At 70.6% G+C, this 114,832-nt stretch carries 100 protein-coding genes and 2 tRNA genes (1 of these 102 cut by a window edge); 33 read left to right on the forward strand and 69 right to left on the reverse strand.

Annotated elements, in window-relative coordinates:
• Positions 1–904: 904 nt before the first annotated feature.
• On the reverse strand, positions 905–1,534 hold the full coding sequence (gmk, locus tag LXT23_RS46205) for a guanylate kinase (protein ID WP_253986928.1): 630 nt from the start codon (positions 1,532–1,534) through the stop codon (positions 905–907).
• Positions 1,531–2,409 carry a YicC/YloC family endoribonuclease gene (locus LXT23_RS46210; protein WP_253986929.1) on the reverse strand — a complete coding sequence of 293 codons (879 nt, stop codon included), beginning with the start codon at positions 2,407–2,409 and terminating at the stop codon, positions 1,531–1,533. Before LXT23_RS46210 ends, gmk begins: the two co-directional genes overlap by 4 nt.
• 83 nt (positions 2,410–2,492) lie before the next feature.
• Here LXT23_RS46210 and LXT23_RS46215 point away from each other — a divergent pair, with 83 nt between their 5' ends.
• Positions 2,493–3,599 carry a glycosyltransferase family 9 protein gene (locus LXT23_RS46215; RefSeq protein ID WP_253986930.1) on the forward strand — a complete coding sequence of 369 codons (1,107 nt, stop codon included), beginning with the start codon at positions 2,493–2,495 and terminating at the stop codon, positions 3,597–3,599.
• Positions 3,600–3,602: 3 nt separating this feature from the next.
• Here LXT23_RS46215 and LXT23_RS46220 read toward each other — a convergent pair whose 3' ends face one another.
• The 10 genes from LXT23_RS46220 to LXT23_RS46265 all read right to left on the reverse strand — a co-directional run bounded on the left by LXT23_RS46220 (position 3,603) and on the right by LXT23_RS46265 (position 14,769).
• Positions 3,603–3,794 carry a Trm112 family protein gene (locus LXT23_RS46220; protein ID WP_253986931.1) on the reverse strand — a complete coding sequence of 64 codons (192 nt, stop codon included), beginning with the start codon at positions 3,792–3,794 and terminating at the stop codon, positions 3,603–3,605.
• Positions 3,795–3,797: 3 nt separating this feature from the next.
• The gene (locus tag LXT23_RS46225) at positions 3,798–4,286 is read right to left on the reverse strand and encodes an adenylyltransferase/cytidyltransferase family protein (RefSeq protein WP_253986932.1); all 489 of its coding nucleotides are present in this window, start codon (positions 4,284–4,286) and stop codon (positions 3,798–3,800) included.
• Entirely contained in the window at positions 4,283–5,296 is a 1,014-nt protein-coding gene (locus tag LXT23_RS46230) for a bifunctional heptose 7-phosphate kinase/heptose 1-phosphate adenyltransferase (RefSeq protein WP_253986933.1), read from the reverse strand. Before LXT23_RS46230 ends, LXT23_RS46225 begins: the two co-directional genes overlap by 4 nt.
• 31 nt (positions 5,297–5,327) lie before the next feature.
• Positions 5,328–6,440, reverse strand: coding sequence for a tetraacyldisaccharide 4'-kinase (lpxK, locus tag LXT23_RS46235; RefSeq protein ID WP_253986934.1), 1,113 nt, complete (start codon positions 6,438–6,440; stop codon positions 5,328–5,330).
• Positions 6,437–7,465, reverse strand: a complete 1,029-nt coding sequence (locus tag LXT23_RS46240) for a glycosyltransferase (protein WP_253986935.1) — start codon at positions 7,463–7,465, stop codon at positions 6,437–6,439. The genes lpxK and LXT23_RS46240 overlap by 4 nt, the downstream gene beginning before the upstream one ends.
• Positions 7,466–7,469: 4 nt before the next feature.
• Positions 7,470–8,477 carry a glycosyltransferase family 4 protein gene (locus tag LXT23_RS46245; RefSeq protein ID WP_253986936.1) on the reverse strand — a complete coding sequence of 336 codons (1,008 nt, stop codon included), beginning with the start codon at positions 8,475–8,477 and terminating at the stop codon, positions 7,470–7,472.
• On the reverse strand, positions 8,474–9,757 hold the full coding sequence (locus tag LXT23_RS46250) for a 3-deoxy-D-manno-octulosonic acid transferase (RefSeq protein WP_253986937.1): 1,284 nt from the start codon (positions 9,755–9,757) through the stop codon (positions 8,474–8,476). Before LXT23_RS46250 ends, LXT23_RS46245 begins: the two co-directional genes overlap by 4 nt.
• Positions 9,758–9,776: 19 nt before the next feature.
• Complete coding sequence (locus LXT23_RS46255) at positions 9,777–10,946, reverse strand: PHP domain-containing protein (RefSeq protein ID WP_253986938.1); 1,170 nt, start codon at positions 10,944–10,946, stop codon at positions 9,777–9,779.
• Positions 10,947–11,098: 152 nt separating this feature from the next.
• Positions 11,099–12,883, reverse strand: a complete 1,785-nt coding sequence (locus tag LXT23_RS46260; RefSeq protein WP_253986939.1) for an ABC transporter ATP-binding protein — start codon at positions 12,881–12,883, stop codon at positions 11,099–11,101.
• A gap of 2 nt (positions 12,884–12,885) precedes the next feature.
• A complete protein-coding gene (locus LXT23_RS46265; protein ID WP_253986940.1) occupies positions 12,886–14,769 on the reverse strand; it encodes a DUF4388 domain-containing protein in 1,884 nt (627 codons plus the stop codon).
• Between the two features lie 58 nt (positions 14,770–14,827).
• Between LXT23_RS46265 and lpxB the strand changes: the two genes are divergently transcribed.
• Genes lpxB through LXT23_RS46280 form a run of 3 tightly spaced genes read left to right on the forward strand, consistent with a single transcriptional unit; the run spans position 14,828 to position 17,342 of the window.
• Positions 14,828–15,979 (forward strand): lipid-A-disaccharide synthase, encoded by a 1,152-nt coding sequence (gene lpxB, locus LXT23_RS46270; protein ID WP_253986941.1) that lies wholly within the window; start codon positions 14,828–14,830, stop codon positions 15,977–15,979.
• Between the two features lie 17 nt (positions 15,980–15,996).
• The gene (locus LXT23_RS46275) at positions 15,997–16,701 is read left to right on the forward strand and encodes a polyprenol monophosphomannose synthase (protein ID WP_253986942.1); all 705 of its coding nucleotides are present in this window, start codon (positions 15,997–15,999) and stop codon (positions 16,699–16,701) included.
• 14 nt (positions 16,702–16,715) lie between these two features.
• On the forward strand, positions 16,716–17,342 hold the full coding sequence (locus LXT23_RS46280) for a MarC family protein (RefSeq protein ID WP_253986943.1): 627 nt from the start codon (positions 16,716–16,718) through the stop codon (positions 17,340–17,342).
• Here the strand turns inward: LXT23_RS46280 and LXT23_RS46285 are convergent.
• The 20 genes from LXT23_RS46285 to LXT23_RS46380 all read right to left on the reverse strand — a co-directional run bounded on the left by LXT23_RS46285 (position 17,335) and on the right by LXT23_RS46380 (position 41,964).
• A complete protein-coding gene (locus LXT23_RS46285) occupies positions 17,335–17,802 on the reverse strand; it encodes a hypothetical protein (RefSeq protein ID WP_253986944.1) in 468 nt (155 codons plus the stop codon). The two genes, LXT23_RS46280 and LXT23_RS46285, sit on opposite strands and share 8 nt — an antisense overlap.
• 26 nt (positions 17,803–17,828) lie before the next feature.
• Entirely contained in the window at positions 17,829–18,851 is a 1,023-nt protein-coding gene (locus LXT23_RS46290) for an OmpA family protein (RefSeq protein WP_253986945.1), read from the reverse strand.
• 207 nt (positions 18,852–19,058) lie between these two features.
• Positions 19,059–19,862, reverse strand: a complete 804-nt coding sequence (locus tag LXT23_RS46295; protein ID WP_253987030.1) for an LpxI family protein — start codon at positions 19,860–19,862, stop codon at positions 19,059–19,061.
• A gap of 36 nt (positions 19,863–19,898) precedes the next feature.
• Positions 19,899–20,675: an acyl-ACP--UDP-N-acetylglucosamine O-acyltransferase gene (lpxA, locus tag LXT23_RS46300; RefSeq protein ID WP_253986946.1), complete on the reverse strand. Its 777-nt coding sequence runs from the start codon at positions 20,673–20,675 to the stop codon at positions 19,899–19,901.
• 31 nt (positions 20,676–20,706) lie between these two features.
• A complete protein-coding gene (gene fabZ / locus LXT23_RS46305) occupies positions 20,707–21,168 on the reverse strand; it encodes a 3-hydroxyacyl-ACP dehydratase FabZ (RefSeq protein ID WP_253987031.1) in 462 nt (153 codons plus the stop codon).
• Entirely contained in the window at positions 21,168–22,232 is a 1,065-nt protein-coding gene (gene lpxD, locus LXT23_RS46310; RefSeq protein WP_253986947.1) for a UDP-3-O-(3-hydroxymyristoyl)glucosamine N-acyltransferase, read from the reverse strand. The genes fabZ and lpxD overlap by 1 nt, the downstream gene beginning before the upstream one ends.
• A 19-nt stretch (positions 22,233–22,251) precedes the next feature.
• Positions 22,252–22,812, reverse strand: coding sequence for an OmpH family outer membrane protein (locus LXT23_RS46315; protein ID WP_253986948.1), 561 nt, complete (start codon positions 22,810–22,812; stop codon positions 22,252–22,254).
• Positions 22,813–22,907: 95 nt separating this feature from the next.
• A complete protein-coding gene (gene bamA / locus LXT23_RS46320) occupies positions 22,908–25,145 on the reverse strand; it encodes an outer membrane protein assembly factor BamA (RefSeq protein WP_407692963.1) in 2,238 nt (745 codons plus the stop codon).
• 322 nt (positions 25,146–25,467) lie between these two features.
• Positions 25,468–26,142, reverse strand: coding sequence for an ABC transporter ATP-binding protein (locus LXT23_RS46325; protein WP_253986950.1), 675 nt, complete (start codon positions 26,140–26,142; stop codon positions 25,468–25,470).
• 2 nt (positions 26,143–26,144) lie between these two features.
• The gene (locus LXT23_RS46330) at positions 26,145–28,544 is read right to left on the reverse strand and encodes an FtsX-like permease family protein (protein ID WP_253986951.1); all 2,400 of its coding nucleotides are present in this window, start codon (positions 28,542–28,544) and stop codon (positions 26,145–26,147) included.
• Between the two features lie 11 nt (positions 28,545–28,555).
• Positions 28,556–30,109 (reverse strand): lysine--tRNA ligase, encoded by a 1,554-nt coding sequence (lysS, locus tag LXT23_RS46335; RefSeq protein ID WP_253986952.1) that lies wholly within the window; start codon positions 30,107–30,109, stop codon positions 28,556–28,558.
• A 72-nt stretch (positions 30,110–30,181) separates the two neighbouring features.
• Complete coding sequence (locus LXT23_RS46340; protein ID WP_253986953.1) at positions 30,182–30,565, reverse strand: anti-sigma factor family protein; 384 nt, start codon at positions 30,563–30,565, stop codon at positions 30,182–30,184.
• Positions 30,562–31,191 carry an RNA polymerase sigma factor gene (locus tag LXT23_RS46345; RefSeq protein WP_253986954.1) on the reverse strand — a complete coding sequence of 210 codons (630 nt, stop codon included), beginning with the start codon at positions 31,189–31,191 and terminating at the stop codon, positions 30,562–30,564. Before LXT23_RS46345 ends, LXT23_RS46340 begins: the two co-directional genes overlap by 4 nt.
• 182 nt (positions 31,192–31,373) lie before the next feature.
• A protein-coding gene (prfB, locus tag LXT23_RS46350) for a peptide chain release factor 2 (RefSeq protein ID WP_253986955.1) occupies positions 31,374–32,496 on the reverse strand; the annotation gives its coding sequence in 2 pieces (ribosomal slippage) (positions 31,374–32,426 and positions 32,428–32,496; 1,122 coding nt in all).
• 66 nt (positions 32,497–32,562) lie between these two features.
• Positions 32,563–33,891 carry an Lnb N-terminal periplasmic domain-containing protein gene (locus tag LXT23_RS46355; protein WP_253986956.1) on the reverse strand — a complete coding sequence of 443 codons (1,329 nt, stop codon included), beginning with the start codon at positions 33,889–33,891 and terminating at the stop codon, positions 32,563–32,565.
• 100 nt (positions 33,892–33,991) lie between these two features.
• Positions 33,992–34,849, reverse strand: a complete 858-nt coding sequence (gene ybeY / locus LXT23_RS46360; RefSeq protein ID WP_253986957.1) for an rRNA maturation RNase YbeY — start codon at positions 34,847–34,849, stop codon at positions 33,992–33,994.
• A 22-nt stretch (positions 34,850–34,871) separates the two neighbouring features.
• Positions 34,872–37,367 carry an HD family phosphohydrolase gene (locus LXT23_RS46365; protein ID WP_253986958.1) on the reverse strand — a complete coding sequence of 832 codons (2,496 nt, stop codon included), beginning with the start codon at positions 37,365–37,367 and terminating at the stop codon, positions 34,872–34,874.
• Positions 37,368–37,500: 133 nt separating this feature from the next.
• Positions 37,501–38,574, reverse strand: coding sequence for a PhoH family protein (locus tag LXT23_RS46370; protein WP_253986959.1), 1,074 nt, complete (start codon positions 38,572–38,574; stop codon positions 37,501–37,503).
• 88 nt (positions 38,575–38,662) lie between these two features.
• Positions 38,663–39,781 (reverse strand): DUF4388 domain-containing protein, encoded by a 1,119-nt coding sequence (locus LXT23_RS46375; RefSeq protein ID WP_253986960.1) that lies wholly within the window; start codon positions 39,779–39,781, stop codon positions 38,663–38,665.
• Between the two features lie 5 nt (positions 39,782–39,786).
• Positions 39,787–41,964: a tetratricopeptide repeat protein gene (locus LXT23_RS46380; RefSeq protein WP_253986961.1), complete on the reverse strand. Its 2,178-nt coding sequence runs from the start codon at positions 41,962–41,964 to the stop codon at positions 39,787–39,789.
• Between the two features lie 139 nt (positions 41,965–42,103).
• Here LXT23_RS46380 and mazG point away from each other — a divergent pair, with 139 nt between their 5' ends.
• Complete coding sequence (gene mazG / locus LXT23_RS46385) at positions 42,104–43,279, forward strand: nucleoside triphosphate pyrophosphohydrolase (RefSeq protein ID WP_253986962.1); 1,176 nt, start codon at positions 42,104–42,106, stop codon at positions 43,277–43,279.
• A 138-nt stretch (positions 43,280–43,417) separates the two neighbouring features.
• Positions 43,418–43,684, forward strand: coding sequence for a 30S ribosomal protein S20 (gene rpsT, locus LXT23_RS46390; RefSeq protein WP_253986963.1), 267 nt, complete (start codon positions 43,418–43,420; stop codon positions 43,682–43,684).
• A gap of 78 nt (positions 43,685–43,762) precedes the next feature.
• Here rpsT and lptE read toward each other — a convergent pair whose 3' ends face one another.
• The 3 genes from lptE to leuS are packed head-to-tail and all read right to left on the reverse strand — an operon-like array spanning position 43,763 to position 47,445.
• Positions 43,763–44,287: an LPS assembly lipoprotein LptE gene (lptE, locus tag LXT23_RS46395; RefSeq protein WP_253986964.1), complete on the reverse strand. Its 525-nt coding sequence runs from the start codon at positions 44,285–44,287 to the stop codon at positions 43,763–43,765.
• 31 nt (positions 44,288–44,318) lie between these two features.
• On the reverse strand, positions 44,319–44,933 hold the full coding sequence (locus LXT23_RS46400; protein ID WP_253986965.1) for a hypothetical protein: 615 nt from the start codon (positions 44,931–44,933) through the stop codon (positions 44,319–44,321).
• A gap of 10 nt (positions 44,934–44,943) precedes the next feature.
• A complete protein-coding gene (leuS, locus tag LXT23_RS46405) occupies positions 44,944–47,445 on the reverse strand; it encodes a leucine--tRNA ligase (protein WP_253986966.1) in 2,502 nt (833 codons plus the stop codon).
• Positions 47,446–47,858: 413 nt separating this feature from the next.
• Here leuS and LXT23_RS46410 point away from each other — a divergent pair, with 413 nt between their 5' ends.
• On the forward strand, positions 47,859–50,930 hold the full coding sequence (locus LXT23_RS46410; RefSeq protein WP_253986967.1) for a SusC/RagA family TonB-linked outer membrane protein: 3,072 nt from the start codon (positions 47,859–47,861) through the stop codon (positions 50,928–50,930).
• Between the two features lie 4 nt (positions 50,931–50,934).
• Positions 50,935–52,314 (forward strand): RagB/SusD family nutrient uptake outer membrane protein, encoded by a 1,380-nt coding sequence (locus LXT23_RS46415; RefSeq protein ID WP_253986968.1) that lies wholly within the window; start codon positions 50,935–50,937, stop codon positions 52,312–52,314.
• A 70-nt stretch (positions 52,315–52,384) separates the two neighbouring features.
• On the opposite strand, the gene LXT23_RS46420 is transcribed toward LXT23_RS46415, so the two are convergent.
• The 25 genes from LXT23_RS46420 to plsX all read right to left on the reverse strand — a co-directional run bounded on the left by LXT23_RS46420 (position 52,385) and on the right by plsX (position 74,852).
• Entirely contained in the window at positions 52,385–54,118 is a 1,734-nt protein-coding gene (locus LXT23_RS46420; protein WP_253986969.1) for a putative ABC exporter domain-containing protein, read from the reverse strand.
• On the reverse strand, positions 54,115–54,900 hold the full coding sequence (locus LXT23_RS46425; protein ID WP_253986970.1) for an ABC transporter ATP-binding protein: 786 nt from the start codon (positions 54,898–54,900) through the stop codon (positions 54,115–54,117). Before LXT23_RS46425 ends, LXT23_RS46420 begins: the two co-directional genes overlap by 4 nt.
• Positions 54,901–54,916: 16 nt before the next feature.
• The gene (locus LXT23_RS46430) at positions 54,917–55,297 is read right to left on the reverse strand and encodes a response regulator (protein WP_253986971.1); all 381 of its coding nucleotides are present in this window, start codon (positions 55,295–55,297) and stop codon (positions 54,917–54,919) included.
• Between the two features lie 154 nt (positions 55,298–55,451).
• The gene (locus LXT23_RS46435; RefSeq protein WP_253986972.1) at positions 55,452–56,489 is read right to left on the reverse strand and encodes a protein-glutamate methylesterase/protein-glutamine glutaminase; all 1,038 of its coding nucleotides are present in this window, start codon (positions 56,487–56,489) and stop codon (positions 55,452–55,454) included.
• Positions 56,486–57,367, reverse strand: coding sequence for a CheR family methyltransferase (locus LXT23_RS46440; protein WP_253986973.1), 882 nt, complete (start codon positions 57,365–57,367; stop codon positions 56,486–56,488). The genes LXT23_RS46435 and LXT23_RS46440 overlap by 4 nt, the downstream gene beginning before the upstream one ends.
• A gap of 11 nt (positions 57,368–57,378) precedes the next feature.
• A complete protein-coding gene (locus LXT23_RS46445; RefSeq protein ID WP_253986974.1) occupies positions 57,379–59,355 on the reverse strand; it encodes a HEAT repeat domain-containing protein in 1,977 nt (658 codons plus the stop codon).
• On the reverse strand, positions 59,352–59,747 hold the full coding sequence (locus LXT23_RS46450) for a hypothetical protein (protein ID WP_253987032.1): 396 nt from the start codon (positions 59,745–59,747) through the stop codon (positions 59,352–59,354). Before LXT23_RS46450 ends, LXT23_RS46445 begins: the two co-directional genes overlap by 4 nt.
• 2 nt (positions 59,748–59,749) lie before the next feature.
• The gene (locus LXT23_RS46455; protein WP_253986975.1) at positions 59,750–60,274 is read right to left on the reverse strand and encodes a chemotaxis protein CheW; all 525 of its coding nucleotides are present in this window, start codon (positions 60,272–60,274) and stop codon (positions 59,750–59,752) included.
• On the reverse strand, positions 60,271–60,837 hold the full coding sequence (locus LXT23_RS46460; RefSeq protein ID WP_253986976.1) for a chemotaxis protein CheW: 567 nt from the start codon (positions 60,835–60,837) through the stop codon (positions 60,271–60,273). Before LXT23_RS46460 ends, LXT23_RS46455 begins: the two co-directional genes overlap by 4 nt.
• A gap of 42 nt (positions 60,838–60,879) precedes the next feature.
• Positions 60,880–63,258 (reverse strand): chemotaxis protein CheW, encoded by a 2,379-nt coding sequence (locus tag LXT23_RS46465; protein WP_253986977.1) that lies wholly within the window; start codon positions 63,256–63,258, stop codon positions 60,880–60,882.
• Positions 63,255–63,629 carry a response regulator gene (locus tag LXT23_RS46470; RefSeq protein ID WP_253986978.1) on the reverse strand — a complete coding sequence of 125 codons (375 nt, stop codon included), beginning with the start codon at positions 63,627–63,629 and terminating at the stop codon, positions 63,255–63,257. Before LXT23_RS46470 ends, LXT23_RS46465 begins: the two co-directional genes overlap by 4 nt.
• Before the next feature lie 55 nt (positions 63,630–63,684).
• Positions 63,685–64,176, reverse strand: coding sequence for a M17 family peptidase N-terminal domain-containing protein (locus LXT23_RS46475; protein ID WP_253986979.1), 492 nt, complete (start codon positions 64,174–64,176; stop codon positions 63,685–63,687).
• A gap of 27 nt (positions 64,177–64,203) precedes the next feature.
• A complete protein-coding gene (gene nusB / locus LXT23_RS46480; RefSeq protein WP_253986980.1) occupies positions 64,204–64,623 on the reverse strand; it encodes a transcription antitermination factor NusB in 420 nt (139 codons plus the stop codon).
• Positions 64,624–64,625: 2 nt separating this feature from the next.
• Positions 64,626–65,129, reverse strand: coding sequence for a 6,7-dimethyl-8-ribityllumazine synthase (gene ribH, locus LXT23_RS46485; protein WP_253986981.1), 504 nt, complete (start codon positions 65,127–65,129; stop codon positions 64,626–64,628).
• A gap of 39 nt (positions 65,130–65,168) precedes the next feature.
• Entirely contained in the window at positions 65,169–65,828 is a 660-nt protein-coding gene (locus tag LXT23_RS46490; RefSeq protein WP_253986982.1) for a riboflavin synthase, read from the reverse strand.
• 48 nt (positions 65,829–65,876) lie between these two features.
• Positions 65,877–67,040 carry a bifunctional diaminohydroxyphosphoribosylaminopyrimidine deaminase/5-amino-6-(5-phosphoribosylamino)uracil reductase RibD gene (ribD, locus tag LXT23_RS46495; protein ID WP_253986983.1) on the reverse strand — a complete coding sequence of 388 codons (1,164 nt, stop codon included), beginning with the start codon at positions 67,038–67,040 and terminating at the stop codon, positions 65,877–65,879.
• 8 nt (positions 67,041–67,048) lie between these two features.
• A complete protein-coding gene (gene nrdR, locus LXT23_RS46500) occupies positions 67,049–67,552 on the reverse strand; it encodes a transcriptional regulator NrdR (RefSeq protein ID WP_253986984.1) in 504 nt (167 codons plus the stop codon).
• A 22-nt stretch (positions 67,553–67,574) separates the two neighbouring features.
• Positions 67,575–68,831 carry a serine hydroxymethyltransferase gene (locus LXT23_RS46505; RefSeq protein ID WP_253986985.1) on the reverse strand — a complete coding sequence of 419 codons (1,257 nt, stop codon included), beginning with the start codon at positions 68,829–68,831 and terminating at the stop codon, positions 67,575–67,577.
• Positions 68,832–68,869: 38 nt separating this feature from the next.
• Positions 68,870–69,313, reverse strand: a complete 444-nt coding sequence (gene rpiB, locus LXT23_RS46510; RefSeq protein ID WP_253986986.1) for a ribose 5-phosphate isomerase B — start codon at positions 69,311–69,313, stop codon at positions 68,870–68,872.
• Positions 69,314–69,334: 21 nt separating this feature from the next.
• Complete coding sequence (gene fabF / locus LXT23_RS46515) at positions 69,335–70,588, reverse strand: beta-ketoacyl-ACP synthase II (RefSeq protein ID WP_253986987.1); 1,254 nt, start codon at positions 70,586–70,588, stop codon at positions 69,335–69,337.
• An 82-nt stretch (positions 70,589–70,670) separates the two neighbouring features.
• On the reverse strand, positions 70,671–70,913 hold the full coding sequence (acpP, locus tag LXT23_RS46520; protein WP_164001339.1) for an acyl carrier protein: 243 nt from the start codon (positions 70,911–70,913) through the stop codon (positions 70,671–70,673).
• A gap of 105 nt (positions 70,914–71,018) precedes the next feature.
• Positions 71,019–71,768 (reverse strand): 3-oxoacyl-[acyl-carrier-protein] reductase, encoded by a 750-nt coding sequence (gene fabG, locus LXT23_RS46525; protein ID WP_253986988.1) that lies wholly within the window; start codon positions 71,766–71,768, stop codon positions 71,019–71,021.
• 4 nt (positions 71,769–71,772) lie between these two features.
• Entirely contained in the window at positions 71,773–72,705 is a 933-nt protein-coding gene (fabD, locus tag LXT23_RS46530; RefSeq protein WP_253986989.1) for an ACP S-malonyltransferase, read from the reverse strand.
• A 45-nt stretch (positions 72,706–72,750) separates the two neighbouring features.
• Positions 72,751–73,734: a beta-ketoacyl-ACP synthase III gene (locus tag LXT23_RS46535; protein WP_253986990.1), complete on the reverse strand. Its 984-nt coding sequence runs from the start codon at positions 73,732–73,734 to the stop codon at positions 72,751–72,753.
• Positions 73,735–73,790: 56 nt separating this feature from the next.
• Positions 73,791–74,852 (reverse strand): phosphate acyltransferase PlsX, encoded by a 1,062-nt coding sequence (gene plsX, locus LXT23_RS46540; protein WP_253986991.1) that lies wholly within the window; start codon positions 74,850–74,852, stop codon positions 73,791–73,793.
• 467 nt (positions 74,853–75,319) lie between these two features.
• On the opposite strand from plsX, the gene rpmF reads away from it, so the two are divergent.
• Positions 75,320–75,508: a 50S ribosomal protein L32 gene (gene rpmF, locus LXT23_RS46545; protein WP_253986992.1), complete on the forward strand. Its 189-nt coding sequence runs from the start codon at positions 75,320–75,322 to the stop codon at positions 75,506–75,508.
• Between the two features lie 132 nt (positions 75,509–75,640).
• Here the strand turns inward: rpmF and LXT23_RS46550 are convergent, their stop codons facing one another.
• The gene (locus tag LXT23_RS46550; RefSeq protein WP_253986993.1) at positions 75,641–76,246 is read right to left on the reverse strand and encodes a YceD family protein; all 606 of its coding nucleotides are present in this window, start codon (positions 76,244–76,246) and stop codon (positions 75,641–75,643) included.
• Positions 76,247–76,452: 206 nt separating this feature from the next.
• Here LXT23_RS46550 and LXT23_RS46555 point away from each other — a divergent pair, with 206 nt between their 5' ends.
• From LXT23_RS46555 to LXT23_RS46580, 6 genes are all read left to right on the forward strand, one after another.
• Positions 76,453–77,331, forward strand: a complete 879-nt coding sequence (locus LXT23_RS46555; RefSeq protein WP_253986994.1) for a tetratricopeptide repeat protein — start codon at positions 76,453–76,455, stop codon at positions 77,329–77,331.
• Entirely contained in the window at positions 77,328–77,831 is a 504-nt protein-coding gene (locus tag LXT23_RS46560) for a hypothetical protein (RefSeq protein ID WP_253986995.1), read from the forward strand. The genes LXT23_RS46555 and LXT23_RS46560 overlap by 4 nt, the downstream gene beginning before the upstream one ends.
• Positions 77,832–77,907: 76 nt before the next feature.
• Positions 77,908–78,588, forward strand: coding sequence for a response regulator (locus LXT23_RS46565; RefSeq protein ID WP_253986996.1), 681 nt, complete (start codon positions 77,908–77,910; stop codon positions 78,586–78,588).
• 20 nt (positions 78,589–78,608) lie between these two features.
• Entirely contained in the window at positions 78,609–79,970 is a 1,362-nt protein-coding gene (locus tag LXT23_RS46570) for a sensor histidine kinase (RefSeq protein WP_253986997.1), read from the forward strand.
• A gap of 12 nt (positions 79,971–79,982) precedes the next feature.
• Entirely contained in the window at positions 79,983–80,927 is a 945-nt protein-coding gene (locus tag LXT23_RS46575; RefSeq protein ID WP_253986998.1) for a metallophosphoesterase family protein, read from the forward strand.
• Between the two features lie 62 nt (positions 80,928–80,989).
• Positions 80,990–81,487, forward strand: coding sequence for a SixA phosphatase family protein (locus tag LXT23_RS46580; RefSeq protein ID WP_253986999.1), 498 nt, complete (start codon positions 80,990–80,992; stop codon positions 81,485–81,487).
• Positions 81,488–81,490: 3 nt separating this feature from the next.
• Here LXT23_RS46580 and LXT23_RS46585 read toward each other — a convergent pair whose 3' ends face one another.
• Positions 81,491–81,937 (reverse strand): DUF1634 domain-containing protein, encoded by a 447-nt coding sequence (locus LXT23_RS46585; protein ID WP_253987000.1) that lies wholly within the window; start codon positions 81,935–81,937, stop codon positions 81,491–81,493.
• Positions 81,934–82,776, reverse strand: coding sequence for a sulfite exporter TauE/SafE family protein (locus tag LXT23_RS46590; RefSeq protein ID WP_253987001.1), 843 nt, complete (start codon positions 82,774–82,776; stop codon positions 81,934–81,936). The genes LXT23_RS46585 and LXT23_RS46590 overlap by 4 nt, the downstream gene beginning before the upstream one ends.
• Before the next feature lie 183 nt (positions 82,777–82,959).
• Between LXT23_RS46590 and LXT23_RS46595 the strand changes: the two genes are divergently transcribed.
• From LXT23_RS46595 to LXT23_RS46645, 11 genes are all read left to right on the forward strand, one after another.
• Positions 82,960–83,649 carry a response regulator gene (locus LXT23_RS46595; protein WP_253987002.1) on the forward strand — a complete coding sequence of 230 codons (690 nt, stop codon included), beginning with the start codon at positions 82,960–82,962 and terminating at the stop codon, positions 83,647–83,649.
• Between the two features lie 118 nt (positions 83,650–83,767).
• Positions 83,768–85,033, forward strand: coding sequence for an OprO/OprP family phosphate-selective porin (locus LXT23_RS46600; protein ID WP_253987003.1), 1,266 nt, complete (start codon positions 83,768–83,770; stop codon positions 85,031–85,033).
• Positions 85,034–85,074: 41 nt separating this feature from the next.
• On the forward strand, positions 85,075–85,896 hold the full coding sequence (locus LXT23_RS46605; RefSeq protein WP_253987004.1) for a phosphate ABC transporter substrate-binding protein: 822 nt from the start codon (positions 85,075–85,077) through the stop codon (positions 85,894–85,896).
• A gap of 59 nt (positions 85,897–85,955) precedes the next feature.
• Positions 85,956–86,948: a phosphate ABC transporter permease subunit PstC gene (gene pstC / locus LXT23_RS46610; protein ID WP_253987005.1), complete on the forward strand. Its 993-nt coding sequence runs from the start codon at positions 85,956–85,958 to the stop codon at positions 86,946–86,948.
• Positions 86,945–87,856 (forward strand): phosphate ABC transporter permease PstA, encoded by a 912-nt coding sequence (pstA, locus tag LXT23_RS46615; RefSeq protein ID WP_253987006.1) that lies wholly within the window; start codon positions 86,945–86,947, stop codon positions 87,854–87,856. Before pstC ends, pstA begins: the two co-directional genes overlap by 4 nt.
• Positions 87,857–87,903: 47 nt before the next feature.
• Entirely contained in the window at positions 87,904–88,647 is a 744-nt protein-coding gene (gene pstB / locus LXT23_RS46620) for a phosphate ABC transporter ATP-binding protein PstB (protein WP_253987033.1), read from the forward strand.
• Between the two features lie 21 nt (positions 88,648–88,668).
• Positions 88,669–89,355, forward strand: coding sequence for a phosphate signaling complex protein PhoU (gene phoU, locus LXT23_RS46625; protein WP_253987007.1), 687 nt, complete (start codon positions 88,669–88,671; stop codon positions 89,353–89,355).
• A gap of 93 nt (positions 89,356–89,448) precedes the next feature.
• Entirely contained in the window at positions 89,449–90,663 is a 1,215-nt protein-coding gene (locus tag LXT23_RS46630) for a glycosyltransferase (protein ID WP_253987008.1), read from the forward strand.
• 56 nt (positions 90,664–90,719) lie between these two features.
• On the forward strand, positions 90,720–91,577 hold the full coding sequence (locus LXT23_RS46635) for a metallophosphoesterase family protein (protein ID WP_253987009.1): 858 nt from the start codon (positions 90,720–90,722) through the stop codon (positions 91,575–91,577).
• Positions 91,578–91,673: 96 nt separating this feature from the next.
• Complete coding sequence (locus LXT23_RS46640; RefSeq protein ID WP_253987010.1) at positions 91,674–92,057, forward strand: response regulator; 384 nt, start codon at positions 91,674–91,676, stop codon at positions 92,055–92,057.
• A gap of 78 nt (positions 92,058–92,135) precedes the next feature.
• Entirely contained in the window at positions 92,136–93,422 is a 1,287-nt protein-coding gene (locus LXT23_RS46645; protein ID WP_253987034.1) for a hemolysin family protein, read from the forward strand.
• Between the two features lie 72 nt (positions 93,423–93,494).
• Here LXT23_RS46645 and LXT23_RS46650 read toward each other — a convergent pair whose 3' ends face one another.
• The 6 genes from LXT23_RS46650 to LXT23_RS46675 all read right to left on the reverse strand — a co-directional run bounded on the left by LXT23_RS46650 (position 93,495) and on the right by LXT23_RS46675 (position 104,399).
• The gene (locus tag LXT23_RS46650; RefSeq protein ID WP_253987011.1) at positions 93,495–94,742 is read right to left on the reverse strand and encodes a fibronectin type III domain-containing protein; all 1,248 of its coding nucleotides are present in this window, start codon (positions 94,740–94,742) and stop codon (positions 93,495–93,497) included.
• A 243-nt stretch (positions 94,743–94,985) separates the two neighbouring features.
• A tRNA-Arg gene (locus LXT23_RS46655) sits at positions 94,986–95,058 on the reverse strand.
• 140 nt (positions 95,059–95,198) lie between these two features.
• Entirely contained in the window at positions 95,199–96,155 is a 957-nt protein-coding gene (locus LXT23_RS46660; RefSeq protein WP_253987012.1) for a fibronectin type III domain-containing protein, read from the reverse strand.
• A 239-nt stretch (positions 96,156–96,394) separates the two neighbouring features.
• Positions 96,395–96,468, reverse strand: a tRNA-Arg gene (locus LXT23_RS46665).
• A gap of 99 nt (positions 96,469–96,567) precedes the next feature.
• Positions 96,568–102,567: an adventurous gliding motility protein AgmC gene (gene agmC, locus LXT23_RS46670; RefSeq protein WP_253987013.1), complete on the reverse strand. Its 6,000-nt coding sequence runs from the start codon at positions 102,565–102,567 to the stop codon at positions 96,568–96,570.
• Between the two features lie 20 nt (positions 102,568–102,587).
• Positions 102,588–104,399, reverse strand: coding sequence for an OmpA family protein (locus LXT23_RS46675; protein ID WP_253987014.1), 1,812 nt, complete (start codon positions 104,397–104,399; stop codon positions 102,588–102,590).
• 256 nt (positions 104,400–104,655) lie between these two features.
• On the opposite strand from LXT23_RS46675, the gene LXT23_RS46680 reads away from it, so the two are divergent.
• The 7 genes from LXT23_RS46680 to tssA all read left to right on the forward strand — a co-directional run.
• Positions 104,656–106,920, forward strand: coding sequence for a type VI secretion system Vgr family protein (locus LXT23_RS46680; RefSeq protein ID WP_253987015.1), 2,265 nt, complete (start codon positions 104,656–104,658; stop codon positions 106,918–106,920).
• Between the two features lie 113 nt (positions 106,921–107,033).
• Entirely contained in the window at positions 107,034–107,684 is a 651-nt protein-coding gene (tssJ, locus tag LXT23_RS46685) for a type VI secretion system lipoprotein TssJ (RefSeq protein WP_256561849.1), read from the forward strand.
• Positions 107,681–109,048 carry a type VI secretion system baseplate subunit TssK gene (gene tssK, locus LXT23_RS46690; protein WP_253987017.1) on the forward strand — a complete coding sequence of 456 codons (1,368 nt, stop codon included), beginning with the start codon at positions 107,681–107,683 and terminating at the stop codon, positions 109,046–109,048. Before tssJ ends, tssK begins: the two co-directional genes overlap by 4 nt.
• 9 nt (positions 109,049–109,057) lie before the next feature.
• Positions 109,058–109,783 (forward strand): DotU family type IV/VI secretion system protein, encoded by a 726-nt coding sequence (locus LXT23_RS46695; protein ID WP_253987018.1) that lies wholly within the window; start codon positions 109,058–109,060, stop codon positions 109,781–109,783.
• On the forward strand, positions 109,780–113,478 hold the full coding sequence (tssM, locus tag LXT23_RS46700; RefSeq protein WP_253987019.1) for a type VI secretion system membrane subunit TssM: 3,699 nt from the start codon (positions 109,780–109,782) through the stop codon (positions 113,476–113,478). The genes LXT23_RS46695 and tssM overlap by 4 nt, the downstream gene beginning before the upstream one ends.
• A 1-nt stretch (position 113,479) precedes the next feature.
• On the forward strand, positions 113,480–114,412 hold the full coding sequence (tagF, locus tag LXT23_RS46705; protein WP_253987020.1) for a type VI secretion system-associated protein TagF: 933 nt from the start codon (positions 113,480–113,482) through the stop codon (positions 114,410–114,412).
• Positions 114,413–114,429: 17 nt separating this feature from the next.
• Positions 114,430–114,832 carry the 5' portion of a type VI secretion system protein TssA gene (gene tssA / locus LXT23_RS46710; RefSeq protein ID WP_253987021.1) on the forward strand. Its footprint extends 1,343 nt past the window's final position, so the window shows 403 of its 1,746 coding nt (coding positions 1–403); the start codon lies at positions 114,430–114,432; its stop codon lies beyond the right edge, outside the window.

A 114,832-nucleotide genomic window follows, 5' to 3' on the forward strand; every position in this document is an offset into this window, starting at 1 on the left:
TCTTCTACTTAGGCTTGCTATTTGGTTTTCAAAGACCGAGTCGCTTGTACCACCCGCGACTTTTTGCTACTGTTTGCTTCCTGCCGCCTGCCGTTTTCAACCGGCGGGGCCGCAGTTTCTATTCAAGTCCGCGTCCGTTGTCAACTTCGACTTTCGCGTCCTTGGGGCCTTCGGAGTCCTCAGCGCCGCCCAGTGGCTTCCGCTGTTTCTTCCGAGGGGCGCGGCTTCTACCGCTTCGCCGCCTCCCGTGTCAACCGCTGCTTCGTTGACTTTCCCAACCGGGCTGCCCGCTCTGCTGCTTTCGGGCTGCGCTTCGTCGGGGTCGCGGCTTCTACCACCACCGCGTCTTCTGTCAACTCGCTGCGTTGACCGCCATATTCCGTCTTGTGCCTGCTGCCCACCCGGAAGTGCCTTCCGCGCCAGTGCGCGGGCTTCCGTGTGAGGGGCGCGGCTTCTACCACCGCCGCGTCTTGAGTCAACCGCTTCCTGCCGACCACTTCATCCCAGCTCCGACTCCCTTGAGTCGGCTACCCGCTCCACCACCATCGACGCCCGCCGGTTCACCACCACCATCTGATCGACCATCTATGGAGCGCTGCGCCAGATGTCAACTCGTTGTCACACGAGCCGCTCCGTCTGCTCCCGGGCTCAGCAGAAGCTCTCCATAACGGAGGGCTCCGAACATCGACCCGCGGTCTTATTCGTTCTTGCTCAGAGAACCTCAGCGCTTGAAGCGCGCTGACTCCGGTGGGTGACGCTGTGTGTCGCCGGAGGTGGGCGGCTTATCCACCAACTCCTTAGGCGGCGCAAGAAGTTTGATTCCCACCACTCGCGCCCGGCACGACTGCAGCCCGTCCAGGTAATGGGGAAAACCACCCTCCCCTACTGGCCCATTCCCGGAGCGTCAGCCTCCGACGCCCAGGCCCAGGTTCGACACGTCCACCCTTCCGCGCCTGCAGCGCTCGGCCACCACCACCGAGCGCAGCTCGCTGTAGGCGCGCTCGAAGTCGTCGTTCACCACGATGTAGTCATACGAGGCGATTCCGCGCTCCATCTCCGAGCGGGCGGCCAGCATCCGGCGGCGGATGGTCTCATCCGAGTCCGTCTTCCGGTCCCTCAGCCGCCGCTCCAGCTCCTCCATGGAGGGCGGGAGGATGAAGATGGTCACCGCGTCAGGGTGCTTGCGCTTGATGGCCTGCCCGCCCTGCACGTCGATGTCGAAGATGGCCGCACTCCGGCGCGCCCTCGCGTCATCCACCGCCGACTGGGGGCTGCCGTAGAAGTGGTGGTGGACCTCGGCCCACTCGACGAACTCGCCCTTTTCAATCTTCGACTGGAAGGTGGCGACGTCGACGAAGTGGTAGTCCACCCCGTCGCGCTCGTTTCCGCGAGGACGCCGGGTGGTGACGCTGATGGAGAAGACCGCGTCCGGCGTCTCCCTGAGGAGTCGGTGGGCGAGGGTGGTCTTCCCCGCCCCGGAGGGCGCGGACAGGACGAGCAACAGACCCGGCTGGAGGATGGTGGGCGCGTTCATTCGACGTTCTGGACCTGTTCGCGGATGCGCTCGACCTCGGCCTTCATCGAGACCACGCGCGCGGAGATCTCCGCGTGCTGGCTCTTGGAGCCGGTCGTGTTCACCTCGCGGTGCATCTCCTGCACGAGGAAATCCATTCGGCGGCCAGCAGGCTCGCTGCTCGCCATGAGGGCTCGGAACTGCTCGAGGTGGCTGGCGAGGCGGGTGACCTCCTCGGCGATGTCCGTGCGCTCGGCGAAGAGGGCCACCTCCTGCGCCAGGCGCTGGGGGTCCACTGCCACGCCCCGCGCGAGCTCGGCGATACGGTCCGTGAGCCGCTGCTGGTACTCCTGCACGGCGCGCGGTGCGAGGTGCGCCACCTCCTGGCTCCAGCCCTCCAGCAGCTTGAGCCGGGCATCGAGGTCCGCGTGGATGGCCTCGCCCTCGACGAGGCGCATCTTCTCCAGCGCCGTGAGCGCCTGCTCCAGGGCGGCCTGCAGCGCCTGGGTCGCGGACTCCAGGTCCACGACCTTCTCCTCCAGGCGGACGACGCCAGGCTGGTTGGCCACCTGGGACCAGGCGACCTCTCCCACCAGCCCCAGCTCCTTGGCGAGCTCTCGGAAGGCGCGCACGTACTCGCGCGCGAGTGCCATGTCCACGGTGGGGACGGTGCCAGCCGCGGTGGGCGCCTGCCGCTTCACGAGCAGCTCTACGGAGCCACGGGCCAGCCTGTCCTTCACCTGCTTCGTCACCACGGGCTCCAGCGACGAGAGCTCTCTGGGCAGGCGCGCCTTCACTTCACAGAACTTGTGGTTGAGCGAGCGCAGCTCGACGGAGACTTCCTCGTCCCCCACCCGCGCGCGGCCCGCTCCAAACCCGGTCATGCTCTTCAGCATTGGGCGGTTGCTAGGGGCTTTCTGTCCCCAGGTCAAGCCGCACGCTTGCACCCCTCATAGTTCTGTGTAGGGTCCGCCGCGAGATGTCCTGGCACAAGCGGCTCGAGTTGTGGGCGAAGCTGGCGCTGGCGCTCGTGGCGTCCGCCCTGTTCTGGCGCCCGGGCCGCAGACGCCGCCCTGGGAGTTCCCTGCCCGTCCCCCGGAAGGTGCTGCTCGTGCGGCCCGACAACCGCGTGGGCGAGGCGCTGCTCACCACCCCATTGCTCCGGACCCTCAAGGCGCACGTGCATCCCGCTCCGGAGGTCCACGTCCTCGTACATGCGAAGGTGGCGCGCGTGATGGCGGGCCATCCGGACGCGGACGCGGTCATCGCGTTCGACCGGCGCCGACTCTGGCTGGGCCCCCTGGCGCCCGGGCTCCAGGTCCTTCGTCGCGCCCGCTATGACGTCGTGGTGGACTGCGCCAACTGGGAATCCCCCTCGGTCACCAGCGCGCTCGTCTCGCGCATCGCCGGGCCGCATGCGGTGGTCATCGGTCCCGACGTGTGGCCGGTGTCCCGCCTCCACTCGCTGTCCGTGCCCGCCCGCACGGACACCCGGAACGAGGCCGTGCAGCGCACGCACCTGCTCACGCCCCTCACGGGCGGCACCATGGTCCGCACCCTGTCGTTCCGCGAGCCGGCCGTGGGTCCCGCCATCCGCACGTACCTGGAGGCGAACGCCGGCACCGCATCTGCGGTCATCAACCCCGGCGGACGCCTGGGTCCACGACGGATTCCGCCCCAGGCCTTCGCCGCCGCCGCCCGGACCCTGCTGGAGATGGGGCGCGTTCCCATCGTCACCTGGGGCCCTGGAGAGGAAGAGCTCGCCCGCACCGTGGTGGACGCCGCTCCAGGAGCCCGAATGGCCCCCGCCACCAACCTGGACGAGCTGGCGGCCCTCATGCGCGCCGCCGGCCTCACCGTCTGCAACAACACCGGCCCCATGCACCTCTCGGTGGCCGTGGGGGCTCCCACCCTGGCCTTCTTCCTCCGGATGGACATGGAGCGCTGGGGCCATGCCTATGCCCCCCACCGCATGGTGGACCTCACCGCGCTCGTGGATGGCTCGGGAGGACAGGGCCTGGAGGCTCGTGCTGCCGACGAGGTCCGGGACTTCGCCGCCGCGCTTTCCCACGCGGGCGGCCGGTAGACGTCACTCGCCAGGAGGGAGTGGAGAGACGGTCCGCTCGGGCACCATCCGAGGGACGCCCTCTTCCACGGGCCAGGTGAGGTGACAGCGCGGGCAGTGGACCTCCGAGCGCATTGCGCTCTCGGCCACCTCGAGTGGGCCCTTGCAGTGCGGGCAGCCCAGCACGTCCTTCAGCACTGCCTCCAATGGGGGCATGGGCTACTTCGCACCCTCACGGCCGAGACGCCGGGCGAGGTCCGTGGTGCTGTGGTCCTTCGGGTCACCCGACACCGCCGTGCGGCCACCGTAGGCGCGAACCTCGTCCGCCTCGGGGATGCTGTCCGGCGTGTAGTCCGTGCCCTTCACGTGCACGTCCGGCTTCAGGGCCCGGATGATGCCGCGCACGTTGGGCTCATCGAAGATGAGCACCCGGTCCGTGCAGGCGAGCGCGGCCACGAGCTCCGCCCGCTCGGCCTCGGGGATGTAGGGGCGCCCCGGGCCCTTGTACGCCCGGGTGGAAGCGTCCGAGTTCACCGCCACCACCAGCACGTCCGCGAGCGCCCGAGCCCCCTCCAGATAGCGCACGTGGCCCACGTGCAGCAGGTCGAAGACGCCGTTGGCCAGCGCCACCGTTCGGCCCTCGGCCCGCCAACGCTCGCGCTCCTCGGCAATCCTCGTGAGCGGCTGGAGCTTCTCCATGGTGTTCATCGCGCGTTCCTCAGCTCTTCCAGCAGCTCATCCCGAGACACTGTCGCGGTGCCCGGCTTCTGCACCACCAGCGAGCCCGCCACGTTCGCCAGCCGTGCCGCCTCGCCGAACGAGGCCCCCGCCGCCAGGGCCAGCGAGAAGGTGGCAATCACCGTGTCCCCCGCGCCCGTCACGTCCACCGCCGCCTTCGCGCCGTACACGGGGATGTGGTCCACCCCACCCTCGGCGTCGAAGAGCGTCATGCCATGCCGGCCCCGTGTCACCAGCAGGGCCCGGCACTGCAGCCTTCGCACCGCCTCGTGCCCGGCTTCCAACAGGTCCGCCTCCGTGCGCACCGGACGCCCGGCGAGCGCCTCCAGCTCCGGCTCGTTGGGCTTGCACACCGTCAGGCCCGCGAAGGACGACAGCGCATAGCGGCTGTCCACGCAGACGGGCAGGCCGTCACCGGCCAGGCGCCGGAGCACCTCGCGCACCTCTTCACCCAGCACGCCCGCGCCGTAGTCGGACACCACGACCGCGTCCGCATCCTTCGCCGCTGCCTCCACCTGCTTCGCGAGCGCCTTGCGCATGCGGGGTGGCAGCGCCCCCCGCTGCCCCCTGTCCAGTCGCAACATCTGCTGGCGCGTGGTGCTCACCCCGCCCGCGAGGATGCGCGTCTTCGTCTCCGTCTCGATGCCGCGCCCGCTCACCGCGTGCAGCCGGATGCCGGCCTCCTCGAACAACCGGCGCAGCGCGCTGCCCATCTCGTCGACACCCAGCGCGCCTACCGCCGTCACCTGCCCGGAGAGCGCCCGGACGTTGGCCGCCACGTTGGCGCCGCCGCCCAGCTTCACCTCCGCGGACTCGTAGCGAACGATGAGGACTGGCGCCTCACGGCTGACCCGGTCCGTCTGTCCGTAGATGTAGTGGTCGGCGACCAGGTCCCCCACCAGCAGCACCCGACGGCGCGCGAAGGTGAGTGGCAGGCGAGTGGGCGAAGACAACGAGCGAGCGGGCGAGACTGCGGCCATGGCGGCGGTTTGTCCCACAGGGCCCCTCGCCTCACAAGTCGCGCGGCATGTCCGTCAGCCCGAGCGCCCGGCGAAGGTGGGACTCGCCCTCCAGCACCTCCACCCCCAATCGCACCACCCATGCCTCGAAATCAGCGGGCAGGCGCACCGCGTCCTTCTCCGTCGTCACCACGCGCACGCCCTGCCGCGCCGCTCGGGCGGCCACGTCACGAAGCTCTTCCCCCGTGAAGCGGTGGTGGTCCGGGAAGAGCGCCGCGTCGCGGACCTCGGTGCCGAGAGACTGGAGCGTCCGCAGGAAGCCCCCTGGCCGGGCGAGCCCTGCCAGTGCGAGCACCGGCTGCCCGGCCAGTGCTCCCGTGGGATGGACCTCGCCCGAGGGAGACAGCCAGGCCGTGGGCCGGTAGTTCGTGCGGACCCGGGGGATATCGGACGCCATGGGCAGGAGCGGGCCTGCCAGCGCTCCTTGCGATTCCCCAGGGACGGCCGCCGCGCGCACCCACAGCAGCGTGGCCCTGCGCAGAGACGAACCCGGCTCACGCAACGGACCGCGCGGGAGCATGTGGCCATTGCCGAGGCCTACCGATTCGTCCACCACGACGAGGTCCTCGTCTCGGGCGAGCCGGCGGTGCTGGAAGCCGTCGTCGAGCAGCACCGTGTCCAGACCGAACTCGTCGCGCGCCCGGTACGCCGCGGCCACACGGTCCGCTCCCACGAACAGACGCGCCTGGGGACACCGGCGCGCGAGCAGCAGCGGTTCGTCTCCCGCCTCATCCACGGAGGGCAGGGGCTCCGTTCCGATGAAGGTCAGCGGCTCTCGCGAGCCCCGCCCGTAGCCCCGCGTGAGGATTCCCACCTTGCGACCCTCGCGGACCAGCAGCTCCGCCAGGTGGAGCACCGCCGGCGTCTTGCCCGTCCCCCCCACGTTGAGGTTGCCCACGGAGATGACGCGCAGGCCCTCCACACGGTGGGCACGCAGCACACCCGCGTCGTAGAGCGCCCTTCTCAGCGTCACCGCGACCGCGTAGGTCCACGAGAGGGCCGTCAGCGGAGACAGGAGCGCGCGGCGTCCCCAGGGCTCGGGAGCCGGCGGGTAGAAGACCCGCTCGATGGCCGTGGGGGCGTTGGAGGATGGCGCGGTGCTCACCGGGCTTGCCTCACCCGTTCATAGAGTTCGAGCACGGCTCCGGCGATTCGGGCGTTCGAAGGGTGCGCCACCGGGGCACACTGCCCGGAGAGCGCGGCGGCGACCACCGCGGCTGGCGTAGGGGAGGCGACTCGCGCATCGGCCAGGTCAGGCAGGGCGCCCTCCTCCACCGCCACCACCCGCACTCCGCACGCCCTGGCCTGTGCTGCGGCCCTCGCGCTCCAGTCGTTGCCCAAGCCGAGCAGCCACACCTCGTCCAGCGCCCTCAGCCAGCGCGCGAAGGCTTCTCCCTGCTGGTAGCCCGCGAACGTCACCGCGTCCGACAGGCCCAGCTGATCTACCTGCCTCCGCGTCGCCTCCAACAGCGCACCGTCACCCACGAGGACGAGCCGGGCCTGCGGCCGCTCCCTCCGGTACAGGGCGAAGGCCTCCACGCCCACCGCGTGACGCCGCGAGGGCTGGAAGGTGGAGACCATTCCGAGCAACGGCGCCCCCGTGAGCCCCAGCTCGCTTCGCAGCGCCTGCCGGTCATCCGCCAGGTGGAACCGTGGGTCCACCAGTGCGGGTAGGACCTCAGCGGTCCTCCCCTTCTCCCGCAGCCGGGGCAACAGCACGCTCGCCGGCACCGTGTAGGCGTCCGCCGCGGGCAGCGAGGCGCGCAGCGAGCGCGGCGCATGGAGCGAGCGCACCAACACCGCCCCCCGGGGCCGGCCCCACCTCGCGAGCAGGTGGTCGTGGCTGAAGTGCGAGTGCACCACGTCCAGCTTCCTCGCCTTCAGCTGGCGCAGGTCGCGCCACATCGACCAGGGAGGTGACTTCACCGACAGCTCCAGGCCTCCCTCGTCCAGCAGCCCGAGCTCCCGGAAGCGCGGCACCGCGGGCTCCTCCGCCGGCACGTCCTTGCGCCGCCGGTCCACCGCCACCGTCACCTCGTGGCCGGCCTCGCGCTGCGCCAGTGCCAGCAGCGCCACGTTCTCCGCGGGGCCGCTGAAGAAGGGACTCGCCAGCAGGTGGAGGATTCGCATCCGCTCAGCGCTCCACCAACGTCCGGTACAGGTCTCCCAGCGCCCGCGCCTCGTGCTCTACCCCACAGCGACGGCGCGCCTCCTCCGCCGCGTTGCGCCCGACCTCGCGGGCTCGCTCCGGCTCCCGCATCAGCATGGCCAGCAGCTCGCGCAGGGCCTTCACGTCCCCTGGCTCGAAGAAGAAGCCCGTGCGCCCGTGCTCGATGAGCGTGTCCAGGTACGGCAGCTTCGACGCCACCACACAGCACCCTGACGCCATCGCCTCCACGTGCACCAGCGAGTACCCCTCCGCATACGACGGGTGCACCAGCACGCTCAGCCCCTGGTACCAGGGCTCGATGACGGACTGCTCTCCCGCCAGCGACACCCGGTCCTCGAGGCCCGCACGCAGCCCGTTCACCCAGTCCAGGTCCGGCCCCTTCGCCAGCCCCACCAGCACCGCCTTCCACTCCGGGTGCTGCGGCAACAGCGGACGGACCGCGTCGAGGAAGTCCCCCTGCCCCTTCTCCTTCCGGATGCGGCCGATGACGCCCACACCGTAGCGCCCGCCCTGGCCGAGCCGGCGCCACGCTTCGTCCCGGTCCTCCGGCGGGTGGAAGCGCGTCAGGTCGATGCCGTGCGAGATGACCGTCGAGGGCAGCGCGATGACCTCCGCCACCTGCCGCGTCAGCGAGACGAGCGCATCCGCGCCCCGGGCAAGGAAGCGCGTGAAGCTGGTCGGCGCCATCGAGGTGTGCCTCGTGAAGACCAACTTCACCTGACGGCCCAGCAGCTTCAGCACCATGCCCGCCAGCAGCTCGTTGTTCCGGTGCGCGTGCCAGACCACTGGCTCCGTGCGAGCACGACGGAGCAGTTCGGGCCAGGTGATTCTCGGGAGGCCGTCGTTCAGCCCCGAGCCCATGACTCGCGTCTCCGAGCCCGTGTCACGGGTCAGCGCGGGCACCACCGACTCCACGTGGCGCGTCACCCCCGTGTACCGCTTGTGGAAGTGCGGGTGGATGATGAGCGTCATCGTGGGTCCGGCCTCCCGTGCGGAAAGAGCGTCGTCATCGCCTCCGCGTTCCTCTCGCTCGCTCCGGAGATGCGCCGCACCGTCGCCTGGGCCTGCTCCCCCAGTGACTCGAGCCGCTCCGGGGACGCGAGCAACTCCGCGAGCACCGCGTGCAGGGCCTCGCCGTCCGATACCTGCACGCCGCCGTGTCCCGTCAGCAGCTCCACGCTGTCCCGGAAGTTGTCCATGTGCGGCCCGTACAGCACCGGCTTCCCCTGCCCCGCGGGCTCCAGGATGTTCTGCCCGCCCCGCTTCGTGAACGAGCCTCCCACGAACACCACCGTCGCCAGCCGGTAGGCCCTCGACAGCTCGCCAATCGTGTCCAGCACCACCACTGGCGCGCGCTCGGGATTGCCCTGCGAGCGCAGCCCCACGCCCAGCCCCACCTCACGCCCGAGCGCCACGATGCGCGCTGCACGGTCCACGTACCTCGGAGCTATCACCAGGCGCAGGTCCAGCCACCGCTCCCGCAGCCGCCGGTAGACTCCGAACAACACCTCTTCTTCGCCCTCGTGCGTGCTCCCCGCAATCCACACGCGCGCGCCCGGCTCCAGGCCCAGGGCGCCCCGCAGCGCTTCGTCCTCGCGCACGGGCCCCGAGGCCTGGGAGTCGAACTTCGTGTTGCCCGTCACCCGGACCCACTCCGGTCGCGCGCCCAGGCTCCGCGCCCGCGCGGCTTCCTCTTCCTGCCGCATCAGCATGAGGTCCAGGTCCTTCAGCGGGTTGCCGATGAGGCGGAAGAACCACTGGTACTTCCCCACGTTCGCCGGGGAGAACCGCCCGTTCGTCATCACCACCCGCGCCCCACCCCGCTTCGCCGCCCGGATGAGGTTGGGCCAGATCTCCGTGTACTCCAGCACCAGCAGGTCCGGACGGATGGCCCGCACCGCCCTGCGCGTCGCGCCCCAGAGGTCGTAGGGCACGTACACCACCCCGTCGATCTCCTTCGCCAGCCGGCCCTTCGCCATCGCGTAGCCGCTGTCCGTCATCGTCGACAGGATGAGCTGGCACCCTGGGAAGTGCGCTCGCAGCGGAGCGAACATCGGCGACAGCGCCAGCAGGTCTCCCGCGCTCGCGCCGTGCAGCCACAGCACCGGGCCCTCGCCCCGCGTGGGGAGGTCCTCCGAGCCGTAGAAGCCCAGCCGCTGCATCAGCCCATGACGCGTCTTCCGGTGCAGCGAGAGCACCGGGAACAGCAACGCGAAAAGCACGTAGGTGGCGAGGATGTACAGGAGGCGCATGACGGCTCCGCGCCCTCTATCAGATGCCCGGTCCGCGCGGCAGCACGCGCACGGGACTCGGGACTATCCATGGCCGCCACTCCGTCCCCAGGAAGCGCCCCGGCCCCCGGGCCCACACCTCCACCCGCACCGCCCCCTCTCCGGTCAGCTCCACCGACCTCCCGTCAGGCTGCAACCGGCCCTCACCCCAGACCTCCACCCGGACGGAGCCCTCCTCCGGGGCGCCAGGCAGGCGCACCCGCAGCACCTCGCCCACCCGGGCCTCCCGCCGCTCCGGGTCCAACCCCTCGAGCGCGAAGCCCGCTGGCTCGCCCAGCGCACGGAAGGAACACAGCGCTTGCCCGCTTCCCAGCGCCCGCGTCACCCGCGCCGCGGCTTCGCGCGCGTCCTCTGGCAGAGGTGAAGGCACGCGCTCCGGGGGCAGGTACATCGCCATGGATTCGAAGACCGCCTCGTACGACGGCAGCCCGTGGGCGTCGTGGGCGCAGAAGGCGATTCGGGGCCGCTCTCGGGTCAGCTCCAGGAAGCGCTCGCCGGGCTCCGGCTCCGGGGAGACCAGCACCATCACCCCGTGCCCCGGGTTGCCCAGGTACGCGCCCACAGCGGGCAGCAGCCGGCTCACCGGACTCCGCACCGCCTGCCGGAAGAAGGTGTCCGCCGAGTACAGCTCGAAGCCCGGCACCTCGCGCGCGCTGTCCGCGTCCTTCCAGGGATTGCGCCGCTGCACCGGATGCGCGAGCACCGACGTCCCTCCCGCCGCTGCCACTGCCTTCACCGCGTCCCCTGGCGGCATCCACTGGCGCATGCCCTCCAGCCGCCGCTCCATGCCGAATGCAACGAGGTGACCCGAAGAGGTGGAGATCTCCACGCCGGGCACCAGCAGCACGCCCTCTGCCCACGTGGGCGCGGGCGGGGCGAAGTCGTTGTGGTCGGTGAGCACCACGAAGTCCAGGCCCGCCACCTTCGCCGCGCGGGCCACCTCCAGCGGCGAGCCCCGTCCATCCGAGCGCGTGGTGTGGACGTGGAAGGCGCCGCGCACCCAGGTGGGGGCGCCCTCCACCGGCGGCACCACCGGATAGCTCGCACAGGAGGCAGGCATCGCGAAGAGGCCCGCCACGCCCAGCAACATCAGCCCGAGGCCCAACACCCCCTGGACTCCCTTCGCCACCACTGTCCGGACCCGGCTCATTCCACGCCTCGCTCAGTGGGCCGGATGCCCGGTCCTTCCAGCACGCCTCGATGCACGGAGCGGCCCGGCCCTGGCTCGCACCGTACCCTGTCAGGGCCGCCACACCGCGCGCATTTCAACGGCGGTTCATGATGCACGACAGCGGCAATCCCTCACGCCGCGCCGCGCTCGGACGGGCCCTCCGTCTGCATCTTCCACAGCGCCGCGTAGCGTCCACCCTTCTGGAGCAGCTCCGCGTGCGTGCCACTCTCGACCGCGCGGCCCGCCTCCATCACATGGAGCACGTCCGCGTTCACCACCGTGGACAGCCGGTGCGCAATCACCAGCGCCGTCCTCCCGGGCAGCACCGCCGCCAGTGCAGCCTGCACCTCGCGCTCGCTCTCCGGGTCCAGGCTGCTCGTCGCCTCGTCCAGCACCAGCACCGGCGCCCGCGCCAGCACCGCCCTCGCGATGCACAGCCGCTGCCGCTGGCCACCGCTCAGCGTCACGCCTCGCTCGCCGATGCGCGTGTCGTAGCCTTCCGGCAATGCCCTGATGAAGCCGTCCGCGTGCGCCACCTTCGCCGCTGCCTCCACCTCTTCCCTCGTGGCGTCCGGCCTCGCATAGCGGAGGTTGTCCAGCACCGTGCCCTGGAAGAGCAGCGGCTCCTGCGTCACCAGCGCGAACTGGGCTCGCACGCTGGCCGCCGTGTACCGGTTCGCGTCCACCCCATCCAGCAGCAGCTGCCCCTTCTGGGGCCGCTCGAAGCGCAGCAGCATCGACGTCACCGTGCTCTTGCCGCCACCGCTTCCGCCCACCAGCGCCGTCACCTGCCCTGCCTTCAGCTCCAGCGTCAGGCCATCCAGCGCGCGACGCTCTCCATAGGAGAAGCGGACCCCCTCCAGCACGATGCTCCGCGACAGTGTCGGCGCGGGCACCGCGTCCGGCGCGTCCTCCACCGGGTGCTTCAAGTCCAACAGCGCGTAGAGGCGCTCTCCCGCCGCACCCGCCTGCACCGCGAACTGCGTCACCCGGCCCAGCTCCTTCACGGGCTGGTACACCAGGATGACCGCCGTCAGCAGCGACAGCAGCGCCTCGGGCGGAATGAGCCGCGCGCTCGCCGCGTAGGCCAGCGCGCCTGCCAGCGCCGCCGCCGCGAGCACCTCCATCAGCCCTGGCACCGCCCCCCGCGCCCACGCCGCGCTCACCACCGCCTTCTCGTGCGCCTTCGCGTGCGCTGCGAAGCGCGCCAGCTCCGCCTCCTGGCCGTTGAAGGCCTGAATCGTGCGCAGGCCTCCCAGCCCCTCGTGGAGCTGCCCCGCCAGGTTGCCGAGCTGCGTCTGCCCCTCACGCGTCCGCTTCAGCACCTTGCGCATCAGCCGCGAGGCCGGCAGCGCCGCCAGCGGAATCACCAGCAGCATCACGCCCCCCAGCAGCGGGCTCAGCGAGAGCACCACCGCCGTCAGGACGACAATCTGCACGCTGTCGCGCAGGTACGCGCCCACCGTGTACATGGCCGCCGCTTCCACCGCGTTGACGTCCGACGAGAAGCGGCTGAGCAAGTCGCCCATCCGCTCGCGCGCCAGCTGCGCGGGCGACAGCGACGTGAGCTTCAGGAACAGGTCGCGCCGCAGGTCCTTCACCACCCGCTGCGCGAACAGGCCCATGAAGTAGAACTGCGTCAGATACCCCAGCCCCTTCGCCACGCCCACCACCACCATCACCAGCGGGAAGCCCCATAGCGCGGCCTCGCGCGGCAGGTCCGCCAGCCAGGGCACACGCTGTGCGCTCGCGAAGCCCTCCTGCCCTCCCGACAGCAGGAAGCGCAGCGCCGGGCCCGTCAGGTACGCATACGCCCCCGTGGCCAGGCCCACCGCCGCCATGCCCACAAAGGCCAGCACGAGCACGCCAACGTGGGGCCGCGCATAGCGCAACAGCCGCAGCAGGATGTGACGCATGACTAGCGCCCCACCTTACGCAGTGCCGCCTTCGCGAGCTGGGAGTACGGGTTGTACTCCAGCACCTTCAGCAGCTTCTTGCGCGCCAGCGGCGCGTCACCCAGGTCCGTGTCGATGATGGCCGCGATGATGTGCAGCCGCTCCACGTACGGCCCCAGCGACAGCGCCTTCTTCAGCACCTTCTGCGCCTTCTGCGCCCGCACCAGCGGAGCCCCCGGCGCCGCCATGTACGTCGCCCAGGCCAGGAACGCGTAGTACTCCGGCTCCTCGGGGTTGAGCGTCACCGCCTCCTCGAAGGCCCGCATCGCCGTGGGGAAGTCGCGGCGCTTCAGCGCGGACTCTCCCCGGCGCAGCGCAATCTCCGCCTCCACCACCACCGCCGTGTTGCGCCCCACGTCCAGCCGGCTGAAGAGGTACTGGAGGTACGCCTTGCGCTTCTCGTCCACGCTCAGCACCCGGTACGAGGCCGAGAGCTTCTCCTGCACCGACTCCAGCAAGTCCCTCAGGTCCGAGATGTCGAACTCGGCGTATGTGTCCGGATGGAAGCGCATCGCCGTCTCGTGGTACGCGCGCTCCACCGCCTCCGTGTCCGCGGCGATGTCCAGCCCCAGGCTGCCGAAGTAGCTGCGGGTGATGATGCGCACCGCCTCCTCACGCAGCGAGGCCGCCGTCTCCGGTGGCAGCGCCTTGCGCTTGCGGGGCGCAATCCGGTCCGGCAGCACCGCGTTGGACAGCACGTCCGTCCCCGTGGCCACCGGCGTCGGCGAGAAGGTCACCCCGCCCGTCAGCTTCAGGAACCACAGCAGCGACACCGCCGTGCCCAGCTCGCCGCGCCCGTGCGCCAGCAGGTCCCTCAGCACGATGCGCCCGTTGACCTGCATCGCAATCTTCAGGTCGTCCGTGTCCAGCGCCATCGCCTGCAAATCCCGCCCGAACTCGGGCGAGCGCACCGGGTACTCGCCCAGGTTCGCCCGCAGCGACGCCGCCATCACCTTCAGCGGGAAGCACCGCCGCGCGCCCGCCAGCACCGGCGCCAGCGGAGGGACTTCCACCGCGGCCACCTCTTTCGTGAACTCGTCGCCCGAGTAGAAGGCATAGCGCCCCTCGCGCATGCCCAGCACCCGCTCCAGCCGGTCCTTCGTGTAGTCGCGCAGCAGCTGCAACAGCTCGTCGCCCGCCGCCTCCACGCCCACGTCCGCCAGCGCCGCGCCGATGCGCAGCCCGGAGCCCAGCGCCTCCACCAGCCGCTCCGCCTGCACCGCGGTGAGCACCTGGCGGTCCAGCAGGAAGCGGGGCAGCGAGTCCGCCTTCGCGGACGAGTCGTAGCTCACCGCCGCGCCCCGCAGGAAGTACACCCGCCGGCTCAAGTCCCTGTGCGCCACCACCAGCACGCCGTCCCGGCGCAGCCGGTAGAGCGAGTGCAGGAGGCCAGGCAGCGGGTAGCCCCGCAGCTCGCCCGAGTTCACCGCCGGCCGCGACAGCGTGGCCGCCAGCCCGGTGAGCGGCACGGCCTGCGCCGCGCGCACCAGCGCCTCCAGCCGGGGCACCAGCTCGCCCGGCTTGAGGGGGTCCGCCACGTACGCGTTCACCTTCAGGTCCAGCACCGCCGCCACGCCGCGCGCCCGGCCCAGGTGCCCCTTGTCGATGGCGACGATGGGCACCCGCCCACCCTGGCTGTGCGCCCGGATGAGGTGCACCACGTGCGCGTTGTCCACCCGGGGCAGGTCCACCGACAGCACCACCACGTCCGGGTTGTCCGCGGCGAAGTGCTCCATCGCCGTCACCGGGTCATTCACCGCGCGCACGGTGTACCCGGCCTGGGAGAGCAGGCCCTTCAGGTGCTCGAGCGTGGGGGGATGGCTCTCGGCGAGCAGAAGCGTCTTCAAGGGTAGCTCACTCTACACCTTCACCCGCTCGCGCATCAGGTACGATGCGCGCCCCCTCATGACGCCCCCGCCCCGCATCCTCGTCGTGGCCGGCGAGGCCTCCGGTGACACCCACGCCGCCGAGCTCGTCGCCGCCCTCCAGGCCCGCCGTCCGGACCTCACCTTCTTCGGCATGGGCGGCTCGCGCCTGGCCGCCCGGGGGGTGGAGCTCCTCTTCGACGCCCGCGAGGTGTCCGTCATGGGCATCACCGAGGTGCTGCCCCGTATCCCCCGGATCTTGCAGATCCTCAAGGGACTGACGGCCGCCGCCGCCGAGCGCCGCCCCGACGTCGCCATCCTGGTGGACATCCCCGACTTCAACCTGCGACTGGCGGAGAAGCTGAAGGCGCTGGGAGTCCCAGTCGCCTACTACGTCTCCCCCATGATCTGGGCCTGGCGGCGTGGCCGGGTGCGCACCATCAAGCGCCTGGTGGACCGGATGCTCTGCATCCTCCCCTTCGAGGAGGAGTTCTACCGGGAGGCCGGCGTCAGCGCCCGCTATGTGGGCAGCCCCGTGGTGGAGCAGGTCCCCGCACCCGACAGCCCCGCCGCCTTCCGCGAGCGCCTGGGGCTGGTAAAGGACGCCCCCACCCTGGCGCTGCTCCCCGGCAGCCGGATGAGCGAAATCCGACGTCTGCTGCCCACCATGGTGGACGCGGCGAAGCGGCTCGCCGCCGAGCGCCCCGGGCTCCAGGTCGTCGTGCCCGTGGCGCCCACCATCCCCCGCGAGGAGGTGGTGTCCCGGTTCGAGGGCAGCGGCTTGACGCCCATCCTGGTGGAGGGCCAGGCCCCCGAGGTGGTCGGCGCCAGCGACGCGGCGGTGGTGGCCTCCGGTACCGCCGTACTGGAAGCCGGGCTGATGCAGCGGCCGCTCGTCGTCGTGTACCGGGTCTCCCTCATCACGTACTGGGTGGGCCGGCTGATGCTGAAGGTGGCCTTCGTCTCGCTGGTCAACCTGCTGGCCGGCAGGAAGGTGGTGCCGGAGCTGCTCCAGGGCGAGATGACGCCCGAGCGCATCGCCGAGGAGGTCCGCCGGGTGTGGGTTCCCGGGGCGCCCCGGGACGAGATGCTGCGCGGGCTGGCGGAGATGCGCGGGCGCCTGGGGGAGAACAGGGCCGCCACCCTGGCGGCGGAGGCCGTGCTGGAGCTACTGCCCCCGCGCTCCATTTAGGGTATGTCGGCCGGGTCATGAACCCTGCCCTGGTCTGCATCCCCACGTACAACGAGCGAGAAAACATCGAGGCCATCGTCCAGGCGGTGCTGAAGGCCGACGCCCGCGTGGACATCCTCGTCGTCGACGACAACTCGCCCGACGGCACGGGGCAGCTGGCGGACGCGCTCGCGGCGAAGGACTCGCGCGTGCGGGTGCTGCACCGCGAGAGGAAGGAGGGCCTGGGCCGTGCGTACCTCGCCGCCTTCCGCTGGGCGCTGGCCCAGGGCTACACGTACATCCTGGAGATGGACGCGGACTTCAGCCATGACCCGCGCTACCTCCCCGGCTTCCTCGACGCGGCCCAGGCGGGCGCGGACCTGGTGCTGGGCTCGCGCTACGTCACCGGCGGCGGCACGGTGAACTGGGGCGTCGGGCGGCAGATCATCAGCCGCGGTGGCAGCCTCTACGCCCGCTCCATCCTGGGCGTGGGCATCCGCGACCTCACCGGCGGCTTCAAGTGCTTCCACCGCCGGGTGCTGGAGTCCATCGACCTGGATGCGGTGAAGAGCACCGGGTACGCGTTTCAAATCGAGCTCACCTACCGCACCCTGAAGAAGGGCTTCACCGTGCGAGAGATTCCCATCGTCTTCGAGGACCGCCGCGTGGGGCACTCGAAGATGAGCAAGAAGATCTTCGCCGAGGCCCTCACCATGGTGTGGAAGCTGCGCATCAAGGTGTAGCCCGAGGGCCTTCCATGTCGGGCTACCTGTCGCTGTTCCTGGTGTCGCTGTCGGCGGTCTTCTTCGTGGTGGACCCCATCGGCGTGGTGCCGCTGTTCCTGGCGATGACGGCCGGGGACTCGCCGGAGAAGGTGCGCCGCACCGCGATGCGGGCCTGCCTGGTGGCCTGCGGGATGATGCTGTTCTTCGCCCTGTTCGGCGGCGTCATCTTCAAGGTGTTCGGCGTGTCGCTGGGCGCCTTCCGCGTGGCGGGCGGCATCCTCCTGCTCATCACCGCGCTGGACATGCTCCGCGCGCGCCCGTCCGAGACGCGCACCACCCCCACCGAGGAGCAGGAGGGCGTGGTGAAGGAAGACGTGGCCATCGTCCCGCTGGCCATTCCCCTGCTGTCCGGCCCCGGCGCCATCGCCACCGCCATGGTGCTGATGGCCAAGGGGGAGACGCTCACCTCCGCCATCCCCGTGCTGGCCGCCATCATCCTGACGTTCGTGGCGAGCTACTTCATCCTCCGCGCCTCCGGGATGATTCAGCGCGTGCTGCGCCAGTCCGGCGTCGCCATCGTCGAGCGTGTCATGGGCCTCATCCTCGCCGCCATCGCCGTGCAGTTCATCGCGGACGGCGGCAAGGAGCTGCTCAGATAGGGCCGGGGCTCGCCACCCAGGCGGGCCCCTGGCGCTTCACCAGCCCCTGCGGCTTGCCCTCCAGGGCCAGGTCCTCCGGGCCGGCGCGGCGCGCGTCGTACGCGTAGCCGTCCTGCACCTCCTGCAGGTACACCACCACCGCGTCCAGCACGTTCTCCTGCACCACCTTGAACGTGGCGTCCCCGCAGAGCGGCTCCTCGCCCGCGAAGAAGCGCTCCAGCATGGACTCCTCCGGGCGGCGCACGTAGACGACCACCGGCGTGGGCTCCTCGCGCCCCTGCGCGGCAATCTCGCGCACCACCTGGGACGGGCCCGGCTCCTTCAGCACGGACTGCACCAGCTGGCACTTCTCGGCTTCCGCCTCCCGCCGCACGGCGACAGGCGCCTGGTGCGCACAGCCCGCCGCGCCCAGCATTCCCAGCCCCAACGACACCCAGGCCATCCGGTGGAATCGGCTCATCCGTGCTCTCCTCAAGTCGATACCCCCTACAGCTTCCGCCACCGGGGAGGGAACGGCGCATGCTGGAGCACCGGGTCCTCCACGGCGATGATGTACTCGGCACGGCGGTTGCCCGCCTCCGCCGTCTCGTCCGGCGTCGCCACCGCGGGCGACTCCTCGCCGAACCCCTCGTAGAACACCGGGACCTTGAGGCCCTGCTTCCGGAAGTACGCGGCCAGGCTCCTCGCCCGCTTCAGCGACAGCTCCCGGTTGGCCGCCGACGCCCCCACCGTGTCCGTGTGGCCCAGCACGTACAGCCGCAGCGCCGCGAAGCGCCCGTACTTCCGCAGCGCCTCCACGATGAGGCCGTGGCTCTTGTCCAGCTTGCCGCGCTCCGCCGCCGGAACGTCCGCGCTGCCGGAGGCGAAGTTCACCTCCTCGTGGGGGATGTCCACCTGCCAGGGAAACAGGTCCACCCCGGCGTAGAACTCCGAGGTGTCGAAGGCCTTGAGCGAGATCTTCATCACCCGCCCCTGGGCCGCCGGCCAGGTCAGCTCCAGCGGAGTGCCCGCCGGCTCGCCCTTGAAGGGCACCTCGCCCTGGAACGCCTTCTCCCCGGTGTCCATCAACACCGTCAGCTCCACCCGCCGCGCCGGCCGCGTCATGGTGAGGCGCAGCTTCCGCTCCGCCACGTCCACGTCCTCCTTGCGCACCGCCACGCTCAGCGGGCCGTACAGCTCCGTGTCGAAGGACAGCGGCATGGTGCCGGACTCGGCATCGGGGAAGCGGACCACCAGCTCGCCCTCGTAGTGGAAGCGCCCTTCAGGCTGCTCCAGCTCGAGGCGCCGGGTGACGCCCGGCTTCCCGCCGCCCTTCAGCTCCACCACCTTGCCGTCGCTGCGCTTCAGCTTCACCTCGAAGCCGGCGATGGGCTCCTCGATGTGGACGAGCAGCGTCGGCAGCGTCTCTCCCAGCGCCGCGCGGCCCTCCAGCGAGACGCGGATGGCCTCCGCGAGCGCCGGGAACGGCAGGGCCAGCGCGAGGCACAGCAGCAGCAGACGGGTCTTCATGGCGCGGTGTCGACCTCCGGCGTCACGGGCTGCGAGCAACAGCAGTCCGCACAGGTGGATTCCTCCGCGACAGGGTAGGACGGGCAGGCAGGCGGCGATACATCGCCCTGGGGGGACGTTTGAGGTGCGACGGTATTCACGCACCCCGGGCCGTCCTCGTGAAGCAGCCAGGGAGGCGAGGCCCGCCCGCCTCCGCTGGTCCCCGAGTCAGGGCACGCCAACGATGGTGATGCCCGCGGCTTCCGCCCCGGCGAAGAGCGCGGGTGCGTCCAGTAGCACCGTGCGCCCTACCTCCAGCGCCAGCACCTTCGCGCCCGTCTCCTTCATCACATCCAGCGTGCGCGGGCCCACCGCTGGCAGGTCGAAGCGCAGGTCCTGCTGCGGCTTGCAGCGCTTCACCACCACCGCGCCAGAGCCACCCAGCTTCCCACCCCGGCGGATGGTCTCATCCGTGCCCTCCACCGCCTCCAGCGCCAGCACGTGGCCGTTGTGCACCACCACCGTCTGGCCCACGTCGGCCTGGCCCAGCAGCACCGCCACCTCGCGGCCCAGGGCCACGTCCTTCTCCTGCGCCGGGTGCAGCTTCGGGCCCGCCAGGTGGCCCTCCGGGCACAGCACCTCGCCGAGGAAGTCCGTGGGGGCGATGATGGTGACGCCGCGCGACTCGAAGTCCGCGGCCACCGCGCGCAGCAGCGCGTCGTCCCGGAAGCTGCGCAGCCGGGAGATGATGCGCACCGCGCCCAAGTCTGGCCGGGCCTCCGCCAGCGCCCGCACCCGGCCGATGCCGCCGGCCATGGCCGCCTGGGTGACGCCGGCCTGACGGAACGCCTTCTGGATGCGGTCCACCTGCCCCACCCGCACCCACGTCAGCGAGCCAACCTCCGAGGCCAGCTCCGGGTCCGTCTCCCCCCGGTGCGCCACGGCCACGACTTCCAGCCCCCGCGCCCGCGCCGCGCGCGCGAAGAGGAAGGGCAGCCGGCCATTGCCCGCGATGAGGCCAATCCGCTCCACCGCCGATGCTCCTTCCATGGCCCCGGGCCCCAAGGACTAGCGCGTCAGCCCGCGCTTGCTCTGCAGGACGAAGTCGATGAGGTGGTCCACCTCGGGGTTGCCCCCCAGCTCCGTGCGCAGCCGTGCCAGCGCCTCCTGGAGCTGCAGCTTCGAGCGGAACAGGATGCGGTGCGCTTCCTTGATGCGCTCGATCTGCTCCTTGGAGTAGCCGCTGCGCTCCAGGCCCACCGTGTTCAGCCCCACCAGCTCCGCCCGGTCTCCCTGCGCCGTGGCGTAGGGCGGGATGTCCATGGTCACCATGGCGCCGCCGGAGATGAAGGCGTGCTTGCCCAGGCGGGTGAACTGATGCACCGCCGCCAGGCCGCTGATGATGACGTGGTCCTCCATCGTCACGTGGCCCGCCAGCGCGGAGCCATTGCCGATGCGGCAGCCATTGCCCACCACGCAGTCGTGCGCGACGTGGCTGTTGGCCATGAAGAGGTTGCCACTGCCGATGCGCGTGGCGCCGCCGCCGCCCGCCGTGCCCTTGTGCAGGGTGACGAACTCGCGGACCTGGTTGTCGTCACCGAGGACGAGCTCCGTGTCCTCGCCGGCGTACTTCAAGTCCTGCGGGTCCGCGCCGATGGACACGAACTGGAAGATGCGGTTGCGCTCGCCCAGCGTCGTCCGCCCCTCGATGACGACGTGGGGGCCCACGCGAGAGCCCGCGCCCAGCGTCACCTTCGGGCCGATGACCGAATAGGGGCCGACCTCGACCGACTCGTGCAGGCGGGCATCGGGGTGGACGACCGCGGTGGGATGAACGTGCGCCATGTGGTGTTTCCTCTTCGCCTCGCGGTCGCGGTCAGGAAGCCGCGCTCTCGTCCGCCTTGGCGTTCTTGTCCACGACGGTCGCCAGGAACTCGCCCTCGGCGACCCTCACGCCATCGACACTCGCCGTGCCCTTCGTCTTCCACACGGAGCCCTTGTGGCGCACCACCTCGATGTCGAGGTGCAGCCGGTCGCCCGGCAGCACGGGCTTGCGGAAGCGCGCCCCGTCCACGCCCATCAGGTAGGTGAGCTTCTTGTTCGGGTCCATTCCCTCGCTCTTGTAGGCGAGGATGGCCATCGCCTGCGCCAACGCCTCCAGGATGAGCACGCCCGGCATGACAGGCTGCCCCGGGAAGTGGCCGTTGAAGAAGGGCTCGTTGATGGTGACGTTCTTGTAGGCCGTCAGCTTCTGGCCGGGAATGATCTCCACCACCCGGTCCACCAGGAGGAACGGGTACCGGTGCGGCAGCAGGTTCTGGATGTCTCCGATGTCCATCACTCCCCCTTCTCCTTCTCGAGCGTCTCCACCCTGCGGCGCAGGGCGCGAACTTCCTTGAGCAGGTCCGCCACCTGCCCCGCCGCCGCGCTGGCTCGGAGCCAGTCCCGGTGGGGCACGGCCGGGCTGCCGCTCACGACCTGCCCGTCCTCCACGTCGTGCGCCACGCCGGACTGCGCGCCCACCTTCGCCAGGTCGCCCACGCGGATGTGGCCCACCACGCCCACCTGCCCCGCCAGCACCACGCCGGTGCCAATCTCCGCCGAGCCGGACACGCCGGCCTGCGCGCAGATGAGCGACAGCGGGCCCACCCTCACGTTGTGGGCGATCTGCACCAGGTTGTCGAGCTTCGTGCCGCGCCCCACCACCGTCTCGCCCACCGTCGCGCGGTCGATGCAGGTGCAGGCGCCCACTTCCACGTCGTCCTCGATGCGGACGATGCCCACCTGGGGAATCTTGAAGTGCTCCGGGCCCGCCTCGCCCTCGGGGTTGAAGGCGAAGCCGAAGCCGTCCGCCCCCACCACGCTGGAGGCATGGAGGATGACGCGCGCGCCCACCACGCAGCGCTCGCGCACCGTGACGTTGGGGTGCAGGACACAGTCCTCGCCCACCCGGGCGTCCTCGCCCACGTAGGCGCCGGGGTACAGCACCGTGCGCGCGCCCACCGTGGCGCCCCGGTCCACCGAGGCCCCCGGCAGCACCGTGGCCTCCGGATGGACGGTGGCCTCCGGATGCACCCAGGCGCCGGGCCTCACGCCCGCGGCCGGACGGGAGGCCGGGTGGAACAGGCGCAAGAGCTTCGCGTAGGCCAGGTGGGGGTTGGGTACCCGCACCAGCGCCACGCCCTCTCGGGGCGGCGCGTCGGCGCCCACCAGCACGGCGGAGGCCCGGGTGGCCTCGAACTGCCGGCGGTAGCGCGTGTTGCCGTAGAACGACACGTCTCCCGGGCCTGCTTCCTCGAGCCCGTTGAGACCATGGATGAGCTGGCCGGCGTCCCCGAGGAGCTCCCCCCCGACGTGGGCGGCGAGCTCCCCGAGCCGGCGGGGGGGGTTCGGAGTCTGCACGGAGAGGGGGGACGAACGACTACTTCTTCGTCGGGGCGTCCTTCGCCGCCGCGGCCGGCTTCTTCGCGCTGTTGTACGCGCGAATGACCTCGTTGGAGATGTCGTGCTGCGAGCGGGCGAAGACGATGCCCGAGTCGCGCTTCTCCAGCACGAAGGACAGGTCGTCACGCTCGGCGATGCCGGCGATGACCTGGTCAATCTTGCCGATGATGGGCTCCATCTCCTGCCGCTCCTTGTTGGCGGCCTCGGCCCGGCTCTTCTCCCACTTCTGCGCGAGGATCATCACCTTGCGCTGGAGCTCGCCTTCCTTCTGGGCCTTGGTGTCCGGGCTCATCGCGCTGGCCTGCTTGTCGAGGACCTCCTTCTCCTTGCGGAGGGCCTCCTGCTCCTTGTCGATTTCCTTCTGGCGCTCGTCGAGCCACTTCTGGAGGCGGCCCTTGGCGGCCTTGCCGTCGTCCACCTCGAGCAGGACGCGCTGCAGATCCACGAAGGCAACCTTCTGCTCGGCGGCGGAAGCGGCCACCGGCATGGCGAACGACAGGACGGCGGCCGCGGCCGCGATGGTGGTGCGAAGCGACATGTTCAACAGCTCCTCGGGAAGGTTACAGGCTCCGACGTCGCGCTCCCGGGCTTGTTCAAACAGGGGTGGGGCCGGGACGACGGAGCAAGGGCTTATCAGAAGAAGTTGCCGATAGTGAACTCGAACAGAATCCGGTCATCTTCCGGCCGCCTGGTGAGCGGGATGCCCCACTCGAAGCGCAGGGGGCCGATGGGAGAGAACCACCGGAAACCGAAGCCCGCGGAGTGGAAGAGGCCGAGGGGCAGCTTGTCCTGTCGGTCCTGGAAGAAGCGCTCGGTCGTCGCGAAGGCGTTGCCCGCGTCGTAGAAGAGCACGCCGCGCAGGCCGGCCTTCTCGAAGATGGGGAACTCCAGCTCGAAGTTGAAGACGAGCTGCTTGTTGCCGCCCACCAGGAAGTCGGTGACGGTGGCATCCGGAGTGCCCGAGCGGGGCACCTTCACCGAGGGGCTGATGCTGCGCAGGTAGTAGCCACGGACGCTGTTGATGCCGCCGACGTAGTAGAGCTCGGAGATGGGCAGCGGCTTGTCCTGGTCCAGCTGCTGGATGTAGCCAATGGTGGCGTTCGTCTTGAAGACGAAGCCCAGCGGCATCGGGAAGTACAGGCGCGAGTAGGCCGTGTACCGGTTGAAGAGGAACGTGCCGCCCAGGAAGGCAGGGGCCGTCTCCACCGAGCCGTAGTGGATGAAGCCGCGCGACGGGAAGAGCCGGTTGTCGCGCCGGTCGAAGGACAGCGACAGGCGGGCCGCGCTGGTGACGCCGGACAGGAACTGGTTGGCCAGCAGCACCGCGCCCAGGTTCTGGCCGGCCTCCACGTCCACCCACTCGCGCGAGTAGCCGATGGTGCCCAGCAGGTCGTCGATGAACTGGTAGCCGATGGAGACGCTGCCACCCGTCGAGTTGCGGATGAAGCCCTCGTAGTCCGCCTGGACCCGGAAGAACTCCGCGGACAAGAGGTAGTTCGTGTCCAGGAAGTATGGGTCGTAGAAGGACAGCTGGACGAGCGAGCGCAGGCCGGAGATCTGCGCGGACGCGGAGACGCTCTGGCCCCAGCCCAGGAAGTTGTTCTGGGAGATCTGCGCCGTGAAGATGAAGTTCTCCACGTTGGAGAAGCCCAGGCCCACCTGGAAGGTGCCGGTCGCCTTCTCCTTCACCTCCACCTGCAGGATGATGGTGTCGTCGGCGCTGCCCGGGCGCTGGGTGATCTCCACCGTCTCGAAGAAGCCCAGGGCGGTGACGCGCTCGCGGCTGCGGCGCACGCCGGTGCCGCTGTAGAGCTCGCCCTCGTACACGCGCAGCTCGCGGCGGATGACCTTGTCGCGGGTCTTGCTGTTGCCGATGACGTTGATGCGCTCGATGGTGACCTTGGGGCCCTTCTGGACGTCGAAGGTCAGGTCCACCGTGCGGTTCTCCGCGTTGACGCTGGTGATGGGGTTGATGTTCGCGTACGCGAAGCCGCGGTCGTAATAGACGTCCGAGACGGAGAGGATGTCCTGCGAGAGCTGCGAGCGGTTGAAGCGCTCGCCCTGGCGGGAGCGCATCAGCGCCGCCATCTGCTCCTTGGGCACGTCCTCCAGCAGGTCGCCGGAGAAGTCGATCTTCCCGATGTCGTAGGGCTCGCCCTCGACGACCTTGATGGTGATGTAGATGAAGCGCTTGTCCGCGGAGAGCTGGACGGTGGGCTTGTCCACCCGGACGTTGATGAAGCCCCGGTCGTAGTAGGCGATGGAGATGACCTGCAGGTCACGCTCGAAGGCCTCCTGCCGGTAGGTGCCCTCTCCGGTGAAGAAGGAGAAGAAGCCACCCTCGCGGGTGATCATCGTCTCCTTGAGGGTCTCCGCGGAGACCTTCTCCGCGCCGAGGAAGGTGATCTGCTTCACCATCACCTTGGCGCGCTCGTTGGTGACGAAGACCACGTCCACGTTGCCACCCTCGGTGGGCTTGATCTCGTGGGTGACCTCCGCCAGGAAGTAGCCCTTCTCCACGTACTTCGCCTGGATCTTCTGCACGCTGGAGCGCACCAGCTCCATGTCCAGGATGGTGGCGGGCTTGACGTCGATCTCCTCCTTCAGGTCGTCCTGGCTGAGCTCCTCGTTGCCGCGCAGCTGCACGGCGCGGACGATGGGCCGCTCCTCCACGCGGACGACGTAGGCGACGCCCCGGTCCAGCCGCTGCACGAGCAGCTCGACGTTCTGGAAGTACCCCAGGCCCCAGACGGCCCGCAGGTCCTGCGAGGTGCGGGCGGGAGCGAGCACGTCCCCCACCTTGGTGCGCAGCGCGCGGCGGATGGCCTCGGCCTCGACGCGGCGGTTGCCCTCGACGCGGACCTCCACCACCTTGTTGTCGTCGTCCTCGGAGACGGGAGCATCCACCGGCAGGTCGGCGCCTGGCGTCGGAGCCGGGGCCGGGGTGCCGGCGTCGGCCTCCTGGGTGACGGCGGAGGGAGAGGTCACCGCCGGAACAGGCGCGGGAGCGGGCACGCCTCCGTCGGCCTGGGCCCACGAGGGGCCCGGCACGAGGGAGCAGAGGGTGACCGCCAGCAGCGGGAGCAGTGACTTGCGCGACAGAACGGGGAGCCTCAAGGGGAGACCGGCCAGGAAAAGGCGGGGCAATCTACGGGAAGGGCCACAAGGCCCTCAATCCAAAAGCGCCGGGACATCACGCCTCCGACACCTCGCCCGCAGCCAACCTCAGGCGGCGGGGCATGGAGCGAGCAAGCGTCTCGTTGTGGGTCACCACCACGGCGGTGATGCCCAGCTCGCGGTTTACTTCACGAAGCAGCTGGTGGATGCCCTCGCCGGTGGCGGGGTCCAGGTTGCCGGTCGGCTCGTCGGCCAGCAGGACGGCGGGCTTGAGCACCAGGGCGCGGGCCAGGGCCACGCGCTGGGCCTCGCCGCCGGACAGCTCGCCGGGGCGGTGGTCCACGCGCTGGCCCAGCCCCACCCGCTCCAGCAGCTCGCGGGCGTAGGCGTAGGCGCCGGTGCGCTCCCGGCGCTGGATGAGGGCGGGCATCGCCACGTTCTCCAGGGCGGTGAACTCGGGCAGCAGGTAGTGGCTCTGGAAGACGAAGCCGATGGTCCGGTTGCGGAACTCGGCCACCTCCGCGTCGTTCATGGCGAAGACGGAGCGGCCGTCGAAGAGGACCTCGCCGGCGGCCGGGGCGTCCAGCGTGCCCAGCACGTGGAGGAAGGTGCTCTTCCCCGCGCCGGACGCGCCCACCAGGGAGACGAGCGAGCCCTTCTCGATGTCCAGCGACACACCACGCAGCACGTCGATGCGCTTCCCATGGAGGAAGTAGCTCTTGAAGACGTTGCGGATGGACAGGAGCGACATGGCTACTCCGCCTTGAGGCCTTCCACCGGCTCCACGCTGCTGGCCTTGAGGGCCGGGTAGATGGAGGCGAGGTAGGTGACGAGCACCGCGATGACGACGGCGAGCGCGGTCTGCACGGGCTCGATTCGCACCGGCAGCGCCGGGATGTAATAGACCTCCGGGTCCAGCTTGATGCCCACCTTCTCGATGAAGAAGCACCAGGCCAGGCCGGAGACGAGGCCGAGGAGGCCGCCCGCCACGCCAATCTGCAGGCCCTCGGCGAGGAAGATCTTCACGATGCCGCCGTCGGAGACACCCAGCGCCTTGAGGACGGAGATCTCCTTGCGCTTCTCCAGCACCAGCATGATGACGGTGGCGACGATGAGGCCGGCGGCCACGACGATGATGATGGAGAGGATGATGCCCATCACCAGCTTCTCCAGCCGGAGCGCGGAGAAGAGGTTCTTGTTCATCTCCCCCCAGTCGCGTGCCCTGTAGGGATAGCCGCCGAGCACCTTCACCACCTGCCCGGCGATGCGCCGCGCGTCGTCGATGTCCGCGACCTTCAGCTCGATGCCGGAGGCGCCCTCCACGTCGAAGAAGTCCTGCGCCTCCTTGAGGAGGATGTAGACGAACTTGGAGTCGTACTCGTACATGCCCGAGTAGAAGATGGCCGCCACCCGGTAGGCGCGGCTCTTCGGAATGGGACCGGACGGGCCCAGCTCCGTGCCCAGCGGGGACACCACGTTCACCCGGTCTCCCACCACCACGCGCAGCGACGCCGCCAGCTCGCGGCCGATGACGATGCCCGGCAGCACGGCGGGCTTCGCCGGCTTCCCGGAGCGGCGGATGATGTCGTCCTCCTCCGCCCCGCCTTCCGGCCCGCTGCCGCCGGACGGAGCCTCGGGCTCGTCGTCGGGGGCGCCGCGGTGGAGGATCTTCTCCGGCGTGTAGAGGATTTCGAGCTTCTGGCCGCCGAGCAGGTTGTGCGGGAGGTCGGTCACCTCGCCCACCGTCTCCGGGTCGATGCCCTTGATGATGACGCCGTCGACGTTGCCCTCGGAGGCAATCATCACCTGGTTGATGATGAAGGGCGTCTGGCCCACCACGCCCGGGACGCGGCGGATGGACTCCATGACCTTGGGGTACTCGGGCAGCTCACCGGCGTACTTGGACACCACCGCGTGCGCGTTGGTGCCGAGGATCTTCTGCTGGAGGTCCGCCTCGAAGCCGCTCATCACCGACAGCACGATGATGAGCGCCATGACGCCCACGCCCACGCCGCCCACGGACAGGGCGGTCATCATCATGGTGGGCGACTGCTCGCGCAGCTTCAGCCGGTTGAGGTCCGAGGAGGCGGCCAGCGGGTCGTTGAGGCCCAGCGCGCGGATGCGGGTGCGCTCCACGGCGGCCTCGGCGGAGCGGATGATGAAGTAGATGAGCAGCGGCGGGATGATGCCGAACATCAGCACCGCCAGCGTGCCCAGGAGCAGCGACGGGCGGAACACCGCCACGTGGCGGCGCGCGACGAACAGCTCGAAGCCCAGCTTCAGGTCCACCCGGCCGCTGCCGGCGGCGATGAAGCCCGTGTTGATGCCCAGCACCAGCGCCAGCACCAGCCCGGTGAAGACCAGCCAGTACGCCAGCTCCGGGCGGCCGAGCAGGCCGGCCACGTACGTCACCTCGCGCAGCCGGTAGCCGAGCGCGAGCTGCAGCGACGGCACCCGCTCCATCAACGTGAGGATGATGGGGACGGGCAGGCCCAGGTAGAGCACGCCGATGGTGGCCTCGGGCAGCGACAGCCGCTGCGCGCGGGACGCACCGACGAAGCCGCAGACGAAGGCCACCGCCGCGGACACCACCAGGGCGATGGCGAAGGCCCCGGTGGGCGCCAGCGACAGGCCGCCGCCCGCGTTCGCCGCGGCCGGGGTGCCCAGCTCCGTGGAGGGCACGCCGCTGGACAGCACCGTCTGCAGGAGGATGAGGACCAGCTCCGCCAGCAGGACGCCGCCGCCATACGCGCCCAGGGTGCTCCAGTAGAAGTCCCGGTAGCGCGCCAGGCGTGGGTACAGCGGGGCCCCCGCGGCGGGGCTGGGCCCCTCCGCTGGAGCGGGCGCGCGGCGCAGGCCGGCGGCGATGAGCCCCCAGCCCGCCAGCCAGACGGCCGTCCCGGCCAGCAGCAGCCCCGGCGAGGGCAGCGCGCCGGCCGCGTCACCCGCCTGGGGAGCGAGCAACACCGAGTTGAGGACCTGCAGCACCCCACCCCACCCGACGAGGGACAGCCCCAGGGCGGCGCTCACCTCCGCCCAGGCCTGTGAGGCGGAGATGGCCACCCCGAGCAGGATGAAGCCCACCAGGGCCACGAGGGCCCCGGTCCAGATGAAGGTCCAGCGATGGACGGTCTGCCGTTCGGCGGAGTGCACGGGGCTCCTGGCTACTTCGCCAGTGGCTTGAGGAGGGGGAACAGGATGACGTCTCGGATGCTCTGGGAATCGGTGAACAACATGGCGAGCCGATCAATCCCGATGCCTTCGCCGGCCGTCGGAGGCATGCCGTGCTCGAGGGCGCGGATGTAGTCCTCGTCGTAGTCCATGGTCTCCTGCTGGCCCCGCTGCTTCGCCTCCAGCTGGGCCAGGAAGCGGCCCTTCTGGTCCAGCGGGTCGTTCAGCTCGGAGAAGGCGTTCGCGATCTCCCGCCCCGCCACGTACAGCTCGAACCGGTCCGTCACGTCCGGGTTCGCGTCGTTGCGGCGGGCCAGCGGGGAGATGCTGGTGGGGAAATGGGTGATGAAGGTGGGATGGACGAGCTTGCCCTCGACGTGGTGCTCGAAGAGCGCGCCCACCAGTTCACCCTGGTTCATGGCGTCGATGGCGCGGCGCTCGGCCTCGGAGTGGGTCGTCTTGAGCAGCTCGTGGCGGAGCTTGTCCGGGTCCGCCATGTCCTTGTCGGACAGGGCGCTGCCCACCGCCTCGCGGATGGCCTCCGCCATGGGGATGCGCTTCCAGCCCTTGCCGAAGTCCAGCACGTGCTCGCCGTACTTCACCTTCGTGTCGCCGGTGACGGCCCTGGCCGCGGCGGAGAGCATCTCCTCGGTGAGGTCCATCAGGTCCTCGTACGTGGCGTACGCCTGATAGAACTCCAGCATCGTGAACTCGGGGTTGTGCCGGGTGCTGATGCCTTCGTTGCGGAAGTTGCGGTTGATCTCGTAGACGCGCTCCATGCCGCCCACCACCAGGCGCTTGAGATGCAGCTCCGGGGCGATGCGCATGAACAGGTCGATGTCGAGCGCGTTGTGGTGCGTGGTGAAGGGCCGCGCCGCCGCGCCCGAGACGAGCGAGTGCATCATCGGCGTCTCCACCTCGACGAAGTCCCGCGTGTCGAGGAAGTTCCGGATGAAGCTGACGAGCTTCGTGCGCTTGAGGAACGTGGCCTTCACGTCCGGGTTGGACACCATGTCCAGGTAGCGCTGGCGGTAGCGGATCTCCACGTCCGTCAGGCCGTGCCACTTCTCCGGCATGGGCCGAAGGGACTTGGTGAGCGGGGTGAACTTCGAGGCGGCCAGGGTCAGCTCGCCCGTCTTGGAGCGGAAGAGCGTGCCGGTGGCGGCCAGGAAGTCGCCCAGGTCGCACAGCTTGAAGACCTCGTAGGCGTCACCCAGGGCGTCCTTCTTCATGTGGACCTGGATCTCGCCCGAGCGATCTCGCAGCTTGATGAAGGCCGCCTTGCCGAACGAGCGCATGGCCACGAGGCGGCCGGCCACGTCGTACGTGGTCGGCGACGCGTCCAGCTCCTCGGCGGTGTGCTTCTCGTGTTTCTGGAGGATGTCCGCGGCCTGGTGCTGGGGCCGGTGGCCGTTGCCGTACGGGTTGAAGCCCGCGGCCCGCCACTTCGCGGCCTTCTCCAGCCGCTGGTCGTAGATCTCCTGTTCCTTGGACCCGAGGTCCGCCTCGCCCGCGCTCTGCTCGCTCTTGTTCTCGGTCTCGGCCATGACGCGCTTTCCCAAAGGCGCGGCACCGTAGCCAAGCCTCCCCCCGGAAGCAACGCAACACAGCGGGGACGGTCAGGGAGCGGCCATGAACAGGAAGGCGGCCACCGCCGCCCCGAGCAGCAGGGGGATGAGGATCTCCACCGGGACGCGGTGGTGCATGTGGGCCGTGTGCAGGCCCCGCAGGCCGAAGCGGCGCTGCCGGCGCACCCGGTTCATCACCATGGAGGCGAGCGCGGGCGGGGCCTTCTCCCGCTCCACGCCCTTGAGGCGCTGCACGGTGCTCGCGTAGCCCTCCCACCCCTGGCGGCACTCGTCGCAGCCGTCCAGGTGCGTGCGCACCGCCTGCGCCTTGGGGGCGGGCAGCTCGTCGTCGGCGAGCGCGAGGAACAGGGCCCTCGCCTCGCGGTGGTTCATCCGCGGGTCCACGTCCAGGATTTTGCGATGAATGCTGCTCATGGCTCAAGCCGTCCCAGGAGATCCGCCAGCTTCTCTCGTGCCCGGTGGAGCCGGCTCTTCACCGTCCCCTCCGGAAGCTCGGTGATGTCGATGATTTCTTCGTAGCTCAGCCCCTCGATGTCCCGCAGCGCCACCAGCATGCGCGCGTCGGGCTCGAGCTGGGAGATGGCCCACTGCACCCGGGCCCGCTCGCGGGAGGACTCCAGCGCCGCGTCTGGCGCGGGGGGCGCGCCCGGTCCGTCCACCCAGAGGGCGCTGGCCTCGTCGTATTCCTCCGAGCGGCCCCGGCCCCGGCGCTTGAGGTACTTCAGCCGGTTGATGCAGTGGTTCTTCGTAATCCGGAACAGCCAGGTGGACAGCTTCGAGTCCTCCCGGAAGCGGCGCACGTTCTGGTGGACGCTGACGAAGATCTCCTGCACCAGGTCGTGCGCCTCCTCGCGGTCCCCCACCATGCGCACACAGAAGTCATAGAGCCGGTCCTGGTGCGTGCGCACCAGCAGCTCGAAGGCATCCGGGTCGCCCCGGCGCAGCCGGGCCAGCAGCGCCGCGTCCTGGCGGCCCGCCCCGGGCGCCTCCACGGCGACCGCCTGTTCCTGTCCGATTTCGAGCACGCCGCCCGACGACACCGGTGTCCTCCCGCGACAGCCCCTCCGCCGGAGGTGCCACCGACCCTCAGCCTACCCCGTCCCCTGCCCCACGGCCCCTCGGACAGCAGGACAGGGAAAAAGGTTCCCGCCGTCCCAGAGGTCCGTGCCGGGCCTACATCTGGAGGCCTGGGCACAGGGGACGGCGGGGAGGGCCAGGAGGGCTACTCCGCGGCGGCGCTGCGGTTGGGGTTCTTCACCCCGAGGAGCTGGGCGGTGACGAAGTCCTCCAGGGAGCCGTCCAGCACGGCGTCCACGTTGCCCGTCTCCACGCCGGTGCGCAGGTCCTTCACCATGCGGTACGGGGCCAGCACGTAGGAGCGGATCTGCGAGCCGAAGGAGATGTCCTTCTTCTGCGCCTCGGCGGCGTCCCGCGCGGCCTCGCGCTTCTTCATCTCCAGCTCGTACAGGCGGCCGCGCAGGATCTTGAAGGCCATTTCCTTGTTGGCCGACTGCGAGCGCTCCGTCTGGCAGGTGATGATGATGCCCGTGGGCAGGTGGCGCAGCTGCGCCGTGGACGACGTCTTGTTCACCTTCTGGCCACCCGCGCCGCCGCCGCGGATGAACTTCAGGTCGATGTCCTTCTCCGGGATGTCGATCTGGATGGTGTCGTCCACCTCCGGATAGACGTCCACGGAGGCGAAGGCCGTCTGCCGCCGCGCGTTGGCGTCGAAGGGGGAGATGCGCACCAGCCGGTGCACGCCCACCTCCGCCTTGAGGTAGCCGTAGGCGAAGTCACCCTCGATGCGCAGGGAGACGTTCTTGAAGCCCGCCTCTTCGCCCGGCACCTCGTCGTTGATCTCCACCTTCCAGCCCTTGGCCTCGCAGTAGCGCGTGTACATGCGCAGCAGCATGGCCGCCCAGTCCATGGAGTCCGTGCCGCCCGCGCCGGCGTTGATGTCCATGAAGCAGCTGCTGCGGTCCTGCTCGCCGGACAGCATGCGCGCCAGCTCCAGCTTGGCGACCTCGCCCTCCAGGCCCTCCAGCGACGCCTCCGCCTCCTTCGCGGTGTCCGCGTCATTGGCCTCGGCCGCCAGCTCGAGCAGCGTCTGCGCGTCGTCCAGGCCGCGCATCACCTTGTCGTAGGCGCCCACGCTGGCCTCCATCGTGGACTTCTCCTTCAACATGCCCTGGGCCTTGGCGTGGTCGTCCCAGAAGTTGGGGAGCGTGGACTCCCGCTCAATCAGCGCGATGCGGGACCGCTTGCGGTCCAGGTCAAAGATGCCCCCGGAGCGCGAGTACGCGCTCCCGCAGGCCGTTGATCTTCTCCATCGAATCGTTCGCCATGGTGTCGTCCTCGTCGGGCGGCGCGGTTGGGGCGCCGCGCTCGGAATGGGGTTGGAAAAGGGAAGCTCAGGGGGCCTTCAGCGAGGTGGCGGCGGCGCTCCTGCCCGTGGACGCCCGGTCCCCCCCGCGCAGGCGCGCCAGCACGCGGTCCAGGCCGAAGGCGCCCGCCATGCCCACGGAGACGGGCAGGATGAGGGCGATGAGGCGCCAGTTGTCCTGGTCGAAGGGCGGGAGAAGCTTGAGGACGATGCCCAGCACGCCCAGGCCCACCAGCGCCACCCAGACCTTGAACAGCCGCGCGCGGGCCTTCTGGCTGCCCCACATCAGCGCCACGCCGAAGGGCAGCGCCAGCAGCGTCAGCGGGTTGGCGAGGAAGAGGTTCTCGTTCCGGTAGGTCACCGTGTGGTCCGTCACCCACCACATGATGAACAGCGCCGTGCCCGGCAGCCCCAGCACCAGCCCCAGCACCGCGTTCTCCAGGCCGAGCAGCATCCGGGCCACCCTGCTGCCCCGCTGGCGCTCCCACGCCGCCAGCCCCACCGCCGCGCCGCCCAGCGCCAGCCCCAACGCGAAAATCCAGGGCCCCCACGGCGGAGGCTCGGCCGGCGGGCGCTTGCGCGTGGGCGACTCGTAGAAGTTCCAGCTCTTCGCCGCCAGCGACTGGAGCTGCCCGTCCGCGCCCTTCACTTGCAGCGCCGCCACCTGGGACTCCAGCTCGTCCGGGAGGAAGGCCTCCTCCCACTTCGTGATGGGATGATCGATTTCATCGTTCATCATGAAGTCGAGCAGCACGCTCATGGGCGCATTCACGGCCGTGTAGCGCCGCGTGTGCTCGCGCAGCGTCATCCGCCCTGGCGCCCGGTCGAACTCGCGCAGCTGCCCGCCCGTGGCCACGTCAATCATGTCGCGCAGCCGGGTGACGCAGTTGTCGTTGTAGTGGTGATACAGGTACTCGCGGTTCTCCGGCAGCACGTTGTCCGCCAGCCGCTTCGCCACCGTCACCCGCTGCTCGGGGGTGAGGTTCAGCTCCTGGATGCGGACGTCGCGGTCCTCTTCCCGGTAGAAGCGGAAGGTGGAGCCGACGGACGAGTGGCCCACCCAGAACTCCAGGCGGCCCATGGCGAAGCGGGCCAGCATGGCGTCGCTGAAGCTGAACATGCCGTAGTTGTAGAGGCGCGACTGCTGCAGCCGCCTGTCCTCCACCACCAGCGAGCCGTGCCCCCACCACGAGGGCACGTCGTCCCCGGGGCTGAACGTCACCAGCCAGATGGACAGGTCCTCGCCCCGGCTCTCGCCAGAGCCCCAGGGCGGCACGGAGACCTCACGCGCGGAGGCCGGCGCCGCCGCGAGCAGCAGGCCGAGCAGGCAGGAGGCGATGAGTGAGAGGCGGGGCATGGAGTCCGTCCAACACACGGGAGGCGGCCTACCTATCATGCACGCCGCCCGACTCAACCGGAGGATGCCGGATTGTCCGGCGGGAGGCCGAGGAAGAGGCCTACATCAGGCTGCGGGCCCGGCGTGCCCGCGCGTCCACCTGGAGCGAGTCCGCCACCATGCCGCGCTCGCCCAGCAGCTGCTCCTCCAGCGCCGCCATCCGCTTCGCGTCGCGCGGGCGCTCATGGTCGTGCCCCAGCAGGTGGAGCAGGCCGTGGGCCAGGTAGCGCGCCATCTCCGACTCCAGCGAGCGGCCGTACTCCTTCGCCTGCCGCTTCGCCGTGTCGAGGGAGATGACCACGTCGCCCAGCGGCTTCGGCCCGGGCGTGCCCTTGGGCAAATCCCCAGCGGGGAAGCTCAGCACGTCCGTGGCCTTGTCCTTGTTGCGCCAGGTGCGGTTGAGGCGGCGGATGGCCCTGTCATCCACGAGCGACAGCGACAGCTCGCAGCCCTTCAGCTCCAGCGCCTTCAGGTACTCCTTCGCCCATGACGACAGGAGCCGGGAGAACTCGCGCCCCTGGCCGTGCGCCACCTGCACCGTGACGTGGTTCTCCGGCTCGCGCTTCTCCGGCGGCTCCATGTGCGCCAGCTCCGGGCGGAACGCCGGGGCACAGACGGACCAGTAGTCACACGCGCCCTGGCCGTCGTTGCGGTACACCACCCGCTTGCCGCGCGGCACCAGGCCCACCTCGCCGGCGGGGATGCGCTCGCGACGCCCGTCCACCACCACCGTCAGCTCACCCTTGAGGACGATGACCACCTCGTCGAACTCGGGCCGCTGGGCGGGTTCGGACCAGCCCGGCGGCGCCAGCATCCGCGCCACGGACGTTGCATCCGTCCCCGTGGTGGCCGCACCCACGAACTCCTCGATGCGCTTGCCGTCGTCACGGGGAATCACCTTCCCCTTGCGCAATCTCACGCCGTCACTCCTCGCGGCGCGCTCATGACGCGCCCGCCGTCCGCGCCTTGTCCTTGCCTTCCACCACCTTCACGCCACCCGCCACCACCAGCGGCGGCGCCTTGCCCCCGCCCACCGCGCCCGCCGGGTACGCCGGACGCGTGTGGTAGATGCCCTCCAGCGTGTGCAGGAAGGACTGCGCGATGAGGTTCAGGTCCTTCAGCGTCAGGTCGCACTCGTCGAGCTGACCCTCGGAGAAGATGAGGTTGATGATCTTCTGCACCTGCGCCTGGAGCTTGGTGCTGGTGGGGTCCGACATGGAGCGCGTGGAGGCCTCCACCGCGTCGGCAATCATCACCAGCGCCGCCTCGCGGAACTGCGGCTTGGGGCCCGGGTAGCGGTAGATGCTCTCGTCGATGGGAGGCGCGCCCTCCTTGCCCTCCTGCTCCTTGAGGGCCTTGTGGTAGAAATACCCCACCGTGCGCGTGCCGTGGTGCTGCGGAATGGCGTCCGCCACCAGCTTGGGCAGCCGGTACTGGCGCGCCATCTCCAGCCCCTCCGTCACGTGCCGCTTGATGATGACGGCGCTCATCGCCGGCGCGAGCGTGTCGTGCCGGTTCTCCCCCTTCTGGTTCTCCCCGAAGTAGAGCGGGTTCCGGCCCTTTCCGATGTCGTGGTAGTACGCGCACGAGCGGGCCAGGAGCGGGTTGGCGCCAATGGCCTCGGCCGCGTTCTCCACCAGCGAGCCGATGATGATGGAGTGGTGGTACGTGCCGGGCGCCTGGACGATGAGCTCCTTGAGCGCCGGGTGGTTGAGGTTGGCCAGCTCCAGCAGCTTGATGTCCGACGCGTAGCCGAAGGTGGACTCGATGAGCGGCGTCAGCGCCATCACCATCACCGGCACCGCCAGCGTGGAGCCCACGAAGGCGCACAGCGCGGTGATGAGCGTGTCGCCCGCCAGCCCCTTGCCTTCCACCAGGAAGAGGAACACCACTGCCACCAGGTTGGCCGAACCGGTAATCAGACCCGCCCGGAAGATGCCCACCCGGTCCTTGGCCTTGACGATGCGGTCGGCCGCCACCAGCGAGCCCACCAGCGTGTAGATGCCGAACGCCAGCGAGTTGCTCAGCATCACCCCGGCGAGGCAGGCGAAGACGAGCGCGAAGAAGAGCGCCAGCTCCTGCGTGAGGATGAAGCGCACCAGCATGGCGCCGGCCGCCACGGGGAAGGCGTAATAGAAGGCCTCGATTGGCAGCGCCGTGTACCGGTCCTGCACCGCGTCCGCGATGGACACCCAGACCTGCAAGAGGCCCAGCAGGCCCACCAGCAGCAGGCCCAGCAGCACGCCGTCCTTGCGCGTGGGCCGGAAGCGCCGGAAGGCCGCGCGGCAGAAGAAGTACGAGGACACCACCAGCAGCGCCACCAGCCCGGTGCCGCCCACCTGGAGCTGCAGCAGGTCCAGCTGGTCCGTCTCCGCGCGCATGCCGCGCAGCACCACCAGGTGCGTGTCGTTGACGAGCTCGCCGTCACCGATGACGCGCTGGCCCTTCTTGATGGAGATGACGGCGTCCTTCACCGCCTGCGCCGCCTGGGTGCGCCGCGCGTCCGTCTCCGCGATGTTGATGGTGAGGTTGGCGCGCACCAGCCGCTTGGCCAGCCGCAGCACGGCCCGGCGCTGCACGCCCGGGGCGTCCGGAAGCAGGTTGCCGGGGATGGAGGCGAAGCGGTCCAGCTCCTGGTGCGCCTCGCGCACGTCCACCACCTGCGGCGCGGAGCCCGGCAGCGTCTCCTCGCCCTTGTTCACCACGTCCCGGACGGTGAGCCCCTGCGGCGCCTCGCGCGCCAGCTCCTCGCGCGCGCCCGCCACGTGCACCGGCCCGCGCTCGGAGCGGTAGGCCCGCTCCAGCAGCAGCAGCGTGGCCGCCTCCGCCTCCTGCGAGAAGCGGGTGGCGTACAGCGCCTGGAAGTCCTCCGCCTCGAGGCTCGTCTCGCGCTGGCCGAAGAGCAGCTCCTGCAGCTCCGCCTGCATCTCCTCGCGGGCGCGGCGCTCCCGCTCCACGTCCTCCGGGGTCGGCGCCGCGGGGCGCTTGCGGCGGCCCGCCTCCTCCATGTCCGTGTCCGAGCGGGCCTCCGCCAGCTCATCCAGGCGGACCCGCATGGTTTCAAACGCGGACCCCACCGTGGTGCGCAGATGTCCCACCACGGCCGGGTTCAAGTCGTAGACGGGGCGGACGGCGGCGCGGGCGTCCTGGCGCCGCTGCTGCGTCATGGCGCGGTGGACGATTTCGTAGTCGCGGGCCGCCTTGAAGCCGGCGGGAGAGCTGGCCCGGAACGGCTTGCCGACGTGCTCGTCCGTGAGGGCCGGAATCTGCTGGCTGTACAGGCCGGGGGAGATGACGAAGCCTGCGCCCACCGACACGACGAGCAGCAGGAAGACCTGGATGGCGCGCCGACCCCAGGCGGCATTGCCCAGGCCGAGGCGATCGGCGAGCGCGTCCAGCGGGCTGGGCCCTGGAGGGGGGGATTCCGGTTCGGCCATGGGGGTCCTCACCCTAGATAAGGCGTCACGGCTCCATCAAGGACGCAGCGCCAGGGAAAATTCACGAGGGTGGGATAGCGTACGCCCGCCCGCCAGGGTGTGCGCGGGTGGGCATACGTGGGCAGCGAAGGCGTCACTCGCGACCGACGGGCGCGGGCTCGACGGACTGCGGGGCAGCAGGGGACTCGCGGGCCACCTGGGCCTCGAGCTTGGCCAGCTCCGCCCTGTCGTAGGCGCGGATGACCTCCTGGACGAGCGGGTGGCGGACCACGTCCACCTCGGAGAACTCCGCGAAGTGGATGCCCTCCACCTTCTTCAGCACCGAGCGCGCGTGGTTCAGGCCGGACATCTTGCCCGTGGGCAGGTCCACCTGCGTCACGTCACCGGTGATGACGGCCTTGCTGTTGTAGCCCAGGCGCGTGAGGAACATCTTCATCTGTTCCACGGTGGTGTTCTGCGCCTCGTCGAGGATGACGAAGGCGTCGTTGAGGGTGCGGCCGCGCATGAAGGCCAGCGGGGCCACTTCCACCACGCCCTGCTCCAGCAGCTGCGCGGCACGCTCGGCCGCCATCATGTCGTGGAGCGCGTCGTACAGCGGGCGCAGGTACGGGTTCACCTTCTCCTGCAAGTCTCCAGGGAGGAAGCCCAGCTTCTCGCCGGCCTCCACCGCGGGACGCGCCAGGATGATGCGCTTGACCTTGCGCTCCTGCAGGAACGCCACCGCCATGGCCATGGCCAGGTACGTCTTGCCCGTACCGGCGGGACCGATGCCGAAGACGATGTCGTGGGCCCGGATGGCGTCCACGTAGCGCTTTTGGTTGATGCTCTTGGGCGCAATCTGCCGGTTGCCCGAGCTCTTCAGGACGGGGCCGAGCATGACCTCCTGCAACGACTCCGCGCCGCCCCGGCCGAGCACCTTGATGCCCTGCTCCACGTCCTCGCGGTACACGGGACGGCCCGCGCGGATCATCTCCTCCAGGTTCTCCAGGAGGCGCACGGAGAAGGCCACGGCGTCGGAAGGCCCGGACAGGTGGAACTCGGTCCCCCGCTGTCCGACCCGGACGCCGAGGCGCCGCTCCATCAGCTTGAGGTTCTCGTTCTGGTTGCCGCAGAGAGCCAGGGCGGTCGCGTTGTCACGAACGTCCACCTTGGCCGAGGCGGAGGTGGTGAGGACTTCGGGCGCTTCCAACGTGGCGGGGTTTCTCAATGCAGGTCAATCCTCGGTCAGTGCGCGTGACGACTGACCTCAACGTAACGCCGGCCCATGGGGTGCGAAAGACGACTTTGCGTCACGGCTAGCGCAAGGGTGGCAGGAGGACGAACCGCCGAGCAGCCAGCCGTCGGTAATAGTACTCCTCCCGCCAGGGGTATCGGAGTTCTTCCGGTTTCAACAATCCAGCCTGCACCAAAGAATCCAGACGTTCCGGCAGCTCTCCACGTTCCAGACGGAACACTTCCAGGGCCGCTTCGATGCGGACGCGCTGGGCGTGGGAAACATGACGCTGGGCGGCGGGATCCGCGAAAGAAGTCGCGGCGGCGTCCGCATGGCTCGCGTACGCCCCCCGGGAGACCACGAGGGCGAGCGCGGCCAGCACGGCCATGGTGGCCAGCACCCGCCCGACCGACCCCGCCATCCGGGCGAGCAGGCGCTCGTCACCTGGCGCGGGAGAGCGCCCCCCTTGCGGGTCGACGGCGCGCACGTACTCGCCCTTCACCAGGTTGAAGAGGGCCTTGCAGGTCTCGAACTCGCCCAGGCAGCAGACGTCGACCAGCTTGCGCAAGTCCCTTCCGGGCGCCAGCTCCTCGTAGACGCGCCGCTCGGTGGGGCCGATGGTGCCCAGCTCCCCACCCTCCTCGCCGGGCCGGGGCTGGGGCAGCGCCTTGAGGCGCTCGAAGGTGAGGTCGTCGCGGTGGATCTTCTTCCGGATGACGGGCCACTCGTCCACCATCCGGAAGCCCTCCATGAGCACCGTCTCGGCGCGCAAGGGGTGGATGGCCTCCGCGTCCGCCTCCACGGGCTGCTGGATGAACTCGTAGGTGCCGGCCTTCCAGGTGAAGAGGCGGTAGATGGTCTCGGTGGCCTGCAGCTGCATCATCGCCTGGAAGCGCTCGGCGGTGAGGGCCTGGCTGGAGACGAGCACGTCGCCCAGCCGCTTGAGGGTGCGCTTCTGCGTCTCGAGCGCCGCCTCCAGCTGCATCTCGGTGATGAGCTCGGCGCGCACCAGCATGTTGCCGATGAGCTCCTTGCGCTTCCGGGTGAGGCTCTCGGCCTTGATGATGTGGCCGTCCTTGAAGCCGACGCGCACCTCCTGGTCCTTCTGGTGGAAGTGGAGCGTGCCCGTCTTCTGCTGCTGCCCGATGAGCTGCAGGATGTCGCCGATACCGAAGTCCTTCAGCGTTCCCTTGAGAGCCATGGTCCCTACTCCTCCCCTCGCCGCAGCCGGTGCAGGCCGCGCAGCGAGAGCAGGTAGATGGAGAGGAGCAGCAGCGCCGGCGGCACCAGCTTGAGGTACAGCGGCGCCGCGCCGTAGGGCGCCCGCACCAGGCCCTGGTGGAGCAGCACCGCGCCCAGCGCGAAGAGGAAGAAGAAGGCGTGGATGGCGCCGCGCACCGGCACCCCGGAGGCGACGTGGCCCGCGCCGGACAGCAGCGCCCCCAGCACGTAGGACAGCCGGCCCGCCCACGCCTGGTGGCGGTCCACCTGTCCCTGCTTGCGCTGCCGCAGCTGCTGCGGCACCAGGCCCTTGCGCTGGAAGACGTTCACGCACTGGCCGCACTGCTTGCTGCCCACGCCCAGCTCCGGATCACACCGCACGCACACCGGACGGCCGCAGCGCTCGCACACCTTCGCCGCCTTCAGCCGCCCGCCGGCGAACCCCCACGGAATCAGCAGCAGCGCCAGCACCGCCGGCACCGCCCAGGCCACCGGCCCCGGCGCCACCCCGGGCAGCAGCCACCGGCCCAGCTGGGCCTCCACCCGGCGCCCCGCCTCCGTGCCGTCCGCCAGCGACAGCCAGTCGGCCTCCTGCAGCTCCGGCGACAGCATCAGGAGGTTGAGCAGCAGCCGGTCCTCCGGCGGAGGCTCCCGGCGCAGCAGCGAGCCGTCCAGCGCCTGCGCGGAGGCCATGGCGGTGGCGGCGCGGTCCAGCTCGCGGCCCACCTCCGAGTCCTTCAGCGTCTTCGCCCGGCGGCGGTACACCTGCGCCAGGTTGTAGTGCGGGGCCGCCATCCGAGGGTCCGCCTGCGACGCCTGCGCGTAGAGCTGCGCCGCCCCCTCCGGGTCCCCCAGCCCCACCAGCGTGTTGCCGAACCGGGTCAGCAGCCGCGCGTCACCGCTGCGCAGCGCCGAGGCCGCCTTGAAGTGCGTCCGCGCTTCCTCCAGCAGCCCGCGGCGCGACTCGTAGTGCGCCAGCGCGGAGAGCTCCGCGAAGGTGGCCGCGCGCGACTCCAGCCGGGCGAGCACCCGCGCCATGGCGTCCTCCGCCGACAGGCCGCCGCGCTCCAGGAGGTAGACATCCTCCGCGGGCGTCCCGGCGAAGGCCGTCACCCGCGCGAGCTGCCCGGCCGCCAGCGGCACCAGGCCCAGCCCGGCCACCAGCACCGCCGCCACCACCCGCTCCGGGCGCGTGAGGTAGAACGCCACCACGCCCAGCAGCACCAGCGACACCGCCACCACGCCCATCCCCAGCGCCACCGGCAGGCCCAGCAGCAGCAGGCCCAGCAGCGCGGACTGCCAGCGCGCCACCGCGCGGGGCAGCAGGTGGTGGAAGTCGTGCAGCGCGTAGCGCACCCGGCGCAGGAACAGCAGCCCCACCAGCACCACCGCCGTGGCCGACCACGCCAGCAGCACCAGGGCGCCCAGGTCCGCCAGCAGCGGCCGGCGGTAGCGCGGGTCCTTCACCAGCGAGACGAAGGCGCCGCGCGCCTGCGCGAGGTACCGGGACACGTCCCCCGGCGCGGACAGCGCGTGCAGCTCCGCGAGCTCGAAGCGCGCATAGGGCAGCCCCGGCGACAGCTCCACCGCCAGCTCCGCCAGCCGCACCGCGCCCGCCAGGTCTCCCGCCCGGCGCCGCACCGCGGACTCGCGCAGGAAGCCCACGCTGAGCGGCTCCAGGTCGCTCGCCACCAGCTCCGCGCGCAGCTTCACCAGCTCCGCCTGCGCCGCCTGCGCGGTGGCGCCGTCATTCGTCGCCCGCGCCTGCCGCCACCGCTCCCAGACCGCCAGCACGTCCGCGTCCGACAGGCGCGGCGTCAGCACCGGGCCCACGACCGGGCGCGGCACCACCACCGGCACCTCGGGCGCGGGGGGCGGCTCCGGAGTCCGGGCGCTCGGGGGCGCGGCCTCCACGGCCTTCGCTCCCTTCGTGGGCTTGCGGACGGGCGCGTCGTCCTCCGCGGGAGGAGGCTCGGGCTCGTCGGGGATGTCCTCGATGGGCTGATCCCTCGGGTCGAAGGACTCGTCCCGCAGGTCGGGCTCGATGGCGCCCGGATCCACCTCCTGGAGGCGGGAGGGCGCTTCGAGCTGGGCGGACGCGCCGCTCGGAGCCAGCAGCAGGAGGCCACACAGGAGCAGGGCGGGGAGCGGGAAGCGGATCATCCAGGGCGCGGATGATAGGCGACCCGAGCCGAACCACGAAAGCGAACGCCACCGGCCCCCGTTTGGCGGCCAGGCCGGGTGCCACGCATGTTACAGGGGCGCGCGTCGCGGGCGACGGCCCGCGTGGAGGTGGACACGGATGGGGACCCCCGGGGCGGAGCTGGAGCGGCTGGTGGACATCATGCGGCGGCTGCGCGCCGAAGGCGGCTGCCCGTGGGACCGGGAGCAGGACCTGCGCTCGCTGCGCCCCTACCTCCTCGAGGAGGCATTCGAGGTCCTGGAGGAGATGGACCGCGTGGGCTACGGCGGCCCCCTGCGCCCGCTCTGCGAGGAGCTGGGGGACCTGCTCTTCCAGATTGTCTTCCATGCGCAGCTGGGCGCGGAGGTCGGCGAGTTCACGATGGCCGACGTCGCGAAGTCCATCAGCGACAAGCTCGTCAGCCGGCACCCGCACGTCTTCGGCGACCTGCGCGGCGTGGAGGGCGCCGAGCAGGTGCTGGCCAACTGGGCGAAGCTCAAGGCCGAGGAGAAGAAGCGCAAGACGGGCAGCGAGGGCTCCGTGCTGGACGGCGTCCCTGTCGCCGCGCCCGCGCTGATGCGCGCCGAGCGCCTCACCGAGAAGGCCAGCCGCATCGGCTTCGACTGGCCGGACCTGGCCGGCGTGCGCGGCAAGCTGGCGGAGGAGCTGGACGAGCTGGACGAGGCCATCGCCTCCGGAGAGCGGGACGCCATCGAGCACGAGCTGGGGGACGTCCTGTTCTCCCTGGCCAACCTGGCGCGGTTCATCAAGGCCCCCGCCGAGGACGCGCTGCGGATGGCCATCCGCCGCTTCACCACCCGCTTCCAGCACATCGAGTCCGAGCTGCGCGCGGAGGGCGTCCCCTTCGGCGAGGCCACCCTGGCGCACATGGAGCGCCACTGGCAGGCCGCCAAGGTGAAGGAGAAGGCCCTGCCCCCGCCCGCCCGGCTGCCCCGCGCCGCCATCACCACCGTGCGCCTGCGCGTGGCGGACCTGCCCGCCCAGCGGGCCTTCTGGGACACGGTGGCCCCCCGGCTGGGCTGGAGCACCGGGCGCGGCGGCGCGGAGGAGGCCGTGTATGGAGATGGCGTCCTGCGCGTCGTCTTCCAGCGGGGAGAGGCCCCGTCCACCGGCACCGCGCTGATCCTGGAAGCCCCCTCCGCCCGGGCCGTGGAGCGGCTCAGGGCCGCCCTGGAGGAGACGCGCCCCGGAAGCGTGCTACAAGCCCGGGAGGGACGCCTGGACTTCCGGGACCCCGCCGGGCTGGTGTGGGAATACACGACCTCCGCTGGATGATTCTCCCGCGTAGGTGTCCTGGGGCGTCTCCGGAGTCCGGAAAACCCGGCCGGACACGCACACCCGTCTTGACGCCCGTGAGGCGTCGCAGTAAGGACGGCCCCTCTTTTTAGCCTGCCTTTCAGCTGGAGATTTCTCTTGGCCAACACCAAGTCCGCAGAGAAGCGTCACCGTCAGTCCCTCAAGCGCCGCGCGCGCAACGTCACCGTCCGCGGCGAGGTGAAGACCGCGGTGAAGTCCGCCCGCGAGGCGCTCACCACCAAGGCCGGGAACACGGCGGACGCGCTCAAGGCGGCCTCCAAGGCGCTGAACAAGGCGGCCTCCAAGGGCGTGCTGCACAAGCGCACCGCCTCGCGCCGCATCTCCCGCCTCGCCAAGGCCGCCACGAAGGCCGCCCGGGCTTAAGTCGCACGCAGCACCGGAGTCACCGCCCGGTGACTCCGTGATGTCCGAGCAGGCTACCGGGAGGAGGCCGCGGTCTCCTCACCAGGTACTGGCCAGCCGGTCGTACCCGTCGCGCATCAGCAGCTCCGCCAGGCGGTCCAGCGCGGCCTGCTTGTTGGCCTCGGCCTCCAGGATGTCCCCGCTCCCCAGCAGGTAGTCCTCCGAGCCGCCGACGACGGTCTCCCTGAGAATCTGGCCGTCCTTGACGAGGCGCAGCCGCGCCTGCGCGGCGATGCGGAAGTAGTTGCCGGCGATGGTGGGCGAGTTGCCAATCCAGAGCACCGTGCCCTCCAGGCGCGCGTCGCACGCCCCCGTGCCCGACAGCCGCCCCACCCGCGTCAGCTCCTGGCGCAGGAAGCGCGTGAAGAGCGTCTCCAGCGTGGGCTCCGCCGTCTCGTTGCCGAAGATGGGCGCGCAGACGCTGTTGATGCCCTCCGGCAGGCCCGCGTCCTTGGGCACGAAGCGGTAGCCACAGCCCGCGCCGGCGGCCACGCAGGCCCCCCACGCTCCCAGCACCCAACCCGACCAGAGGCGCCGGGACTCCGGCCCGAAGGGACGCGACATGCGCGGCACCCTACCCGGCCCGCCCTGTCCGTCAAGCGCGAGGGCCGTCACCCGGGCCCGGAGGCGGCAGCGGAGGTGGCGCCGTCCGCCGCGCCCCCGCCTCCCGCACCGGCACCCCGCGCGCCCGCACCACCCCGGCCAGCGTGTCCCAGGCGGCCAGCAGCCGCGCGTCCCGCTCCGAGCCCCGGCGCGCCAGCCCCAGCGGCCAGCGCACCCGGCCGGGCTCGGACGTCTCCAGGACGAGCACGTGCGAGCGACACACCACCGCCAGCAGCACGCCCAGCGCCGCGACGCCGAAGGCCACCGCCTTCAGCGCGGGGGCCCGGGCCACGAAGCCCAGCACCGCGAAGGCCGCCAGCAGGAGCGCCTCCCGGAAGAAGCGCGTCTCCAGCTCCAGCCCGCGCAAGCTCCCCAGGTCCACCACCTGCGGGGCCCCCGAAGGCGTGGCGCGGTAGGACAGCCGCTCCCCCTCGCCGGACAGGGCACGCCCGCCGCCCAGGTCCGCGGCGAGGAACGGCGCCCGGGGCGAGGGCTCCGCGGGCATGGGCGCGTCCGGCAGCGCCCCCCCACAGGCGATGCAGCGCGAGCCGCCCGCCGGCTGGGGCCGCCCGCACGCACTGCACATGACGAGGACTTCTACCGGCACTCGGGCTCCTTCAGCCGACGACGAAGTTCACCAGCCGCTTGGGGACGAAGACGAACTTGCGCACCGTCTTCCCCGCCAGGGCCGCCTGCACCTTCTCGTCCGCCTCCGCGGCGGCGCGCACGTCCGCCTCCGCCGCGTCCGCCGCCACGCGGACTTCCGCGCGCAGCTTGCCGTTCACCTGCACGGCGTAGGGAATGACGTCGTCCACCACCAGCGCCGGGTCGAAGTCCGGCCACGGCTCCGAGACAGTGAGCGACTGGCCGCCGTAGGCCTCCGCCAGCTCGTCCGCGATGTGCGGCGCGAAGGGCGTGAGCACCACCGCGAGCAGCCGGACGGCCTCCGCCATGGCCGCCTTCTCCGCGGGCGTCTCCGGGGTGCCCACCGCGTAGAGCGCGTTGACGCACTCCATGATGCCGGCGATGGCGGTGTTGAAGGACAGGCGCTCAATCGCCTCCCCCACCCGCTTCAGGCACTTGTGCGCGGCGCGGCGCGTCTCCAGCGCCTTGCCCTCGTAGGGGCCGGCGTGCGTGGCCCCGGCGACGGCGGCATGGTGCGTGGAGGCCAGCGTCCAGACGCGCTTGAGGAAGCGGAAGACGCCCTCCACCTGGTCGTCGGACCAGTCGAAGTCGCGCTCCGGCGGGCCGGCGAAGAGGACGTACGCGCGCGCGGTGTCCGCGCCGTACTTCTGGACGATGGAGGCGGGCGCCACCACGTTGCCCCAGCGCTTGGACATCTTCCGGCCGTCCGGGCCGTTGACGATGCCCTGCGTAATCAGGCGCGTGACGGGCTCGTCCACCGGGCTCAGGCCGAGCAGCTTCATCACCCGGGTCCAGAACCGGAAGTAGAGCAGGTGCATCACCGCGTGCTCGGGGCCGCCCACGTAGATGTCCACCGGGAGGAAGCGCTGGGCCTCCTTCGGGTCGATGGGCGCGGCGTCGTAGCGCGGCGACAGGTAGCGCGCGAAGTACCAGCAGGAGTCGACGAAGGTGTCCATCGTCTCCGCCTCGCGCCGGGCGGGCCCGCCGCACTTCGGGCAGGTGGTGTTCACCCACGAGGCCACCTTGGCCAGCGGCGGCTCTCCCTTGCCGGTGAGCACCGCCTGGGTGTCGATCTCCGGCAGGCGCACGGGCAGCTGGTCCACCGGTACGGGGATGCCGTGGCGCTGGGGGTCGCACTTCTCGCAGTAGACGATGGGGATGGGCGTGCCCCAGTAGCGCTGGCGGCTGAAGCCCCAGTCCTTCTGGCGGTACGTCACCGTGGCGCGGCCCCGGCCGTCCTTCTCCAGCTTCGCGGCCATGGCGGGCCGCGCGGCCTCGGAGGTCATCCCGGTGTACTCGCCCGAGTCCACCAGCACGCCGTACTCCGTGTACGCCGCCTCCAGCTTCGCGCCCTCGGGGAGCTTGTCGCCCGTGGCCGGCTGGACGACGACCTGGATGGGCAGGGCGTACTTGCGCGCGAAGGCGAAGTCGCGCTCGTCGTGCGCGGGCACGCTCATCACCGCGCCGGTGCCGTAGTCGCTCACCACGAAGTTGGCGATCCAGATGGGCACGGGCTGGCCGGTGAACGGATTCACCGCGTGGGCCCCGGTGAAGACGCCCTCCTTCTCCGCGTCCTCGCCCAGGCGCTCCGTCTTGGACTGGGCGGCCATCCGCTTGGAGAAGGCCTCCACGTCCGCGCGGCGCTCGGGCGTCGTCACCTGGGCCACCAGCTTGTGGTCCGGCGCGAGCACCACGTAGGTGCAGCCGAAAATCGTGTCGATGCGGGTGGTGAACACGCGCAGCGAGGCGTCATGCCCCTGCACGCGGAAGTCGGCCTCGGCACCGTCCGAGCGGCCAATCCAGTTGCGCTGCATGGAGGTGATGCGGTCCGGCCACTCCTTCAGCGTGTCGAGCGACTCCAGCAGGTCCTGTGAATACCGGGTGATGCGGAACGCCCACTCGGGCATCTCCTTGTCCACCACGGGCGAGTCGCAGCGCTCGCAGACGCCGTCCTTCACCTGCTCGTTGGCGATGACGGTGTGGCAGCCGGTGCACCAGTTCACCTTGCTGAAGCGGCGGTAGACGAGCCCGCGCTCCAGCATCTGGATGAAGAACCACTGGTTCCAGCGGTAGTACTCGGGCTTGCTGGTGTTGACCTCGCGGTCCCAGTCGTACGCGTACCCGAGGCTCTTTATCTCCTTCTTGAAGGAGGCGATGTTCTCCTCGGTGCGCACCGCCGGGTGCACGCCGTCCTTGATGGCGGCGTTCTCCGCCGGCAGGCCGAAGGCGTCCCAGCCCATGGGATGCAGCACGTCGAAGCCGCGCATCAGGAAGTAGCGCGCGTACACGTCACCGATGAGGTAGTTGCGCACATGCCCCATGTGCATCTTGCCACTGGGGTACGGCAGCATCTCGAGGACGTACTTCTTGGGGGCGCCGGGGCGCTTGCCTGCCCGGAAGATGCCCGCCTCGTCCCAGCGAGACTGCCATTTGCCTTCAATCGCCTGCGGCTCGTAACGCTCGTTCATCGCCATGTTCGAGGGGTCTCTTAAGGGAGGGCCGGCCTCCGGGGCAACACGTCTTTCCAGCCCCTCCGCCCGCTCCCCCGCTCCAGGGCGTCGGGCGGGCGGGCAGTGCCGGCGAAGCCCACCCAAAGGCGGCGCGCGTGCCGGGGCCGCACCGGCCTTGCGAGACTGCCGCCCCGCCAGGGTGGGCGCGTGACGCGAGCTGCCGTGGCCCCTACCGTGCAGGTGGGTCCACCGGGCCTCGCTGTCACATTCCGAGATGTATCACCGCAGCGGAGAATTCCTGCCTCTCTGCATTGACGGCCAATTTCTTGAATCCAGATATGTCGTTGACTCGGCAGCGTTCACGCGGTGACGATTCAAGTCCACGGCATCCTTAATCAGGGGGGGCCGTTCTTCCAACGCAGCGACGTGAGGACCGAATGACGCTGAGACGGGCGTTGATTCCGGGGTGCGTGATTGCACTCTTCTCCATGGAGACCCTGGCGCAGGACGCGAATAGCGCGCCGCCAGCCTCCGAACCACAGCCTCCCGCGGCCCAGGCACCCGCGACTCCAGCAGCGCCGCCAGCGGAGGCAGCCACTCCGGCCACCCCCGCTCCGGCGGCACAACCCACCGCGGCGGCTCCGGCCACGGGGCGCACCGTCAGGGGCCGGGTCGCCGACCGGCTGACGAACGAGGGCCTGCCCCTCGTGCGCGTCATCATCAAGGGCACCACCCAGGGCGTCGAGACGGAGCTGGACGGCACGTTCTCGCTGCCCAACGTGCCGGCGGGCCCGGTGACGCTGCTGTTCTCCAGCCAGGACTACGGCGAGCGCGAGGTGCGCGTCTCGGCCAACCAGGGCACGGTGGACGTCGGCCTCGACAACATCTTCTCCGAGGAGATGGTCGTCGTGGGCCGCGCGTCTGAAGTCGCGCGTAAGAACCTGGCCAACTCGGTGGCGTCGGTGAACGCCGAGGACCTCAACCGGGCCCCCGCGCAGACGGTGGACCAGGCGCTGTCCGGCAAGGTGGCCGGCGCCAACATCCAGGCCAACGGCGGCGCCCCGGGCGGCGGCATGCAGATGCGGCTGCGCGGCGTGTCCACCATCAACGGCTCCACCCAGCCGCTGTACGTCATCGACGGCGTGCTCGTCAGCGACGTGGCGATTGCCTCCGGCGTGTACGCCATCACCGAGTCCACGGGCGGCTCCAACCCGACGCCCACCCAGGACAACCAGGTCAACCGCATCGCGGACATCAACCCCAACGACATCGAGAGCATCGAGGTCCTCAAGGGCGCGTCCGCCGCCGCCATCTACGGCTCCAAGGCCGCCAACGGCGTGGTCATCATCAACACCAAGCGCGGCCGCGCGGGCGAGCCGAAGGTCGACGTCACCCAGCGCGTCGGCTTCTACTCGCTGGCCAACAAGATTGGCACCCGCCGCTTCGAGACCGTCGAGGAGGCGCAGGAGGCCTTCGGCGCCGTGGCCTCCGAGTACTACGTGCCCGGCCGCACGTATGACCACGAGTCGGCGCTGGCGGGCCGCCGTGACATCTCCACGGAGACGCTGGCCAGCGTGAGCGGCGCCGTCGGGAACACCAAGTACTTCGCCTCGGCGATGGTGAAGAACGACGAAGGCATCATCGCCAACACCGGCTACGAGAAGGAGTCGTTCCGCCTCAACCTGGGGCAGAACCTGGGCGAGGCGGTGGAGCTGAACGTCTCCACCAACCTCATCCACTCGCTGGGCCAGCGCGGCCTCACCAACAACGACAACCAGACCATCACCAACTACATGGTGATGCCGTACGCGCCCGAGTTCCTCTCGCTGGATCCGGACGCGCAGGGCGTGTACCCGCGCAACCCCTTCCTGGGGAACGAGTCCAACCCCCTGCAGACCGCGCGCCTGGTGAAGAACGACGAGGACGTGTGGCGCTTCATCGGCGCGGGTGACGCGACGGTCCACCTGTGGAAGACGGACGCGCAGCACCTGCGCCTGCTCGCCAACGCCGGCGTGGACCGCTTCCAGCAGGAGAACTCCATCTTCTTCCCGCCCGAGCTCAACTTCGAGGGAAGCGACGGCCTGCCGGGCTCGTCCCTGTTCGGTACCAGCCAGGTGCGCAACCTGAACGGTGGCCTGAACCTGGTGCACACCTACCGCCCCGAGTCGAAGTTCCTGTCGGCCACCACCTCCGGCGGTGTCCAGCTCGAGTCGCGCGACATCAACACGGTGTACGTCTCCAGCCAGTACCTCAACGCCGGCATGCAGAACGTGGACTCCGGCACGGTGGTGGACGTGCTGCAGAACCGGCAGCGCATCCTCGACCGCGGCTACTACGTGCAGGAGGAGGTGCTCATGCTGGACGAGCGCCTCACGCTGGTGGGCGCCATCCGTGGCGAGCAGAGCAGCGCCAACGGCAACGAGAACGCGCTGTACTTCTACCCGAAGCTGGCCACCGCCTACCGCATCCCCTCGTTCCACCCGAGCGTGAACGAGTTCAAGGTGCGCCTGGCCTACGGCGAGACGGGCAACCAGCCGCTGTACGGCATGAAGTTCAACAGCATGACGGCCACCGGCAACATCGAGGGCGCGCCGGGTCTGGTGGGCAGCGGCATCGCCGGTGACCCGAACATCAAGCCCGAGCGGCAGCGTGAAATCGAGGCCGGTGTCGACGCGCTCTTCTTCGGCGGCGACCTGGTGGCGGAGCTGACCGTGTACCAGCGCACCATCAGCGACCTGCTGCTGTCGCGCGCGCTGGCGCCCTCCACGGGCTTCACCACGCAGTTCTTCAACGGCGGCTCGCTGCGCAACCGCGGCGTGGAGGCCATGGTGCAGGTGACGCCCATTCGCGGCGCCTTCGAGTGGACGAGCTCGGCGACGTTCGCGCTCAACCGCAGCCAGGTGACGGACCTGCCGGTGCCCGCGTTCCTCACGGGCGGCTTCGGCACCGGCCTGGGCGCCTTCCGCATCGAGCAGGGCGCGTCCGCCACGCAGATTGTCGGCAACGTGGTGGACGAGAACGGCAACACCCAGGTGCGCAAGATTGGCGACACCGAGCCGGACTTCCGGATGGGCTTCTCCAACACCCTGCGCTACCAGGACTTCAGCCTGTCCTTCCTGTTCGACTGGCAGCAGGGCAGCGACATCCTCAACCTCACCCGCCTGCTCTATGACGGCGCGGGCACGTCTCCGGACTTCGAGACGGCCGGCCGCCAGCGCCTGATTGACCGGCGCCGCAACGCGGGCGTCTACATCGAGGACGCCACCTTCGTGAAGCTGCGCGAGGTGACGTTCATGTACAACCTGCCCAAGCAGTGGGTGTCGGCGATTCCGAAGGTGCAGTCGGCCCGGCTGAGCATCAGCGGCCGCAACCTGCTCACCTTCTCGAGCTACTCGGGGCTGGACCCGGAGGTCAGCAACTTCGGCAACCAGGCCATCGCTCGCAACATCGACGTCGCCCCCTTCCCCCCCAGCCGCAGCTTCTGGACGTCGCTCGACGTCGGGTTCTAAGGCCATGACCATCCATCAGACGAAGAAGGCATTCCTGGCGCTCGGCGCCGCGCTGACCCTCGGAGGGTGCGGGAGCCTGGACATCCCCGACCTGGACAACCCGAGCCTGGACGATTTCCGCGACAACCCGTCGCCCTCGGCCGTGTACAGCGCGGCCACGGGCCTGCTGATGGGCCAGCGCGTGGGCCTGGCGGCCCAGAACGGCTACATCGCCGAGCTGGGCGTCATCGGCCGTGAGGCGTTCATCTTCGACGGCGCCGAGCCGCGCCTCGTCGAGGAGCTGCTGGGGCCCACGCTGGACCCGGGCGGTCCGGCCTTCGGCGGCAACTTCTGGGCGGCCCCCTACGCCAACATCCGCAACGCCAACACGCTGCTGGAGGCGCTGGAGAAGGTGCCGGGCGTCTCGGACGAGCGGAAGGAGGGCATCCGCGGCTTCACGAAGACGATGCAGGCGCTGGACTTCCTGGTCGTCATCAACACGCGGGACACGAATGGCGCGCCCATCGACGTGGGCCGGCCCCTGGGCAGCGCGCTGCCGCCCATCGAGGACAAGCAGCGGGTGCTGGCGCACATCGCCACGCTGCTCGACGAGGCCGCGGGACACCTGGCAGCCGCGGGGGGGCAGTTTCCCTTCGCGCTGAGCTCCGGCTTCCGAGGCGATGACCCGAACTCCACCACGGACGACTTCAACGAGCCGGCGACGTTCCTGACGTTCAACCGCGCGGTGAGGGCACGGGTGGCCGTGTACCAGAAGGACTACGGCACGGCGCTGACCGCGCTGAGCCAGTCGTTCCTCAACCCCAGCCGTCCGCTGAGCCGGGGCGTGTACCACGTGTTCTCCACCGACTCGGGAGACCTGGACAACAACCTCAACAGCCGCAACATCTTCGCGCACCCGTCCATCGTCACGGATGCCGACAAGAAGGCGGACGGCTCGGTGGATGCGCGCGTGGCGAGGAAGACGCGGGTCCTGCCACCCGCCAATTCCGGCACCGCGGCGGATGGACGGCTGGCCTCGAACCTGCGCGTCACGCTGTACCCCGACGGCAACGCCAACGTGCCCATCATCCGCAACGAGGAGCTCATCCTCCTGCGGGCGGAGGCCAACATCGGCCTGGGCAACTTCGGCCCGGCCGCGGATGACATCAACTTCATCCGCACCACGTCCGGTGAGCTGCCTGCCCGGACGGACCTGGCGGAGGCCAACATCCTGGACGAGCTGCTCAAGCAGAAGCGCTACTCGCTCTTCATGGAGGGTGGCCACCGGTGGATCGACCTGCGCCGGTACGACAAGCTGGACACGCTCCCCCGTGAGCTGGACCCCAGCTTCGCGCCGCACGCGCGCTTCCCCATCCCCGCCCAGGAGATGGACGCGCGTCAGTAGTCCGCTGCACTGACCGCCGAGCTCCAGGCGCACGGATTCCGCGTGCGCCTGGAGCGAGCCGTCCCCCGCCCTACTCCGGTCGGTCCTCGGACACGTCCAGGCCCTCGAAGGCGCGGCCCAGGGCCACCACGCCCAGCCACACCTCCCCCACCAGCACGGCCGCGGCGGCCACGCCTGCCACGGGCAGCACCCACGGCCCCAGCACGGACGCCAGCGGCAACCCCACCAGCAGCGCCACCACCGCCGCCGGCAGCAGCCCCAGCAGCGTCACCACCATCGTCCCCACCAGCGCCAGGAGCCGCTGGCCCATGGCCTCGAGGCCCCGGGGCCGCTCACCGAGCTCCGCGGGCGGCACCCAGGCCGGGAAGAGCACCACGGCCGCGTTCTGCACGAACAGGCCCGCCAGCGCCACCGCGGGCAGGAACACCGCCAGCGCCACGCCGCCCGGCCACCACCACTCCCCCAGCCGCGCTTCTTCCTCCCCGGGCCCCAGCACCAGCGCCACGCCCAGCAGCAGGAGCTGGAGGAAGGCCACCGACAGCGCGGACGCGGCCAGCTCCGCGCCCACCACCTGCCGGCCCGTCAGCGGCATCGCGCGCAGCAGGTCCAGCTTCGGCAGGTCCATCCGCAGGTCCACGCGGAAGGCGCTCGGGCCCATCACCGTCATCACCACCGCCAGCGTCAGCGCCAGGGGCCCCACCACCCGCCGGGTGTCCGTGAACAGGCGCGCATCGCCCAGCAGCGCCGCGATGGCGCCCCCCAGCACGACGAACACCACGAACATCGCCACCCCGCCCCCCATCCGCCTGCGCGCGATGAGGTTCTTCCAGACGAGCGCCACCTCCGGCCGCCCGCGCGCCAGCAGCCGGAACGGCGGCCTGCGCAGCGTGAGCTTCCCCACCCGGGCCAGCTGCCCCGAGCCGCGCAGCGCCCGCGCCCGCGAGTGCGCCTCTGCCCGCACCACCGCCGTCTCCTCGAAGGGCACCTCCGCCAGCAGCACCCAGCCGTAGTGCGCGGCCAGCAGCCCCAGCACCGGCGGCAGCGCGCGCAGGAAGGCGCCCACGTCCCGGGCCAGCGCGGGCGCCACCAGCACCTGCCCGGGCCACAGCACCGCCGCCAGGCCCGGTGAGTCCAGCACCGCGCGCAGCCACGTCCGCAGCTCACGCGACGAGGAGAGGTCGTCCGGCATGGGGTGCGCCCGCAGCGCGGCCAGCCCCGCGAGCACCACCGCGGCGAGCACCAGCGCCACGGCGCCCCAGCGCACCGCCACGCCCCAGCGGCCCCGCGCGGCCAGCCGCGTGCGCATGAAGGACGCCGCCGTCGAGTGCAGGTACAGCGTCCCCAGCCCCAGGCTGCTGCCCAGGAAGAACAGCACCGGCGCGGCGCTCACCACCCGGCCGACGAACAGCGTGGCGAACAGCGCGCCCACCACCGTCCCCAGCAGCCCGCGCACCAGCTTGTAGTGCAGCAGCGCGCGCCGGGGGATGGGCGCGGGGAAGAGCTGCACCACCTCGGTCTCCGTGAAGGACAGCGACGGCCTGTCGCGCCCCAGCGCCCACGCGGCGAACACCGTCCCCAGCGCGGAGACGACCAGCGACAGCTCGGTGAACAGCCGCGCGCCCGGCGACGCCCCGCCGCCCACTCCCCGGAAGCTCAGGCCCCGCGAGAAGACGTAGGCCACGTAGGCCAGGCCCACCAAGGCCCCCAGCAGGTAGCGCGGCCGCTTCAGCCGCCGCACCTGCCGCAGCACGCGGTTGCGCCAGGAGGCCCGCCAGAGGAAGAGGACGGCGCCCGGGAAGCTCACGGAGCGCGTGTTCCCGTCCCGCTCGCGGGCAGGGCGACGTCCGCGTCCGCCGCGCTGGTGATGCGCACGAAGAGCTCCTCCAGCGACGCGCTCCCCGCGTCCGGCCCGCTGAGCCGGGAGCGGATGTCCGCCAGCGTGCCCAGCGCCACGGCCCGCCCGCCGGCAATCACCAGCAGGCGGTGGCACAGCTCCTCCACCAGCGGCAGCAGGTGCGAGGACAGCACCAGCGCGGCGCCCTCCTCCGCCCGCCGCCGCAGCGACGCCTTCATCCGGCGGATGCCGATGGGGTCCAGGCCCGTGAGCGGCTCGTCCAGCAGGATGAGCTTCGGCGAGTGCAGGAAGCCGCAGGCGATGGACAGCTTCTGCTTCATGCCCCGCGACAGCTCGCCAGGCAGCGCCTTCTCCTTGCCTGACAGCTCCATCTCCTCCAGCAGCGCCCGGCCCCGGGCCTCCCAGTCCTCCACGCCGTAGAGCCGCGCGGTGAAGTTCAGGTGCTCCCACACCGTGAGGTAGTCGAAGAAGCGCGGCTCGTCCGGGAGGAAGGCCAGCGCGCGCTTCGCCTCCACCGGCGTGCGCCCCAGGTCGTGTCCCGCCACCACCACCCGGCCGGAGCCCGGCGGAAGGATGCCCGCCAGGCACCTCAGCGTGGACGTCTTCCCCGCGCCATTGGGCCCCACCAGCCCGAGCACCTCGCCGGGCGCCACCTCGAAGGTGAGCCCCTGCACGGCCTTCACGTCTCCGTACGCCTTCTCCAGGCCCTCCACCCGCAGGACGGAATCCATTCGCGCGCGTCCGCCCTCAGTCCAGCTTCAGCAGGTCACGCACCGTGTCCATCACCACGCGGGCCTGCACGGGCTTCACGAGGTACGCGCTGGCGCCCAGCCGCATCGCCCGCTCGCGGTCCGCCGCCGCGCCCTCCGTGGTGATGACGACGATGGGCACGTTGCGGTGGTCCGTCGCCTGGCGGATGTGGCTGATGAGCTTCAGCCCGTCCATCAGCGGCATGTTGATGTCCGTCAGCACCAGGTCGAAGCGCCCCTGCGTCAGCTTCTTCAGCCCCTCGGCCCCATCCTGCGCCTCGGTGCAGACCACGCCGTCCAGGCGCTGCAGGGCATACATGATGCTCCGCCGCATCGCCTGCGAGTCGTCCACCACCAGTGCTCGGATCTGCTGCGCCATGTCCGGCTCAGCCTAACACCCGGGACAAGCGGTGGATCCACCTGCCCCGCGAGGCCATGTCCGGCACCAACAGGCCCGGCACCGGGCGCTGTCCGGCAAAGACACTCCGCGTACGGGGCTTCCGGACAGAGCGCTGAAGCCGGACTGTCCCTGACTACCGCCGCCGCTTCGCCACGGCGGCCAGCGCGGGGCCGATGTCGCCCAGCCGCAGCACGCGCTTCACCGCCCCGGTGGCGATGGCCTCTCCGGGCATGCCGAACACGACGGCCGTCTCCTCCGACTCGGCCCAGACCTCGCCGCCCGCGCGGTGCACCTCGCGGGCGCCCTCCGCGCCGTCCGCGCCCATGCCCGTCAGCACGACGGCCAGCGACTTGGAGCCCAGCACCTGCGCCACGCTGGTGAAGAGCCGGTCCACGCTGGGCGCGTACTTGTCCAGCGGCGTGGGCGGCGGCGTGTGCAGCTCCAGCCGCGTCCCGCGCTCGGCCACCACCATGTGACGCCCGCCCGGGGCGATGTACACGTGCCCCGGCTGCACCACGTCCCCGTCACACGCCTCCGTCACCGTGAAGGGGCCGATGCGGTCCAACCGCTCCGCGAAGGCGCGGGTGAACTGCGAGGGCATGTGCTGGCTCACCAGCACGCACGGCGTCGGCTCCGCGGCCAGCCCCTCCAGCAGTCGCTGGACAGCGGGAGGCCCGCCCGTGGACGCGCCCACCGCCACCACCAGCGGCAGCTCGCCCGCCACCGCCATGGCCCGCGCGCCCGGCGCCGCGTGCCGCTGTCCGGGACGGACGTGCCGGGCCGCGCGCACCTTGTCGAGCAGCTCGCCGCGCAGCCCGTCCAGCGCCTCCTGCGTGCCCCGGGGCGGCTTGGCGATGAAGTCGAAGGCCCCCAGCTCCAGCGCCTTGAACACGTCCGACTTGTGCGCGTAGCTGGAGATGACGATGACGGGCGTGGGCAGCGTGCGCATCAGCAGCCGCAAGAATGTGTAGCCCCCCAGCTTCGGCATCTCCAAGTCCAACGTCACCACGTCCGGCTTCAGCTCCAGGACCTTCTTCAGCCCCTCCTCGCCGTCCGCCGCGCGGTCCAGCACGCGCACGTCCGGCGCGGACTCCAGCAGCGTGGAGAGGGTGCGGCGGTTGTGCGCCGAGTCGTCGATGACGAGCACGGAGATGGAGTCCTGCGCGCTCATCGGCCCTCCCCTCCCGTCAACCCCGGCAGCTCCGGCCGGCGGTACACCAGGTCTCCGCGCAGGTGCACCAGCTCGAAGTCCGCGCCCAGGTTGAGGAGGTTCTCCGAGTGGCCCAGCAACAGATACCCCCCTGGAACGAGCCGGTCCCTGACGATGCGCAGCACCCGGCGGCGCGCCGCCTGGTCGAAGTAGATCATCACGTTGCGGCAGAAGACGGCGTCCATGCGCGGCACCAGCTGGCTGCCCGTCTCGTCCAGCAGGTTGTGGTGGCCGAAGGACACCCAGGAGCGCACCTCGTCGCGTACGCGCACGCGGTTGTTGCCCGCCGGCACGAAGAAGCGCTCCAGCAGGTCCGCCGACGTGGCGCGCAGCGCGGACGGGCCGTACTCCGCGCGCCGCGCCAGCGCCAGCACGCGCCGCGAGATGTCCGTGCCGTACACCTCCACGTCCCAGTCGTCGAAGCGGTGGCTGTCCTTGAGGAGCATGGCCAGCGTGTAGGCCTCCTCGCCGGAGGAACAGCCCGCCGACCACAGCCGCAGCCGCTTCAGGCGCCCGTTGCGCTTCTCCAGCACCGGCAGCAGCTCGTCGCAGAAGGCCTTGAGCTGCGAGGGCTCGCGGAAGAAGTACGTCTCGTGCGTGGTGAGCGACTCGACGGCCGCTTCCAGCTCGGCGTGCCGCTGCGGGTCGTAGCGCAGGTAGCGGTGGTACGCGCCGAAGTCCGCCAGGCCCAGCGCCTCCAGCCGCGGCCACAGCCGGCGCTCCATCACGAACTTCATGTCCTCGTGCACCAGGATACCGCAGTGCGAATACACGTGGTCCCGCAGGAGGCGGAACTCCTCCACCGTCATCTCCGGGCGACTGTCGTCGAAGCGTGACACGCGGTTCCCCCTCAGCGCCTGGACAGGCGCTCCACCGCGTCGGACAGGGTCTGCCGCGCCAGGGCGTCCGGCTCCGCCTCCAGCGCCTGGCGGGCGGCGCCCAGGCACTCCGGCCCGCCCGAATCCCCCAGCACCCGCGCCGCCGCCGCGCGCACGTCCCAGCGCGCATGGCCCAGCAGCGCCAGCGCCAGCGCCACGCCCTCCTCGGACACCGCTCCCGCGGACAGGGCCGCCTTCACCACCTCCGCGTCGGGATGGCCCGCCGCCTCCCGCAACACGTGGGGGCTCGCCGCCCCCAGCCGCGCCAGCGCGCGCACCGCCGCCACCGCCAGCGCGCCGTCCGGGTGCCGCACCAGCGTTTCCAGCTCCGTCGCCCGCTCCACCGCGCCGCACTCGCCCACCGCCTGCACCGCGGCCAGCCGCACGGACACGTCCTCGTCATGCAGCGCGGGCAGCAGCAGCGCCCCCGCCTCCGGGCCGCCCAGCCGTCCCATGGCGCGCGCGCCCGCGGCCCGCACCGGCACCGCCTCGTCCGCCAGCGCCGCGCGCGACAGCTCCCGGCCCACCGCGCCGTCCACCTCTCCCGCGGCCTCCACCGCCGCCGCGCGCCAGGGGGGCTCCACGTCCCGGGCCAGCCGCCGCAGCGCGGGCAGCGCGGGCGCGCCGCCCACGCGGGCCAGCGCCGCCACCGCCGCCGGAGTCGCCCGATTCTCCACCGCCTCCTCCAGCGCCGCCAGCACGGCGGGCCGCGCGCTGCCCGCGAGCACGCCCAGCGCCCGGGTCGCCACGCCCGCCAGGGCCGGGTCCACCAGCAGGTCCACCAGCGGGGGCACGGCCTCCGGAGAGCGCGTGCGGCCCAGCGCGCGCACCACGCCGGCGCGCAGGTCCTCCTCCGCCCACTCCAGCAGCGCGCACAGCGCCGTCACCGACGACGGGTCCACCAGGTCCACCAGCGCCTCGACGGCGGCCGCCCGCGCCGGCAGGGACAAGTCCGGCATCCGGGCCAGCAGCGCGCGCCCGCCCTCCGGCCCCAGCCGGCACAGCGTGTTCAGCACCTCGCGCAGCAGCCGGTCCTCGCGCGCCGCCTCCGCCACCGGCACCGCGAGCGACGCCTCGCCCAGCGCCGCCACCGCCACCAGGGCGCCCGCGCGCACCGTGACGTCGTCGGCCTCCAGCGCCTGGGCCAGCCGCTCCGCCGCGTCCGGCAGCCGCCGCAGCGCCGCGCGCACCACCGCCTCGATTTCACCGCGCCGCACCGGCTCCGCCAGCGCCGTCTGCGTCCCCAGTCCGCCCAGGGCCGCCTCGCGCACCGAGCGCAGCGGTGACGCCAGGCCCTGGCAGATGCGCTCGGTGGCCGCCACCTGGGGCACCAGCCCCAGCACGCGAAAGGCACTGCGCTGCAGCCGCATGTCCCCCAGCAGCGCCACCACGACGGACAGCGGCGGCGGGCACCGCAGCAGCGCCAGCCCCTCCAGCGCGGACAGCCTCAGCAGGGGCTCCGGGTCCTCCAGCAGCGCTTCCAGCGCGCGGGCCGCGTGCTCGCCGCCCACCCGTCCCAGCGCCTCGGAGACGGCCACCCGCACGTTGAGGTCGGCGTCCTCCAGCGCTTGAACCAGGGGCAGCTCCGCGGTGCGCTGCCCGAGCTGCCCGAGGATGTCCGCCGCGAACTTGCGCTGATCCGGGTCCGGGTGCGCCAGCAGCCGCACCAGCGGCCCCAGGGACGCACCGCCCAGGCCCGCCAGCGCCTCCGCCGCCGCGTTGCGCGCGCCCGTCTCGCCCCGCTCTCCCAGCACGCAGATGAGGCGCTCGGCCACCTCGCGCGGCGACGGCAGCCGCTTGAGGGCCTCGGCCGCGATGTGGCGCACGCGCCAGCTCTCGTCGTGGAGGCCGAGCACCAGCACCTCCAACGCCCCCGGCATCCGGGGGTCCAGCTCGTGGAGCGCCCGGTACCGCTCCTCCTCCGCCGGGAACTCGGGCAGGTGGTTCATTCGAAGACCTGGTCGGACCCCTGTTGCATGTAGAACCAGAGGGCGTAGATGCCCACCGCCGTGCCCAGGGGGGCGCTCGGCAGGGAGATGATGCCCAGCACCAGCGCCGCCATCCTCGCCCACCGCCGGCGCTTCAGCAGGCCGACGCCGGTGATGATGCCCGGCAGCCCCACCAGCAGGAGGCACCCGCCCATGCCGAGGGTGCCGACGAGCATCACCGTGCGCGACTCCTGAGGCATGTCCGGCCCCCCCAGGGTGCTGGCGAAGAGCATGACGCCCACCACCGCCACCGCGGCCAGCAGCGTCAGGGCGTTCATCACGATGAAGAGGATGCCGAGGATGCGGCGGTGCCCTTCCAGTCCCTGCGTCTCCATCCGTGACACCCCTTCCATGCTCACTCCGGCTTCCTCGAGGACTCGCGCTCCAGCTCCGCGCGCAGCAGGGCCTTGAGGTCCAGCAGCAACCTCAGGCGCTCCGGCGGCCCGCACACGCCCACCACGAAGGGCGAGCGCCCCGCCACCACCAGCGCGGGCGCGGGCTTGATGTCCCCGCGGCGCACCCGCATCACCTCCGCCACCCGGTCCACGCGCACCGCCACGCGCCGCGTCCCCAGCCGGCACACCAGCAGCCGCGCCTTGGGCGACTCCGGCGTCGGCTGGCCCAGGAGCCGGCTGCGCAGGTCCACCACCGGCAGGATGGTGCCTCGCAGGTGCAGCACCCCCTCCACGAAGGAAGGAGCATGGGGGATGGGGGTGACACGCTGGGGCGGGAGGATTTCCTCCACGCGCATGATGTCCAGCACGTACTCCTCGCGGCCCACGAAGAAGGCGCACAGCTGCACCACCGTGTCCGCCTCGGAGGTGGGCGCGTCCAGCACCGCGCGCGGCCGGCGCGCCAGGAGGTTGACGGAGTCCTTCATGACGAGAGCGCCTGCTCCGGGTCCAGGAGGATGTAGAGCGTCGCGCCCCGCCGGCCGATGCCCACCACGCAGTCGCGCTCCCCGGTGCGCAGCCCCGGCGGCGCCGCCTCCAGCATGGAGGGCTTCAGCTTCACCACGCCGGTGACGCCGTCCACCCACACCCCGGCCGGGCCGGACTCCGTGCGCAGCACCAGGATGCGCGCCTCGCGCGGGGGCTGGAGTGCCTCGGGCCCGGCCACCACCGGCGCCCGGTCCGCCAGCCGCAGCCGCATCTTGATGTCGTAGGCGGGCAGCAGCTCGCCCCGCAGGTTCATCACGCCCAGCAGGTGGGGCTCCGCCCGCGGAATCTCCGTCAGCGGCGGCACCTTGGAGATTTCGCGCACGACGCGGATGGGCACCGCGTAGCACTCGCCCTCCAGGCGGAAGGCCAGGTACTCCTCCGGCACCTCCTCGGGCGCGGAGCCCTGGGCCCCGTCGCTCCCGGAAGCAAAGTCCTGCAGGCCGGCGACATCCTCGTCCGGGCGGTAGAAGAAGTCGTCGAGCAGCTCAGCGAACCTGGACACGGCCACCAAGAATAGCACCGGACGGCCCTACCGCGCCGCGAGTCACGCCCGACGCCGCTCCAGGGCCATGCCCTCCTCCAGCAGCGCCGCCACGTCCAGCACCAGCACCGTGCGCCGGTTGCCCAGGTCCGTGGCGCCGGAGATGCCCCGGACGGACTGGAGCCGGCCTCCCAGGGGCTTGGTGACGATGTCCTGCTGGCCGTGCAGCTCGTCCACGGCGATGCCCAGCCGCTCCTGCGCCAGCCCCACCACCACCACGAAGTGCCGGCTCACCGGCCGCTCCGGCAGCGCGAACATCCTCGCCAGCCGCACGAAGGGCAGCGTCTGCCCGCGCAGGTCCAGCACCTCGCGGCGCTCCACCGTGCGGATTTCCCTGGGCTGCACGGAGAGGATTTCCAGCACGCTGTTGAGCGGCACCGCGTAGGTGCGCCCGCTCACCCCGACGACGAGCGCGCGGATGATGGCCAGGGTGACGGGCAGCGTGAGGTGGAAGGCGGTGCCCTTCCCGCGCTCGCTCCACACGTCGATGATGCCGGACAGGTTGCCCAGGTTGTTCTTCACCACGTCCAGGCCCACGCCGCGCCCGGACAGCTCGGACACGCTGCGCGCGGTGGAGAAGCCGGGCAGGAAGATGAGGTTGAGCAGCTCGCGCCGGCTCATCTCCGCCGCCTGGGAGAAGGTGATGAGGCCCCGGGTGAGGGCCACCTCGCGCACGCGCAGCTCGTCGATGCCGGCCCCGTCGTCGCTCACCTCGATGACGACGTGGTTGCCCTTCTGCTCGGCGCGCAGCGACACCACCGCGCGCCGGGACTTGCCCGCCGCCAGCCGCGCCTCGGGCGACTCCACGCCATGGTCGATGGCGTTGCGGATGAGGTGCATCAGCGGGTCGCTCAGCTCCTCGACGATGAGCTTGTCCAGCTCCACCTCGCCGCCGCTGATGACGAACTCGATTTCCTTGCCCGCCTCGCGGGTGATGCGGCGCACCAGCCGGGCCAGCTTGTCGAACACCTGGCCGACGGGCACCATCCGCGCTTCCAGCAGGCCCTCCTGGAGCGCCTCCAGCTTGCGCTCCAGGCCCCGCGTCTCGCGCGCCAGCTCCTGACCGAACAACTTGGACAGCGCCACCGTGCCGTCCTGCCGCGCGGACTCCGCCAGGCGCTGGAGGTTGGCCTTGATGAGCAGCAGCTCGCCCACCATGTTGATGAGGCCGTCCAGCCGGCCGATGTCCACGCGCACCGTCTGCGTCAGCGAGCGCAGCGACGTGTCCGCCTCCATGCGCCCGGCCGCGGGCGTGACGGCCTTCTGCGCGCCCGGAGCCTCCGTCACCACGGCCCGGACCCGCTGCGCCACGGAGGGCCCCTGCACGAGGGCCACCGGCGGCGCCGGGGGCGTGCCGGCGTCGTAGGGCTGGAGGGACGAAGCCGGCACCAGCGCGTCTTCCGAGCCTGAGCCCAAGCCCGAGCCCGAGTCCGAGTCCGGAGCAGCGATGTCCCCGGCGCGCGTCAGGGAGGGCAGCAGCGGCTGGGCCCCGGGCCCCGGCGCGGCCCTGGCGCCCTTCTTCTTGCCGCCCCGCTTCGCCGGAGCCGCGGGCACCACCTCGGCGGGCGCCACCCGGGTGAGCGTGGACTGGGAGGTGGAGGACGGGCCGCCGGTGGAGGCCTGGGGCGCCGCGGGGCGCACCACCAGCTGGGACAGCTCCGCGGGCGTGCCCTGGAGCCCGGCCTCGAGCTGCGCGCTGGCCGCCTGCGCGCCGAAGATGAGGTCGAAGGCGATGCCGTGCGTCCCACCGGGCCGCGCGGAGGGCAGCGTGCTGATGACCTCGCCCAGCGGCTTGAGGCGCGCGTTGAGGTCCGCCAGCCCCTTGTCGAAGTCGGACAAGTCGAACGCCGCGCGCACGCGCCACAGGGACACGCCGCGCCGCACGTTCTCCCGCAGCCGGTGCTCCTCGTACTCGGTGAAGACGGAGCGCACGTGCGCGTCCAGCTCCAGCCTGTCCAGCGGGTCCTCGTCCGACACGGCCGGAGGAGAGCCCAGCCGCTCCAGCCGCGTGGACATGTCCTCCACGCGCCGGGTGAGCGGCTCGGACTCCGCGCCCCGCGCCGCCTCCGCCAGCAGCGCCTGGAAGGCGTCGAGCACTTCAATCAGCGCGTCCAGCACCGTGTCGTCCAGCCGCAGCTTCCCCAGCCGCAGCCTGTCGAGCAGGTCCTCGGTGCCGTGCGCCAGGCGGGAGATGCGCTCCTGGCCGAACAGGCCGGACAGCCCCTTGAGCGAGTGCGCGGCGCGGAAGATGCCGTTGACCAGCTCCGGGTCCGCCTCCTGGCCGCGCCGCTCGTCCAGGACGAGCAGGTCCTTGCCCAGGGCGTCGAGGATTTCCGTCGCCTCGGCCACGAACTCGGCCAGGGCCTTGCTCCCGGGGTTCACGGCAGCTTCAGGTACCGGCGCAGGAGCCCTTCCAGGCTCCCGGGCAGGAACGGCTTGACCAGGTACTCCGTCGCGCCCAGCGCCATCCCCCGCTCGCGGTCCTGCTCGCGCCCCTCGGTGGTGATGATGAAGAGCGGCACGTCCCGGTAGTTGGGGTTTTTCTTGACGAAGTTGATGAGCTCCAGCCCGTTGATGTCCGGCATGTTGATGTCGGTGATGATGAGCTCGAACCGGTGGCGCGGCAGCAGCTTCAGCGCCTCGAAGCCGCTCGAGGTCACCACCGCCTCGATGCCCTCCACGGCCTCTACCATCGCCGCGATGTACTCGCGCGACGCTTTCGAGTCCTCGACAATCAACACCTTCACACGCATGTGCGCTCGCCCCGGGCGGTGCATCCTAACAGAACACCCGCCCGGCCGCCGGGCGTCACCCCTTGCGGCCTGGCAGCAGCCGGACGAGCCCCTTGTCCGCGAGGACCGCTACCCGTGCGCCCTTGAACGCCGGCAGGAAGCCCTTCTGGAAGGCCTCGGCCCGCGCCGCGTCCTCCGTCCGGCCGCCTCCGGGCACCTCCAGGGCCACCGAGTCCACCTTCGCCCGGCTCAGCACCCGGCCCGCGTTGGCCAGGGCCTCGCCCAGGGCGCCAGCGTCCAGCTTCTGACGGGAGCCCAGCCCCACCACGAAGATGCGCGGCACAGGCAGCTTCCCGTCGGACGGCAGCAGGAGCCAGTCGTCCTTGGCGCCGGTGAAGAAGCCATTCTTGAGCACCCGGGACAGCGCGCCGCACAGGCGCCAGTCCACGTAGCCCGCGGAGGACGGCAGGGGCCGGTCATCCTCGCTCACGAAGAGGCAGAGGGCATCTACCCCGCCGAGCGCGTCCAGCCCGTCCAACCCGATGTCGTGCGTCGTCGTCTGGCTCACGGCGCGTCCCTCCCCCGCGTCAGGGGCTCACTGCTTGTTGAGCGCGACGGCGACCCGGTCCAGCAGGCCGTTCACGAAGGCGCTGGACTCCTCGGTCCCGAAGTTCTTCCCCAGCTCCACCGCCTCGTTGATGGACACCTTGCGGGGGATGTCGGGGCGGTACTTCAGTTCGAAGATGCCCAGGCGCAGCACGTTGCGGTCGATGCGGGACATGCGGTCCAGCCGCCAGTTGTGGCTGTGCCGCTCAATCAGCTCGTCGATTTCGTCGCGGTGGGCCTGCACGCCCTCCACCAGCTCGCGGGCGAACTTCACCGCGTCCGGGTCTCTCTTGGCCTCCTCGGAGGCCGTCCACGCGGACTCCAGGGCCTCGGCCACCGTCGCCTGCGACATGTCCAGCTGGTAGAGCGCCTGCAGTGCCCGCTCGCGTCCCGTTCTCCGCGCGCCCATGGCTACCCCTTCCTTCCTTCGGTCGCCGCCAGCTTCGCGTACAGGTTGACCATCTCGATGCAGGCCAGCGTGGCCTCCGCGCCCTTGTTGCCCGCCTTCACGCCCGCCCGGTCGATGGCCTGCTCCACGGTGTCGCACGTCAGCACACCGAAGGTGACGGCCGTGGCCGGCGAGGCCGCCGCCGCGGTGAAGGCCACCGAGCCGATGCCCTTGGCGCACTCGCCCGCGACGTAGTCGAAGTGGGGGGTGCCGCCCCGGATGACGGCGCCCAGGGTGATGACGCCCGCGTACTGGCGGGACTCCGTGATGCGGCGGACCAGGCCGGGCAGCTCGTAGGTGCCGGGGCAGCGGTACACGTCGATGTCCGCGTCCGCGACGCCATGGCGCACCAGGGTGTCCACGGCGCCCTTGGCCAGCTCCTCGGTGATGAAGCCGTTGAAGCGGGCCACGCAGATGGCGAAGCGCCCCTTGGGGGGAAGGAAGTCACCGTCGAAATAGCGAGGCATGCGGCGCTTCCTACACCACCCGGGCCCCGGCGTCGCCTGCTACGGCGTGCCGAACCCCGCCGCCCGGACGGCCGCCGCCGTCAGCCCGCCGCCCCCGGGTGCCCCCTGCCCCCGCTGGAGCGCGAACAGCCGGGCCACGTACTTCCCAATCTGGTCCGCCTCCAGGTTGACCCGGGCCCCTACCGGCTTGCCCCGCAGGGTGGTGCGCTCCTGCGTCTCCGGGATGAGCTGCACTGCGAAGCGGTCCTCCCCCACCGTGTTCACCGTGAGGCTGATGCCGTCGATGGCCACCGAGCCCTTCTCGATGAAGTAGGGAGCCAGCTCCCCGGGCAGCCGGAAGACCATCACCCAGGAGCCGCCCTCGGGGTACGTCTCCAGCACCTGGCTCACGGCGTCCACGTGGCCGGAGACCAGGTGCCCGCCCAGCCGGTCGCCCAGCGCCAGGGCGCGCTCCAGGTTCACCCGGTCGCCCGGCCGCACGGCGCCCAGGGTGGTGCGCCGCAGCGTCTCCGGCGCGGCCTGGACCTTGAAGGTGTCCCCCGAGCGCTCCACCACCGTGAGGCACGCGCCGTCCACGGCGATGGACTCGCCCAGGTCGAACCTCTCCGCGCCCAGCGTCGTGCGAATCCAGAGGTCCGTCATGCCGCCGGGGATGACGCGCTCCACCCTGCCCAGGTCCTGGATGAGTCCGGTGAACATGGGGCGCCTTATAACCGGCGCCGGGGCGGGTTGCCCGCGCCGGGAGTCCTACAGCAGCGCCTGGAGCAGCACGTCGTCGCCGTACCGCTCGAAGGTGAGGTCGCTCACGGCCACGGCCTGGGCCATCTCCTTCACGCCCAGATCGCCCGCCCACGACAGGCCGGGGCTGCCAATCAGCTTGGGCGCGAGGAACAGCGCCAGCGCGTCCGCGTGGTGCCCGCGCAGGAAGGAGCCGTACAGCTCCGCCCCGCCCTCCACCAGCACGTGGTTGAGGCCGCCCTTGGCGATGCGGCGCAGCAGGGCCTTCAGGTCCACCCGGCCCGCCTTCTGGCGCACCTGCCACACCTCCACGCCCTGGGCGAGGAAGCGCCGCGCCTTGCGGCCCTCCGGGTCCTCCAGCGTGGCGATGACGGTGCGCGCGGGGCTGCGCTGGGTGAAGACGGTGTAGCCCGGGGACAGGCGCAGGTGGCTGTCCACCACCACGCGCAGCGGGTCCTTGCCCCCGCCGCCCGGCAGCCGGGTGGTGAGCTTCGGGTCGTCCTTGCGCACCGTGTTGGCGCCCACCAGGATGACGTCCACCGAGTCGCGCAGCCGGTGCACCCACGCGCGCGCCTTCTCGCCCGTCACCCAGCGCGAGTCGCCGGTGGCCGTAGCCAGCTTCCCGTCCAGCGTCACCGCCGCCTTCAGCGTCACCCACGGCAGGCCCGTGCGCATCACCTTGAAGAAGGGCCGGTTGAGCTTGTCGGCCTCTTCCTGGAGCACGCCCGTGAGCACCTGCACCCCGGCGCGCCGCAGCCGCGCCACGCCCTTGCCGCTCACCTGGGGGTTGGGGTCCGCCGACGCGCAGATGACCCGGCGCACCCCGGCCTCGATGATGGCCAGGCTGCACGGGGGCGTGCGCCCGTAGTGGTCGCACGGCTCCAGCGTGGTGTAGAGGTCCGCGCCCTTCGCCTTCGAGCCCGCGGCCTCCAGCGCCACCACCTCGGCGTGCGCGGTGCCCGCCTTCTTGTGGTAGCCGCGGGCGATGATGCGCCCGCCCTTCACCAGCACCGCGCCCACCACGGGATTCGGGCTGGTGCGGCCCAGGCCCTTGGCGGCCTCCTCCAGCGCGATGCGCATGAAGAACTCGGCCACCGCGCGGTCGAAGTCCGCCGCCCGCTTCGCCCGGGGCGCCCGCGTTGCCTCCATCCGTGCCCGCGTGAGCAGCCGCATACGCCCTCTCACCCGCCCTTGCCGGGCGGAATCGGAGGCTTCGCCTTGCGCTCGCGCTCCTCGGCCTCGAGCAAGTCCTTCAGCTCGTGCATGAACTCCGCGATGTCACGGAAGCTCCGGTACACGGAGGCAAAGCGCACATACGCCACTTCATCCAGCTGCTGCAGCCGGCGCATGACCTCCTCGCCGATGACGGACGAGGGGACCTCCTTCTCGCCCATGCCCTGCAGCAGCCTTTCAATGGCCACCACCGTCTCTTCCAGCTGGTCGGCGGAGACCGGCCGCTTCTCACACGCCTTCTTCAGGCCGCTGACAATCTTCTCCCGGTCGAACGCCTCGCGCCGCCCGTCCTTCTTCACGATGAGCGGGTAGAGCTCCTCCACCCGCTCGTACGTGGTGAAGCGGCGCTTGCAGGCCAGGCACTCGCGGCGACGGCGGATGACCGAGCCCTCGTGCGACTCGCGAGAGTCGATGACCTTGTTCTCGGCGTCCTGGCAGAAGGGGCAGCGCATGGGGGCGGTGGAGGCGCTCCCGTTACTTCAGCCGCGAGGCATACAGCGGGAAGCCCTGCGACAGCTCCTTCACCTTGCCCCGGATGCGGGCCAGGGCCGCGTCGTCCTGCGCGGCGTCCAGCGCCTCGCCGATGAGCTGCCCCACCACCGCCATCTCCGCCTCGCGCATGCCACGCGTCGTAATCGCCGGCGTGCCCACCCGGACGCCGGACGTCGTCATCGGCTTCTCCGGGTCGAACGGAATCATGTTCTTGTTCACGGTGATGCCGGCCTTGCCAAGGACCTCCTCGGCCACCTTGCCGGTGAGCTTCTTGGGGCGCAGGTCCACCAGCATCAGGTGGTTGTCGGTGCCGCCGGACGTCAGCCGCAGGCCCGCGCGCAGCAGCGCCTCCGCCAGCGCCTTCGCGTTGGCGACAATCTGCCGCTGGTACGTCTTGAACTCGGGCGACAGCGCTTCCTTGAAGGCCACCGCCTTGCCGGCGATGACGTGCATCAGCGGGCCGCCCTGGATGCCGGGGAAGATCTGGCTGTTGATGCTCTTGGCGTACGCCTCGCGGCTGAGCACCAGGCCGCCGCGCGGGCCGCGCAGCGTCTTGTGGGTGGTGCTGGTGACGATGTCCGCGAAGGGCACCGGCGACGGGTGCACGCCCGCGGCCACCAGGCCGGCGATGTGCGCCATGTCCACCAGCATCGCCGCGCCCACGCCGTCCGCAATCTCGCGGAACTTCGCGAAGTCGAGCGTACGCGGGTACGCGCTGGCGCCCACCACGATGACCTTGGGCTTGTGCTCCTTGGCCAGCGCCTCCACCTGGGCGAAGTCGATGGTCTCCGTCTCGCGCGTCAGGCCGTAGTGGACGACCTTGTAGAGCTTGCCGGAGAAGTTGAACGCCGCGCCGTGCGTGAGGTGGCCGCCGGAGTTCAAGTCGAGCGACAGCATGGTGTCGCCCGGCTTCATCAGCGCCATGAAGGCGCCCATGTTGGCCTGGCTGCCCGAGTGCGCCTGCACGTTGACGGAGTCCGCGCCGAACAGCTCCTTCGCACGGGCAATGGCCAGGTTCTCCGCGATGTCCACCACCTCGCAGCCGCCGTAGTAGCGCTTGCCGGGGTAGCCCTCCGCGTACTTGTTGGTGAGCACCGAGCCCACCGCCTCCAGCACCGCCGGAGAGACGAAGTTCTCCGAGGCGATGAGCTCCAGCCCCTCCTCCTGGCGCCGGGTCTCCTCGTGGAGGACCCGGGCAATCTCGGGGTCCACGTCGGTCAGCGTGCGGGTGTTCTCCATGGCGGATTCCCTCGACGACAACGGGTACGGCGGGGCCGCTAGCCCTGGGACTCGGCCTCGCGGATCTTCTGGACGCGCCGCTCGTGGCGGCCGCCCTCGAAGGGGGTGCTGAGGAACGCCTCGAGGATGGCGCGGCCCACGCCGGCCCCCACCACGCGCTGGCCCAGGCACAGCACGTTGGCGTCGTTGTGAGCGCGGGCCATGCGGGCCTCGAACTCGGTGGTGCACAGGGCCGCGCGCACGCCCCGGTGCTTGTTGGCGACGATGCTCATGCCGATGCCCGTGCCACACACCAGCACGCCCAGCGCGTACTCCCCGGCCGCCACCGCCCGGGCCACCCGGGTGGCGAAGTCCGGGTAGTCCACCGAGTCGCGGGTGACGGGGCCCACGTCGTCATGGGCCACGCCCCGCTCCTTCAGCGAAGCCACCAGCTCCTGCCGGAGCTCCAGGCCCGCGTGGTCGGAAGCGATGAGGACTTTCACGCGGGGCTCTCCTGGGGCCGGCTAGAACCGCTTGAACAGCAGCACCGCGTTGGTGCCACCGAAGCCGAACGAATTGCTCATCACCGCGTCCACCTTCGCCTCGCGCGCCGTGTTCGGCACGTAGTCCAGGTCACAGTCCGGGTCCGGCGTCACCTGGTTGATGGTGGGCGGCAGGATGTTGCGCGACAGCACCAGCGCGCTGACCACGGCCTCCGCGCCACCCGCCGCGCCGAGCATGTGGCCCGTCATGGACTTGGTGGAGGACACCGCCAGCTTGCGCGCGTGGTCGCCGAACACCGCCTTGATGGCCTTGGTCTCGTTCGCGTCGTTGAACGGGGTGGAGGTGCCGTGGGCGTTGATGTAGCCCACCTGGTCCGGCGTCATGCCCGCCGACTGGAGCGCCAGCCGCATGCAGCGCGCCGCACCCTCGCCCTCGGGGGCCGGCTGCGTCACGTGGTACGCGTCCGAGTTCGCCCCGTAGCCCACCAGCTCCGCGAGGATCTTGGCGCCGCGCTTCTTCGCGTGCTCCAGCTCCTCCAGGACGAGCATGCCCGCGCCCTCGCCCATGACGAAGCCGTCACGGTCCTTGTCGAAGGGCCGGCTGGCGCCCGCCGGGTCGTCGTTGCGCGTGGACAGCGCCTTCATCACCGAGAAGCCACCCAGCCCCAGCGGGGTGATGGCCGCCTCGGCGCCGCCGGCGATGGCCGCGTCCGTCTCACCCAGCTTGATGGACTTGTAGGCCTCGCCAATGGCGTGGGCGCTGGTGGCGCACGCGGACACCGGGGCCCAGTTGGGACCCTTGCAGTTGTACCGCATGGAGATGAGGCCGGGCGCCATGTTGACGATCATCTGGATGATGAAGAAGGGCGACAGCCGGTCGAACCCCTTCTCCAGCCCCTTGCGGTGCTGCTCCTCGAGCGAGGAGATGCCGCCGATGCCCGAGCCGACGATGACTCCGACCTTCTCCGGGGCGTAGCCGTGAGGCTGGTCCGGACCGATGGGGATGCCCGACTCCTTGACGGCCATGTCCGCGGCGGCCATGGCGTACTGGGCATAGAGGTCCATCCGGCGCACCTCGCGCCTGTCGATGAACGTCTCCGGCTCGAAGTCCTTCACCTCGCCGGCGATTCGCGCGTCGATCTTCAACGGGTCGAAGCGCGTGACCAGGGCAATACCCGACTTGCCGGCGAGCATCGCCTGCCAGTTCTTCTCGGTTCCTGTGCCCAGTGCCGAGATGAGCCCGGTACCGGTGATGACGACTCGACGGTGTGACACGGTCCTCTCCGGTGGCGAGTGGGACACCGGGGACGCCACCTTCGTGGCGTCTCCCCGCACCCCGGCACGCCCTGGGGATGCCTTACTTCTTGTGGGTGTTGATGTAGTTGATGGCGTCGCCGACGGTCTTGATGTTCTCGGCCTCCTCGTCGGGGATTTCGACCTCGAACTCCTCCTCCATCGCCATCACGAGCTCCACGATGTCGAGGCTGTCCGCGCCAAGGTCCTCGATGAAGGACGACTCGGGCTTGATCTCGTCCTCTCCCACCCCGAGCTGGTCGGCGATGATGTTCTTGACCTTGGTCTCAATGGCTGACGTCGACATATGTGTAGAACCCTCCAGGAACCAGATAGGGGCCCGGAGGCTTCCCGGACCCTGATCGAAAGCCGGCGCGGTATATCCCACGCCCGGCGGCAATCCAACCTTGGGTTACATGTACATGCCGCCGTTGACCTTCAGGACCTCGCCGGTGATGTAGGACGCCCCGTCTCCCGCCAGGAAGAGGACGGCGCTGGCCACCTCCTCCGGGTTGCCCAGGCGCCCCAGGGGGATGCCCTCCAGCATCTTCTGGCGCAGTTCGTCATTCAGGTGGGACGTCATGTCCGTCCCGATGAAGCCCGGGGAGACGGCGTTCACCCGGATGTTCCGGCTCGACAGCTCCCGGGACACGGACTTGGTCAGGCCGATGAGCCCCGCCTTGGAGGCCGAGTAGGCCGCCTGGCCACCATTGCCCATCTCCCCCACGACGGAGGTGATGTTGATGATGGCCCCGCCCCGCTGCTTCATCATGGGGCGGCTGGCGGCGCGGATGAGGGCGAAGGCGCCCTTGAGGTTGGTGTCCAGCTGCCGGTCCCAGTCCTCGTCCTTCACCCGCATCACGAGCCCGTCCACGGCCACGCCCGCGTTGTTGACGAGCACGTCCAGCCGGCCGTGCGCCTTGACGACGCCGTCGATGGCGCTGGCGCAGGCGGCGGTGTCGGCCACGTCGAACTTCACGGCCTCCGCCCTGGCGCCCGCGGCCTGGATGAGGCCCAACGTCTCCTGGGCCGCCGCCTCGTTGCCCGCGTAGCTGATGACCACGGTGGAGGCGCCCGCCTTCGCGAAGGCCACCGCGCACGCCCGGCCGATGCCGCGCGAGCCGCCCGTCACCAGCACGACCTTGTCCTTGAACCCGCTCATGCGCTCACCCCAGCGCCGCGAGGACCTTCTCCAGGCCCGCGGCGTCTTCCACGTTGAACGTTTCGATGTCCTTGGTGATGCGCTTGACCAGGCCGCACAGCACCTTGCCCGGCCCCAGCTCCACCACGCGGGTGACGCCCTCGGCCTTCAGCGCCTCCACGCACTCGATCCAGCGCACCGGCGAGCTCACCTGCTCCAAGAGCAGCGGGACGATGCGCGAGGCGTCCGCGTTGGGACGGGCCTCCACGTTGCTCACCACCGGCACCGAGGGGGCCTTCACCTGGACGCGGCCCAGCACCTCGGCCAGCCGGGGCTTCACCGGCTCCATCAGGGCGCAGTGGAAGGGGGCGGACACCGGTAGCGGCATCACCCGCTTGGCGCCGGCCTCCTTGCACTTCACCCCGGCGCGCTCCACCGCCGCGGCGTCCCCGGCGATGACCGTCTGCTCGGGCGAGTTGTAGTTGGCGGGGGCCACCACCTGGCCCTCGGCCGCCGCGTCACAGGCCGCCTTCACCTTCTGGGGCTCCAGGCCCAGGATGGCGGCCATGGCGCCCACGCCCGCGGGCACCGCCTCCTGCATGAAGGTGCCGCGCGCGCGCACCGCCCGGGCCGCGTCCCCCAGGGACAGGGCGCCGGCGGCCACCAGCGCGGAGTACTCGCCCAGCGAGTGCCCCGCCACGAAGGCCGGCACGGGCCCCCGCTTGGAGAAGACGGCGTGCGCCGCCACCGACACGGTCAGGATGGCCGGCTGGGTGTTGGCCGTCAGCTTCAGCGCGTCTTCCGGGCCCTCGAAGCACAGGGTGGACAGCTTCTCTCCCAGCGCCTCGTCCGCCGCCTCGAAGACGGCCCGGGCCTCCGGGAACTTCTCGAACAGGTCCCTGCCCATCCCCACGGCCTGGCTGCCCTGCCCGGGAAACACGAACGCGACCTTCGCCATTGCGATCTCCGCCTCCTGAAACCGTCAGTCCCGAAAAGCCGTCCACTACCAGCGCACGACGGCGCTGCCCCACGTCATGCCCGCTCCAATCGCCATCATCGCGATGACCTGCCCGCGCTGGAGCTTCCCGGCGCGGTGGGCCTCGTCCAGCGTCATGGGCAACGAGGCGGACGACGTGTTGCCGTACTTGTGCAGGTTCAGCCAGCACTTGTCTCGCGGAATCTCCAGCCGCTCGAGCGCGGCGTCCAGGATGCGGGCATTGGCCTGGTGGGCGATGACGTGGTCCACCTGCCCCGGGACCAGGCCGTGCGTCGCCAGCGCCTCCTGGGTGGACTCCACCAGCGCGCGCACCGCGAACCGGAACACCTCACGCCCGTTCATGTGCAGCGTGTTCAGCCGCGCCCGCACTGCTTCCTCCGTCATGGGCGTGCGCGAGCCGCCCCCGGGGATGGTGATGAGCTCCGCCAGCCCTCCGTCCGAGTGCAGGTGGGTGGAGAGGATGCCGCGCTCCGCGTCGTCGCCGGGCGACAGCACCATGGCCCCGGCCCCATCGCCGAAGAGGATGCAGGTGTTGCGGTCGTCCGGGTTCACCACCCGGCTGAGCAGCTCCGCGCCGATGACGAGCGCCTTGCGCACCTGCCCGGAGCGGATGAACTGGTCCGCCACGCTCATGGCGTACAGCGAGCCGGCGCACGCGGCGCCCACGTCGAAGGCGAAGGCCCGCCGCGCGCCCAGCTTCGCCTGGACGAAGGCCGCGCACGACGGCATGGGCATGTCCGCCGTAATCGTGCCCACCACGATGAGGTCCAGCTCCTCCGGCGCCACGCCCGCCATGTCCAGCGCGCGGCGCGCGGCGTGGACGGCCATGTCGCTGGTGGCTTCGTCAGGGGCGGCCTGGCGGCGCTCCTGGATGCCGGTGCGCTCGCGAATCCACGAGTCCGAGGTGTCGACGCGCTTCTCGAGCTCGTGGTTGGTGATGACCCGGGAGGGGGCGTAGGAGCCGGTTCCGATGATGTGCGTGCATGCCACGAGGGTTCTCCAGAGGGAGAGACGTCCGTCGGAACCCAACGCCCGGGGCCCGCTCTCTAATCGGGAACGGCCTCGTCTGTCGCCTTTTTTCCCCTCTGGTGAGTAGGGAGCCAGACACTGGCCCGCTCAATGCAGCGCGTCAGCTCGTCCTGGACGCCGCCCTCCGCCATGGCCAGCGCCGCCGCCAGCGCGTTGTGGAGGGCGCGGGGAGTCGAGCGGCCATGCGCCACGATTCCCACCCCCTGGATGCCCAGCAGTGGAGCGCCGCCATACTCCGCGTAGTCCACCACCCGGCGCAGGCCGGCCAGGGCGGGCTGGAGCAGCATCGCGCCCACCTTCTCCGCCAGGCCGCCCCGCTTCTCGATTGCCTGGCGCAAGAGGCCGATGACGCCCATGCCCACGCCCTCGGACGTCTTGAGGACGACGTTGCCGGTGAAGCCGTCGGTGACGACCACCTGCACGTCACCGGAGAAGAGGTCCTTGCCCTCCACGTAGCCCACGAAGTCCAGGTCCGACTGGCGCAGCAGCTCGCTGGCCTCGCGGGTGAGGGGCGTCCCCTTTGAGGGCTCCTCTCCATTGGAGAGCACCGCCACCCGGGGCCGGGGCACGCCCAGGCGGGCGCGCACGTACGCCTCGCCCATGACGGCGAACTGGGCCAGGTGCGAGGGGCGGCAGTCCACGTTGGCGCCCGCGTCCAGCAGCAGGCAGCGCCCCCCGCCCTTGAGGGCCGGGAAGAGCGTGGCGATGGCCGGCCGCTCCACCCCGGGCAGCCGCCCCAGCGTCAGCAGCCCGCCCGCCATGACGGCGCCGGAGTTGCCCGCGGACACCAGCGCGTCCGCCTTCCCCTCCCGCACCAGCTCGAAGCCCACCCTCAGGGACGAGTCCCGCTTGCGGCGGAAGGCCGAGGACGCGTGCTCGTCCATCTCCACCACCTCCGAGGCATGGTGTACGTGGAGGTTGGCGGGCGGCCGGGCACGCGCCAGCAGCGGGGCCAGCTTCTCCCGGTCTCCCACCAGCAGCACCTGGTGCTCCCGGTGCGCCCGCGCGAAGAGCACCGCGCCCTCCACGGGGGCGGCGGGGGCGAGATCGCCGCCCATGGCATCCAGCACCAGCCTCATCCCCGCCCTCCCCACGTCTGCCTGCTCGCCATGCGATTCCCGGTTTCCGGCCCTCGCCTCCGGGGCACGGGCGGCGCGCAGCACACCAGGAACCCCCCAGGGGGGCAACGACTGCCTTGCCCCGGCGGGTAGAGGCGAGGCCCCCCGCCGGGCTGGAGAGAAATGAGCCCCTCCTTTCGGGCGTTGTCACCGGCGCCACCTGGAGGTAGGAGGGTGCGCGGCCCGGGGATGGCAGATCGCGCTCGGGGCCGTGGAAGGCGCATTGACTCGGGGGCTGCGAGCCGCTAGGGTCCGCCGCCTTCCGAAGCCGGACAGGGAGTACGGGAGCCCTCGGGCGACCCCTCCAGACCGGTGTCGGGCATAGAGTGTTGCGCAGGCAGCCGGGGACCCCGGCACAGCGCTTGAGACATTGGACTCAACCGGTCCGGATTCAACGCTCCGGGTTGGCGTCGATACAGAGGTGAGCCGTGGGTGTCCCCAAGAAGCGTACTTCGAAGATGCGTCGCGACCGCCGCCGCGCGGCCAACAGCAACCTGCGCGTCGCCGTGCAGGTGACCAAGTGCCCCAACTGCAAGGAGCCGGTGATGCCTCACCGCGCCTGCAGCGCTTGCGGCCAGTACAAGGGCCGCGAGGTGCAGCCCCAGGTCAACGCCTAGTCCCAGCCACACCGGCGCCTCCCCTGGCGCCGGAAGCACGAAGGGCCGCGCCTCCTGCTGCTGGAGGTCGCGGCCCTCGTCATTTCCAGCCGTGAAGCACGGCGGCCCCTGCCCCGCGGGCCGCCTCGGACGTCAGTTGTCCAGCTTGATGTTCTTCAGCGCGGCCAGGCGCGGGTCCACGGGCTTCGTCTCGCACGAGCACTTCGCCTCGTTCCAGTTGATGCCGCACTGCGGGCACAGCCCCTTGCAGTCCTCGCGGCAGACCGCGTTCATCGGCATGGCCAGCAGCAGCTGCTCCCGGACGATGGGGTCCAGGTCGATGGTCTTCCCGTCGAAGACCTCCTCGTCCGCGTCCTCCAGCTCGAACGAGCCGCCCACCTCTCCCTGGGCGCGCTCCTTCTTCTCCATGGCGGACTCGTCCTCCTTCTTCAGGAAGTCGTCGCCACGCACCAGCGACTCCGGCACCAGGTTGAGGGTGAAGGACACCGGCACCTTCATGTCCACCGGGCCCAGGCAGCGCTTGCACTCGCTGGTGACGTGGGCCGAGAACTGGCCCTCCAGCAGCACGCCGCCGCTCACCTTGCGCAGGGACGCCTTCAGGGTGGCGGGACTCGCCGCCCGGAAGCCGGTGTCGTCGCCGGAGTCCGCGCCGCTCAGTGCGTCACCGAGCAGCTTGAGGGCGATGGGCTCCTCCAGCTTGAGCCCTGTCTCCTTGATTTGTTCAATCTTTACGAGCATTTACGCGAATTCCAGGCAAAAAGGGCGGGCAACATAGAGGGCGGGCCCTCCAGCGTCAACACGCCCCTGTCCAACGCCGCCACGAAGATGTCACCCCTCCGTCACCCGCCGCGGGTGCCCTTCGTGGAATCTCTCCATAACGCTTTGATAGGGTCGGTTTGATGCACGGGCATGGCAGGTGGTCTCGCGTAGGGGTCCTCCTCCTGGTGGTGGGCCTGGGAGCCCCGCCGGCGTGGACGCGGCCCCTCTTCCCCACGCCTGTCCGCTCGCAGCTCGGGCCGGCGAGCCCGGAGCTCACCCGGGCACGCGCGCAGATAGACGCTGGCGAGTTCGAGGAGGCCCGGCGCACGCTGCTGGCCGGCCTGGACTCGGCCGACCTCACGGACGACCAGCTGGTGGAGCTCTACCGGCTGCTGGGCCTCACCGCGCTCTACCTGGGCGACGAGGCGCAGGCGCGCGAGGCCTACGAGAAGCTGCTCCAGGCGCGGCCGGACTACGAGCTGCCCCGCGGCGCCCCGCCGAAGCTCCGCGCGCTCTACGCGCGCATCAAGGAGGACATCAAGAGCCGCCGCGTCCGCCCCGTCACCCTGGACGTGGACCCGATTCCGGACCCTCCCGGCGGCGAGCCGGTGGTGGTGGATGCCACCATCCAGGAGCTGGCGCTGGGGGCCCGCGCCCGCATCTTCTACCGGCGCGCCGGGGACGTGCCCTTCAACTCCGTGGACTTCGTGCGCGAGCGCGGCGGCACGGAGCGCTACCGCGCGGTGCTGCCCGCGTACGACGTACCCGCCGAGCCCGAGCCCTACGAGGTGGAGTACTACTTCGAGGTGGCGGACGCGGCCCAGCGCCGGCTCGCGGGCCGGGGTGACTCGTTCCAGCCGCTGGTGTTCCAGGTGGCGCCCCAGGCTTCCGCCGCGCCCGCCGCCGAGGTCTCCTCCGGACGCCCCTGGTACAAGAGCCCGTGGCTGTGGGTCGCCGTGGGCGCGGTGGCCATCGGCGGCACGGCGGGCGTGGTGGCCCTCTCCTCCTCCGAGGAGCGTGGCCGCGTCCCCATCACCATCCGCGTGGACCCCGCCTCGCCATGAGCCCCCGCCTCCCGACCTCCCTGCTCCTCCTCGCGCTGTCCGCGTGTGGCTCCGGCGCCGCGCCCGCCGGCCGCTTCGGCCTGGAGGTGGTGATGGAGCGCGCCGTCGCCACCGAGCTGACCGCGCTCCAGGTCGCCGTCCTCACCAGGGGCTCCAGCCGCAGCTGCACGGAGCTGCAGCGCACCTGCCTGTCCACCCAGGTGAAGCGCGAGGACCTGGTGGTGCTGGAGGACGCGGACGGCAACGAGGGCCGCGCGCTGCGCTTCCCGGTGGACCTGGCGGCGCTGCAGTCCGGCGCGGGCCTGGACCTGGCGGTGGACATCCCCGTGGGCCGCGACTACGCGCTCGTCATCGAAGCGGTGGCCCCCGGGAGCCCTCCGCGCTTCCTGGGCAGCTCCTGCAACTACCTCAAGGTGGTCAACGCCGGTGACAACGCGGCGGTGATTGCCGCGCCCCTGACGCTGACCGAGAAGGACTGCGACCCGTCCATCGCTCCCTGAGCCGGCGGGCATCCGGACTCCCGCGAGGAGTCCTCGCAGCACACGCTATGGAAGAAGGACTTTCGAGAGGACCTTCATGACGCGCATCCTCATCATCGAGGACGAGCAGGATCTCGCCGGGCTCGTCGACTACAACCTCCGCGCCGCGGGCTTCGAGACGGAGACGGCCAACACCGGCGCGGGCGGCCTGGCCCGTGCCCGCGCCACCCCGCCGGACCTGGTGCTGCTGGACCTGATGCTGCCGGACGTGGCGGGCGGCGAGGTGCTGCGCATGCTCAAGCAGGACCCGGAGCTGCGAAAGACGTCCGTCATCATCGTCAGCGCCAAGGGGCAGGAGTCGGACCGTGTCCAGGGACTGGAGCTGGGCGCGGACGACTACGTGGTGAAGCCCTTCTCCGTCCGCGAGCTCCTCCTGCGCGTCAAGGCGGTGCTGCGCCGCACGGACGCGGAGGAAGGGCCGGCGGCGGTGCTGGGCGCGGGGGACATCGTCCTGGACACGTCGCGCCACCAGGTGCGCGTGAAGGGCGAGGAGGTGGTGCTCACCGCCCTGGAGTTCCGCCTGCTGCGCACGCTGCTGGAGCGCAGTGACCGCGTGCAGACGCGCGAGGTGCTCCTGTCCGACGTCTGGGGCATCCAGGCGGAAATCCACACCCGCACCGTGGACACGCACATCAAGCGGCTGCGCGAGAAGCTGGGCCCCGCTGGCGACATCATCGAGACGGTGCGCGGCGTGGGCTACAAGCTCAGCCCTCCGTAGCGCCAAGGACGCCCCTGGCCATGCCCCTGCGCGCCACACTCCTGCCCCTCCTGCTGCCCGCCGCCGTGGTGGCCCTCCTCGTCGCCACGCTGGACACGCCCCAGGGCGCGGCGGCCGCGGCGCTCGTCACGCTGGCCGGCTCGCTCATGGCCCTGGGCGTCAGCCGCGGCGCCATGCAGGAGCAGCTCGACACCCTCACCCGCCACACGCGCGGCCGCGCCGAGGGCGCCACGGGTGCGCCCGCCCCGGGCCCCGAGCAGCTGGAGGAGGTGGCCAGCCTGGGCGGTGCCATCGACTCGCTCCACGCCCAGCTCTCCGCGCAGAACGCGGCGCTCACCCAGGAGGCGCGCACCCTCACCGCCGTGCTGGACGGCATGGCCGAGGGCATCTGGGTGACGGACGCGGAGGGCACCGTGGTGCGCCACAACGACGCGCTCCGCGACCTGCTCCAGCCCGCCGGAGGCCACATCATCGGCCAGCGCCCGCTCGCCCTCATCCGCGACGAGCTGCTCCACGACGCCGTCATGAGGGCCTGCCGCGAGGGCGCCTCCACGCGGCTGGAGCTGGCGCTCGAGGGGCTGTTCCCCCGCACGCTCTCCGTCCGGGTGACGCCGCTGGGGAGGGATTTGCCGGGCAGCGCCGCCGTCTTCCACGACGTCACCGAGCTGCGCCGCCTGGAGAAGGTGCGCAAGGACTTCGTGGCCAACGTGTCCCACGAGCTGCGCACGCCGATTACCGCCATCCGCGGCTATGCGGAGACGCTGCAGGGTGGCGCGCTGACCGACGCCGTCATGGCGCCGAAGATGGTGGAGATCATCCACCGCCAGTCGGAACGCCTCTCCGAGCTGGTGGAGGACCTGCTGGAACTGTCCCGCCTGGAGTCGCGCGAGGTGCGCCTGAGGCTCACCGAGGTGACTCTGGCGGAGGCCGCCGCCCGCGCCACCGACACGGTGCGTCCCAAGGCGGAGGGCAAGGGCCAGCGTGTTTCACTCCACGTTCCACCGGACCTGCGTGCCCTGGGAGACCCGCGCGCGGTGGAGCAGGTGCTGCTCAACCTCCTGGACAACGCGGTGAAGTACACGCCACCGGGTGGGCGGGTGGACGTATACGGAGCGTGTGAGGACGGCAGGTGCGTGGTGCGCGTCAAGGACACCGGGCTGGGAATCGAGCCCAAGCACCTGTCCCGCATCTTCGAGCGCTTCTACCGGGTGGATAAAGGTCGCAGCCGCGACATGGGGGGCACCGGCCTGGGCCTGTCCATCGTCAAGCACCTGCTGGGGGCCATGGACGGGGAGGTCAGGGTGGAGAGCCAGCCCAACGTGGGCAGCACCTTCACCATTTTTCTTCCCCTGGTTGCTCCCGCAAAGGCGGCGACCGGATAGGATGGGGCGACCATGCGGGTCGCCATCCTCGCGGACATCCACGGCAATCTTCCTGCCTGCGAGGCCGTCCTCGAGGACATCGCGCGCTCTGTCGCGCCCGACTTCATCGTCGCCGCGGGGGACCTGGCCCTGCGGGGCGCCCACCCGAAGGAGACGGTGGACCTGCTCTTCGACCGCTGCGACTCGGTGCTGATGGGCAACACCGACTGCTACCTCGCGGGCAACTACCTGGGTGGGGCGTACCGCGAGCGGGACCACTGGAAGACGGAGCTGTTGCGCTGGACGAGGGATCAGCTGGGCGGAGAGCTGCTGCAGAAGCTGGGCGCCCTGCCCTTCTCCGTGCGCTACACGCCGCGCAAGGGGCAGGACCTCTTCGTCTGCCACGCCAACCCGCGCAACCTGGAGGAGTCGCTGGACCCCACGCTGGATGACGTGGCGGTGCGCCGCTTCTTCAGCCACCTGGACGCAGCCGCGTGCGCCTTCGGCCACCTGCACTTCCCCTACCGCCGCCGCGTGGGCCGCATGCTCATCGCCGACGTGGCCAGCGCCGGCATTCCGCGCGACGGGGATTTGCGCCCCGCCTACGGCGTCTTCACCTTCACGCCCAAGGGCTGGCGCGTGCAGATCCGCCGCGTGCGCTACCCGGTGCGCAAGGCCACCCAGGCCCTCACCGCGCGCCGCGTCCCCGGCGGCCCGCTGCTCATCCACAAGCTGGTGGAGGCGCGCTACCGCCACCACAACGCGCTGATGGAGGCCGCGCGCCGCCACTCCGGCCTGCCGCCCGCGGGGCCCGTGCTGCGCCCGCCGCCCGGCACCGTCGCGCGCAACGCGGCCACCCCGCTGGACGGCCGCCCGCCCCCGGACGTGGACCCCGCCACCCTGCCCACGGACCTGGACGGCACCGTGACGGACGCCTCACCGCTGCCGCCGGACGTGTTCAACGACATGGAAGGCTGATGAACGTTGTCGCCGTGCCGTTGCTTGCGCGCGGACGCGGGCGGTGATTCACGGCCGCCACCATGTCTCCGAGAGAACTGCCGCTCCTGCTCGTCCGCCACGCCGTGGCCGAGGACTCACACGTCCTGGGTGACGAGGCCCGGGCCCTCACGTCGGAGGGCCGCGAGGCCTTCCGCCACCACGCGCGCAGGATGGCGCGCCTCACGCCGCTGAGGGGCATCGTCACCAGCCCGCTGGTGCGCGCCGTCCAGACGGCGGAGCTGCTGGTGGAGGCCTTCGGCCTGTCCAGCGTGGAGGTCCACCCCGCGCTGCTGCCCCGAAAGGGCGCGCACAAGCGCATCCTCAAGCTGGCCCGCGAGCTGGGCCCCGGCTGGGCCCTGGTGGGCCACAACCCGTCGCTGGAGCGCGCCGCCACGCTCGCGCTCGAGGGCGCGCAGCTGCCGGACAAGCTGCGCAAGGGCGCCGCCGTGGCCCTGCGCCCGCTCGCGGACGACGCCTACACGCTCGCGTGGTGGGCCAGCCCGGGCCGCCCCGTGAAGCGCCCGGGAGAGCGGCGCTGAGCGTCAGCCCTCGGCCGCGCCCAGCAGGAAGGACGCGAGGAGCAGGCCCAGCACCGTGGTGGTGATGGCCACGTAGAGCCGGTCCTTCTGCTGCCGGAAGATGAGCAGCGACAGGGCCACCCGCATCACCGGCACGGCCATCATCACCAGCAGCCCCGCCATGACGAAGGACTGGCCCCGCGCCGCCATCGCCCCGGCCAGCACCTCCCGCAGGCCATGGGGCACGGCGTGCGGCTCGGTGAAGCGCTGCAGCGCCTCCGCCGACACGAGGTAGTCCGGGTGGCGCAGGAATGTCATCAGCGTGCCCAGCGTCACCAGCGACAGGCTGGCCAGCACGCCGTAGCGCAGCAGGTCACTGATGAGCAGCTCCGGCGTCAGCGCCACCGTCTCCGGCACCGGCGCGGCGACGGCGTCCTCCCGCGCGGCTCCGGGCTCCCGCTCCCCGCTCATGACGTCCACCCCTTGTGCAGCATCTCGTACGCCACCCACAGCAGTACGCCCACGAAGAGGCCGCGCAGCCAGGTGCTGTTCACCCGGCCCATCAGGTGGCGAGAGCCCAGCCACGCGCCAATCGTGACGCCCACGCACACCGGGCCCGCGATGAACGGGTCGATGTGGCCTCTGGCGAAGTAGACGCCCGCGCTGGCCGCCGCCGTCACGCCAATCATGAAGTTGCTGGTGGCGGTGGAGACCTTCAGCGGCAGCCGCATGGCCAGGTCCATGGCGGGGACCTTCAGCGCCCCCGAGCCGATGCCCAGCATGCCGCTCACCGTGCCCGCCACGTACATCAGCCCCAGCCCCGCGAGCGGCCGGGTGACGCGGTAGGACACCTCGCGCCCGGCGGCCTCGTCCCAGTAGCTGCCGTGCAGCCCCAGCCGGTCCGCCAGCGCGTCCGGCGGCACCTCCGCCTCCTCCCCCGCGCGCATCCGCCGCAGCATGGCCAGCGCCGAGTACGCCATGACGCCGCCGAACACGAAGAACACGCCGCGCCCGCCCACCAGGCCGGAGAGGAACGCGCCGGTGAGCGCCCCCGCCGTGGTGGCCAGCTCCAGGAACATGGCCACCCGCATGTTGGCCATGCGCTCGCGCACGTACGCCGCCGCCGCCCCGCTGGACGTGGCGATGACGGAGACGATGGACGCCCCCACCGCGTAGCGGATGTCCACCTTCAACCACAACGTGAGCACGGGAATCAGCAGGAGCCCGCCGCCCAGGCCCAGCAGCGAGCCCAGCAGCCCTGCCCCCACGGAGAAGGCCAGGACGACCAGCGTGAAGAGGAAGGGAGTCATTCGAGCGGCGCCCATCCTTCCTCTCCCGGCCTCCGTTTCCAACCACGCCGCCGGGCCACCGCTGCCTGGCTGCCTGCTTCCTTGGGGCCTCGGGGCCTTGAAGTCCGCCTTTCCAGGCAGTCACGAAGTTGTTGCCGCCGTGTCACGACACCGCAAATGCGCGGGGCGCACATTGCGTGCGCTATGCCCCATGTCCTCATCGTCGACGACGAGCAAGACCTCGCCGAGCTCATCGACTTCAACCTGCGCGGGGCCGGCTTCACCACGCGCGTGGCCCACGCCGGAGAGTCGGCCCTCTCCTTCGCCCGGGAGCAGCGCCCGGACCTGGTCCTGCTGGACCTGATGCTCCCGGACATGTCCGGCATGGACGTCTGCCGGCAGCTGCGGGCCGCCTCGCTCACGCGGGACGTGCTCATCGTCATGCTCACCGCCAAGGGCGAGGAAGGCGACCGCATCCACGGCTTCGAGGCGGGCGCGGACGACTATGTCGTCAAGCCCTTCAGCGTGCGCGAGCTGGTGCTGCGCCTCAAGGCCATCCTCCGCCGCAGCAGCCCCCCCCGCGACGGCGCCGCACCGCTGGTGCTCGGCGCCCTCAAGCTGGACGTGGGCTCCCACCGCTTCTACGTCGAGGGCAAGGAGGTCCAGCTCACCGCGCTCGAGTTCCGCCTGCTGGAGCACCTGATGACCCGCCTGGGCCGCGTGCAGACGCGCGAGCAGCTCCTGGAGGAGGTCTGGGGCCTGTCCAGCTCCCTGGAGACGCGCACCATCGACACCCACGTCATGCGCCTGCGCGACAAGCTCGGCTCCGCGCGCGCGCTGCTGGAGACCGTGCGCGGTGTCGGCTACCGCATCATCGACCCGTCCACCGTGTGACGCGCCGTCACACAGCCGTGATGCACCTTCACCCACTTGTGACAAGCAGGCCCTCAAAAGGCCACACAGCCACCGTAGATCGCCCCGAGTCGTAACCAACCGGAGCCCCCAGACACCTATGCGCAATCTCCTCGTTGCACTGTTCACCTTGACCTCCAGCGTGGCGCTGGCGCAGGCGGCCGAGCCGCAGCCCGGCACCGGTGATGCGACGACGCCCTCCACCACCGAGACGTCCTCGACGGAGACCTCCACGACGGCCGCCGCCGAGCCGTCGCTCGACGAGCGGATCACCACCGCCGAGGGAAAGATCGCCTCGTTCGAAGAGCAGAACATCGAGACGAAGAACGACCTGTCTTCGCTCAAGAAGCTGAAGTTCTCCGGCTACGTGCAGGGCCGCTACCAGTACCAGGAGGCCGACGAGACGGGCGAGGACATCCGCCTGACGGACAGCTTCAGCCGCTTCTCCGTGCGCCGCGGCCGCATCAAGGCCACGTACACCGCGGACTACGCCCAGTACGTCCTGCAGATTGACGCGGTGCCGGACGGCGTCACCCTGAAGGACGCCGAGGCGACCTTCTTCATCCCCGGCACCAAGCAGGCCATGTCGCTCACGCTGGGCGCCACCAAGTGGGGCTTCGGCTACGAGGTGCCCCAGTCCTCCAGCGACCGTGAGTTCCCCGAGCGCACCCGCGTCGTGCGCGCCTTCCTGCCCGGCGAGCGTGACCTCGGCCTGAAGTTCAACGGCAAGTTCGGCGTGCTGCGCGTCACCGCCGGCCTCTTCAACGGCGCCAGCTCCGCCACCCCGCTGGACGCGGACAAGGAGAAGGACGTCATCGGCCGCATCGGCTTCGACCTCAAGTGGCTGTCCGGTGGCGTGTCCGGCTGGTACGGCGGCGCCATGGCCCGCCGCACCACCGGCGCCGAGCCCGACACCTACCGCCGCTACTACGACCGCTACCGCGTCGGCGCGGACCTCCAGGCCTACTTCGACGTGATTCCCCTGGGCGGCACCGCCATCAAGGCCGAGTACATCGCCGGCAAGACGTACGGCGGCGCCACCAACGCCACCAACGTGGACGTGCCCGCCAGCGGCTGGTACGCGCTGCTCGTCCAGAACCTCGGCCTGAGCAACGCCGTCGCCGTCCGCTACGACTACTTCGACCCGGCCAACGGCACCAAGGCGCGCGCTGCCTCGAACGGCATCCGGCCGGCCAGCACCAACGCCGTGGGGACTCTCGGCGTGGCGCTGCTGCATTACTTTGGCGAGAACCTGAAGCTCACCGCCGCCTACGAGCTGCCCATGACGGCCACCGTCGAGGACGTGGACGCGGTGGAAGACCCCGCGGACAACCTCTTCACCCTCCAGCTCCAGGCGCGCTTCTAGTCGTCACGCGCCTGTCACCTTCCACAGGGAGACACATCCAGATGAAGACCTTCCTCAAGTCGCTCGTCACCGTGCTCATGTTGGCCCTCCCGGTAGCCGCCCAGGCGGGCACCGTCACCGTCAAGGGCTCGGACACCATGGTCATCCTCGGACAGCGCTGGGCCGAGGAGTTCATGAAGAAGAGCTCCGCCACCAAGGTGCAGGTCACCGGCGGTGGCTCCGGCACGGGCCTGGCCGCCCTGCAGAACGGCACCACCGACATCGCCATGTCCAGCCGGGAGATGAAGGAGGCGGAGGGCGAGAAGCTGCGCACCCGCTACAACACCACCGGCACGGAGATTGCCGTCGCCAAGGACGGCGTCACCTTCTACGTCAACGAGGGCAACCCGGTGACGTCCCTCACCATGGAGCAGCTGCGCGACATCTACCTGGGCGACATCACCAACTGGAAGCAGGTCGGCGGCCCGGACGCGGCCATCGTCGTCTACTCCCGCGAGAACTCCTCCGGCACGTATGTGTTCGTGAAGGACAACGTCCTCAACGGTGAGGACTTCGCCTCCTCCGCCCAGACGCTGCCCGGCACCGCCGCGGTGGTGAACGCCGTCGCCAAGGAGAAGCACGGCATCGGCTACGGCGGCGCCGCCTACGCCAAGGGCATCAAGGAGCTGAAGGTCAAGAAGGGCAACGAGGAGATTGCCCCCACGGCCGACAACATCAAGTCCGGCAAGTACCCCCTGTCGCGCAACCTGTTCTTCTACCTGCGCAACAAGCCGGCGGGTGAGGTCAAGGCCTTCATCGACTTCGCCCTGTCCCCCGAGGGCCAGGCTGTCGTCACCAAGGTCGGCTACTTCCCCGTGAAGTAGAGACGGCGTCACACGATTGTCACGCGAGGCCCTGACGCACTATGGATAGACAGGCGATCATGCAGCAGGGTCTCACGGAAACCATGGCGGTGCCGCGGCTGTCCGCGGCCGCGCGCCGCCGGCAGCTTCGGGAGAAGGTCATCGCGGGCTTCATCACGCTGATGGCCTTCACCGGCATCGCCGCCCTCCTCCTCATCATCATCTTCGTGGCCAAGGAAGCGCTCGCGCTCTTCCTGGAGCCGGAGGCCCGCCACGAGGCCGGGCTCTCCAAGATGTTCCTGCCGCAGGTGGCCCGCCAGGGCCGCCCGGCGACCTTCACCTGGCAGCCGGTCTCCAATATCCCGAAGGTCAGCATGATTCCGCTGTTCATCGGGACGCTGAAGACCACCGCCGTCTCCATGCTGGTGGCCGTGCCGGTGGGCGTCTTCGGCGCCCTCTACGCCGCCGAGTTCGCGCCCCGCCGCCTGCGCGAACTGCTCAAGCCCGTCATCGAGCTGCTCGCCGGCATCCCCTCGGTGGTGCTGGGCTTCTTCGCGCTGATGGTGATGGCCACCTTCCTGCAAGAGACCCTGGGCCTCAACACCCGCCTCAACGCGGTGGTGGCCGGCCTGGGCCTGGCGCTCGCCATCGTCCCCGTCATCTTCACCGTGGCGGAGGACTCGCTCACCGCGGTGCCGCGCAGCTACCGCGAGGCGTCGCTGGCGCTGGGCGCCACGCCCTGGGAGACAGCCTGGAAGGTGGTGCTCCCCGCCGCGGCCCCCGGCATCCTCGCCGCGTGCGTGCTGGGCTTCGGCCGCGCCATCGGCGAGACGATGATCATCCTCATGGCCTCCGGTAACGCGGCCATCGTCTCCGCGGACTTCGGGGACTCGGTGCGCTCGCTGTCGGCCACCATCGCCGCGGAGATGGGCGAGGTGGTGGTGGGCAGTCCCCACTACTCCATCCTCTTCTTCATCGGCGTGCAGCTGTTCGTCTTCACCTTCATCCTCAACATGCTGGCCTCCACCTGGACGAAGAAGGTCATCAAGCGGCTGACCGGGAGCGCCTCGTGAAGTACGCCTCGCGCCGTGCGGTGGGGCTGGCCCTCACCACCCTCACCGGGCTGGCCGCGTTCCTCATGGTGGGGATGCTGGCCCTCATCCTGCTGGACGTGTTCGTCAATGGCGCCGGCCACGTCACCTGGACGTTCCTCAGCCAGCCGCCGAGCGACGGCATGATGGGCGGCGGCATCTTCCCCGCCATCATCGGCACCGCGATGCTCACCCTGCTGATGACGGTGGCGGTGATGCCGGTGGGCGTGCTGACGGCCGTCTACCTCCACGAGTACGCCGCGCCGGACTCGCGCCTCGCGCGCTGGGTGCGCGTGGCCGTGGTGAACCTGGCGGGCGTGCCCTCCATCGTCTTCGGCCTCTTCGGCCTGGGCTTCTTCATCCTCTTCGTCGGCCGGGGCATGGACCGCGTGCTGGGCCATGAAGAGCTGTACTGGGCGCAGCCCGGCATCCTCTGGGCGTCGCTCACCCTGGCGGTGCTGACGCTGCCGGTGGTCATCGTCTCCACCGAGGAGGCGCTGCGCGCGGTGCCCATGGACCACCGCACCGCCAGCCTGGCGCTGGGCGCCACCCAGTCCCAGACTCTGGGGCGGGTGGTGCTGCCGGGCGCGCTGCCGGGCATCCTCACCGGGGCCGTGCTGGCCATCTCCCGCGGCGCGGGCGAGGTGGCGCCCATCCTCTTCACCGGCGCGGCCTACTTCCTCCCGGACCTTCCCAGCAGGCTCAACTCCCAGTTCATGCACCTGGGCTACCACACGTACGTGCTGGCCACCCAGTCCCCGGATGTGGAGGCCACCCGCCCGCTGTTGTATGCGACGGTGCTGGTGCTGCTGCTGCTCACCTTCGCCCTCAACCTCGTCGCGGTCATCATCCGGACGCGCACGCGCCGCAAGGCCGCGGGCGCCCATTGACGGTACGCCATCCCATGTCCATCCAGCACCACACCCCGCGCGCGAAGATGGAGGCGCGGGAGCTGACCCTGCGCTACGGCACGAAGACGGCCATCAACAAGGTCTCCCTCTCCATCCTGGACAGGCAGGTGACGGCCCTCATCGGCCCCTCCGGCTGCGGCAAGTCCACCTTCCTGCGCTCGCTCAACCGGATGAACGACCTCATCCCGGGCACCAACCTCACCGGCACCATCCTGCTGGACGACACGGACATCAACGACCGCAGCGTGGACGTGGTGGACCTGCGCCGGCGCGTGGGCATGGTCTTCCAGAAGTCCAACCCCTTCCCGAAGAGCATCTTCGAGAACGTGGCCTATGGCCTGCGCGTGGGCGGGATGAAGGACAAGACGGAGCTCGCCTCCCGGGTGGAGAAGTCCCTGCGCGGCGCGGCCCTCTGGGACGAGGTGAAGGACCGCCTCAACGAGAGCGCCCTGGGCCTGTCCGGCGGCCAGCAGCAGCGCCTGTGTATTGCCCGCGCCATGGCCGTGGAGCCCGAGGTGCTGCTGATGGACGAGCCGGCCAGCGCGCTGGACCCCATCGCCACCGCGAAGATCGAAGAGCTCATCCACGAGCTGAAGGCGCACTACACCATCGCCATCGTCACGCACAACATGCAGCAGGCGGCCCGCGTGTCGGACCGCACGGCTTTCTTCTACATGGGAGAGCTGGTGGAATGCGGGGCGACGGAGCAGATCTTCACCAACCCGCGCGAGAAGCGCACCGAGGACTACGTCACCGGGAAGTTCGGGTGAGCGGAAGAAGGGACATGGGAGATGCCGGCGACCCACACTGACAAGGCCTTCGAGCAGGACCTGCGGGACCTGCGCGAGAAGCTCCTCGCGATGGGGGCCAAGGTGGAGAACCTCATCGCGCAGAGCATGAAGGCCCTCACCGAGCGCGACAGTCCGCTCGCGGAGAAGGTCGTCGCGGCGGACAAGGACGTCAACCGCCTGGAGGTGGAGATTGACGAGCTGTGCCGGCGCATCCTCGCGCTGCGCCAGCCGGCCGCCAGTGACTTGCGCCTCATCACCACCGCGCTGAAGATCGTCACCGACCTGGAGCGCATCGGCGACCTGACGGTGAACATCGCCGAGCGCTCCATGGACCTGAACCAGGTCCCCCCGCTGGCCCCGTACGTGGACACGCCGCGGCTGGCGGAGCTGGCGCAGCAGCAGGTGAAGAAGGCCCTGGACGCCTTCGTCTCCGGCGACGTGCACAAGGCGGAGGAGGTCCTCCAGGGCGATGACCTGCTGGATGCCCTCTTCCTGAAGATCTTCAACGAGCTCCTCGCGTACATGATGGAGGACTCGAAGAACATCCGCCGCGCCACGGCGCTGATGTTCATCGCCAAGCACCTGGAGCGCATCGGCGACCACGCGATGAACGTGGCGGAGATGGTCGTCTACATGGTGCGGGGCAAGGACATCCGCCACCCGCGCAGCCGCAACCTCACCGACTAGACAGGCGCGCTTCACCCGCCTGTCACGGCGATTTGCCCCGCGCGCCCCGCGCGCTTCGCGGACCTGACGCGGGGCGCCTCTAGCGTTCGGGGCATGACCTTCGCTTCCGGCCTCCTGCTCGTCGCCGCCTGCTTCGGCCTCACCGCCCTCCTCGTCCAGTACCTCTTCGTCCTGCGCCACCGGCGCGAGCCTCCGCGGCCCCTGCCCGAGAGCGCCCGCCGGCCCGGCATCTCCATCCTCAAGCCGCTGTGCGGCGTGGATGACGACCTGGAGGCCAACCTCGAGCAGTTCGCCCGGCTGGACTACGCGGGCGAGTACGAGGTGGTGCTGGGCGTGAAGGACGCCCGGGACGCGGCCTTCGCGGTGGCGCGGGCGGCGGTGGCGCGGTGGCCGGGCGTCATGCGCCTGGAGCTCCAGGAGGGGGAGCCCGGGCTGAACCCGAAGGTGAATCAGCTCATCACCCTGGCGGACCGGGCGCGGCATGACCTCCTGGTCATCAGCGACAGCAACACGCGCGTGGGGGCGGGCTACCTGGAGGAAATCGCCGCCGGCTTCGCGGACCCGCGGGTGGGCTGCGTGACGCACCCGGTGTCGGGCATCGGTGAGCGCAGCTTCGGCTCGCTGCTGGACAACCTCTACCTGTGCTCCAGCGCGGCGGCGGGGATGATTGCCGCCAAGCGCTGCGCCAACCAGGACATCGTGGTGGGCAAGTCCATGGCGCTGCGCCGCGAGGACGTGGACGCGCTGGGCGGCTTCTTCTCCGTGAAGGACGTGCTGGCGGAGGACTACGTCATCGGCCAGTGGGTGACGCGCAAGCTGGGCAGGACGGTGGTGGTGGCGCGCACGCCGGTGTTCAACGTCTCGCTGCGCAAGAGCGTCAGCGCCTTCTTCCAGCGCTACCTGCGCTGGAGCGTCATCCACCGCACGGCGGTGAGCCCGGGCACGTACCTCGCCCAGTCGCTGCTCAACCCGGTGCCGCTCGCGCTGTCGGGTGCCGTACTCGTCCCCTCCCCCACGGCGGGGATGGTGGCCACGGCGGTGGTGGTGGGCAAGGTGGCGCTGGACCTGCTCACCGTCCGCGCGCTGCGCCCGCAGCCGGTGCCCTGGGACGCGGTGCCGGGCGTGCTCGTCAAGGACGTGCTCCTCTTCCTGGCGTGGTGGCACGGCCTCGTCTTCCGCACGGTGGACTGGCGCGGCACGAAGCTGCGCGTGGCGCCGGGCACCCGCCTCGTCCCGCTGCGCGCACCTGTTGCCGTCCAGACGTCCACCCTTGACGCGGGCGACGAGTTGTTGGACCTCGCGAGCTGACGCGGTCCTGTTTCACACCTCTCGCGCCACGTTCACCAGCGGGCCCTGAAGATGCCTTGGGGAATGCCTATCTCCAGGACATGCCCATCCGGACGCTGGCGCATCTGTCGGATTTGCACCTGGACCTCACCTCGGAGAGCGATGCCTCCGCACGCGCCCTGGTGGAGGCCCTCCAGGCCGAGCGTGTGGACCACGTGGTGGTGACGGGAGACCTGACGCACCAGGGCGCACGCGCGGAGTACCAGCGCTTCGGGGAAATCTTCGCGCCCTTCCTGGACACCGGCCGCCTCACCTTCATCCCCGGCAACCACGACCGGCCCGGGCAGGATGTCGGCGAGCGGTGGATGGACGGACAGAAAGTGCTCACGGTGAAGCAGCCAGGGCTCTACCTGGTCTGCGTGGACTCCACCGGTGTGCACAACCGGAACTACTTCGCGAGCCACGGGGAGCTGTCGCGTCAGACGCTGGACGCGGTGGACGCGGCGCTGGAGGGCGCCCCGTCCGAGGCCCTGACGGCGGTGCTCATCCACCACCACGTGCTGCCGCTGCCGGAGGAGAGCTTCCCGGAGCGGCTGGCCACGCGCCTGGGCTGGCCCCACGCGGCGGAGCTGGCCCTGGGCGCAGAGCTGGTGACGCGCATCCAGGGACGGTGTGACCTGGTGCTGCACGGCCACCGGCACCGCCCTCGCGAGCGGGTGCTGGAGGAGGCCGGGCCCCGGCCGCTGCGCATCTACAACGCGGGCAGCTCCACCGAGCTGGGCCGCTTCCGGGTGTTCCAGCACTCGGCTGGCCGCCTGCTCGGCGAGCCGGCGTGGTGCCGCTCGACGGTGCCGGAGCAGCCGAAGTCGGCGAGCCACAACGTGCGCCCCGCGCTCCAGTACCTCTTCGCGCAGCTCGGCGTGGCGCTGTTCTGAGGCCCGCCCGCCTGCTTCCCCGGCAAGCGCCAATCCACCGCTCGCCGCGAATGATGGAACGCTTCAGCGGCGTTCATCTCCTGTCGGGGAGGATGATTGGCGCGACTCGCAACGGACGATGGCGCAAGAAAGGTCCTGGTCGTCGATGACGACGCGGACTGGCGGGAGTTTCTCCGGCTCAGTCTGGAGGACCTTGGCTATGAGACGACCGAGGCTTCGGACGGGCAGGAGGCCCTGGACACGCTGAGACGGGGTGAGCGCTACCGCGTCATGCTCCTGGACCTCAACATGCCGGGCATGAGCGGCCTGGAGGTGGTGGAGCGGCTGCCACGCGGCCAGAACCACCCTCGCATCGTGTTCCTCACCTCGGCGGCGGCCCAGGACGTGGGCAGCGCGCTGCTGTCCGGCCCGCACTACTACCTGCCCAAGGGCGCCAGCAGGGACCAACTGTCACTCCTCTTGCAGTCACTTGGGGAGTGAGGCGCAGGCCCCGGGCAGCTAGGGTAGAGGGCCCTTGAGAGGAGGGCCGTCATCGTCACCGAGCTCGTCATCATCCTGCTGCTGGTCCTCGCCAACGGCGTCTTCGCCGGGGCGGAGCTGGCGGTGCTCTCCCTCCGCCGGACCCGGCTGAAGGAGCTGATCGACGAGGGCAGCAGCTCGGCGAAGGCGGTGGAGGCGCTGCGCGCGGACCCGGAGCGCTTCCTGGCGACGGTGCAGATTGGCATCACCGTCATCGGCGCCACGGCGGCGGCCTTCGGCGGCGCGAGCATCGCCACCCGGCTGGGCGGCGTGCTGGCGTCGCTGGGCGTGCCCGAGCAGCAGGCGGACGACGTCGCCTTCGCCGCGGTGGTGGCCTTCGTCTCGTACCTGTCGCTGGTGCTGGGCGAGCTGGTGCCCAAGTCGCTCGCCCTGCGCGCCGGGGAGCGCTACGCGCTGCTCATCGGCCGGCCCCTGCGCGGGCTGTCCTGGCTGATGCGCCCGGTGGTGTGGTTCCTCACGGCGACGTCCAACGTGGTGCTGCGGCTGTTCGGCGACAGGACGACCTTCGTCGAGGGCCGGCTGTCCGCGGAGGAGCTGCAGCAGCTGGTGGAGGAGGCGGCGAAGCACGGCACGCTGGACCCGAAGGCGGGCGAGATTGCCTCGCGGGCCTTCGAGATGGGCGACCTGACGGTGGGCGAGCTGATGGTGCCTCGCGAGGGCATCGTCGCCCTGCGGCGGCACTCCAGCGCGGACGACATCCGCCAGGTGCTGCTGGAGCGCGGCCACTCGCGCATGCCGGTGTACGAGGACACGCTGGACAACATCGTCGGCTACGTCATCGCCAAGGACCTGCTCGGGGTGGCCTGGGAGGGCAACCTCATCGTCCTCGAGGACGTGATGCGCCCGCCCTTCTTCCTCGTGGAGTCCATGCGCGCCATGGACGCGCTGAAGGAGCTGCAGAAGCGGCGCATGCAGCTGGCCGTCATCGTGGACGAGCGCGGCGGCGTGGTGGGCCTGGTGACGGTGGAGGACCTGGTGGAAGAGCTCGTCGGGGACATCCTGAGCGAGTCGGAGACGCCCGAGGAGTGGGTGAAGCGCGAGGGCCCCTCCGTGGCGGTGGTGCTGGCCTCCGCCAGCCTCCGGGACGTCAACCGCGAGCTGGGCCTGGAGCTGGACGAGGACCAGGACTACTCGACGGTGGCGGGCCTGTGCATCGCCCTGGCCGGGGGTGCCATCCCGGAGCCAGGGGCGAAGCTCCAGGCCGAGGGCGGCCTGGTGATTGAAGTGCTCGACTCCACGCCCCGGCGCGTGCGCACCGTGCGCTTCCACCTGCCGGCGCAGGAGCAGCCCCAGACGGAGGCGTGACGAGGGCCTGAAATGAAGAAGGGCCGGAAGCCCTGGTGGCGTCCGGCCCTCTTTCATTTCAGCGTGCGACGCTCAGCGCGTCAGGGTCGGGCCCGGAACGACGCCGTCCGGGTCCCACACCGGATCGCTGATTCCCGCCTCGTTCACCGCCTCGACGACCACGCGATAGGACTCGCCATTGGTCAGCCCCGTGATCGTGATGTTCAGCTCCGTGGTATCGATGGGCTCCGGGCCACCCGCATCCCTGAACGACACCCGATAGATCTGCACGGGCAGGGCGTTCGGCTCGGTCGGCGGCTGCCAGCGGGCGTGGACCCGGCCGTCTCCCGGCGTGACCACCAGGTTCGTGGGCGGGGACGGCGGAGAGCGGGGAATCTCGAACACCCGCGCCGAGGGCGGACCCACGCCAGCGTCGTTCCTGGCGACCGCCTGGAACGAGTAGAGCTTGTCGATCGGCAGGGTGGAGATGGAGAGCGACCGCGTGAAGGGAGGGAAGAGGGACGCGGTGCGAACGACCGTCTCCGTCATGCCCTCGCGAATCGTCACCAGGACCTCCTTGACCGGGCTGCCACCGTCGTCGGCAATCGACGTGGACAGGATGATGAGCGCCGGCGCGTCCCCGCGCCGGGCATCCAGGGTGGGATAACCCGGCACCGTCCGTGGCGTGACGGCGACGGGCGCCGAGGCCGGGCCCGCGAGCACGGCATTGCTCGCGGCCACGGTGACCGAATAGCGCGTCCCGTTGGTCAGCTCGCTGAACGTGGCGCTCGTCCCCGTCACCGTCTGCGTCGCGACGACCGTCTCCCCCGACAGCAGCTGGACGGTATAGCCGGAGATGGCAAGGCCGGGGGCTTCCGGCTCCGTCCAGGTCACCGTCACCTCCCGGTCGCCCGGCGTCGCGGTGACGGCACGGGGCGCTCCGGGCCTGTCGTACGGCATGACGGCCGCCGAAACCTCCGAGGCCTCGCTCTCGCCAACTTCGTTGATGGCTGCCACGGTGATGACGTACGACGTGCCGTTGGTCAGCCCGGTGACGGTGGCGCTCGTCGTGGTGCTCGTCTCCGTCTTGCGCACCGTCCCGCCCTCCAGGGCGCGCACGGCATAGCTGGTAATGGACTTGCCGCCGTAATAGGCGGGAGGCGTCCAGGACACCGTGACCTGCGAGTTCCCAGGCGTCACCACAAGCTTCGTGGGCGCATCAGGCCTGTCGAAGGCCACGGGAACCCGGTTGTCACCAGGCACGGAGGCCTCGTCACCACAGCCGACGGCTCCGAACAGGACCAACAGGCTCAACGTGTACGCACCTAGACGATTCGTCATACCGCTTCGCTCCTCGCCCACGAAATGGGCGTCAGGAGGAAAAACGTCCCGGAATACCGGACACTTCCGCCGCAAACAAGAGCACCCGGATACGACCCCGCAGGTACTTCGCGGCAGGGCATCCAGGATTTCGGACCGCAGGCGCGTTGGGCCGGAAGCAGGGCGGACAGGCGGCGGCGCTCCGGAAAAAACGAGGGCCCGGACTCAGGAGCAACTCGCACCTGACTCCGGGCCCTTGTCTTCTGCGCGGGATACAGGATTCGAACCTGTGGCCTTTGGCTCCGGAGGCCAACGCTCTCTGGCGCCATCCCCGAGCCGGGGGCGAAGCTCCAGGCCGAGGGCGGCCTGGTGATTGAAGTGCTCGACTCCACGCCCCGGCGCGTGCGCACCGTGCGCTTCCACCTGCCGGCGCAGGAGCAGCCCCGGCCGGAGGCGTGACGCCCTGCCCTCCTGCGCCTACGGCTCCGGCTGCGGCTGCGGAGTCCCGGAGACACGCTCCGAGGTGGGCCCCGTCCCGACGGCATTCCGGGCTGTGACGGTGAAGGAGTAAGTCTCGCCGTTCGTCAGCCCGTTCACGATGAGGCTGAAGCCCTCGGGGACGCCGAAGGACGTCCTGACCAGGGTTTCCCCCACGTATCTCCGGATGATGAACTGGTCCACCGGGCTGCCACCGTCGTCGGCGAGGGTCCACACCACGCGGATGGTCGCGTCGCCCACCTCGAGCGTCACGGTGGGCACGCCCGGGACGGTGCGGGGCGTCACCGCCACCGGCGCCGAGGCCGGCCCCGAGACGACCGCATTGTTCGCCGTCACGGTGACCATGTAGCTGGTTCCATTGGTCAGCCCCGTGAGCGTGGCCGTCGTGCCCGTCACGGACTCCGTCGCCACCACCGTCTCACCCGACAGCGCCCGCACCGTGTAGCCGGTGATGGGCATGCCCGTGTCCAGCGGCGCCGTCCAGGACACCGTCGCCGACCGATTCGCCGGCGTCGCGGTGACCTCGCGCGGCGCTCCGGGAATGGCTCGCGGCCTCACGGGCGCCGAGGGCTCGGACTGGGGGCCCTCACCCACTTCGTTGGTGGCGGCCACGGTGAAGACGTACTCCGCGCCATTGGTCAGGCCCGTGACAGTCGTCCCCAGCGCGGTGAGCGTCTCCGTCTTGACCACCTGCCCCCCCTGCAGCGCGCGCAGGGTGTAGCTGAGGATGGACCGGCCGCCGTTGTGCGCGGGCGCCTGCCAGGACGCAGTCACCTGGGCGTCGCCCGGCACCAGCGCCAGCCGCTGGGGGGCATCGGGCGCATCGAAGACCACAGGCACCCGGTTCCCGGGCGGCTCCTCGGTCTCACCACCGCAGCCGAACGCCCCGACGATTGCCAGCAGACTCAACGCATAGACACCAAGACGCTGCTTCATACCGCTCCAATCCTTGCCCGCTGATGGGCCACGGGAAAAGCGTTCCCGAATAGCGGACAGTTCCGGAGCGCACAAGAGCACGCCGATACGAGCCGGCAGGGACTGTGGGACAGGGCATCCGCGACACCGGGCCCAGGGGCTCGGTGGGCCGTGCGCAGGGCGGTCAGGCGGTGCTCCGGAAAAAACGAAGGCCCGGAGTCGGGAGCAACGCGCTCCTGACTCCGGGCCCTTGTCTTCTGCGCGGGATACAGGATTCGAACCTGTGGCCTTTGGCTCCGGAGGCCAACGCTCTATCCAGCTGAGCTAATCCCGCATGCCGGCTACGGCGGGGGGACAGTTAGCCGAAGTCCCCTCCCGACGCAAGCACGCAATCCCTGAACGGCCGGGGGAGCGACATCACTCCGCCCGGGGCTCAGCAGCGACGGCGCCGCCGGCTCGCCAGCAGGGCAAGCCCCCCCAGCCCCAGCAGGGCCAGCGCCGAACCGCCCTCCCCTCCCGCGGTGGCGCAGCTCAGCCCACCGCCCTTGGTCCGCATGTCTTCTCCCAGGTAGACGCGCCACGAGATGACCTCGGGCGAGCCGTCCCGATTTCCAGCAACGTCGACGGCCCGGACCTTGAGCGTGTACGTGCCCTGCAACAGCTCGTCGTAGACGGGGGTGGCGGAGCAATCGACGTAGTCCTCACCGTTGAAGCCGCACTCGAACTTGACGTCGGGCTCGTCCGACGAGAAGCGGAACGCGGCGCGCCCCAGGCGGATGCGCACGCCCGGCTTCTCGTCCACACGCGTCTCCGGCGCATCCGTGTCCACCGTGAAGTGCCGCGGCTCGCTGGTCTCGCTGGTGTTCTTCGCCACATCCACGCCGAACAGCTGCACCTCGTAGTCGCCGTCACCGAGGTTCTGGGCTGGCTCGAAGCTCCACTTCCCCGCGGAGTCCACGTCAATGGACTGGACCCGGGTCCCATTCAGGAAGAGCACCACCCCGGAGTTCGGCTCGGCCGTCCCGCTGAAGACAGGCCGTCCCACGTTCGTCAGCTGGCCCTCCGCGGGCGTCAGCATCTCCGGGATGGCCGGCGCGAGGGTGTCGATGGTCCACCGGGACTCGGCGGGAGTGGGGTCGTCGTTGAGGGCCGCATCCCGGCTGCGCAGGTACAGCGTGTAGGCGCCGTCCTGGAGCGTGAACGTGAGCGGCGCGGGGCACACGTCGTAGGTCACGTTGTCGAAGCTGCAGTACAGCGTGGCCCCCTGCTCGGTCTGCACCTCGAACGAGACCTCGGGAGTGGACACCATGGCGTCCGGCCCGCGCGACAGGGTGGTTTCAGGGGTCAGCAGGTCCACCGTCCACCGGAACAGGTCCGTCGGACTGCCCGCGTTGCCCAGGTTGTCCACCGCCTGCACCTGCAGGGTGTGCGCTCCATCGGTCAACCCCGAGAACACCGCCTCGCTGATGCGATTCGCCGCATCGACCACGTTTCCGCATCGCGCGAAGCCCCTGCCATCCAGGTCGCACTCGAAGGTGACGTTGTCCTTGTTCGTGCTGAAGCGGAACGTCGCGGACGAGGACTTCGTGAGGCCCGGAGGAGAAGCGAGGAGCTCCGTCCCCGGCAGGTTCGAGTCCACGGTCCAGTTGAAGGAGATGTCCGCGGACTGGTTGCCGGTCGTGTCGGTGCCGCGAACCACCAGGGTGTGGTCACCGTCCGTGACTGCGAAGTTGGGCGGGCTGGGGCACGTAGCGAACGCGGAGCCGTCCAGGCTGCACGCGAAGACGACCGCCGGCTCGTTCGAACCAAAGCCAAAGGTCGCCGTCAGATTGTTGGTGCGTCCCCCAGGCGTCCGGACGGGCGTGCTGGTGAACTGGATGTCCGGCGCGACGCTGTCCACGAACCAAGTGTAGATCTCCGGGGTGGGGTCCACGTTGCCCGTCTCGTCCACGGCGCGGACCGTCAGCGAGTGCTGGCCCTGCCCCACCGTTACCGCATAGGGAGTGAGCACCCGCCGGAAGACCGTCTCCGCATCGAGCTTGACCTCGAACAGCGCGGCGTCGTCATTCGAGTCGAGCACGAACGTGGCGAGGGTCTCCCGAGTCAGCGTGCCGGGGCCGCTCACGATGCTAGTCTCCGGAGAGTTCGTGTCCACGATGAAGGTGCGCACGCCGCTCACCGCGCTCACGTTTCCAGCGGCATCCCGCACCCGGGCCGTCACCGAGTAGGTGCCATCCGTGAGCGGGGCGAAGGTAAACGTCCAACTGCCGTTGGCACCCACCGGCTTCTCGGGCTGCTCCACCCCCCCCAGAATGACGGTGACGTAGCTGTTCGCCTCGGCCGTGCCCTCAATCGTCGGGGTGTTGAGCGTCGACCGGGTCCCATTCGTCGCGGGCACGGTGATGGCCGGAGCACTGGGAGTGCCCGTGTCCACCACCCAGATGGCCACGGCGGCAGAGGCATCCCGGTTGCCCGCGCCGTCGACCGCCACCACCTCCAGCCGATGGGGACGGTCATCGACGGTCACCGAGTAGTTCGCCGGGCAGGTGAACTCGGTGCCGTTGTTGAGCACGCACCGGAACGTCACCCCGGACTTGTTGGAGGCGAACCGGAACACGGCGACGGGGTCGTTGGTGATGGACGCCGGCCCCGCCTCGATGAAGGTGCTGACGGGGGACTGGTCCACGCTCCAGCGGTGCTCCGCCGGCGTGGCATCCGTGTTGTCCGCGCGGTCCTTCGCGCGGACCCTCATCACGTGGGCCCCCTCGCTCACGGTGATGACATGGGGGTCGCTGCACGCGGCGAAGGCAGCGCCATCCAGGCTGCACTCGTAGGTGACGGGGGACTCCGAAGCACTCAGGTCGAAGGAGGCATTGAGCAGGTTGGTCTGGGGCTCGGGGCCGGTGTCGATGCTCGTAACCGGCACGGACGTATCCACCGTGAAGTCGTGGGTGATGGAGTCCGCGCTCTCATTGCTCGCGGCGTCCCGGGCCCTCGCCCTGACATTGTGACCGCCAGGGGTCAGCGCGGTGGCGAGCCGCAGCTGCCAGCTGCCGGCGGAGTCCACCACCGGGGTCGTCGCCTGGTCCGTGTTGTCGATGCGCACGACGATGGTGGCTCCGACCTCTCCTGTTCCGGTGATGAGCGGCGTCGCCGTGTTCACGAAGTCGTCGTCATCGGGCTCGTCGATGGCCGGCACCGCCGGGGCGGTGGTGTCCACGCGCCAGGTGTGGACGGCGGGCGTGGGGTCCACGTTGTTCGCATTATCCACGGCGCGCACGAGCAGGGTGCGCTGACCCTCGGCGACCGTGAGCGTATAGGAGGCGGAGCAGTTACCGTAGTTGCCTCCGTCCAGGCTGCACTCGAACCGGGCCCCCGCCTCCGAGGTGAACGTGAAGGTGGGCGTCGTGTCGCTGCTGGGATTGGGCGGCGACGCGGAGATGGTGGTCTGGGGTGGCGTGACGTCCACGGAGAAGGAGACCGTGGTGTCTCCGCTGGCATTGCCGGCCGCGTCGCGTGCCTGCGCCACGAGCGTGTGGGTGGCCTCGGAGACGGACTGCGGAATCACGAAGCTCCACACCTGCTGGGCGTTGACGACCGCGGTCCCCTGAGGCTGGGTGTCCAGGGTGATGGAGACGATGGACCCCGCCTCCGCCGTGCCCCGCACCGTCACTACGGTGGTGTTGAGGGGTACGCTACTCATGGGAGCGATCACCACCGGTGCCCCCGGCGCGGTGCGGTCGATGGTGAAGGTGTGCGTCGCTGAGAAGGCGCTGGCGTTGCCCGCAGCGTCCTTTGCCAGCACTCGCACCCAGTGCAGTTCCTGCGTCAGATCGGTGGGCTGCGTGAGCGTCCAGTTGCTGCCGCTCACCGTGGGCGTTCCCGACACCCGCACGTCGTCCACGTACACTTCGACGGTAGTGGCTCCCGTGCCCAACGTCCCACTGTAGACGGGCCGCAGGGTGGTCAGCAGCGCCCCGGACGCGGGAGTCAGCAGCACCGGAACGGGGGGCGCCACGGAGTCGATGGTGAAGGAGCGCGACGTCGTCGGAGGACTCGCATTCCCGGCGACATCCACGGCACGGACCACCAAGGTACGCGCCCCCTGGGCCAGATCGGCGGTGGGCGTGTAGGACCAGTTTCCGGAGGGCTCCAACTGGGCCTCCACCTCAGCCGCGCCGCTGATGGATAGCAGCACCCGGATCCCCGGGTCCGGCGCGGTGAAGGTCCCCTTGAAGGTCGGCGTGGCGGTGTTCAGCGTCTGGCTTGGGGACGGAAAGGTCACGGCAGGAGTCGGCGGGATTTCGGAGTCCACCGAGAAGAGGCGGGCGGCGGTCGAAACGCTGGTGCCATCAAGATTCGTGGCCGTGGCACGGACGGAGTGGGCACCCTGGGCGAGCGCCGTGGTCGGTGTGAACGTCCAGTTCCCCCCTCCGGTCTCGTCCACTTGAGCCACGAAGCTGTCGTCGATGTAGATGCGCACCGTCGAGTTGTTTTCGGTCGTACCGTTGATGGTCGGGGTGGCGTCCGTCAACACCGCCCTATTGGTCGGAGCGGTGATGACCGGCACGCCAGGCACCGCATTCGGGTCGAAGTCAAACACCGCGGGCGACAGGTCCACGTTGCCCGCACCATCCCGGGCGCGGACCCGAAGCGTGTGCCTGCCGTCCGCCAGCCCCGTCATCCGATAGGGAGGCCGGCAGGGATTGAAGGGCCCGCGGTCCACGCTGCACTGGTACGTGACGCCCGGCTCGGTGGCGCTGAACTCGAGCGTGGCCTCTCCAAAGGACGACAGGCCCTGCGCCCGGCCAACCGACGTCTCGGGGGCCGTCACGTCCACGGAGAACATGCGCTCCTCGGTGCGCGGGCCCTGGGCACCGGACTCCACCACCACCGCGGAGGCCCGGTGCGGCGTCTCGGCGAGCCGGACGTCGGGCACGAAGGCCCAGGCACCGGTGGCATCCGCGCGCGTCCGTCCCAGCGCGTCACCATTCACGAAGACGATGACCTCGTCACCCGGCCGCGCCGTTCCGGAGAACAGCGGCTGCGCGGTGGGCAGCAGCGCCCCCTCCGCCGGCAGCACCAGCACCGGCGCGGGAGGAACGCGGAAGCCGCCCTCGAGCCGCTCCACCACGCCCTGGAAGCGCTTGTCATCCACCGCCGTGGGCGTGGCCCCGTTCGAGCCGCCATCCACCGCGCCGCCGGCGAGCCCCGGCGCCACCCGCGCCTCACAGCTCGAGCCCGTCTCCGCCTGGAGCAGCACGCGACCCCCACCGCCGCCCCCACCGGGAGCCCTCAGCGCCCGCCCGGTGCTGTCCCCGCCCCTGCCACCCTGGGCCAGGAGCTCCCCGCACGACGCCGTCCCGGCGACGCGAACAGCGATGCTGCCACCGGCACCACCGCCACCCGCGCCGTCATTGATGGAGCTGCCGCCCGCCTCACCCGAGGCATCCAGCCGGCCGCCGCCGACGAGCCGCGAGGCCCGCACGAAGATGATGCCGCCACCGCGACCGCCATCCGGCCCCGGAGGGTCCGCCAGTCCGTGCCCTGCGCCGCCACCACCGCCAAAGGTGAGCCGCTCCTGAAGCGACTGCCCGGACACGGCGCCGCCCAGGCCGCCCACGTCGCGCGCGCCGTCGTCAGGCGCCGTCCTGCCGCCCTGCCCTCCCACGCCGCCATGACCGCCACCGCCACCACCGGACTGCCGGCACACGCCACCGCCGCCACCGTTGGCGTCGTTGTCACGGCCCGTCACCAGCGGGAGTGCGTTCATCGCGGGCGCCACGCTCTCTCCGCGCTGCGCGCCGCCCGGTCCCACCAGGCTCAGCGTTCCGCACCCCGCCGCGTTGCTCCAGTCGCGCACGTACGCGCCGCCACGGAAGCCCGCGCCGCGCGCGTCGATGAGGCCCTGGTTCTTCACGGTGCCCGTGGCCAGGAAGACCACCACGCCGCCCGTCTCACCGTTCCACGGCTCCGCGACGAGGCTGCCGCCGCGAGCGATGGTGACGTCGGTGTACTCGGGGACGCGGAGCACCTGGGTGCCCTGGGCCTCGAAGAACTCCACCAGCGGCCGCGTGAGGTTCAGCGTCCGGCTGCTCACCGTGGCCACGCGGGCCAGCTCCCAGCGCCCGGCGGGCTGGCCCCGGCGCTCGCCGGCAACAGACACGTCGGCGCCGCCCGTCCCGAGGGCCTGGAGCACCAGCACCAGGTCCCCGTTTCCAAAGCCCGCGGTGGAAGCCACCGGGATGGAGGTGGCCCCCGCCCCCAGGGCGGACGTCACGCGCGCGGCGGCGTTGACCTTCACGCCCGCGGACGTGACGTTCAGCGCGCCATCCCGCCCGCTGCCGAGGCCGAAGGAGTCCGGCTCGGCCGCGGCCACCGTGGCCAGCAACAACGCACCCACCGCCCATGCATGGGTCAGCGACGTTCTCATAAGCCTGTTCTTTCCTGGCCTCATCGGGGGGCCCCCGCCTTGTCACCCTGCGGGTCCACAATCAGGAACTCCACGCGGCGGTTGTTCTCACGACCGATGGAGGTCGCGTTGCTCTCCGCGGGCTGGCTCTGCCCGTAGCCCTGGGCCTCCAGCCGCTCGGGCGGGACGCCCTTGTTCACGAGGTACTGGCGCACCGACTCCGCGCGCCCCTGCGACAGCCGGCGGTTCGCATCCGGGAACCCACGGTCATCCGTGTGCGCGGCGATGAGGAACAGCGGCATCTCCGGGTGCTCCTTGATGACCTTCGCCACCCAGTCGAGCACCTCGTGCGAGCGGGCCTGCAGGCGAATCTGGCCGGGGTCGAAGTACACCTTGCCCGTCAAGAGCAGGCGGTCGCGCTTGAGCTCCACCAGCGGCTGGATTTGCTGCGGGCACCCGAAGTTCTTCACGGTGCCAGGCTCGTTCGCACAGCTGTCGATGCGGTTGGGCACGGTGTCCTTGTCCGTGTCGCGCTCGGGGCAGCCGTCGCGCTCGGGCGGGCCGAACTCGTTGGGGCACGCGTCCTTGTCGTTGTCGATGCCGTCCTTGTCCGCGTCGCGCACCGGGCAGCCGCGGTTGTCCGCGGGTCCCGCCTCGGACGGGCAGCTGTCGCTGTCGTCCGGCGTCTCGTCCTTGTCCGCGTCCTGCACGGCGCAGCCCTGGTTCGCCACCAGGCCGGGCTCGAACGGGCAGCCGTCCAGCGTGTCCTCGACGCCGTCGCTGTCCGTGTCCTTGGCGGAGCAGCCGCTGCGCGCGATGTCGCCCGGCTCGGTGGGGCAGCGGTCCACGGAGTTGCGCACCCCGTCGTGGTCCTCGTCCATGTCCGGGCACTCCTCCATGGTGTGCGGCAGGCCCGGCTCGCAGTTCACCGAGGACTCACCCGGCCCGCGGTGCGGCGTCACGTTTCCGAAGGCACCACCCACCATGGCCCGGAACAGCGGCGTGCCCGGCGCCGAGCCCACGCCCACGCCCACGAGCGCGAAGACCTCCAGCGAGGGATTCACGAGATAGCGCATGCCCGGCAAGACCTCCGCCGCGCCCGGCTGGCTCGTCAAGGGCAGCATGCCGCGCACGTTCACCTCCCAGCGCAGCCGCCGGCCCGTCGTGGCGAGCGCCGCGCCCAGGCGCAGCTCGTTGCCAATCACATCCTCCGGGTCCACCCGGGGCGTCAGGGCCCGCTCGGGCCGCTGCAGGAAGCCCACCTCCACACCGGCGCGCAAAAACCCGAAGCGCCGTCCCACCATCACCTTCGGCGACAGGCGCCACTGGTCCGGGTCCCTCGCCAGCGCGGTCGCGCTGCCCAGGGGCATCCCCACCGCCAGCTCCAGCGCCAGGTCCACGCCGCCCTTGTCGTCCTGCGTGAGCAGCCCCGCGCGCACCGACGCGGTGGGCGTGCCCAGGCCGAAGGACGTGGGACGCAGGTACCCTTCCGTCTCCACCTCCGTCCCGGTGGACTGGTACAGCACCGGAATCTGGAGCCCCACCTGCAGCCAGCTCAGCGGCGCGTAGCCCACCGCGAGGTGGGCGGTGGCGCGGCTCCCGACGATTCGCAGGGACTGGCCATCCAGGTCCAGCAGCAGCGGGTTGTGCGCGTAGTGCGCCACCGCGGAGAAGCGCAGGTCGCCCTCCTGCAGCAGCTCACCCATGCCCACCAGCAGCGAGCCCTCCCCCCCGGGATTCAATTCCAGCCGCTCCAGCTCGAAGCTGGGAAAGGCGCTCTGCGCGGCAGCGGCCGTGGACGTCAGCGCCAGTGCCAGCGCGAGCCCTCGGTGCAGGAGCTCTCTTCTTCTCATGGTTCTCCCGGGTGGAAGCCGTCTGGGTATCCCGGAGCTACCCGCGTTTTCAAGCCGGCCCCCCTTTTCCACTCTACACCGAATCCCGACTCCAGCCGGATGGCCCCGCACGAATTTGCCTGCTTGCTGCGCGCACCCGTCACGACTGCAATGAAAATTTCGCGTCAGCCCTCCCTGATAGTCCAATTCGTGGCATGCTGCCGCACCACTCACGGGTTCCGTCGTCCTGGCGGGGCCTTGCGCCGGGGGCTCAAAAATGATCGCGAACGCCGCCTTGCTCGCCAATCAGGCCGAGTTCGAGTTCCAGGCAGGGCCCTTCACCTCCGGAGAGCTGGCCGTCCTCGGCTTCGAGGCGGAGGAGACGCTGTCGCAGCCCTACGCGGTGGAGGTGGCCCTGGCCGCCCGGCCCGACGTGGAGGTGGAGGAGAAGTCGCTCTTGGGCAAGGACGCGCGCCTCACCATCATGCTGGGCGACGGCACCGCGCGCTTCTTCCATGGCATCGTTTCGCGCATGTCCCGCTGGGACGAGGGCAGCGGCCCGGAGCGCCGGCGCTACCGCGCCACCGTGGTGCCCCGGCTGTGGACGCTGCGCCACCGGAAGAAGAGCCGCATCTACCAGGAGCTGACCGTCCCTCAAATCGTCCACAAGGTGCTGGACGAGGCGAAGGTGGAGCACCGGCTGGCCCTCAACGGCTCGTACCCGAAGCGGGACTACTGCGTGCAGTACCGCGAGTCCGACCTGGACTTCGTCTCGCGCCTCCTCGAGGAGGAGGGCATCTTCTACTTCTTCGAGCACGGCGAGGACGCGCACATGATGGTGCTGGGTGACGGCGCCTCCGCCAACCCCGCCATGCAGGGCGAGCCCCAGCTCGTCTTCCGCGAGCGCAGCCACATGGTGGCCTCGGAGGAGTACGTGCACGAGCTGGTGGCGCGCACCGAGGTGCAGCCGGGCGCCGTGGCGCTGCGCGACTACAACTTCCTGCGCCCCTCGCAGGACCTGGGCGCCGTGTCCGAGGCCGAGGGCGGCGAGACGGCGCTCGAAATCTACGACTACCCGGGCCGCTACGAGGAGCCCGGCTCCGGCCGCAGCCTCGCCAAGGTGCGCCTGGAGGAGCTGCGCGCCCGCGCGGAGACGGTGACGGGCGCCAGCTACAGCCGCCGCGTCTGCGTGGGCCACTCCTTCGAGCTGGCCGAGCACCCCGACGCGGCCCTCAACCGCAAGTACCTGCCGGTGTCCGTCCGGCACGTGGGCCACCAGTCCGAGGCGCTGAGCATCGAGCAGGGCTCGCTGCGCAGCCGCGAGGGCTACCGCAACGAGTTCCTCTGCCAACCCGCCGAGGTGCCCTTCCGCCCGCCGCGCGTGACGCCCCGCCCGGTGATTCCCGGCGCGCAGACGGCCATGGTGGTGGGCCCCGCGGGCGAGGAAATCCACACCGACGAGCACGGCCGCATCAAGGTCCAGTTCCACTGGGACCGCGAGGGCAAGAAGGACGACAAGGCCTCCTGCTGGATTCGCGTCAGCCAGGCCTGGGCGGGCCCGGGCTGGGGCGCGCTGTACCTGCCGCGCATCGGCCATGAAGTCGTGGTGGAGTTCCTCGAGGGCGACCCGGACCGGCCCATCGTCACCGGCAGCGTCTACAACGGACAGAACCCGACGCCCATCGACCTGCCCGGCAGCAAGACGCAGAGCACCCTGCGCTCCAGCTCCAGCCCCGGCGGAGACGGCTCCAACGAGCTGCGCTTCGAGGACGCCGCCGGCTCCGAGCTCGTCTATCTGCACGCGCAGAAGGACTTCAACATCGTCGTGGAGAACGACAAGACGCAGGAGGTCCGCGGCAACGAGACCCTGCTGGTGAAGAAGGACCGCACGCGCACCATCGAGGGCAACCAGGCCCTCACGGTGAAGAAGAACGACGACAGCACCATCTCCGGCAACCAGACGCTGGCCGTCACCGGCAACCGCTCCACCACCGTGGCCGGCAACCACACCGAGGCCGTCGCGGGCGACCAGTCCATCAGCGTCAGCGGCAACCAGAGCCTCACCGTGGCCATGGCCTCCGCGGAGACGGTCGGCCTGGGGAAGATGCTCAACGTCGGCGGCGCGCTCGCCGTCACCGTGGGCGCCGCCTTCAACGAGCTCGTCGGTGGCCTCAAGTCCGAGCAGGTCGGCGGCGCCAAGGTCGAAGTCGTCGGCGCCAAGAAGTCCGAGACTGTCAAAGGCTCGCGCACCCTCCAGGTCGGTGGGGACCTGTCGGAGGAGGTCGGCAAGTCCCGCACGCTCAAGGTGGAGAAGGACCTGCTGGTCAGCGTGGGCGGCAAGGTGAACCACGCCGTCAAGGACGCCTACACCCTGTCCGCGAAGGAAATCTCCCTCGTCGCGCAGGAGCAGTTCACCCTCAAGGTCGGCTCCGCCACCCTGCAGGTGAAGAAGAACGGAGACGTCGTCATCAAGGGCGCCAAGATTGAGGTCACCGCCAGCGGTGACGTCATCATCAAGGGCTCGAAGATCTCCGAAAACTAGGAGCAGGCAGGCGGTCTGGTGGGGGGTGGCTTGAAACCAGTCCGTCCTGTCTGGCAGTTTACGCTTCGCACGTAACCGCTTGGTGTTACGGGCGCTCTTTGCAAGGAATCCGGATGTTGGCGCTAAGACACACTGGCGCCGGTGCGGTGAAGGTTGCCGGCCGGTGTCATCGGTGGGGTGTGGTCGCTGCGCTCGCGCTCATGATGAGCGGGAGTGTGGGCTGCGCGAAGCGCGTGCCCCAGGCCTGTGAGACGCCCCCGCCCTTCCAGGTGGTGGTGGACGCGTCGGAGCAGCTCAACCCGGATGCGAAGGGACGCTCGCTGCCCACGGTGGTGCAGATCGTCCAGCTCAAGGACAGCGTCCGGCTGGAGCGCGCGGGCTTCAAGGATTTGTGGGGCAAGCCCGAGGAGCTCCTCAAGGAGGACCTGCTGCAGGTGGCCGAGGTGGTGGTGCCGCCGGGCCGCCAGGTGACGCGCTGGGTGCAGAGAGATCCGAAGGCGCGCTTCGTGCTGGCCATGGGGCACTTCCGGCAGCCGCTGGGCTACTCGTGGCGCACGGTGGCGGTGCTGGCGCCGGTGGAGGAGAAGCGCTGCGTGGAGCGCCCCGCCGGAGACCAGGGCACGCCGAAGCCGGAGGACGAGGTCTTCCGCTACCGGCTGCAGGGCTACCAGATTGACTTGATGCTCCGCCCCGTCACCCGGGCGCCGGAGCCGAGAATCCCACCCAGCGCGGGCGACCGGGTGTCGCCGCGGAGAGGCGTATGAAATCGGTTCAGCGTGTCGTGTGGTCCGAGGGCATGTTCATGAGCCCCCACCACCTCCAGCAGCAGGACCTGTACCACGAGCAGCTCCTGGACGTGCGCCTGGCGGCGATGGAGCCGTACCCCTGGGGCGTGGTGGCCCTGGAGCTGGACATGGAGGCGCTGCGCGCCGGCCAGGTGCAGCTGTCGCGCTTCGTGGGCGTGCTCCCGGACGGGCTGCCCGTCTCCTTCGAGTCCGGTGACGCCGAGGCCCCGCCCGCGCGGCCCGCGGAGGGCTACTTCCCGCCCGCCCAGCGCACGCTGGACGTGTACCTGGGCGTGCCGCGCGAGCGCAGCGGCGTGGAGAGCTACGGCAGCGGGGAGCGGCTGGGTGGAAGCCCGCGCTACACGCCGTCCGCGCGCCCCATCAGTGACTTGACGGCGTCCACGTCCATCTCCCAGGTGGCCTTCGCGCAGCGCAACGTGCGGCTCTTGTTCGGCACCGAGCCGCGCGACGACTTCGAGGCCATCAAGCTGTGCGAGCTGGCGCGCGACAAGTCCGGCAACCTCACGCTCGTCGAGTCGTACATCCCCCCGTGCCTGCGCATCGACGCGTCGCCCTTCATCATGGGCGAGGTGCGCACGCTGCTGCGGCTGATGGTGTCCAAGCAGCGCCAGCTGTCCTCGCGCCGCCGGCACCGGGACGCGTCCGCACTGGAGTTCACCGCGGGCGACGTGACGCTCTTCCTCGAGCTCAACGCGCTCAACGGCACCATCCCCTACCTCCAGCACGCGCTGGACGCGGGCAACCTGCGGCCGCGCGACTTGTACCTCACGCTGGTGCAGACGGCGGGGCAGCTGTGCACCTTCTCCGCCAGCGCGGACCCGTCCACGCTGCCGTCCTTCCAGTTCACCAACCTGCGCGCCACCTACGAAGAGCTGTTCCGCCGCATCTCCGACCTGATGCGCTCGGTGGCGCTGGAGCAGTGCCTGACGGTGGACCTGTCGGCGGGCACGGACGGCATGTTCCGCGGGCGGCTGGAGGACGAGCGGCTGGAGCGCTGCGGCCAGTTCCTCCTGGCCGTGCGCAGCGAGCTGCCGGAGCGCACGGTGGCGGAGCAGCTGCCCAAGCTGTCCAAGGTGGCCGCCTGGGACGACATCCGCTCGCTCCTGCAGGCCGCCGCGCCAGGCGTGCCGCTGGCGGTGACGTACCGCCCGCCGCCGGAAGTCCCGGTGCAGCCGGGCACCGTCTACTTCAGCCTGTCCATGAATGACGGCTACTGGCGCAACGTGATGCGCGACCGGAACCTCGCGCTCTACCTGCCCCAGCCTTTTGACGTGAGCCGCACCACCGTGGAGCTGCTCGCCGTCCCCACCGCCAATCGCTAAAGCCCGCCCATGGACCGAGTCACTGAAGCCACGAAGGATTGTTTCGACGCCGCGATTCACCTGCGCGGCTCGGAAGCGGCGGCCGTCCCCCCGCCGGAGACGCTGCACCACCGCCTGCGCGGCGTGGTGGACGAGATGCTGCGGCGCGCGGCCGTGCTGGGCTTCAGCCATCAGGACGCCCAGGACATGGCGTACGCGATGGTGGCCCTCATCGACGAGGTCGTCCTCGGCCGGCCGGAGGAGTACCGCCAGTTCTGGAGCTCCAACCCGCTGCAGCTCCACTACTTCAACGAGAACGTCGCCGGTGACGGCTTCTTCGCCCGCCTCAACTCCGTGCGCAAGGACCCGCACCGCGCCGAGGTGCTGCAGGTCTACTACCTGTGCATGCTCTTCGGCTTCCAGGGCCGCTACCGCATCCGCGGCGGCGAGCTGGAGCTGATGACGCTCATCGACACGGTGCAGAAGGACCTGGAGCGCGCGCGGCCCTTCGACTTCGACGTGCTGTCGCCCCACGGCGAGCGCCCCACCGAGTCGCTGATGTCCAAGCGCAAGAAGGCCTCGATGCTGGCCATCTCCGCCGGAGCGCTGGTGGTGGCGGTGCTCTTCTACGGCGTCCTGCAGTTCTTCCTCAACGATACGCTGGACGAGTTCAAGAGCCGCATCGACGTCCATGCGGCCCGGAACACGACGAACACCGGCGCGAGCGCGACTTCCGCCCCGGGGGGTGAGCAATGATGGCGTACCTGCTGCCACTGCTGGGCATTGGCGCACCCACCTTCGCCCTGCTGAGCTACCTGGGCTACACCCCGCAGCAGGCGGCCCTCATCGCCGCGCTGGCGGGCCTGCTGGCCATGGGCGTGGTGTGGCTGGTGAAGCGCCTGCGCGCGCGCGCCGCGGCCAAGAAGCTGGAGGGCGCGCTGGCGACGCAGGCGGACGAGCAGGCCGCCACCGTGCGGCCGGACCTGCAGCCCGAAATCAAGGCCATGCAGGGCGAGTTCACCAAGGCGGTGGAGGCGCTGAAGACCTCCAAGCTGGCGCGCGGCGGCAAGGACGCGCTGGCGGTGCTGCCCTGGTACCTCATCGTCGGCCCCCCGGGCGCGGGCAAGAGCACCGCGCTGCGCAACTCCGGGCTGAAGTTCCCCTACCTCTCCGCGCGCGGCGGCGTGCGCGGCGTGGGCGGCACGCGCAACTGCGACTGGTGGCTCACCAACGAGGCCGTCATCCTCGACACGGCGGGCCGCTACACCAGCGCGGAAGAGGACCGGCCCGAGTGGCTGGCCTTCCTCGACACGGTGGCCAAGCACCGCCCCAGCCGTCCCATCAACGGCCTCATCGTGGCCATCAGCGTCAGCGAGCTGATGAACGCGGACCCGCAGGCCGTGGGCGAGATGGGGCAGACCATCCGCGAGCGCCTGGATGAAATCACCACCCGGCTGAAGATGCTGGTGCCGGTGTACGTGATGATTACGAAGTGCGACCTGCTGCCCGGGTTCGTGGAGATGTTCTCCGATTTGTCGCGCGTGGAGCGCGGGCAGATCTGGGGCTTCACGGTGCCGGTGGAGCAGCAGCGCGAGGCGAGCACGGACCTGTTCCGCGAGCGCTTCGACGAGATGCTCTCCGTGCTGGAGCAGCGCAGCCTGCGCCGGCTGGGCCAGGAGCGCCGGCTGGAGACGCGCGAGAACATCTACGGCTTCCCGCAGAAGTTCGACGCGCTCCGGAAGAACCTCTCCGAGTTCCTCCAGCCGCTCTTCCTGGAGAACGTGTTCCAGGACACGCCCGTCTTCCGCGGCCTGTACTTCAACAGCGGCACCCAGGACGTGCGCGCGGTGGACAAGGTGTCCCCGTCCGCGTCGGAGCTGTTCGGCAGCACCAATGGCCGGGCGCAGACGGAAGGGGCCACGGAAGGGCGCAGCTACTTCCTCTGGGACGTCTTCACCAAGGTGATGTTCCAGGACCAGCAGATGGCGGTGCGCAGCTCGCTGGAGGAAGCGAGGGTGCGCCGGCAGCGCATGGTGCTCGCCAGCGCCGCCATGGCCGCCACCGCGCTGCTGCTGTCGCTGCCCACGCTGTCGTACTTCCAGAACCGCGCCATGGCGGAGGCCGTCACCAAGGCCATCACCGACGTGAATCTGGACCCGCGCGACGACATCCACCGCGTGGGAGACCTGCTGCCCCTGCGCAACCGGCTCCAGGAGCTGACCGAGTACGAGGAGAAGGGCGCCCCGCTGTGGATGCGCTTCGGCCTGTACCAGGGTGACAAGCTGCTGCCCCAGGCGCGCCAGTTCTACAACGCGGCCCTGCGCCGGGTGCTGCTGGGCAAGCAGTTCGAGCTCACCCAGCAGCGGCTGGAGGCCTTCGGGAAGAACCCGGACCTGCTCACGGTGCGCAACGAGTCCGACTACAGCAAGCACTTCGACGCGTACCGCCAGTACTTCGACGACCTGAAGCTGTACCTGCTGGTGACGACGCCCAGAGACCCGCGCGAGCCGGAGCTGGACGAGACGCAGCAGAAGTGGCTCGTGCAGCAGATTGTCAGCCACTGGAAGCGGGTGCGGGGCGACACGGTGGACGAGCGGGCGGTGGAGAACCACGCGTCCACGTACCTGCGCATGCTCGCCAACGAGCAGATGCTGCCGGAGGAGCAGAAGCCCTTGCGCGAGCAGCGCATCGCCTTCGCGCGCGAGAAGGGTGTCATCTTCGCCGCGCGCCGCTCCCTCAACAACGTGCCCCTGGTGCGCCTGGAGCTGGCGCAGCTGGTGGCCAACGTCAGCAACGAGTTCCCGGACGTGACGCTGGAGCAGCTGGTGGGCGCGGTGCCCCAGATGAACGCCAGCCAGCGGGTGCGCGGCGCCTTCACCCGCCACGCCTATGACCAGGTCATCCGCCAGCGGCTGGAGCTGGCCTTCCAGGACCAGCAGTCCTGGGTGCTGGACCGCGACGAGAAGGTGGACGCGGTGGAGTCGCGCCGCGAGCTGCGCACGCGCTACTTCGAGACGTACATCCAGGAGTGGAAGGACTTCCTCAGCTCCATCCGGGTGCAGGCGCCGGAGAACCTCACGCAGATGGAGAGCCTGCTCACCAACCTGACGCGGGGCCAGCCCAAGCCCTACGGCAAGCTGTTCAAGGCGCTCACCTACAACGTGCAGCTGGACAAGCGGGACACCGAGGTGGCGAAGGCCGCCGGCGGCAAGCTCCAGGCCGTCAAGGAGTTCTTCGGGGCCAAGCCGGAAGAGACGCTGGTGGCGAGGCGCGAGCTCATCGACCCCAACTCGCCCTCGGGTGCCCAGGAGATAACCACCCGGGACCTGGAGCGGGAGTTCAACTCGCTCATCCGCTTCTACACGCAGACCTACAAGACGGATGACGGCGAGGAGGAGCTGACCGAGCTGAAGAACTTCGAGGAGCACCTCGAGAAGGTCCAGGCCACGCTGCTGGCGGTGAAGGACAAGCCGGCCGAGGCGGGCCTGCTGCTGGACAAGATCGAGACCACCCGCTCGGACGTGCTGGCGACGGTGCGCAAGCAGTCGGACAACGTGGCCATCTTCGAGCTGCTGCTGCTGCCGCCCTTCCAGGAGATGCGCTCGGTGGTGTTCGAGGGCGTGGCGGACGGCAAGAGCAAGCTGTTCTGCGACCAGGTGGTGACGCCGTGGCAGCACACCTTCAAGGGCCTCTACCCGTTCGACCGCACGTCGCAGAAGGACGCGCCCCTGCCGGAGGTCGCCGAGTTCCTGCGGCCCGAGGGCGGCATCGTCCGCAGGTTCGTCAAGGAGCAGCTGCTGGAGGACGTGGTGGCCACCGGCCGCACCTTCGAGTTCACCTCGTCGGGCGGCGCCATGTACCGGCCGGAGCTGCTCAACTTCCTGACGCGGACGAACGCGCTCGCGTCCACGCTCTTCCCCGGCGGCGACACCGTCGACCCGCTGGTGCGCTTCCAGGTCCGCCTGCGCCCGGGCGTCTCCGCGGACGGCACCGCGTCGCAGATCTCCTCCATCACCTTCACGCTGGACGGCGCGGACGAGACGTACCGCAACGGCCCGGACACGCTGTGGAAGCCGATGATCTGGCCCGGCCAGGCCGGCAAGCTCGGCGCGCGCATCCTCGTGCAGAGCGCCGACGGCGCCACGGAGACGGCGCTGGAGGCCGAGGGTGAGTGGGGCCTGTTCCGCCTGCTGGAGCGCGTGAAGCGCATCGAGCCCAGCCCGGACGGCCGCTACTTCACCGCCACGTGGGAAATCGAGGAGATGGGTGGGGCGATGGTCTCCATCGACTTCCGCCCCGAGCGCACCTCCAACCCCTTCTTCGGGCAGGCGGGCAACACCTCCAAGCTGCTGGCCATCTTCAGGGATCCGGGGCTGCAGCCGCCCGCGGGCATCTCGCGCAAGAAGGTCGGCTGCGCGCTCCAGGCCGTGGCGGCGGAGGGAACTCCCTGACATGACGGCGCAGTCGCAGCGCATCGGCCTGCTGGGAAAGACGCCTCGCCAGGCCGAGTTCGTGAAGCTCAACGCGGCCACGCCCCTGGCCCTCCAGCTCTACGGCTGGATGGAGGAGGGCGTGGAGCGTGCGCGGCGGGCCCGGGTGGACCTGCCCTCGGAGCCCATCTCCTTCGTCTTCACCGGGCCGGGCCAGAAGCAGGCGCTGGTGGGGCTGATGACGCCCAGCCAGGACAGCGTGGGGCGGGCCTTCCCGCTCGCCGTCTTCACCGAGGTGGCCTCGGCGGACACCGCGCCGCGCTATGCCCTCACGCCAGAGGCCTTCCAGCCCTTCCTGCGCGCGGCGGGTGAGCTGGCGCGCACGGCGGCCGAGGTGGACGTTCCGCGGCTGCTGGAGCGCACGGCCTCGCTGCCTTTGCCCGGGCCGGGGGACTTCAGCGTGGCGAAGCGCCTGCGTGACACCGCGCTGGCGGAGCACCGCATGAAGGACCTGCTCGCCCCGGTGACGGAGGGCGCGCCGGACGGCGGGCACTACTACGCGCTGCACACCTTCCTCACCGCCTGCATGGGGGAGCGCGGCCGCGAGCAGTCCCCCGCGGGCGTGGCGCTGGACTGTCCCCTCGCCGCGAGCGTGGGCCCGGTGGCGTGGCTGGAGCTGTCCGCGCGCCTGCTGCGCTGGCCCCACCAGCCTCCCGCCTTCTTCTGGTCCGAGGGGGAGCGGCCCCGGCTGCTGCTCAGCCTGGGCGCGGCCACCCCCGCCCTCTTCCTGTCCCTGGCCCAGCCCGGCCGCCCCGGCGCCCAGGTGTGGCCGCTGCGCACCGAGCGCCCCGCCGCCATCGACAACGCGCGCAAGGGCTTCCGGCCCGCCGCGCGCCAGGTCATCGACACACCGTCCACCACCCTCGAGCAGCTGCTGCGCGCGCTGGCTCCGTGAGCCCGCCCATTCCTCCTATGCCGCCCACCCTCGAAGAGCTTCGCGAGCGCGCCCGTCCCTGGGCCGAGCCCGTGCCCGGTGCCGCTCCCGCCGGCGTGCAGGCGAAGCACGAGCCGGCCTACGAGGCCGTGGCCACGGAGGTGGCCAAGCTCGAGTCCCCCGCCAGCAAGGCCGTGCGCTGGGACGCCGTCGTCGAGGGCGCCGGCGAGCTGCTCAAGGGCACCACCAAGGACCTGTGGCTCGCCTCGTACCTGGCCTACGGCATGTACGTCACCCAGGGCGTGGACGGCGCCGCCACCGGGGCCACCCTCCTCGCCGAGGTGACGGAGCGGTACTGGCCGGACCTCTTCCCGGAGCTGAAGCGGCTGCGCGGCCGGGCCAACGCCGTCGGCTGGTTCGTGGAGCGGCTGGGCCGCATCC

The sequence above is a fragment of the Pyxidicoccus xibeiensis genome (assembly GCF_024198175.1).
GTDB classification, from domain to species: domain Bacteria; phylum Myxococcota; class Myxococcia; order Myxococcales; family Myxococcaceae; genus Myxococcus; species Myxococcus xibeiensis.

What these genes read in the sequence shown, in the direction of transcription:
- gmk (WP_253986928.1), bottom strand. Translation starts at nt 1,534, where the DNA reads ATGAACGCGCCCACCATCCTCCAGCCGGGTCTGTTGCTCGTCCTGTCC.
- LXT23_RS46210 (WP_253986929.1), bottom strand. Translation starts at nt 2,409, where the DNA reads ATGCTGAAGAGCATGACCGGGTTTGGAGCGGGCCGCGCGCGGGTGGGG.
- LXT23_RS46215 (WP_253986930.1), top strand. Translation starts at nt 2,493, where the DNA reads ATGTCCTGGCACAAGCGGCTCGAGTTGTGGGCGAAGCTGGCGCTGGCG.
- LXT23_RS46220 (WP_253986931.1), bottom strand. Translation starts at nt 3,794, where the DNA reads ATGCCCCCATTGGAGGCAGTGCTGAAGGACGTGCTGGGCTGCCCGCAC.
- LXT23_RS46225 (WP_253986932.1), bottom strand. Translation starts at nt 4,286, where the DNA reads ATGAACACCATGGAGAAGCTCCAGCCGCTCACGAGGATTGCCGAGGAG.
- LXT23_RS46230 (WP_253986933.1), bottom strand. Translation starts at nt 5,296, where the DNA reads ATGGCCGCAGTCTCGCCCGCTCGCTCGTTGTCTTCGCCCACTCGCCTG.
- LXT23_RS46240 (WP_253986935.1), bottom strand. Translation starts at nt 7,465, where the DNA reads ATGCGAATCCTCCACCTGCTGGCGAGTCCCTTCTTCAGCGGCCCCGCG.
- LXT23_RS46245 (WP_253986936.1), bottom strand. Translation starts at nt 8,477, where the DNA reads ATGACGCTCATCATCCACCCGCACTTCCACAAGCGGTACACGGGGGTG.
- LXT23_RS46250 (WP_253986937.1), bottom strand. Translation starts at nt 9,757, where the DNA reads ATGCGCCTCCTGTACATCCTCGCCACCTACGTGCTTTTCGCGTTGCTG.
- LXT23_RS46255 (WP_253986938.1), bottom strand. Translation starts at nt 10,946, where the DNA reads ATGAGCCGGGTCCGGACAGTGGTGGCGAAGGGAGTCCAGGGGGTGTTG.
- LXT23_RS46260 (WP_253986939.1), bottom strand. Translation starts at nt 12,883, where the DNA reads ATGCGTCACATCCTGCTGCGGCTGTTGCGCTATGCGCGGCCCCACGTT.
- lpxB (WP_253986941.1), top strand. Translation starts at nt 14,828, where the DNA reads ATGACGCCCCCGCCCCGCATCCTCGTCGTGGCCGGCGAGGCCTCCGGT.
- LXT23_RS46275 (WP_253986942.1), top strand. Translation starts at nt 15,997, where the DNA reads ATGAACCCTGCCCTGGTCTGCATCCCCACGTACAACGAGCGAGAAAAC.
- LXT23_RS46280 (WP_253986943.1), top strand. Translation starts at nt 16,716, where the DNA reads ATGTCGGGCTACCTGTCGCTGTTCCTGGTGTCGCTGTCGGCGGTCTTC.
- LXT23_RS46285 (WP_253986944.1), bottom strand. Translation starts at nt 17,802, where the DNA reads ATGAGCCGATTCCACCGGATGGCCTGGGTGTCGTTGGGGCTGGGAATG.
- LXT23_RS46290 (WP_253986945.1), bottom strand. Translation starts at nt 18,851, where the DNA reads ATGAAGACCCGTCTGCTGCTGCTGTGCCTCGCGCTGGCCCTGCCGTTC.
- lpxA (WP_253986946.1), bottom strand. Translation starts at nt 20,675, where the DNA reads ATGGCGCACGTTCATCCCACCGCGGTCGTCCACCCCGATGCCCGCCTG.
- fabZ (WP_253987031.1), bottom strand. Translation starts at nt 21,168, where the DNA reads ATGGACATCGGAGACATCCAGAACCTGCTGCCGCACCGGTACCCGTTC.
- LXT23_RS46315 (WP_253986948.1), bottom strand. Translation starts at nt 22,812, where the DNA reads ATGTCGCTTCGCACCACCATCGCGGCCGCGGCCGCCGTCCTGTCGTTC.
- LXT23_RS46325 (WP_253986950.1), bottom strand. Translation starts at nt 26,142, where the DNA reads ATGTCGCTCCTGTCCATCCGCAACGTCTTCAAGAGCTACTTCCTCCAT.
- lysS (WP_253986952.1), bottom strand. Translation starts at nt 30,109, where the DNA reads ATGGCCGAGACCGAGAACAAGAGCGAGCAGAGCGCGGGCGAGGCGGAC.
- LXT23_RS46340 (WP_253986953.1), bottom strand. Translation starts at nt 30,565, where the DNA reads ATGAGCAGCATTCATCGCAAAATCCTGGACGTGGACCCGCGGATGAAC.
- LXT23_RS46355 (WP_253986956.1), bottom strand. Translation starts at nt 33,891, where the DNA reads ATGCCCCGCCTCTCACTCATCGCCTCCTGCCTGCTCGGCCTGCTGCTC.
- LXT23_RS46365 (WP_253986958.1), bottom strand. Translation starts at nt 37,367, where the DNA reads ATGGCCGAACCGGAATCCCCCCCTCCAGGGCCCAGCCCGCTGGACGCG.
- LXT23_RS46375 (WP_253986960.1), bottom strand. Translation starts at nt 39,781, where the DNA reads ATGGCTCTCAAGGGAACGCTGAAGGACTTCGGTATCGGCGACATCCTG.
- LXT23_RS46380 (WP_253986961.1), bottom strand. Translation starts at nt 41,964, where the DNA reads ATGATCCGCTTCCCGCTCCCCGCCCTGCTCCTGTGTGGCCTCCTGCTG.
- mazG (WP_253986962.1), top strand. Translation starts at nt 42,104, where the DNA reads ATGGGGACCCCCGGGGCGGAGCTGGAGCGGCTGGTGGACATCATGCGG.
- lptE (WP_253986964.1), bottom strand. Translation starts at nt 44,287, where the DNA reads ATGTCGCGTCCCTTCGGGCCGGAGTCCCGGCGCCTCTGGTCGGGTTGG.
- leuS (WP_253986966.1), bottom strand. Translation starts at nt 47,445, where the DNA reads ATGGCGATGAACGAGCGTTACGAGCCGCAGGCGATTGAAGGCAAATGG.
- LXT23_RS46410 (WP_253986967.1), top strand. Translation starts at nt 47,859, where the DNA reads ATGACGCTGAGACGGGCGTTGATTCCGGGGTGCGTGATTGCACTCTTC.
- LXT23_RS46415 (WP_253986968.1), top strand. Translation starts at nt 50,935, where the DNA reads ATGACCATCCATCAGACGAAGAAGGCATTCCTGGCGCTCGGCGCCGCG.
- LXT23_RS46425 (WP_253986970.1), bottom strand. Translation starts at nt 54,900, where the DNA reads ATGGATTCCGTCCTGCGGGTGGAGGGCCTGGAGAAGGCGTACGGAGAC.
- LXT23_RS46430 (WP_253986971.1), bottom strand. Translation starts at nt 55,297, where the DNA reads ATGGCGCAGCAGATCCGAGCACTGGTGGTGGACGACTCGCAGGCGATG.
- LXT23_RS46435 (WP_253986972.1), bottom strand. Translation starts at nt 56,489, where the DNA reads ATGAGCGCGCAGGACTCCATCTCCGTGCTCGTCATCGACGACTCGGCG.
- LXT23_RS46445 (WP_253986974.1), bottom strand. Translation starts at nt 59,355, where the DNA reads ATGAACCACCTGCCCGAGTTCCCGGCGGAGGAGGAGCGGTACCGGGCG.
- LXT23_RS46450 (WP_253987032.1), bottom strand. Translation starts at nt 59,747, where the DNA reads ATGGAAGGGGTGTCACGGATGGAGACGCAGGGACTGGAAGGGCACCGC.
- LXT23_RS46455 (WP_253986975.1), bottom strand. Translation starts at nt 60,274, where the DNA reads ATGAAGGACTCCGTCAACCTCCTGGCGCGCCGGCCGCGCGCGGTGCTG.
- LXT23_RS46470 (WP_253986978.1), bottom strand. Translation starts at nt 63,629, where the DNA reads ATGCGTGTGAAGGTGTTGATTGTCGAGGACTCGAAAGCGTCGCGCGAG.
- nusB (WP_253986980.1), bottom strand. Translation starts at nt 64,623, where the DNA reads ATGGGCGCGCGGAGAACGGGACGCGAGCGGGCACTGCAGGCGCTCTAC.
- ribH (WP_253986981.1), bottom strand. Translation starts at nt 65,129, where the DNA reads ATGCCTCGCTATTTCGACGGTGACTTCCTTCCCCCCAAGGGGCGCTTC.
- LXT23_RS46490 (WP_253986982.1), bottom strand. Translation starts at nt 65,828, where the DNA reads ATGTTCACCGGACTCATCCAGGACCTGGGCAGGGTGGAGCGCGTCATC.
- ribD (WP_253986983.1), bottom strand. Translation starts at nt 67,040, where the DNA reads ATGCGGCTGCTCACGCGGGCACGGATGGAGGCAACGCGGGCGCCCCGG.
- nrdR (WP_253986984.1), bottom strand. Translation starts at nt 67,552, where the DNA reads ATGCGCTGCCCCTTCTGCCAGGACGCCGAGAACAAGGTCATCGACTCT.
- LXT23_RS46505 (WP_253986985.1), bottom strand. Translation starts at nt 68,831, where the DNA reads ATGGAGAACACCCGCACGCTGACCGACGTGGACCCCGAGATTGCCCGG.
- acpP (WP_164001339.1), bottom strand. Translation starts at nt 70,913, where the DNA reads ATGTCGACGTCAGCCATTGAGACCAAGGTCAAGAACATCATCGCCGAC.
- fabG (WP_253986988.1), bottom strand. Translation starts at nt 71,768, where the DNA reads ATGAGCGGGTTCAAGGACAAGGTCGTGCTGGTGACGGGCGGCTCGCGC.
- fabD (WP_253986989.1), bottom strand. Translation starts at nt 72,705, where the DNA reads ATGGCGAAGGTCGCGTTCGTGTTTCCCGGGCAGGGCAGCCAGGCCGTG.
- plsX (WP_253986991.1), bottom strand. Translation starts at nt 74,852, where the DNA reads ATGAGGCTGGTGCTGGATGCCATGGGCGGCGATCTCGCCCCCGCCGCC.
- LXT23_RS46550 (WP_253986993.1), bottom strand. Translation starts at nt 76,246, where the DNA reads ATGCTCGTAAAGATTGAACAAATCAAGGAGACAGGGCTCAAGCTGGAG.
- LXT23_RS46560 (WP_253986995.1), top strand. Translation starts at nt 77,328, where the DNA reads ATGAGCCCCCGCCTCCCGACCTCCCTGCTCCTCCTCGCGCTGTCCGCG.
- LXT23_RS46565 (WP_253986996.1), top strand. Translation starts at nt 77,908, where the DNA reads ATGACGCGCATCCTCATCATCGAGGACGAGCAGGATCTCGCCGGGCTC.
- LXT23_RS46570 (WP_253986997.1), top strand. Translation starts at nt 78,609, where the DNA reads ATGCCCCTGCGCGCCACACTCCTGCCCCTCCTGCTGCCCGCCGCCGTG.
- LXT23_RS46575 (WP_253986998.1), top strand. Translation starts at nt 79,983, where the DNA reads ATGCGGGTCGCCATCCTCGCGGACATCCACGGCAATCTTCCTGCCTGC.
- LXT23_RS46580 (WP_253986999.1), top strand. Translation starts at nt 80,990, where the DNA reads ATGTCTCCGAGAGAACTGCCGCTCCTGCTCGTCCGCCACGCCGTGGCC.
- LXT23_RS46585 (WP_253987000.1), bottom strand. Translation starts at nt 81,937, where the DNA reads ATGAGCGGGGAGCGGGAGCCCGGAGCCGCGCGGGAGGACGCCGTCGCC.
- LXT23_RS46590 (WP_253987001.1), bottom strand. Translation starts at nt 82,776, where the DNA reads ATGACTCCCTTCCTCTTCACGCTGGTCGTCCTGGCCTTCTCCGTGGGG.
- LXT23_RS46595 (WP_253987002.1), top strand. Translation starts at nt 82,960, where the DNA reads ATGCCCCATGTCCTCATCGTCGACGACGAGCAAGACCTCGCCGAGCTC.
- LXT23_RS46600 (WP_253987003.1), top strand. Translation starts at nt 83,768, where the DNA reads ATGCGCAATCTCCTCGTTGCACTGTTCACCTTGACCTCCAGCGTGGCG.
- LXT23_RS46605 (WP_253987004.1), top strand. Translation starts at nt 85,075, where the DNA reads ATGAAGACCTTCCTCAAGTCGCTCGTCACCGTGCTCATGTTGGCCCTC.
- pstC (WP_253987005.1), top strand. Translation starts at nt 85,956, where the DNA reads ATGCAGCAGGGTCTCACGGAAACCATGGCGGTGCCGCGGCTGTCCGCG.
- pstB (WP_253987033.1), top strand. Translation starts at nt 87,904, where the DNA reads ATGGAGGCGCGGGAGCTGACCCTGCGCTACGGCACGAAGACGGCCATC.
- phoU (WP_253987007.1), top strand. Translation starts at nt 88,669, where the DNA reads ATGCCGGCGACCCACACTGACAAGGCCTTCGAGCAGGACCTGCGGGAC.
- LXT23_RS46630 (WP_253987008.1), top strand. Translation starts at nt 89,449, where the DNA reads ATGACCTTCGCTTCCGGCCTCCTGCTCGTCGCCGCCTGCTTCGGCCTC.
- LXT23_RS46650 (WP_253987011.1), bottom strand. Translation starts at nt 94,742, where the DNA reads ATGACGAATCGTCTAGGTGCGTACACGTTGAGCCTGTTGGTCCTGTTC.
- LXT23_RS46660 (WP_253987012.1), bottom strand. Translation starts at nt 96,155, where the DNA reads ATGAAGCAGCGTCTTGGTGTCTATGCGTTGAGTCTGCTGGCAATCGTC.
- agmC (WP_253987013.1), bottom strand. Translation starts at nt 102,567, where the DNA reads ATGAGAACGTCGCTGACCCATGCATGGGCGGTGGGTGCGTTGTTGCTG.
- LXT23_RS46675 (WP_253987014.1), bottom strand. Translation starts at nt 104,399, where the DNA reads ATGAGAAGAAGAGAGCTCCTGCACCGAGGGCTCGCGCTGGCACTGGCG.
- LXT23_RS46680 (WP_253987015.1), top strand. Translation starts at nt 104,656, where the DNA reads ATGATCGCGAACGCCGCCTTGCTCGCCAATCAGGCCGAGTTCGAGTTC.
- tssJ (WP_256561849.1), top strand. Translation starts at nt 107,034, where the DNA reads ATGTTGGCGCTAAGACACACTGGCGCCGGTGCGGTGAAGGTTGCCGGC.
- tssK (WP_253987017.1), top strand. Translation starts at nt 107,681, where the DNA reads ATGAAATCGGTTCAGCGTGTCGTGTGGTCCGAGGGCATGTTCATGAGC.
- LXT23_RS46695 (WP_253987018.1), top strand. Translation starts at nt 109,058, where the DNA reads ATGGACCGAGTCACTGAAGCCACGAAGGATTGTTTCGACGCCGCGATT.
- tssM (WP_253987019.1), top strand. Translation starts at nt 109,780, where the DNA reads ATGATGGCGTACCTGCTGCCACTGCTGGGCATTGGCGCACCCACCTTC.
- tagF (WP_253987020.1), top strand. Translation starts at nt 113,480, where the DNA reads ATGACGGCGCAGTCGCAGCGCATCGGCCTGCTGGGAAAGACGCCTCGC.